Raw genomic sequence first — 110,724 nt, forward strand, 5'->3', positions numbered from 1 at the left:
AGTCCATTGCGATGGTCACCCACGACCCCGTGGCCGCCTCGCACGCCGACCGGGTGATCTTCCTCGGCGACGGCCGCATCGTCGCCGACAAGCCCCGCCAGAGCGCCGAGCAGATCTCGGCCCACATGCTCGCCGCAGAGGTGTCGGCATGACCGCCGTGACGGCGCCGTCCGCGGCATCCTCATCGGCGCGCACACGACCCGGGTCGGGCCCGTCCGCCGCGGCGTCCGGGCGCTGGGCGTGGTTGCGCGAGCGGGGGATGGGCGCCTCAGTGCTCGTCGCGGCGATCTCGGGCGGGTTCGGCGTGCTGCTGGTCGCGGTGACGGGACTGATCGGCGCGTGGCTCATGGCCGATCCCTTCCTCTCGGGCGGTGAGACCGTCGTGATCGTCGTCGCGATCCTCAGCGTGCTGCTGGTCGCCGTCGCGATGTACGTCGCCGCGATCGTGACGGCCAACACCTTCGCCACGATCGTGGCGGGGCGCACCCGCCAGATCGCCTTGATGCGCCTCATCGGCGCGTCGGCGCGATCGCAGCGGTCGCACATCGCGCGGCAGGGCCTCGTCGTCGGCGCGATCGGCGCCGTGATCGGGCTCGTCGGCGGAACCGCGGGCGCTCTGGGCCTCCAGGAGATCGCCGCGCGAGCGTGGGGCCTGAACGTCGACTACAACGTCGTGCAGCCCGTGCTGCTGGCGCCGGCTCTCATCGTGGCGCTGACGACGTGGATCGCCGCGTGGTCGGGGTCGCGTCGCGTGCTCGAGGTCACGCCGCTCGCCGCGCTGGCAGGATCCGCGCCGCGCACGGCCGAGGAGGCTGCCGGGCGCACGCGTCGTCGCGTCACCGCGGTGTCGCTGTTCGGCGTCGGGGCGGTGCTGCTCGCGCTCGGCATCCTCGCCGGCTTCGTCACCCCCCTCGGCGTGGTCGTCGCGTTCTTCGGCGGGCTCGCCTCGTTCACCGGGCTGAGCCTCGGCGCCACGCTCGTCATGCCGCCGCTGCTCCGCCTGACGGGCCGGCTCTTCGGCCGCTCGGCCTCGGCCCGGCTCGCGGCCGAGAACGCGCTGCGCTATCCCGAGCGGTCGAGCCGCATGGCGATCGGCGTCGTCATGGGCGTCACGCTCGTCACGATGTTCGCCGTCGCCAGCGAGTCGGTCAAGGGCGTCATGGCGGCGTCGGGCGGCGGCGAGGTGTCGGGCGACATGGCCCGTCTGCTCGACACGTTCAGCGCGGTCATGATGGCGCTCGTCGGGGTCTCTGCCGTGATCGCGGCCGTCGGCCTCGTCAACCTGCTCACGATCGGCGTCGTGCAGCGCACCCGCGAGCTCGGGTTGCTGCGCGCGCTCGGCCTGACCGGACGTCAGATCCGCTCGATGGTCCTGTTCGAGGCGGCGCACATCACGATCACCTCGGTCGTGTTCGGCCTGCTCCTCGGCATCGCCTACGGCTGGGCGGCCGCGCAGTCACTGCTGGGCTCGGTGCGGGTTCCGCCGCTGTGGCTCGCCCCGACCTTCGTGCTGCCGGGCATCCCGTGGCTCACCGTCGCCGGGGTCGTCGTCGCCACCGCCGTGCTGACGCTCGTCGCCGCCGTCGTCCCGACCCGCCTCGCGACCCGGGTCTCGCCGGTGGAGGCGCTCGCCGAGTGACGCGGCTGCGTCGTCGGCCGGTCCGGCTCGTCCCTCATTCGCGGACGAGCCGGACCTCGCTGATGCTCTCGCCCCAGCTGGTGTCGTCCTTCTCGGCGCCGTCGGGGCGGAACCCGTTCCGGGCGTAGAACGCGCGGGCGCGCGGGTTGTCGGCGAGGACCCACAGCGACGCGGACTCGTCGCCGAGCGCGGCGTCCAGCAGCGCCTGCCCCGCGCCGGTGCCGTGATGGGCGGCGAGCACGTAGATCGCGTACAGCTCGACAGGCGCGACGGGAGGGTCGTCGCGGGACGACCCGCTGACCGCGAAGCCCACGATCGACCCGCCCGTCACCGCGACCCACGTCCGGCCGAGGTCGTGCGTGCGCTCGGTGTGGTTCGGCCTCGCGGCACCCGACGACTCCCGCTCGTCGAGACGCTGCTCGTGCCCGAGCAGCTCGCGCCGCACGCGCGTGAGACGGTCGAGATCGAGCCGGTCGAGGATGCTCTGCGGCATCCGTCCGGTGTAGGCCTCATGCCAGCCGCGGACGTGCACGCGCGCGATCGCCGCGGCGTCTGCGGGCACCGCCCGCCGCACGGCGACCGCGGTCACGACGCGGTCACGATGCGGGCGCGGAATCGTCTTCAGGGTCGTAGGCCCAGGTCGGCGCAACCTGCCGCAGGCGCGTCGACCGCCACTGCCACGTCGCCCAGAGCATCGGCCACAGCGCCGGCGCGGCGAGGCCTCCGATGACCAGGCGCTCGCGCCAGAGCGTGCGGGTGGGGTCGCCGGGTGCGGGCGACACCGCCATCTGGTGGTCCCAGACGTCGAGCACCGAGAGGGGCCCGGTCAGCGGGATGCCGCTGTCGCGCAGGATCCGCACCGTCGACGCGTCCGTCGCGCCGGGCCGCCGCTCTTCGACCGCGCGGTCCGACACATGGATCAGCTGCCGGCCGACCGGCACGCCGAGAGCCGACAGCTGCACCGGTACGTCGGCGCCCGGCTCGAGCGAGGTCGGCATGCCCTCGGCGGCGAGAGGCGCGAGCCCCATGAGCGGTGCGTAGAGCTCCGCGAGTGCGCGGGGGGAGTGCAGGGCACGCCAGGCGGCGTCGGCGTCGCAGTCGAGCACGAGCTTCTGGAGGATGCGCATGAGCCCAGTCTGCCCCGTCGTAGGCTGATCGGATGCCGTCGCCCGCCGCATCCTCGCCGTTCGACCAGTCCCGGTATCAGGTTCGTTTCGACTGGGGGGTCGCCGGCCTTCGCCGGGTGGCGCCCGCCGATGTCGTCGTCGTGGTCGATGTGCTGCGCTTCTCGTCGACCGTCTCCGCCCGGGTGGCCGCGGGGGATACCGTCGCGCTGGATGAGGCCGCGCTTGCGGTCTCGCGCAACGGTGCGGCCATCGCCGGCGCGGCATCCGACTCGGTGGTTCTGCTCGGCTGCCTGCGCAACGCCGACGCCGTGGCCGCCGCCGTGCTCGCGGAGCAGCAGCGGCGCGGAGCCCGTACGAGCATCGCGGTGATCGCGGCCGGTGAGCTCGCCGGCCCGGAGGGCGAGACGGAGCTCCGGTTCGCGGTGGAGGATCTGCTCGGCGCGGGTGCCGTCGTCGACGCGCTCTCGCGGCTCGGGATCGACCACACCTCACCCGAGGCGGCTGCGGCGTGCGAGTCGTTCCGCGGGTTGGGCGGCGCGGTGCGTCACCTGCTGACGGCGAGCGGCTCGGGGCAAGAGCTGCTCGAGCGCGGGCTGCGCGACGACGCGCTCGCCGCCGCGCAGATCGGCGTCGACGAGGTCGCCCCGCTCCTCCGCGGCGGCGTCTTCACCGCCGCCTGACGCCAACTCCTCAGAATCCGCGAGGTTCGAGCCCGCAGCGGCCGGATCCGACGGCTCGGCGGCCGAGATTGAGGAGTTGGTGCAGCGGGTCAGCGCGGGGTCGCGGCGGCGCGACGGTCGGCCGAGGAGATCTCGCGGCGCACCCACCGGAAGAGGAAGCGCTCGTCGTACGACGACGCGCACATCCGGCACGACGCGGCGCGGGTCGGGCGCCGGTGACGGTAGGCCACGTGGCCGGCAGGGCAGTGGCCGACCCAGGGCGCCAGCTCGACGGCCGTCTCGCCGCGATGGGTCGTGCCGCCGACGTACCCGAGCTCGCGGGCCGTGCGCAGCCAGTCGCGACCGTGGCCGGCGGCCGGTCCGGCGATCGCATGGGCGACTTCGTGCAACAGGGTCTGGTGGTTCTCGTCGTCGTCGAACCGCGCCGCGAGGTATCGCGAGACGCTGATGCACCGGCGCGTGTAGTCGCACTGGCCCGCGCGGCGCTTGGCGTTGTCGAACCGGAACGTCCACGAGTCGTCGAGGTGCGCTGAGATCAGCGCCTCGGCCCAGACCCGGACCCGATCGAGATCACTCATACGGTCGACGCTACGCGCGGGGTGAGACAGCGGGACGCAGCGCTCAGCTGGCGACGATCGAACGCGAACGGCGCCGCTCGGCGGCATCGACGGCGAGCAGGGTCGACTCGAGCTGATCCTCGGGAGCGCCGCCCTCCTGGCGGAGGAAGAGCGCACGCTTGAAATCGGTGCGGGCGTCGGAGTACTCCTCGGCGTCGTACGACACCTTGCCGCGGTGCTGGTACGCGAACGCGGCGAGCAGCGGCCAGTTCTGGCCCTCCGCCTCTTCCGCGCACGTCGTCAGCTCCTGGATCGCCGCGGCGAAGGCACCGCGGTTCTGCAGGATCGTCGCGTGCAGCACCCGGGCGCGCAGCAGATCCTTGCGGGTTCCGGCCATGCGGGCCACCCGCACTGCCTGCTCCGCGACGACGAGTGCCTCATCGAGCCGGTCGAGCACCTTCAGCAGCCAGACGCGCTCCAGAAGCGCGGGCAGGCTGCGCTGCTCGCCGATCTCGGCGAGGCGCTCTGCGCACTGATCCGGGTCGACGATCTCCCGCAGCGTGTCCGGGTCGTACCCGAGGATGTAGCCCACCGTCATCCACCTCCGCGATTCGAGAACGGTGGATCCCAGTCTCGTCCAAAGCGGTGCAAGCACCCGCCCGCCGCGCCGGTCAGCGTTCGAACACGGATGCCGACGGCTTCGGCGACGGGGTCGCGTCGGCATCGGTCGCGACCCGCGCCCCGCGGGCGAACTCGTCGATCTCGGCGCCCTGCGCGACCTTGGCCGGGAACGGTCCGGCGGCCATCAGGCGCGGCAGCCACTCCGACGGCAGGGGCGAGGCCGATGCCGCGATCACGATGTTCCCGAATCGCCGTCCCTTCAGCAGCTGCACCTCGGCGAGCAGCAGCACCTCAGGGAGCACCTCGCGGACGGTGGCGACCTGTCGGCGGGCGAACGCGAGGCCGGCGCCGTCGGCGACGTTGACCAGGAGCACGCCTGTCGGGGCGAGCAGCCGCGCGAGCGAGCGGTAGTACTCCACCGTCGTCAGGTGAGCGGGCGTCTGCGCGCCCGCGAACACGTCGGAGACGACGAGGTCGGCGGCGCCGGTGAGGCCCGGGGGGAGCTTCTCGGCGACGGCGCGGGCATCGCCGATGCGTACGCGCACCTGCGCGCCCCGGGGGAGGGGAAGCGCCTCGCGCACGAGGTCGACGAGGGGCTGCTCGAGTTCGATCACCTGCTGACGCGATCCCGGCCGCGTGTGGGCGATGTACCGGGGGAGGGTCAGCGCGCCGGCGCCCAGATGGACGGCGGTGAGCGGCTGTCCCGGCATCCGCAGGCGGTCGATGACGGCCGCCATCCGGGCGATGTACTCGAAGTGCAGGTGCGTCGGATCGTCGAGGTCGACGTGCGACTGGGGGGTCCCGTCGACGTCGAGCTCGAAGCCGGACGTGAATGATGACGTCACGATGCGCGCGATCGTGCCGTCGGACAAGCGTGCCTGCGGACCGGACTCCTCGACGCGCGCTCGTGCCATTCCTCAACGCTATCGGCACGGGTCGGCATGCGCGCGAGCCGGTCTGCGCAGTCGAAACACGATCGAGACATCGATGTAATGACTTCGACCCTCCTGCCCGTATAGGTTCGGACCCAATTACCTCGGAGTGCGCCGCGGTGGGCCCGCTCCGGACCTCAGAAAGGGACACCCCCATGCTCTCCACTCCTCGCAAGCGCGCGCTCGCGGGACTGGCGGCGGTCGCCATCGGCGCCCTCGCCCTCTCGGCGTGCACCAGCCAGCGCGGAGGTGGCGGCGAGACGGATGCCGCGACCGACGTCGACGGCACCTTCGTCTTCGCCGCCTCCGCCGACCCCGCCAGCCTCGACCCGGCGTTCGCGCAGGACGGCGAGACCTTCCGCGTCTCCCGCCAGATCTTCGAAGGCCTCGTCGGCACCGAGCCCGGCACGGCCGACCCCGCGCCGCTGCTGGCCGAGAGCTGGGAGTCGTCCGACGACGGGCTGACGCACACCTTCCAGCTGAAGGAGGGCGTGACCTTCCACGACGGCACGCCCTTCAACGCCGAAGCGGTGTGCGCCAACTTCGACCGCTGGTACAACTGGACGGGCCTGGCGGCGAGCGAGGCGCTCTCGTACTACTACGGCAAGCTCTTCCGCGGCTACGTCGAGACCCCCGACACCGCCGTCTTCGAGTCGTGCAGCGCCGATTCCGACCTCGAGGCCACCATCCAGCTGAAGCAGCCCTTCGCCGGTTTCATCCCGGCGCTGTCGCTGCCCGCCTTCGCCATGCAGAGCCCCACGGCGCTCGAGGAGTACGGCGCCGACGAGATCGGCGGCACCGAAGAGGCCCCCTCGCTCTCGGAGTACGGCGCCGGGCACCCGACGGGCACCGGTCCGTACAAGTTCGACGAGTGGTCGCCGGGCGAGGAGCTCACGCTCTCGGCCTACGACGACTACTGGGGTGAGTCGGGCCAGGTGAACAAGATCATCTTCCGCGTCATCGACGACCCCACCGCCCGCCGCCAGGCCCTCGAGGCCGGATCGATCGACGGCTACGACCTCGTCGGCCCCGCCGACACCGCCGCGCTCGAAGAGGCCGGCTTCACGATGGTCTCGCGCCCGCCGTTCACGATCCTCTACCTCGCCTTCAACCAGGCGCAGCCCGAGCTGCAGGACGTGCGCGTCCGTGAGGCCCTGTCGCACGCGATCGACAAGGAGGCCCTGATCTCGCAGGTGCTCCCCGAGGGCACCGAGGTCGCGACGCAGTTCATGCCCGACACCGTCAACGGCTACAACCCCGACGTCACCACCTACGACTACGACCCCGAGAAGGCCAAGTCGCTCCTCGCCGAGGCCGGCTACACCGAGGCCAACCCGCTGACGCTGACCTTCAACTACCCGGTCAACGTCTCGCGCCCCTACATGCCGGACCCCGAGCAGATCGCGACGGTCATCTCAACGCAGCTGACCGACGTCGGCGTGCAGCTGACGCCGCAGACGGACGCCTGGAGCCCCGACTACCTCGACAAGATCACCGGCACCCCCGACCACGGCATCCACCTGCTGGGCTGGACGGGCGACTACAACGACACCGACAACTTCGTCGGCGTGTTCTTCGGTGCGCCCTCGGCCGAGTGGGGCTTCGACAACCCCGAGCTGTTCGCGGCGCTCAACTCCGCACGCGGCGTGCCGAACCTCGAGGAGCAGACCGCGCTCTACGAGCAGATCAACGAGCAGGTCGCCCAGTTCATCCCGGGCGTCCCGCTGGCCCACCCCGCCCCGACGCTCGCGTTCGACCCGCGCGTCGAGAGCTACCCGGCCAGCCCGGTCAACGACGAGGTGTTCACGGACATCGTCCTGACCGAGTGACGACGACCCGCTGATCCTCGCGGGGCGGGCCACCGCCTCGGGCGCGAGCCCGCCCCGCACTCCTCGACCGAAAGATTCCGCGTTGCTGCGAACCATCGGCCAACGGCTGCTTCTGCTGATCCCCACGCTCCTCGGGCTCAGCATCCTCCTCTTCCTCTGGGTCCGCGCCCTGCCCGGCGGCCCCGCCGTCGCCCTCCTCGGCGAGAAGGCGACCCCCGAGGCGATCGCCCGGATCAACGAGCTGTACGGCTTCAACCGGCCGATCCTCGAGCAGTACGCCACCTATATGGGGCGGCTGCTCACCGGCGACTTCGGGTCGTCGATCGAGACCGGGCGCCCCGTCGTCGAGGAGTTCCTCCGGCGCTTCCCGGCGACCGTCGAGCTCTCGATCGCCGCCCTGATCTTCGCCGTCGGCATCGGCATCCCGCTCGGGTACCTCGCCGCCCGCCACCACGGGAAGGTCAGCGACCACGTCGCCGTCGTGCTGAGCCTCGTCGGCGTCACGATCCCGGTGTTCTTCCTGGCGTTCATCCTCAAGTACGTCTTCGCCGTCCAGCTCGGCTGGCTGCCCTCGGATGGCCGCCAGGACCCGCGCATCGACGCGACCCACTACACGAACTTCTACGTGCTCGACGGTCTGCTCACCGGAGAGTTCGACGCCGCCGGGGATGCCGTCTTGCACCTCATCCTGCCGGCGCTCGCCCTCGGCACGATCCCGCTCGCGATCATCGTGCGCATCACCCGCGCCTCGGTGCTCGAGGTGCAGAACTCCGACTACGTGCGCACCGGCCGGGCCAAGGGCATCGCCCGCCGCACGCTCCGCGGCCGCTTCATCCTGCGCAACGCCATGCTGCCGGTCGCCACGACCGTCGGCCTCCAGGTCGGGCTGCTGCTGGCCGGAGCGATCCTCACCGAGACAGTGTTCGCCTTCCCCGGGATCGGCTCGTTCCTGGCCCGGGCCATCAGCGCCCGCGACTTCCCGGTGCTGCAGGGCTTCATCCTCTTCATCGCCGTCATCTACGCGCTCATCAACCTCATCGTCGATGTCTCGTACAGCCTGATCGATCCGAGAGTGAGGGTCTCATGAGCACCAACGCGCTCCCGCCCGCCCCCGGCGACGGACCCGCCACCGCCGTCGCCGAGCACGAGGTGCTCGAGGCCCGCACCGGCGGCGGGTTCTGGCACGACGTCTTCGCGCGCCTGCGCCGCAACCCGGTGGCCTGGATCGGCGCCGGCATCGTGCTGGTCTTCCTCCTCGTGGCGATCCTCGCACCCTGGCTCGCGCCCTACCCCGAGACGGCCCTCCCCGGCGCGCGCGAGGTCACCCCGACCCACATCCCCGGTCCCGGCGAGATCGCCGGCTTCCCGCTCGGCCTCGACCGCTTCGGCGGCGACGTGCTGTCGAAGCTCATCTGGGGTGCGCGGGCCTCGCTGCTCATCGGCGTCATCTCGACCGCGTTCGGTCTCGCCGGCGGCATGCTCCTGGGCCTGATCGCCGGCATGTTCGGGGGCTGGGTCGACACCGTCGTCATGCGGTTCGTCGACATCCTCCTGTCGGTCCCCAACCTGCTGCTCGCCGTCTCGATCGCGGCGATCCTCGGTCAGTCGCAGCTCGCGATCATGATCGCCATCGGAGCCTCGCAGGTGCCCATCTTCGCGCGTCTCCTGCGGGCGTCGATGCTGCAGCAGCGCAGCGCCGACTACATCCTCTCGGCGCAGACCCTCGGGCTCGGCCGCGGCAAGATCACGATGAGCCATGTGCTGCCCAACAGCCTCGGGCCCGTCATCGTCCAGGGGACGCTCACTCTCGCGACCGCCGTCATCGACGCCGCGGCGCTGTCGTTCCTCGGCCTCGGCGGCGGCGGAGCGGCGACCGCCGAGTGGGGCCGCATGCTGACCTACGCGCAGAACGAGCTCGCGATCGCCCCGTGGCTCGCGTTCCTCCCGGGCCTGTGCATCATGATCACCGCGCTCGGCTTCACGCTGCTCGGCGAATCGCTGCGCGAGGCCATGGACCCGCGCACCCGGGCCCGCTGACCTGGCCCGGGGTCGCGGCTCTGCGATACACCTGCAGGACCGGTGGGGCTGGTGTCGCCTCACCGGTCTTCGCTGGCTGCACCAGCCCCATCGGTCCTACGGCTGTATCGCCGCCGGGCGCGACGGGGAGCCCTCGGGGTGGCAGGAGGCGCCGGGTCAGGAGGCGATGTCGAGCTCGTTGCCCGGGATCGAGGAGAGCAGCCGCCGCGTGTACGGGTCGCGCGGGTTGGTGAAGATCTCCTCGCTCGACGCCGCCTCGACGAGCGCGCCGTCCTTCATGACGCAGACGTAGTCCGAGATCAGGCGCACCACGGCCAGGTCGTGGGAGATGAAGAGGTAGCTCAGTCCGTACTCGCCCTGCAGGTCGCGCAGCAGCGTGAGAATCTGGTCCTGCACGAGCACGTCGAGCGCCGACACCGGCTCGTCGCAGACGATCAGCTCGGGGTTCAGCGCGAGGGCACGCGCGATCGCGACGCGCTGACGCTGGCCGCCCGAGAGCTCGGACGGGTATCGGCGCAGCATCGTCTGCGGCAGGGCGACGTCGTCGAGCAGCTTCCGCACGCGACCGGCGCGGTCCTTCGCGGTGCCGCGCTTGTAGAACTCCAGTGGCTCGGCGATGATCCGCTCGATCGTGAACATCGGGTTCAGCGACGAGTACGGGTCCTGGAAGATGGGCTGCACCCTCTGCCGGAACTCGCGCAGCTGCGCACCCTTCAGCCCGGCGACGTCCTGCCCCTCGAAGCGGATCGTTCCCGACGTCGGCTCGATCACCTTCAGCAGCATCCGGGCCGTCGTCGTCTTGCCCGATCCGGACTCGCCGACGATCGCGACCGTCTCGCCGCGTGGGATGGCGAGGGAGACGTCGCTGACGGCGGCGAAGTCGTCCTTGCGCCCGCGGATCTTGTACAGCTTCGTGAGGTTCTCGATCTCGACGATGTTGTCGCGCCGTGCCGGCTCGGCCGGTGCCTGCGCTGCGGGGGAGACGGATGCCGCGGGGCCGGCGATCGCAGCGGGCGGCGGTGTCGCGCGGTAGGCCTCGGGCCGCAGGCGCACCGCCGCGACCGACGGGGCCGCCTTGACGAGAGCCTGCGTGTAGGGCTGCTGCGGGTCCTCGAGGATCTGGCGGGCCGGACCCTGCTCGACGATCCGGCCGCGGTGCATGACGACGACGCGGGCGGCCCGCTCGGCGGCGAGGCCGAGGTCGTGGGTGATGAGCAGCACCGACGTGCCCAGCTCACCCGTCATCCGGCCGAGCTGATCGAGGATCGTCTTCTGCACCGTCACGTCGAGGGCACTCGTGGGCTCGTCCGCGATGAGCAGCCGCGGGTTGCACGCCAGCCCGATCGCGATGAGCGCGCGCTGCCGCATCCCGCCCGAGAACTCGTGCGGGTACTGCTTCGCGCGCTCGGCGGCATCCGGGAGGCCCGCGGCGGCGAGGGTCTCGACGACCTTGGCGTCGACGTCCTTCGAGGTGGCGAGCCCGTGCGCGAGCAGGGTCTCGGCGACCTGGGTGCCGATCTTCGACACGGGGTTGAGGTTCGACATGGGGTCCTGCGGCACGAGTCCGATCGACCCGCCGCGGATGCGGCGCAGCGTGCTCTCAGGGGCACCGACGAGCTCTTCGCCGTCGAGGCGGATGCTGCCGCGCACGACGCGCCCGTTGCCGGGGAGGAGCCCGATCACCGCCATCGCCGTCGTCGACTTGCCCGAGCCCGATTCGCCGACGATCGCGACCGTCTCGCCCGCTGAGATCTCGAGGTCGACACCTTCGACCGCGTGCACCGGGCCTTCGAGCGTGCGGAAGTCGACGGCCATGTCGCTCACCCGCAGCAGGGGAGTGGAGGAGTCTGCCATTGGCCCATCCTGCCCGCCCGCGGCGCCGAGCGCACCGTGTCGGGCCCACCCGTTACATCGACGTAACGCCGGGCCGTCGTGTCGCGTCGTGTCGCGGACCGGGCGTGCTCGCGCCGTGGACAGGCTGAGCCGCCCCGGGGTGCCGTTCGCGGGGCTGGTGGAGGTGTTCAGCCTGCGACGGCACAGCCGGGTACGGCGGCGCGGGCTAGCGTTGGTCCATGGACCTCAACGCAGACCTGGGCGAGACGGTCGACGGTGTCGCAACGGCGGACGACGCCGCGATGTTCGCCCTCGTGTCGAGCGCGTCGATCGCCTGCGGCGGGCATGCCGGCGACGCGGCGTCGATGCGGACAGCCGTGGCCGGAGCGGCTGCCGCCCGCGTCGCGGTCGGGGCCCACCCCTCCTATCTCGACCGGGCCGGGTTCGGGCGGGTGCGGGTCGCCGTCGAGCCTGACGTGCTGCGGCCGCAGGTCGTCGCGCAACTGCGTGCGCTCGTCGCGGCGGGCGGCGACATCCGTTACGTCAAGCCGCACGGGGCGCTCTATCACGCCGCGACGGAGGATGCCGCGACCGCGCGAGCCGTCGCCGCTGCGGTGGCAGACCTGTCGGCCGAGCTCGGCCGGGCGGTCCCGGTGCTGGGTCTGGGCGGTGCGATCGCGTCGGCGGCGTCGGATGCCGGCCTGCCGTTCCACCGCGAGGCCTTCCTCGACCGCGGCTATCGCGCCGACGGCTCGCTGGTCCCGCGCGGGGCTCCCGGCGCCCTGCTCGACGACCCGGGCCTCGTCGCCGAGCGTGCCCTGCGCCTCGCGTCCGAGGGGGTCGTGGTCGCGGTCTCGGGCGAGACGGTGCACACCGACGCGACATCGCTCTGCGTGCACGGCGATTCCCCCGGTGCCGTCGCGATGGCTCGCGCGGTGCGGTCGGCGCTCGATGCCGCGGGGATCGAGGTGCGCTCGCCGTGGTGACCGTCGGGCCCGCTTCGCCGGCAGGATCGCGCAGACGGGGTCGCCGTGGGCGTGCCGAACCCGGGACGACGGCATGAGGATGCTGCCGATGGGGCCCGACGCGGTGCTCGTCGAGGTCTCGGACCTGGCGGAGGTGATGGCGCTGCACGCGCGGCTGACCGCTGCGCCGCCGGCGGGCGTCATCGACGTCGTGCCCGCGGCGGCGACGGTCCTCGTCCGCGTCGATCCCGTCGCGCTGTCCCTGGCCGCGGCCCGCGCCTGGGTCTCGACCGCTGCATCGTCAGCGGCGCCGCCGGCATCCGCCCCCGCGCCCGTGACGCTGCCGATCCGCTACGACGGCGACGACCTCGACGATCTCGCCGCCGCACTCGGCTTCAGCCCCGAGGCGCTCGCCGCTCGCCACGTCGCCACGGACTGGACGGTCGCCTTCACGGGCTTCGCCCCCGGGTTCGGCTATCTCGTCGGTGCGGGCTGGGATCTCGACATCCCGCGCCGGCCCTCGCCGCGGACGAGGGTGCCGGCGGGGTCGGTCGGTCTGGCCGGAGCCTTCTCGGGCGCGTACCCCCGCGAGACCCCGGGAGGGTGGCAGCTCATCGGCACGACGGACGCGCCGCTGTTCGATCCGGATGCCGCCCAGCCCGCGCTCCTCGTTCCCGGTGGCGCCGTGCGATTCGATCCCGCGCGCGCCCGCGCCGTCGGGTCGGACGCCGCCCTGCCCGGTCGCACCGCGTCGTCGACTGCGGGGGAGCCGGGCGCCCGCTCGGAGCCTGTCACCGCTCCCGGCGGCATCCGCGTCATCTCGCCGGGCCCGCAGGCGACGGTTCAGGATGCCGGCCGCTCGGGTCGTGCCGCCGAGGGCGTCGGCGCGGCGGGCGCGGCCGACCCCGCCGCCTGGGCGCTCGCCAACCGTCTCGTCGGCAATCGTGACGGGGTGGCCGCGATCGAGATCGCCGTCGGCGGTTTCCGGGCCGTGGCGGAACGCGATCTGACGGTGGTCGTGACGGGCGCGTGGGCGCGGGTCGAGATCGACGGCCGGACCGGTGACCCGTACGTCGTGCATGCGTGGCCCGCCGGGGCCGAGCTGCGCCTCGACGGATTCCTCGCTGGCACCCGCGCCTACCTCGCAGTGCGCGGCGGATGGGACATCGCCCCCGTTCTGGGCTCGCGGTCGACCGACACGCTCTCGGGGCTCGGCCCGCCGCCGCTTCGGCCGGGTGACGTCGTCGCCGCCGGACGCGAGACCGCCGGGCCGGTCCCCGCGCTGCCGCTGCATCCGTGGGGTCTGCCGCCGACGGGCACGGATGCCGTTCCCCTCGACATTCCGTTCACGATCGGCCCGCGCGCGGACTGGCTCACCGCTTCGTCCCGCCGCCTGCTCGCCGAGGCGACCTGGGTCGTGTCGGCGGCGGCCGACCGGGTCGGCATCCGCCTGGAAGGGCCACGCCTCGAACGCGCGCGCGGCGAGGAGCTGGCGAGCGAGGGGATGGTGCCGGGGGCGATCCAGGTTCCGCCGGCCGGCCAACCCGTCGTGTTCGGAGTCGACGCGCCCGTGACGGGCGGGTACCCCGTCGTGGGTGTCGTGACATCGGCGGGCCGGAACCGGCTCGCGCAGGCCCGACCCGGCGATCGCGTGCGGTTGCGTCCGACGGTTCGAGGCGCGGATACCGCTCAGCGAGGCTGATTCGTCAAGGGGGAGAACTCCCCGTGTCAAGACCCCGTGCGGATGCGGCGGGTCCCCTAGCGTCGAAGCCATGACTCGCACCAAGACCACCACCTCCGCCGCGCTGCTCGTCTCCGCGGCTCTTCTCCTCGCCGGATGCGGCGGGCAGTCGGGCGACACCGCGGCGTCGGGGGACGCCGGCGCGTCGTCCGCCCCCTCGTCCTCGTCGTCGTCCGCTCCGGCCGCCAGCGCGCCCGATGTCGCGCCCGCGTCGGGCGAGATGATCACCGGAACGGGCTACAGCTTCTCGGTGCCCGAGGGGTGGGCGATCCCCGAGCAGCAGCTCCCCGGCATGGAGCAGGTCGACGTGTTCGTCGCCGATCTCTCCGACCCCTCGGCGACGTTCGCCGACAACGTCAACGTCGTGCTCTCGCCCGCGCCGCAGGCGATCTCCGCCGATGACGTCGAGAAGTACGGCGTCGAGGAGCTCGAGGGGCAGGCGGGCGCGACCGACGTCACCGTCCAGGAGCGCACCTCGATCGCCGGCGGCGAGTCGGCCCACATCTCGGCATCCGTCACGCAGCAGGACGTCACCTACAACGTCGACCAGTTCTACCCGTCGCACGACGACCAGACCTACGTCGTGACCTTCTCGTTCAGCCCCGACGTCTCGGAGGCCGACCGCGCGGCGGTCTACGACGCGGTCCTCGCCTCGTGGGCGTGGGCCTGATCCGCACGTCCGCAACGCGCCGTCCGCTCTCGCAGCGGGCGGCGCGTTCGCGTGTCAAGGGGAGTTCCGGCGCGGCGGATTCGCCTAGCGTGTGATGCATGACGCGCTCCCGGATCGCTCCGATCGCCGCCGCGCTCATCTCGGCGGCGCTGCTGCTCGCGGCGTGCGACGCGCGGCCGGGCGGGACCGACGGGTCCTCCGAGTCACCCGCACCCGGCTCGGCATCGGCGACTCCGACGCCCACCGCGACCTCGCCGAGCGACGCCGCCCCCGGCGAGACCGTGCGCGGGACCGGCTACAGCTTCGCCGTGCCGGCTGGCTGGGCGGTTCCCGCCGAGGACCCGACGGATGGGCAGGTCGACGTCTTCGTCTCGGAGTCCGCCGACGCCGACGGCCGCTACATCAGCGTGGTCGTCTCTCCCGGCGTCATCACGCCGGCCGATGTCGAGGCCGACGGGGCCGCGAGCCTCGAGGCGGTCGGGGCCACCGACGTGTCGCTGGAGGATCGTGTCGACATCGCGGGCAGCGAGTCGGCCCACCTCGTGGCGACGCTCGCGCAGGACGGCGCGGAGACGCTGATCGACCAGTACTACGCGACGCAGGACGAGCAGACCTTCGTCATCACCATCGCGTCTCCGGCCGACACCACCGACGACGATCGACGTCGCCTCGCGGACACGGTGCTCTCGAGCTGGGCCTGGGAGTGACCCACGACCTCGGGTGGCGCGCATTTATACCGCAGCATCCGGGGGTCGTCAAGGATTGCGCTGGACATGGCGCGTCGCGACGCCTATAGTTGGTAGTTGCGCTCCCGTCCCCCTTGCCCTCATATGGTGGTCGGCTTGTGCTCTGCGCGATTCCGCCCCGTCCGACGGCGTGAGACGCGAGAGCTCGGACCGGGAGCACTCCACCTGACGACAAGGAACCGGCCCCACCCGGGCCACGGAGGTAATCCCCTTGGCTGCTGCGAGCAACGCATCCACCACCACCCCCAAGAACGGTCGCGGCGCTTCCCGCCTCTCGTTCGCGAAGATCTCCGACAAGCTGACGGTCCCCGACCTGCTGGCGCTGCAGACGGAGTCTTTCGACTGGCTCGTCGGCAACGACGCCTGGAAGGCCCGCCTCGCCGAGGCGCAGGCCGCCGGCCGCACCGACGTCGCCCTCCAGAGCGGCCTCGAGGAGATCTTCGAGGAGATCTCGCCCATCGAGGACCTCGGCGAGACGATGCAGCTCTCGTTCACCAACCCGTACCTCGAGCCCGAGAAGTACTCCATCGAGGAGTGCAAGGAGCGCGGCAAGACCTACGCGGCCCCGCTCTACGTCGAGGCCGAGTTCATGAACCACCTCACCGGTGAGATCAAGACCCAGACGGTCTTCATGGGCGACTTCCCGCTCCAGACCGGCAAGGGCACCTTCATCATCAACGGCACCGAGCGCGTCGTCGTGTCGCAGCTCGTCCGTTCGCCCGGCGTCTACTTCGACAAGACGCCCGACAAGACCTCCGATAAGGACATCGTCTCGGCGCGCGTCATCCCCTCGCGCGGCGCATGGCTCGAGTTCGAGATCGACAAGCGCGACCAGGTCGGCGTCCGCATCGACCGCAAGCGCAAGCAGTCGGTCACCGTCTTCCTCAAGGCTCTGGGCCTGACGAGCGAAGACATCATGGCCGAGTTCGCCGGATACGACTCGATCGAGGAGACCCTCGCGAAGGACACGATCCTCACCAAGGAGGACGCGCTCCGCGACATCTACCGCAAGCTGCGCCCGGGCGAGCAGGTCGCCGCCGAGGCAGCGCGCGCGCTCCTCGACAACTTCTACTTCAACGCCAAGCGCTACGACCTCGCCAAGGTCGGCCGGTACAAGATCAACCAGAAGCTGGGTCTCGACACCCCGATCGAGGAGTCGGTGCTCACCGTCGCCGACATCGTCGCGACCATCAAGTACCTGGTCCGTCTGCACCGCGGCGACGCCACGTTCGACGGCATCCGCGACGGCAAGCCCGCCGAGATCCGCCTCGACACCGACGACATCGACAACTTCGGCAACCGTCGTATCCGCGCCGTCGGCGAGCTCATCCAGAACCAGGTCCGCACCGGTCTCTCGCGCATGGAGCGCGTCGTCCGCGAGCGCATGACCACGCAGGACATCGAGGCCATCACGCCGCAGACCCTGATCAACGTGCGCCCCGTCGTCGCCGCGATCAAGGAGTTCTTCGGAACCTCGCAGCTGTCGCAGTTCATGGACCAGAACAACCCGCTCGCGGGTCTGACCCACAAGCGCCGCCTGTCGGCGCTGGGCCCCGGTGGTCTGTCGCGTGAGCGCGCCGGCGTCGAGGTCCGCGACGTCCACCCCTCGCACTACGGCCGCATGTGCCCGATCGAGACGCCGGAAGGCCCGAACATCGGTCTGATCGGCTCGCTCGCCTCGTTCGCGCGCATCAACGCGTTCGGCTTCATCGAGACCCCGTACCGTCGTGTCGTCGACGGCAAGGTCACCGACGAGATCGACTACCTCACCGCCAGCGAGGAGAACGACTACGTCGTCGCGCAGGCCGGTGTCGAGCTCAACAAGGACGGCTCGTTCGTGGCCGACCGCGTCCTCGCCCGCCGCGGTAAGGGCGGCGAGGTCGACCTCTTCCCGAACGAGGAGATCGGCTACATGGACGTCTCGCCGCGCCAGATGGTGTCGGTGGCGACCTCGCTCATCCCCTTCCTCGAGCACGACGACGCCAACCGCGCCCTCATGGGTGCGAACATGCAGCGTCAGGCCGTGCCGCTGCTGCGCAGCGACTCGCCGCTGGTCGGAACCGGTATGGAGGGCTACGCCGCGATCGACGCCGGTGACGTCATCACCGCGCAGAAGGCGGGTGTCGTCTCCGAGGTCTCGGCCGACGTCGTCACCGTGCAGCTCGACGAGGGCGGCACGCAGGACTACTTCCTCCGCAAGTTCGACCGCTCGAACCAGGGCACGTCGTACAACCAGCGCGTCGTGGTCTCGGCCGGTGAGCGCGTCGAGGTCGGCGAGGTCATCGCCGACGGCCCCGCGACCGAGAACGGCGAGCTCGCGCTCGGCAAGAACCTCCTCGTCGCGTTCATGACGTGGGAGGGCCACAACTTCGAGGACGCGATCATCCTCAGCCAGGAGCTCGTGAAGAACGACACGCTCTCCTCGATCCACATCGAGGAGTACGAGGTCGACGCCCGCGACACCAAGCTCGGCAAGGAGGAGATCACCCGTGACCTCCCCAACGTCGCGCCCGACCTGCTGAAGGACCTCGACGAGCGCGGCATCATCCGCATCGGCGCCGAGGTGCGTCCCGGCGACATCCTCGTCGGCAAGGTCACGCCCAAGGGTGAGACCGAGCTGTCGGCCGAGGAGCGTCTGCTCCGCGCGATCTTCAACGAGAAGAGCCGCGAGGTCCGCGACACGTCGCTGAAGGTCCCCCACGGTGAGCAGGGCACCATCATCGCCGTCAAGGAGTTCAACGCCGAGGACGGCGACGACGAGCTCGGCTCGGGCGTCAACCGCCGCGTCGTGGTCTACATCGCCCAGAAGCGCAAGATCACCGAGGGCGACAAGCTCGCCGGCCGCCACGGCAACAAGGGTGTCATCGCGAAGATCCTCCCCGTCGAGGACATGCCCTTCCTCGCCGACGGCACGCCGGTCGACGTCGTGCTCAACCCGCTCGGCATCCCGGGTCGAATGAACTTCGGCCAGGTCCTCGAGCTGCACCTCGGCTGGATCGCCGCGCAGGGCTGGAAGGTCGAGGGCAACCCCGAGTGGGCCGAGCGCCTGCCCGAGATCGCCCGTGAGGCCGCTCCCGGCACGAAGGTCGCCACTCCGGTGTTCGACGGCGCGTTCGAGTCCGAGATCGCAGGGCTCCTCGATTCGACGAACCTCACCCGCGACGGTGAGCGTCTCATCGACTCCTCGGGCAAGACGAAGCTGTTCGACGGTCGCTCCGGCGAGCCGTTCCCGGCTCCGATCTCGGTCGGCTACATGTACATCCTGAAGCTCCACCACCTCGTCGACGACAAGATCCACGCGCGTTCGACGGGCCCGTACTCGATGATCACCCAGCAGCCGCTCGGTGGTAAGGCGCAGTTCGGTGGCCAGCGCTTCGGTGAGATGGAGGTGTGGGCCCTCGAGGCCTACGGCGCCGCGTACGCCCTCCAGGAGCTCCTGACGATCAAGTCCGACGACATCGTCGGTCGCGTGAAGGTCTACGAGGCCATCGTCAAGGGCGAGAACATCCAGGAGCCCGGCATCCCCGAGTCGTTCAAGGTGCTCATGAAGGAGATGCAGTCGCTCTGCCTGAACGTCGAGGTCCTCTCGGCCGACGGCACCGAGGTCAACCTCCGCGACACCGATGACGAAGCCTTCCGCGCAGCGGAGGAGCTCGGCATCAACATCTCCAGCCGCTTCGAGTCCTCGTCGATCGACGAGATCTGATCCGGCCAGGCAACGAACAGAATTCCGACACAGGAGAATCAGTGCTCGAGTCACACACCTTCGATCAGCTTCGCATCGGCCTGGCCACTGCTGACGACATCCGTCGTTGGTCCTTCGGCGAGGTCAAGAAGCCCGAAACCATCAACTACCGCACGCTCAAGCCCGAGAAGGACGGCCTCTTCGGCGAGCAGATCTTCGGCCCCTCCCGCGACTGGGAGTGCGCCTGCGGAAAGTACAAGCGCGTCCGCTTCAAGGGCATCGTCTGCGAGCGCTGCGGCGTCGAGGTCACCAAGTCCTCGGTCCGTCGTGAGCGCATGGGCCACATCGAGCTCGCCGCTCCCGTGACCCACATCTGGTACTTCAAGGGCGTGCCCTCGCGCCTCGGGTACCTGCTCGACATGGCGCCGAAGGACCTCGAGAAGGTCATCTACTTCGCCGCGTACATGGTCATCTCGGTCGATGAGGATGCGCGTCACCGCGACCTCCCCACGCACGAGAACAACCTCCGCCTCGAGATCAAGAACCTCGGTGACCGCCGTGACGCCCGCGTGGCGACGCGTCTGGCCAAGCTGGAGGAGGAGCTCGCGACCCTCGAGGCCGACGGCGCCAAGGCCGACCAGAAGAAGAAGGCCAAGGACTCCGCCGAGAAGGACATGGCGACGGTCCGCAAGAACTTCGACGAGCAGATCTCGCGCCTCGAGCGGGTGTGGGAGGAGTTCCGCTCCCTCGAGGTCGGCCAGCTCAAGCAGGAGGACGACGTCTTCCACGAGCTGCAGGACCGCTTCGGCCAGTACTTCGAGGCCTACATGGGCGCCGAGGGCATCCAGCGTCGCCTCGCGGCGTTCGACCTGGCCGCCGAGGCCGACTCGCTGCACCTGCAGATCTCCGAGGGCAAGGGCCAGCGCAAGATCCGTGCGATCAAGCGCCTCAAGGTCGTCAACTCGTTCCTGCAGACCGGCATGTCGCCGGCCTCGATGGTGCTCGACGTCGTCCCGGTGATCCCGCCGGAGCTGCGTCCGATGGTCCAGCTCGACGGTGGCCGCTTCGCGACCTCCGACCTCAACGACCTGTACCGCCGCGTGATCAACCGCAACAACCGTCTGCGTCGTCTGATCGACCTCGGGGCTCCCGAGATCATCGTCAACAACGAGAAGCGGATGCTGCAGGAGGCCGTCGACGCGCTGTTCGACAATGGCCGCCGTGGTCGCCCCGTCACCGGTACCGGCAACCGTGCGCTGAAGTCGCTGTCGGACATGCTCAAGGGCAAGCAGGGACGTTTCCGTCAGAACCTGCTCGGAAAGCGCGTCGACTACTCGGGTCGTTCGGTCATCATCGTCGGACCCCAGCTGAAGCTGCACCAGTGCGGTCTGCCCAAGCAGATGGCCCTCGAGCTCTTCAAGCCGTTCGTCATCAAGCGCCTGATCGACCTCGGTCACTCGCAGAACATCAAGGCGGCCAAGCGTGCCGTCGAGCGCACGCGTCCCGAGGTCTGGGACGTGCTCGAGGAGATCATCCGCGAGCGTCCCGTGCTGCTCAACCGTGCACCCACCCTGCACCGCCTGGGCATCCAGGCCTTCGAGCCCCAGCTCGTCGAGGGCAAGGCGATCCAGCTGCACCCGCTCGTCTGCGCCGCGTTCAACGCGGACTTCGACGGTGACCAGATGGCCGTCCACCTGCCGCTCTCGGTCGAGGCGCAGGCCGAGGCCCGCATCCTGATGCTCGCGTCGAACAACATCCTCAAGCCCTCGGACGGCCGTCCGGTCACCCTGCCCTCGCAGGACATGATCATCGGTCTGCACCACCTGACCACGGTCATCGAGGGTGCCAAGGGCGAGGGCCGCGTGTTCGGCTCGGTCGGCGAGGCGATCCTGGCGAAGGACGAGGGCACCCTCGACCTGCAGGCCAAGGTCCGCATCCGCATCCCGGGTCTCGCGTTCCTCGAGGGCGACGCCCCCGAGGGCTACGAGCGCCACGGTCTGGTCGACGCGTCGCTCGGACAGGCGATCTTCAACGACACCCTGCCCAAGGGCTACCCGTTCGTCCGCGAGCAGGCCGACAAGGGCAAGCTGTCGCAGATCGTCAACAAGCTGGCCGAGGAGTACCCCAAGACCGAGGTCGCGGCATCCCTCGACCGGATCAAGGACGCCGGCTTCCACTGGGCGACCCGCTCGGGCGTCACGGTGGCGCTCAGCGACGTCCTGACGCCGCCGAACAAGGCCGAGATCATCTCGAAGTACGAGAAGCTCGCCTCGAAGGTCCAGGGCCAGTTCGAGAAGGGTCTCGTGACCGACGCCGAGCGTCGTCAGGAGCAGATCAAGATCTGGACCGAGGCGACCGACGAGGTCCAGGCCGCCATGAAGGCGAACTTCCCCGCCGAGAACACCATCAACCGCATGGTCTCGTCGGGCGCCCGTGGTAACTGGCTGCAGATCCGTAACATCGCCGGTATCCGAGGCCTGGTCAACAACACCAAGGGTGAGATCATGCCGCGTCCGATCATCTCCTCGTACCGCGAGGGGCTGTCGGTGGCGGAGTACTTCACCGCGACGCACGGTGCCCGTAAGGGTCTGGCCGACACCGCTCTGCGTACCGCCGACTCGGGTTACCTGACCCGTCGTCTGGTGGACGTCTCGCAGGACGTCATCATCCGCGAGGACGACTGCGGCACGTCGAAGGGCCTCGAGCTCCCGATCGCCGCACCCGGTGCCGACGGCGCCCTCATCAAGGACGCCAACGTCGAGAACTCGGTGTTCGCCCGTACCCTCGCCGCAGACGCCGTCTCGCCCTCGGGCGAGGTGCTGGCCGCAGCCGGTGACGACGTGGGCGACGTGCTGATCAACAAGCTCGTCGAGGGCGGGGTGACCTCCATCAAGGTCCGCTCGGTCCTGACCTGCGACTCGGCCGTGGGTGTCTGCGCGAAGTGCTACGGCCGTTCGCTGGCCACCGGCAAGATCGTCGACATCGGCGAGGCGGTCGGCATCATCGCCGCCCAGTCGATCGGTGAGCCCGGTACCCAGCTGACGATGCGTACCTTCCACACCGGTGGTTCGGCCTCGGCCGACGACATCACGCAGGGTCTGCCCCGCGTGCAGGAGCTCTTCGAAGCACGTACCCCCAAGGGTGCGTCGCCGATCGCGGAGGCCAGCGGCCGCATCACGATCGACGAGACCGAGAAGGCCAAGAAGGTCATCATCACGCCCGACAACGGCGACGAGCCCTTCGTCTACCCGGTGCTGAAGCGTGCGACCCTCCTCGTCGAGGACGGGCAGCACGTCGAGGTCGGCGACCCGCTGCAGGTGGGCACGCTCGACCCGAAGGACATCATGCGCGTGCAGGGTGCCCGCGAGGTGCAGAAGTACCTCGTCGGCGGCGTGCAGGGCGTCTACCGCTCGCAGGGTGTGCCGATCCACGACAAGCACATCGAGGTCATCGTCCGTCAGATGCTGCGGAAGGTCACCGTGGTCGACCACGCCGACACGACGCTGCTCCCGGGTGAGCTGGTGGACTTCAAGAAGTACCAGCAGATCAACCGCGAGGCCGTGGCCGAGGGCAAGCGTCCCGCGTCGGGCCGCCCCGAGCTGATGGGTATCACGAAGGCGTCGCTCGCGACCGAATCGTGGCTGTCGGCCGCGTCGTTCCAGGAGACCACCCGCGTGCTCACGCAGGCGGCCATGGAGGGCAAGAGCGACCCGCTCGTCGGCCTCAAGGAGAACGTCATCATCGGAAAGCTCATCCCCGCCGGAACGGGCCTTGCGAAGTACCGCAATGTGGCCGTCGAGGCGACGGAGGAGGCGAAGAGCGAGCGGTACCCCAACCGCATCTTCGCGTCGGACGGTGCGTACAGCGACGCCGACCTGAGCTACGTCGACTTCGACAGCTTCTCCACCGACGGCGACTTCACCAGCTACAACTGATCGATCGCTGATCTCGCGAAGGGCCCCGGGCATGTCCCGGGGCCCTTCGTCGTGTCGGTGGGCGAGAGCGCTCCCCGCCGGATTAGCGTGGAGACGTGGCACGGATCGGTGGTCGGAATGTCGTCTTCGCGTGGATCGTCGGGGTCCTCTGTGCGGGCGTCATCGGGGTGCTGGCAGTGCTGACCGTGCCGCTCGTGTCGACGGGCATGGGACTGCTCGGCGGCAGCGGAGCGGGCGCCGGCGGTGAGGCCGCTGCGGCGGACGGCCCGCAGGAGTGTCGGGATCTGTACCCCGAGGCGCTCTGGGTGACCCTCCAATACGCCCCCGGCGCGAAGCTCGACCAGTCGCAGGACGCCCCCGTGTCGACCGCCGTGGCCCTCGTCGAGGCGCTCGCGCCCGAGGTGCGCTTCACCTGCAGCTGGACCTCCGACGCGGGGTCGATCTCGACCACGGTCGGAGCGGTGGGGACGGATGCCGGTTCGATCGCGGCATCCGCGCTGCCCGCTCAGGGCTTCACGTGCGACGAGCGCGGCGCGCGCACGCTCTGCTCGCGCACCGCCGGCGACCTCGTCGAGACGATCGAGGCAGGGGGAGGGCGCTGGGTGTCGACGTCGCAGTCGGCGTGGCATCCCGAGCAGTACGCCAGCCGGGTCGGAAACGCGGTCTTCACGTCGGGCGATTGACCTCGTTGCGCGCCCGGTCGCCCCGGGTCGTGCGACCCCTCAGGGAGCGGGTGTGGCCGCCCCCGCCGGCCACACCGAGGTGATGATGCCGGTCGTGTACCCCTCGGGGGCGAGGTGCGAGAACTGGGTGTCGATGAGCACGCCGTCGCGGAAGAAGAGCGTCCGTCCGTCGGTGACGGGGTAGCGCGCGTTCTGCCAGGTCTTCTCGCAGCGCACGCCGCCCGCCGGCTCGTAGCAGGTGAACCCGATCTCGGTGAGCTCGTTGAAGAAGTCGATCACCGGGTTGCGCTCGGCGTAGGCGATCGTGGTCTCGATCTTCGCGGTGTCGGCGGCCGGGTCGGCCCAGACGCAGCGCAGCGACCCGTCCGGAAGCGACCCGCTCTCGCCGAAGGCCGCGTCGTTCAGCGGCACCGACGCGAGCGCGGCGCGTGCGGGGGCGCCCAGGATGCCGGCGCAGTCGCGGGGGAGGACCGTCGTCGAGACGACAGAGCCGGATGCCGTCGGCGGCGGGCCGCCCGCTTCGGCGGAGACCGTCATGGCCGGGGTCGGGCTGGGGGCCTCCGCGGAGGCGCTCGTATCGGGTGCCGGCCCGGCGGCGGTCCCCGGTTCCGGGGCGCATCCCGCGAGCAGTGCGGCCGCGACGAGGAGAGCGGCCGGCGCGAGGCGGCGGAGGGCGCGCGAGGTCATGGCACGACGATACGTCCGCCCGCACGCACGGGTGCGCAGACACGTCGGCACGCCTGCGCGGCACGCCCGCATCGCCGGGATATCCTCGCCTCTGCGGCGGCACCGGCCACCGCGTGAGGAGCACATCGCATGAGCGACCCCAAGTACGGCGAGCCGGTCGAAGAGCCGAAGCCGGTGGACGACGTCGTGGGCAGCGCCCGGGCCGGGCTCGCCGACGCCGAGGCGTCGCGCGATGCGGTCTCGGCCGACGACTGGGATGCCGCCTACGCCGGTTCCGGAACTCTCCCCGAGCGGTCTGCGAGCGCCGACGCCTCGACCGACCGACCCGTCGCCGACGGAGCGACCTCCGACGCGGAAGCCGCTCGGATCGATGCCGCCGCAGCGCGCGACGAGCGCACCGACACCGTCGGCTCGTCGTCGGACGACGCGTGGAACTCGCCGAGCGAGTGGGACACCCCGCGCGACGCCGAGGCGGATGCTGCGGCGACGACTGACCGGGATGCCGCCGCGGGCGGGGCAGCAGGCGCCGCCGCTACGACCGCCGCGGGCGGAGCAGCCGCGAGCGACACCGCCACGCGCGCCTACCGTGCCGACGACACCGACGCCGGCGCCACGCGCAGCGTGAGCGCGAGCGAGCCCGTCGCCGAGACGCCGGCCGCTGCGGCCCCGAGCCCGCAGCCGATCTTCGTCCAGGCCCCCGAGGCGCCGACTCCGCGGGGCAACCGCGGAGCGGCCGGCGCCATCGGCCTCCTGGCGGCCATCGCCTTCGCGCTGATCTACCTCGGCGCGGCCCTGGGTATCGACGCCGTACGCGGCGAGGTGACGACGGCCAACATCGGCGACCAGGCCCTCGCAGCCGCCACCTCGTGGTGGTTCTGGGTTCCCGTCGTGGTGTTCTTCCTCGCCTTCTGGATCCTGGGTGCCTTCATCAACCGCGGCCGCTGGGGCCTGTGGGTCCTCCTCGGACTCCTCGTGGGCCTCGCGTCCTACGCGGGGCACATCGCCGGACAGCTCTTCCAGGCGCCGTTCTGGACGATCGCCCCGAGCCAGGCCCTGACCATCGTCGGCGAGCAGGCGTTCGCGCCGCTCGCGCTCGTCGCTCTGGTCGCGGGTCGCGAGCTGACGATCTGGTTCGGCGCATGGGTCGCCGCCCGCGGACGCCGGGTCACCGAGCTCAACGCCGAGGCGCAGCGGGAGTACGAGCGCACCCTCGAGGCGGGGCCCCAGCTGCACCGCTACTGATGTCCACCCCCTCCGGCGGAATGCGCCCCGGGCTCGCCACCGCGTTCGCGGTCGTGGGCTTCGGGGCGCTCGCCATCTGCGGCCTCGGCATCCTGAGCCTGGTGACCGGCCAGGACGTCGTCGCCGTCCGCGGTCTCGGGCCGATCCCGGGCGCCGTCGGCTTCGGCGCCGCGGTCATCGCGATCGCTGCCACGCTGGCCGCCGTGCTGCGGGGGCCGCGCCCCTCGTACGCGATCTCGGTTCCGGTGGGAATCGTCGCGCTGCTGTCGTACCTCGCCGGCCTGGTCGTGGCCGCGCTGCTCGTCGGGGTCGACGCGGCGCGAGCCCTGGCCGCGGCCGGCGGTTTCGCGGTCTCGTGGTTCGGCGTGCTCCTCGTCGCCGCGGCGGCGATCTCGGGCTGGTCGGCCGTCGCGCTGGTCCGCACGCGCGCGACGCCGCCACGGTGGGCCTGGGAACGCGACGAGGACGAATGACGCGAAATCCCGCGCCGACCGGCTCGGATCGGTCACAATAGGCCCGTGGAGCGGTCGCTCGAGACCCAGGTCAGCCAGGCGGTGGATGCCTGGCTGCGCTGGCTGCCGCGCTGGCAGCCGGCGACGCACCGAGGGCGCGTCGCTCCCTGCCGTCGCTGCATCGGCTCGCCGGTGCTCTCGGCGGTGGGTCTCGGGTCGGACGTCCCGCACGGCGTGCAGCACGGACTCTCCACACGCATGAAGGCGATCGTGGATGCCGCCGTCGCCGAGTACACCTCGCGCAACCTGCCGATGCTGCAGGCCGAGCTCGACCAGCAGGCCGCACGCAACCGCGCGCGTACGTACCGGCCCTCCGAAGGGCTCGAGCCCGAGTTCGACGGTCTGCCGCTGGATCCGGAACCGGTGGCCGGGGCGCCGTTCCTCTTCACCATCTCCGGCCTCGCGCAGGAGTCCGACGACGCCGTGCCCGAACTGCCGCCGCTCAGCAGCGAGGCGAAAGCCGCCCTGCGGCAGGAGGTCGGTCTCGCCGACGACTACGCCAACATGATCGGGCGCGAGGTCTGCGCGGTGCTGCTGCACCACCGGCTGCGCGTGCAGGCCGCCGTCGCGCAGCATGTCGAGCCCCAGATCGAGGCGATGCTCGCCGAGCTCACGCGGTCGCTCGATGCGCCCTTCGAGCCCGGCGCGGAGCGCGGCGGTGAACCGTGACGGCGGTGACGGGGCGTCGCGGGCCCTATCGTGGGATGCGATGACCACCTCCGGCAACGAATCGCTCCTCATCCTGCTCGTCGTCCTCTCGACGGTGCTGGGTGCGGTCCTCTATGTCTGGACGGCGCTAGCGCTGGCCGGGCTCTTCCGCAAGACCGACGAGGAGCCGTGGCAGGGGTGGGTGCCGCTGCTGAACATCGCGGTGGTGCTGCGCATCGGCGGCTTCAGCCCGTGGCTCGTCCTCATCGGCCTCGTCCCGGTGCTCGGGCCGCTCGCCGTGTACGTGCTGCTGGTGATGGCGGCGCACCGCATCGGCCGCGGCTTCGGCGCCGGTCCCGGCATGACGGTGCTCGCCGCACTGCTCTTCGTCGTGTGGGCCAGCATCCTCGGTCTCGGTCCCGCCCGCTGGCGGGGCGAGCAGGCCGCCGAGGTCACGGCGCCGCCGTGGGTCTTCACTCCGCCGCTGTCCGAATCGGATCCGGAGCGCGACGCGCAGTTCCGCCCGGCCCGCTCTCCCGAGCCGGCGGCGCCGCCGACGCTGGCGAGCCCGACCCTGTCGGCACGTCACTTCAGCCCCGAGCCGCACGCCTCCAGCGGTGAGGCCGATGCGGCCGCCGTGCCCGAGCGCGAGGATGCGCCGACCGACCTGCAGCCGTCGCCGTGGGCGCCGCCGTCGCCGTTCGCCCCCGCCGCGTCCACCCCCGACGTTTCCGCGCCGGCACCCGATCGCAGCCGGTCGGCGACCGAGCCCGCCGTCGAGCCGGCCGCACCGGACGTTCACCCGGTCGAGCCGGAACCCGTGGCCGCCGAGCCCGCCGCCGCATCCTCTCCTGAGCAGCAGCCCGACGACGCCCCGGCGCAGCCCGGGGCCCGGCCCGCGTTCTCGGAGCCGGCCCCGAGAGAGGCGCGCGAGCCGATCCTGCGCGAACCCGCCCCGCAGGTCGAGACGCGGCCCGATGAGGATGCCGCCATCCGCGACGCGGACGCCGACGAAGACGGATCCGATGACGCGCGCTGGCCGTCCGAGATCGACGACGTCTCGGCGATCTCGCCGTCGCCGTTCCCGTCGCGGGCGGCATCCGATCGTCCCGGTGTGGTCCCGTCGTTCGCCGACCCCGACTCCGCGTCCGGCTTCGGGGCGGGTCGCCGCACCTGGGATGCCGTCTCGGCGACGCCGATCGCCCGCCGCGCCTTCGCGCGCACGCCCGACGAGTTCCCGGAGCTGTCCGACGAGGTCTCCGCGGTCGCGAGCGCTCCGGCGGCGGGGGCTCCGCGGACGGCCGAAGCGGCGGTCCCCGCCCAGCTGCGCCGCGCCGAGGTCTCCGACGACGGCGACATCGACCACACCGTCGTCGTGGCGCGGCGCCGGGTGTACTGGCAGTTGGTGCTGCCCGACGGGGAGATCGCGCCGCTCACCGGTGACGTCGCGATCGTCGGGCGTCAGCCCGCGCCTGACCCCGCCTACCCGCGTGCCCAGCTCGTGGCCATCGAGGACCGCACGCGCACCGTCTCCAAGACGCACGCCCGTCTCGAACTGCGCTCGGGGCTGTGGCACATCACCGACCTGCACTCGACGAACGGCGTCGTGCTGACGAACTTCCTCGGCACCGAGATCGAGCTCGAGCCCGGGTCGGACGCGCCGGCGGGCGAGCGCTTCCTCCTCGGCGACGCCGAACTGCGCATCGAGCGGCCCGGAGCCTGACGCCGATACCACCGGCTCGCATCGGCGTTTGCCCGCCTCGCCGGAGAGGCGTATCATTGATCGGGTGTGCGCTCGTGCGCGCCCTGCGTCGTGCCTCGGTCCGATGATCAGGTCGAAGCGGAGCACGCGAATCGGGATCGTTCTGCGAACAGGACGCCCCCACGGCATATCCACCCTTCGAAAACGCAGCATTCGTGACGCGCCGGTGGATCTGTGGTGAAACCACGACGCTGTCACCGTGCAGCACTACAAGGAGAGAACGTGCCAACCATTCAGCAGTTGGTTCGCAAGGGTCGCTCGCCGAAGGTCACCAAGACCAAGGCGCCCGCTCTGAAGGCGAACCCCCAGCAGGCGGGTGTCTGCACCCGCGTGTACACGACCACGCCCAAGAAGCCGAACTCGGCCATGCGCAAGGTCGCTCGTGTCAAGCTCCGCAACGGCACCGAGGTCACCGCCTACATCCCTGGCGAGGGCCACAACCTGCAGGAGCACTCGCTCGTGCTCGTCCGCGGCGGTCGTGTGAAGGACCTCCCCGGTGTCCGCTACAAGATCGTCCGCGGTGCGCTCGACACCCAGGCCGTCAAGAACCGTAAGCAGGCTCGCAGCCGCTACGGCGCGAAGAAGGGTTGAGTTAGATGCCTCGTAAGGGACCCGCACCCCGCCGCGTCGTCGTCAACGACCCGGTCTACGGTGCTCCGATCGTCACGCAGCTCGTCAACAAGATCCTCGTCGACGGCAAGAAGTCGATCGCCGAGTCGATCGTCTACACCGCCCTCAAGGGTGTCGAGGCCAAGAACGGCCAGGACGCCGTCGCGACGCTGAAGAAGGCGCTCGACAACGTCCGTCCGACCCTCGAGGTCAAGAGCCGTCGCGTCGGTGGCTCGACCTACCAGGTGCCCGTCGAGGTCAAGCCGCACCGCGCGAACACGCTCGCGCTGCGCTGGCTCGTCTCGTACGCCAAGGGCCGTCGTGAGAAGACGATGACCGAGCGCCTGCAGAACGAGATCCTCGACGCCTCGAACGGCCTCGGTGCCGCGGTCAAGCGCCGCGAAGACACCCACAAGATGGCCGAGTCGAACCGCGCCTTCGCGCACTACCGCTGGTAAACAGCTTCTCGGCGCCGGCCGGGGAAACCTCCCCGGCCGGCGCTCCCGACCAAACGTAAGGAACAGCCCGTGGCACAAGAAGTGCTCACCGACCTCAACAAGGTCCGCAATATCGGCATCATGGCGCACATCGATGCCGGCAAGACGACGACGACCGAGCGCATCCTGTTCTACACGGGCGTCAACCACAAGCTCGGCGAGACGCACGACGGCGCCTCGACCACCGACTGGATGGAGCAGGAGAAGGAGCGCGGCATCACGATCACGTCTGCCGCCGTGACCTGCTTCTGGAACAAGAACCAGATCAACATCATCGACACCCCCGGCCACGTCGACTTCACGGTCGAGGTCGAGCGTTCGCTGCGCGTCCTCGACGGCGCGGTGGCGGTCTTCGACGGCAAGGAGGGCGTCGAGCCCCAGTCCGAGACCGTCTGGCGTCAGGCCGACAAGTACGACGTCCCGCGCATCTGCTTCGTCAACAAGATGGACAAGCTGGGCGCCGACTTCTACTTCACCGTCGACACCATCGTCAGCCGCCTGGGCGCCAAGCCGCTCGTGCTGCAGCTCCCGATCGGCGCCGAGAACGACTTCGTGGGCGTCATCGACCTCGTCGAGATGCGCGCGCTGGTCTGGCCCGGCGACGCCAAGGGTGACGTGACCATGGGCGCGAAGTACGAGATCCAGGAGATCCCGGCCGACCTCGCCGACAAGGCCGCCGAGTACCGTCAGCGCCTCCTCGAGACCGTCGCCGAGTCCGACGACGCGCTGCTCGAGAAGTTCTTCGGTGGCGAGGAGCTCAGCGTCGCCGAGATCAAGGGCGCCATCCGCAAGCTCACCGTCGCCGGCGAGCTGTACCCGGTGCTCTGCGGCTCCGCGTTCAAGAACCGCGGTGTGCAGCCCATGCTCGACGCGGTCGTGGACTTCCTCCCCTCGCCCCTCGACGTGCCCGCCATCGAGGCGCACGACCCGAAGGACGAAGAGAAGATCATCGAGCGTCACCCCGACGCCAACGACCCGTTCGCCGCGCTGGCCTTCAAGGTCGCGGTGCACCCGTTCTTCGGTCGCCTCACCTACGTCCGCGTCTACTCGGGTCACCTCGACTCGGGTGCGCAGGTCATCAACTCGACCAAGGGCAAGAAGGAGCGCATCGGAAAGATCTTCCAGATGCACGCCAACAAGGAGAACCCGGTCGACTCGCTCACCGCGGGTAACATCTACGCCGTCATCGGCCTGAAGGACACCACCACCGGTGACACCCTCGCCGACCCGGCCGAGCCCGTCGTCCTCGAGTCGATGACGTTCCCCGAGCCCGTCATCGAGGTCGCGATCGAGCCGAAGACCAAGGCCGACCAGGAGAAGCTGGGTGTCGCCATCCAGAAGCTCGCCGAAGAGGACCCGACGTTCCGCACCGAGCTCAACCCCGAGACGGGTCAGACCGTCATCAAGGGCATGGGCGAGCTGCACCTCGACATCCTCGTCGACCGCATGAAGCGCGAGTTCCGCGTCGAGGCGAACGTCGGCAAGCCGCAGGTCGCGTACCGCGAGACGATCAAGAAGGCCGTCGAGCGTCACGACTACACCCACAAGAAGCAGACCGGTGGTTCGGGTCAGTTCGCGAAGATCCAGTTCGCGATCGAGCCGCTCGAGGTCACGGCCGACAAGACGTACGAGTTCGAGAACAAGGTCACCGGTGGCCGCATCCCGCGCGAGTACATCGAGCCGACCAACCAGGGCTTCCAGGACGCGATGAACGTCGGCGTGCTCGCCGGCTACCCCATCGTGGGTGTCAAGGCGATCCTCATCGACGGCGCGTCGCACGACGTCGACTCGTCCGAGATGGCGTTCAAGATCGCCGGCTCGATGGGCTTCAAGGAGGCGCTGCGCAAGGCCAACCCGGTCATCCTCGAGCCCCTGATGGCTGTCGAGGTGCGTACGCCCGAGGAGTACATGGGCGACGTCATCGGCGACCTGAACTCGCGTCGTGGCCAGATCCAGTCGATGGAGGACGGCTCGGGCATCAAGATCGTCCGCGCTCTCGTCCCCCTGTCGGAGATGTTCGGCTACATCGGCGACCTGCGCTCGAAGACTTCGGGCCGCGCGGTCTACTCGATGGAGTTCGACAGCTACTCCGAGGTCCCGCGCGCGGTGGCCGACGAGATCGTCCAGAAGAACAAGGGCGAGTAGGCCCTCGGGATGCCGGGGGCCCAGGCTCCCGGCATCCACTCAAACTGAATATCGACCTCTCTACTAGAGTGAAAACATCCCCGTAGAGAACCGGTCGCAATCCAGCGCCCGGAGATCTACAACGACAGTCCTGAGGAGGACCCAGTGGCTAAGGCCAAGTTCGAGCGGACCAAGCCGCACGTCAACATCGGAACCATCGGTCACGTCGACCACGGCAAGACGACGCTCACCGCGGCGATCTCGAAGGTGCTCGCCGACAAGTACCCGTCGGCCACCAACGTGCAGCGTGACTTCGCGTCCATCGACTCGGCGCCCGAAGAGCGTCAGCGTGGTATCACGATCAACATCTCGCACGTCGAGTACGAGACCCCCAAGCGTCACTACGCTCACGTCGACGCCCCGGGTCACGCTGACTACATCAAGAACATGATCACCGGTGCCGCTCAGATGGACGGCGCGATCCTCGTGGTCGCCGCCACCGACGGCCCGATGGCTCAGACCCGCGAGCACGTCCTGCTCGCCAAGCAGGTCGGCGTTCCCTACCTGCTGGTCGCGCTCAACAAGTCGGACATGGTCGACGACGAGGAGATCCTGGAGCTCGTCGAGCTCGAGGTTCGCGAGCTCCTGTCGTCGCAGGACTTCGACGGCGACAACGCTCCTGTCGTCCGCGTCTCGGGCCTGAAGGCTCTCGAGGGCGACGAGAAGTGGGTCAACGCGATCGTCGAGCTCATGGACGCCGTCGACGAGTCGATCCCCGACCCGGTGCGTGACAAGGACAAGCCGTTCCTCATGCCCGTCGAGGACGTCTTCACGATCACCGGTCGTGGAACCGTCGTCACGGGCCGCGCCGAGCGCGGCACCCTCGCCATCAACTCCGAGGTCGAGATCGTCGGCATCCGCCCGACGCAGAAGACCACGGTCACCGGTATCGAGATGTTCCACAAGCAGCTCGACGAGGCCTGGGCCGGCGAGAACTGTGGTCTGCTCCTCCGCGGCACCAAGCGTGACGACGTCGAGCGTGGCCAGGTCGTCGTGAAGCCGGGTTCGGTTACCCCGCACACCAACTTCGAGGGCACTGCCTACATCCTCTCGAAGGAGGAGGGTGGCCGTCACAACCCCTTCTACACGAACTACCGCCCGCAGTTCTACTTCCGCACCACGGACGTCACCGGCGTCATCTCGCTGCCCGAGGGCACCGAGATGGTCATGCCCGGTGACACCACCGACATGTCGGTCGAGCTCATCCAGCCGATCGCCATGGAAGAGGGCCTCGGCTTCGCGATCCGTGAGGGTGGCCGCACCGTCGGCGCCGGCACGGTGACCAAGATCATCAAGTAAGTCTCGCGACTTCCTTCGCGGAACCCCTCGGACCTTCGGGTCCGGGGGGTTTCGTCGTTTCCGCAAGCTGTTGACGTGGTGTGCCGCCACGCGCTCTCATAGCGGGATACCGACCCGACGAAAGGACGATCATGGGCGTCGACGACATCATCAACAAGGGCAAGCAGATGTTCGAACAGAACCGCGACAAGATCGAGGAAGCACTCAAGAGCGAGAAGGCCGAGGAGGTCAGCGACAAGTTCCTCAAGGGTGCGGCGGATGCCGTGAAGAAGGTCGTCCCGGAGCAGCACCATGGCAAGGTCGATGAGGTCCGCGAGAACGTCGACAAGAACATCGGCAACCAGTAGGCCGAGCGCCGAGAACGCACCGCCTCCGCGAGCGCACCGTGAATGGTGCGTGGTCGCGGGGTCGGTGCGTTCTCGCGTTCGGGGCGGTGGTTCCTCCCCAGGACGGGCGGGGGCGGGAGTGCGCACGGGGAGCAGGGGGGGCGCGGATGCGGGGGCGGCGCGGGCGGCATCGTGGGGGAGTGACCGAATACGCTGACCTCATCTTCCGGCGCGATGCGCGCCGTCGCGGCGAGACGTCCACGCTCGAACGGGCCGTCGGTGACGGAGAGCTCGTGCGCGTCCGGCGGGGCGTCTACGTCGCGGCGGCGCGCTGGGCGGCCGCGCGACCGGAGGAGCGGATGCGGCTGCGCGCGCACGCCCTCGCCGCTGTCGCGACCCGCGAGCCGGTCTTCTCGCACACGACGGCGGCCGCGCTGCACGGACTGCCGGTCCACCGAGGCGACGTTTCCCGGGTGCATACGCTCGAGCTCGGTCCGGCGCCCGCGCCGAGTCGCAGCGACGTCGTGCGCCACCGGCACGAGGTCGCGGACGCCGACGTCTCGCGCATCGGTGCGTTGCAGGCGACGAACCTCGCGCGCACGCTGTTCGACGTGCTCTGCGCCGAGAATGCCGAGACCGCGACGGCAGCGATGGACGCGGCGCTGCGAGCGGCGGCGTGGCGCGGCAACGGCGCCTACGACCCCGCCGCCGCCGCAGCGCTCGTCGCCGATGTGACTGCTCGCATCGAGCAGGCGCCCGGTGCCCGCGGCATCCGCAGTGCGCGGTTCGTCGCCTCGATCGCCGACGGGCGGGCACAGCTGCCGGGCGAGAGCATCAGCCGGCTGTGGATGCTGCAGCTGGGCGCTGCGGAACCGGTGCTCCAGCATCCCGTCGCGATCGGCGATGGGCAGTGGGCGTTCCTCGACTTCGCGTGGCCTCGGCTGCGGAGGTTCGGTGAGTTCGACGGCGACGGCAAGTACCTCGACCCGGCGTTGACGGCCGGACGCTCGCCCCGCGACGTGTTGCGCGCCCAGCGCGAGCGCGAGAGCCGCGTCGTCGCGGCGACCGGCTGGACCCCGGTGCGCTGGGGCTGGGAGCGCCTGGCATCCCGCCCGACGTTCGCCGCGTTCCTCCGCGCCCACGGTCTCCTGCGTTGAGCGCGATCCGTCGCTCCGAGGACGCACCGTCGCCGCGAGGGTGCACCATAGAAGGTGCGTGTTCGCGGGGAGGGTGCGTGCTCGGCGGCCCGCCGCCGCGGCGCGGGACGCAGGGCGGATATCGCGACACGCCCGGGTTTGCGACACGCCCGGGCGGCACGTAGACTATTCAGGTTCCACATTCCGACGGGTGCCCAGCATCCCGGATCACTGTCACGACAGTGCATAGGCGGCGCGAAGCGCAGAGTCCTAGGCCGCGGGCAGATGAACATCGAACCCCACACCGACCTGGAGACAGGATGCGCGCGTGCGCGCACGGTGCGGAACCGCAGGGAGACCCGCGGGTTTGACATCAGAACAGTGGTGCAGCATCACCGCCCCGGCGGTGAGAAGTGCCCGGCGCAGACCGCGCCACCGGGCGTCCAATGCGCTCGCGACCAGCGAGACGTAAGACGCGATAAAGAGAGTGAGCAGACAAATGGCGGGACAGAAGATCCGCATTCGCCTGAAGTCGTACGACCACGAGGTCATCGACACCTCGGCACGCAAGATCGTCGACACCGTGACCCGTGCGGGCGCGACTGTCGTCGGACCCGTGCCGCTGCCGACCGAGAAGAACGTCGTGTGCGTCATCCGGTCGCCCCACAAGTACAAGGACAGCCGCGAGCACTTCGAGATGCGCACCCACAAGCGTCTGATCGACATCGTCGACCCGACGCCCAAGGCTGTCGACTCGCTCATGCGACTCGACCTCCCGGCCGACGTCAACATCGAGATCAAGCTCTGAGGTTCGACATGGCTGACATCAACTCCAAGGTTTCCAAGGGCCTCCTCGGCACCAAGCTCGGCATGACCCAGGTCTGGAACGAGCAGGGCAAGCTCGTCCCCGTCACGGTCATCGAGATCGCGCCGAACGTGGTCACCCAGGTCCGTACGCCCGAGAAGGACGGCTACTCGGCCGTCCAGATCGCTGCCGGCCAGATCGACCCCCGCAAGGTCAACAAGCCCCTCACGGCCCACTTCGAGGCCGCCGGCGTGACCCCCCGTCGCCACCTCACCGAGGTGCGCACGGCGGATGCCGCTGACTACTCACTCGGTCAGGAGCTCACCGCCGGTGACACGTTCGAGGCCGGCCAGCTGGTCGACGTCGTCGGCACCAGCAAGGGCAAGGGCACCGCGGGTGTCATGAAGCGCCACAACTTCAAGGGCGTCTCGGCCTCGCACGGTGCGCACCGCAACCACCGCAAGCCCGGTTCCATCGGTGCCTCGTCGACGCCCAGCCGCGTCTTCAAGGGCATGCGCATGGCCGGCCGCATGGGTGGCGAGCGCGTGACCGTCCTCAACCTCACGGTGCACGCCGTCGACGCCGAGAAGGGTCTGCTGCTCGTCAAGGGCGCCGTCCCCGGTGCACGCGGCCGCATCGTCTACGTCCGCAACGCTGTGAAGGGTGCCTGATCATGGCTGACTCGACTCTCGCGCTCGACGTCCGGAGCGCCTCCGGCAAGAAGGCAGGCTCCGTGGAGCTGCCCGCCGCGCTCTTCGACGTCAAGACCAACGTTCCCCTCATCCACCAGGTCGTCGTCGCGCAGCTCGCGGCGGCTCGCCAGGGCACCCACTCGACCAAGCGTCGCGGTGAGGTCTCGGGCGCCGGCCGCAAGCCCTTCAAGCAGAAGGGCACGGGTAACGCCCGTCAGGGCTCGATCCGCGCGCCGCACATGACCGGTGGTGGCATTGTGCACGGCCCCAAGCCGCGCAACTACTCGCAGCGCACCCCCAAGAAGATGGTCGCCGCCGCACTCCTCGGAGCGCTCAGCGACCGTGCTCGCGGCCAGCGTCTGCACATCGTCGACTCGTTCGGTGTCGAGGGCGCGCCCTCGACCAAGGCTGCTGCGGCGGTTCTGACCGGCCTCGGCGCCACGAAGAACGTCCTCGTGGTCATCGAGCGCGGTGACGAGATCACCGTCAAGAGCGTGCGCAACCTCGCGTACGTCCACGTGCTGACGTTCGACCAGCTCAACGCCTACGACGTGCTCGTCTCGGACGACCTCGTCTTCACCAAGGCCGCCTACGACGCGTTCGTCGCGTCCAAGGCTGGCGCCACCGAGGAGGTCTCGGCATGACCGCCGTCAACAAGGACCCGCGCGACATCATCCTGAAGCCGGTCGTCTCCGAGAAGAGCTACGGGCTCATCGACGAGGGCAAGTACACGTTCCTCGTGGACCCCCGTGCGTCGAAGACCGAGATCAAGCTCGCGATCGAGAAGATCTTCGGCGTCAAGGTCGCAGCGGTCAACACGCTCAACCGCGCGGGCAAGTCCCGTCGCACCCGCTTCGGCACCGGCAAGCGCAAGGACACCAAGCGCGCCATCGTCACCCTGAAGTCGGGCACCATCGACATCTTCACGGCAGTCGGCTGACGGTCGGGATAGAGGACAACGAACATGGCTATTCGCAAGTACAAGCCCACGACCCCGGGTCGCCGCGGTTCGTCGGTGGCCGACTTCGCCGAGATCACCCGATCGACGCCCGAGAAGTCGCTCCTCCGCCCGATCGCCAAGACCGGTGGCCGTAACAACCAGGGCCGCATCACGACGCGTCACATCGGTGGTGGCCACAAGCGCCAGTACCGCGTGATCGACTTCCGTCGCAACGACAAGGACGGCGTCAACGCCAAGGTCGCTCACATCGAGTACGACCCCAACCGCACCGCGCGCATCGCGCTGCTGCACTACTTCGACGGCGAGAAGCGCTACATCATCGCCCCGAACAAGCTCCAGCAGGGCGACATCGTCGAGTCGGGTGCCGGCGCCGACATCAAGCCCGGCAACAACCTGCCGCTGCGCAACATCCCGACCGGTACGGTCATCCACGCCATCGAGCTCCGTCCCGGCGGCGGCGCGAAGATGGCTCGCTCGGCCGGCGCCAGCGTGCGTCTGGTCGCGAAGGACGGCCCCTACGCCCAGCTGCGTCTGCCCTCGGGCGAGATCCGCAACGTCGATGCGCGCTGCCGCGCGACCATCGGCGAGGTCGGCAACGCCGAGCAGTCGAACATCAACTGGGGCAAGGCCGGCCGCAAGCGCTGGAAGGGCGTTCGCCCGACGGTTCGTGGTGTCGCCATGAACCCGGTCGACCACCCGCACGGTGGTGGTGAGGGCAAGACGTCCGGTGGACGTCACCCCGTCACTCCCTGGGGTCAGGCTGAGGGTCGCACCCGCCACCCCAACAAGGAGAGCGACAAGTACATCGTCCGCCGTCGCAACGCCGGCAAGAAGCGCAAGTAGGAGTAGAGGAAGATGCCTCGCAGCCTGAAGAAGGGCCCCTTCGTCGACGAGCACCTGCTTCGCAAGGTGGTCGCGCAGAACGAAGCCGGCTCCAAGAACGTCATCAAGACCTGGTCGCGCCGTTCGATGATCATCCCGGCCATGCTCGGCCACACGATCGCCGTGCACGACGGACGCAAGCACATCCCCGTGTTCGTGTCCGAGACCATGGTCGGCCACAAGCTGGGCGAATTCGCGCCCACCCGCACCTTCCGCGGCCACGTGAAGGACGACAAGAAGGGCCGCCGCCGCTGACGCGGGGGCAGTTCCAGAGAGGACAGAGGAGGAGAGACATGGTGGAATCCACCGCGCGCGTGAAGCACATCCGCGTGACCCCTCAGAAGGCTCGTCGTGTCGTCGCGCTCATCAAGGGCAAGCAGGCTCAGGAGGCACTCGCCATCCTGAAGTTCGCCCCGCAGAGCGCCAGCGAGCCGATTTACAAGCTCGTCGCCTCGGCCGTCGCGAACGCTCGCGTCAAGGCCGATAAGGACAACGAGTTCCTGGACGATGCAGACCTGTACGTGAAGAACGCGTACGTCGACGAGGGCACGACGCTCAAGCGTTTCCAGCCCCGCGCCCAGGGTCGCGCCTTCCAGATCAAGAAGCGCACGAGCCACATCACGGTCGTGCTGTCGACGCCGGAGAACGCGGATGCCGCGGCCGCCGGTACGAGCAAGAAGGCGAGCAAGTAATGGGACAGAAAGTCAACCCGTACGGCTTCCGCCTCGGCATCACCACGGACCACGTGTCGCGTTGGTTCTCGGACTCGACCAAGCCGGGCCAGCGTTACGCCGACTACGTCGCCGAGGACATCAAGATCCGTCGTCTGCTGACCACGTCGCTCGACCGCGCCGGCGTCAGCAACATCGAGATCGAGCGCACCCGTGACCGCGTCCGCGTCGACATCCACACCGCCCGCCCGGGCATCGTGATCGGTCGTCGTGGCGCCGAGGCCGAGCGCATCCGCGCCGACCTCGAGAAGCTCACCGGCAAGCAGATCCAGCTCAACATCCTCGAGGTCAAGAACCCCGAGGCCGACGCCCAGCTCGTCGCGCAGGGCATCGCCGAGCAGCTCTCCGCTCGTGTGGCTTTCCGCCGCGCGATGCGCAAGGGTCTGCAGGGCGCTCAGCGCGCCGGTGCCAAGGGCATCCGGATCCAGGTCTCGGGCCGCCTCGGCGGCGCGGAGATGAGCCGCTCGGAGTTCTACCGCGAGGGCCGCGTGCCCCTGCACACGCTCCGCGCGAACATCGACTACGGCTTCTACGAGGCCAAGACCACCTTCGGCCGCATCGGCGTGAAGGTCTGGATCTACAAGGGCGACCTGACGGCCAAGGAGCTCGCTCGCGAGCAGGCCAACGCGCCGAAGACCTCGCGCGGTCGCGACGACCGCGGTGACCGCCGTCGCGGTCCCCGCAACGAGGCCCCCGTGGCAGAAGGAGCGTCGGCCTGATGCTTATCCCCCGCAAGGTCAAGTACCGCAAGCAGCACCACCCCAAGCGCGATGGCCAGGCCACCGGCGGCACGAAGGTCTCCTTCGGCGAGTTCGGTATCCAGGCACTCACGCCCGCTTACGTGACCAACCGTCAGATCGAGTCCGCTCGTATCGCCATGACGCGTCACATCAAGCGTGGCGGCAAGGTGTGGATCAACGTCTACCCCGACCGTCCGCTCACCAAGAAGCCCGCCGAGACCCGCATGGGTTCGGGTAAGGGCTCGCCGGAGTGGTGGGTCGCCAACGTCAAGCCGGGTCGCGTCCTCTTCGAGGTCGCCGGAGTCAACGAGGAGCTCGCTCGCGAGGCCCTGACCCGTGCCATTCACAAGCTGCCGCTGAAGGCACGCATCATCAAGCGCGAGGAGGGCGACGCGTAATGGCTGTCGGCACCAAGACGCTCGCCCCGAGCGAGCTCGACACGTTCGAAGACCAGCGCCTCGTCGAGGAGCTGCGCAAGGCCAAGGAAGAGCTGTTCAACCTGCGCTTTCAGTCGGCCACCGGCCAGCTCGAGAGCCACGGCCGCATCCGTGCGGTCAAGCGCGACATCGCGCGGCTCTACACGGTGATCCGCGAGCGCGAGCTCGGCATTCGTGCCACGCCCGTCGCGGAGGCGCCGAAGGCGAAGAAGACCAAGGCCAAGAAGGCGGATGACGCCACCGAGGCCGCGAAGGAAGAGACCGAGTAATGGCTACCGACAAGAACGCCGCTGAGGCTGTCGCCGAGGGCCACGAGCACGGCGAGCACGACGTCCGCGACCCGCAGGCCCGCGGTTACCGCAAGGCTCGTCGCGGCTACGTCGTGAGCGACAAGATGGACAAGACGATCGTCGTCGAGGTCGAGGACCGCGTGAAGCACCCGCTCTACGGCAAGGTCATCCGCCGCACGTCGAAGGTCAAGGCCCACGACGAGGCCAACACCGCCGGCATCGGCGACCTCGTCCTCATCAACGAGACTCGCCCGCTGAGCGCCACCAAGCGCTGGCGTCTGGTCGAGGTCCTCGAGAAGGCGAAGTGATCTCATGATTCAGACCGAATCCCGCCTCAAGGTCGCCGACAACACCGGCGCCAAGGAGCTGCTCACCATCCGCGTGCTCGGCGGCTCCGCCCGCCGGTACGCCGGACTGGGCGACATCATCGTCGCCACCGTCAAGGACGCGATCCCCGGTGGCAACGTCAAGAAGGGTGATGTCGTCAAGGCCGTCATCGTCCGCACCGTCAAGCAGACGCGCCGTCCCGACGGCTCGTACATCAAGTTCGACGAGAACGCCGCCGTCATCCTGAAGAACGACGGGGAGCCCCGCGGCACCCGCATCTTCGGACCGGTCGGTCGTGAGCTTCGCGACAAGAAGTTCATGAAGATCGTCTCGCTCGCCCCGGAGGTCATCTGATCATGGCGAACATCAAGAAGGGTGACCTGGTTCAGGTCATCACGGGCGCCAAGCCCGAGCGCGGCGGCGACCGTGGCAAGCAGGGCAAGGTCCTCGAGGTCCTCGTCGAGCAGAACCGCGTCATCGTCGAGGGCGTGAACTACGTCACCAAGCACACCCGCGTCGGCCAGACGCAGCGTGGCACCAAGACGGGCGGCATCGAGACCTTCGAGGCCCCCATCCACATCTCGAACGTCCAGGTCGTCGACCCCGAGACGAAGAAGCCGACCCGCGTCGGCCACCGCGTCGAGGAGAAGACGAAGGACGGCGTGAAGCGCACCGTCCGCGTGCGTTACGCGAAGAAGAGCGGCAAGGACCTCTGAATATGAGCAGCACCACTGCCGCGGCGGCTGGCAAGATCCAGCCCCGCCTGAAGCAGAAGTACCAGAGCGAGATCAAGAAGGCTCTGCAGGAAGAGTTCGGCTACGCCAACGTCATGCAGATCCCCGGTCTCGTGAAGGTCGTCGTGAACACCGGTGTCGGCGAGGCAGCTCGCGACAGCAAGGTGATCGACGGCGCCGTGGACGACCTGACGAAGATCACGGGTCAGAAGCCGATCGTCACGAAGGCCCGCAAGTCCATCGCGCAGTTCAAGCTGCGCGAGGGCCAGGCCATCGGCGCGCACGTCACGCTCCGCGGTGACCGTGCGTGGGAGTTCATCGACCGTCTCGTGAACCTCGCGCTGCCCCGCATCCGCGACTTCCGCGGTCTGTCGCCCAAGCAGTTCGACGGTCACGGCAACTACACCTTCGGTCTGCAGGAGCAGGCGGTCTTCCACGAGATCAACCAGGACCGGATCGACCGCGTCCGTGGTTTCGACATCACGATCGTCACCACGGCGAAGTCGGATGACGAGGGACGCTCGCTGCTCCGCCAGCTCGGCTTCCCGTTCAAGTCGGACGACGCCCAGGCGTAATCCGGTACAATCGATCGTTCGGCCTCGGGGCATGCTCCGGGGCCGAACGACTGCACAACTGAATATGGACATTCATCGAAGGTCGCCTGTCGTGTAACGGCAGTCGAAACCTCATGATCGAAGGAACACACCTATGACGATGACAGACCCGGTCGCAGATATGCTGACCCGTCTGCGCAACGCGAACTCGGCGCACCACGACTCCGTGTCGCTGCCGAGCTCGAAGCTCAAGACCAACATCGCCGAGATCCTCAAGCAGGAGGGCTACATCTCCGGCTGGGAGGTCACCGATGCCCGCGTCGGCCAGACCCTCACCATGACGCTGAAGTACGGCCCCAACCGCGAGCGGTCGATCGCCGGCATCAAGCGCGTCTCCAAGCCCGGTCTCCGCGTGTACGCGAAGTCGACCGAGCTGCCCACGGTCCTCGGTGGCCTGGGTGTCGCGATTCTGTCCACCTCCTCTGGCCTCCTCACGGACCGCCAGGCCGACTCGAAGGGCGTCGGCGGGGAAGTCCTCGCCTACGTGTGGTGATCTGATGTCGCGTATTGGACGTCTCCCCATCGACATCCCTGCCGGTGTGACCGTCGAGGTCACCGGACAGGACGTCCTCGTCACGGGCCCCAAGGGCGAGCTGCGACTGACCGTCGCCAAGCCCATCGAGGCCAAGGTCGAGGAGAACCAGGTTCTCGTCACCCGTCCGGATGACGAGCGCGAGTCGCGTGCCCTGCACGGCCTGACCCGCACCCTGATCAACAACAACATCATCGGCGTGACCCAGGGCTACACCAAGGGTCTCGAGGTCGTCGGCACCGGTTACCGCGTCGCTCAGAAGGGCTCGTCCGTCGAGTTCGCTCTCGGCTTCTCGCACCCCGTCACCGTCGAGGCACCCGCCGGCATCACCCTGACCGTCGAGGGCAACAACAAGCTCACGGTCAGCGGCATCGACAAGCAGGCGGTCGGCGAGACCGCGGCCAACATCCGCAAGATCCGCAAGCCCGAGCCCTATAAGGGCAAGGGTGTGCGGTACGCGGGCGAGGTCGTCCGCCGCAAGGCCGGAAAGGCTGGTAAGTAAGCATGGCTGTGAAGAGCAAGTCCGACGCGCGCGCGCGTCGTCACGCCCGCCTTCGCAAGAAGATCGTGGGCACCGAGGCCCGGCCGCGCCTGGTCGTGACCCGCTCGGCCCGCCACGTCTTCGTGCAGCTCGTCGACGACGCCAAGGGTCACACCGTGGCTTCGGCGTCGACCCTCGAGGCCGACCTGCGCACGTTCGACGGTGACAAGACCGCCAAGGCCCGCAAGGTCGGCGAGCTCGTCGCCGAGCGCGCCAAGGCCGCCGGCGTCGAAGACGTCGTGTTCGACCGCGGTGGCAACCGCTACGCGGGCCGTGTCGCAGCGATCGCCGACGGCGCTCGCGAGGGAGGTCTGAACCTGTGAGCGATGCAGTGACCAACAACAACGGAGAGAACCCTGTGACCGAACAGGCTACGACCGAGCAGGCCGCAGGCACCGCTCCCGTCGAGCGCGAGGCCCGCGAGCCCCGCCGCGGCAGCCGCGAGCGCAGCAACAACCGCGACCGCGGTTCGCGCGACGCCGACAAGAGCCAGTTCCTGGAGCGCGTCGTCACCATCAACCGCGTGTCGAAGGTCGTCAAGGGTGGTCGTCGCTTCAGCTTCACCGCTCTCGTCGTCGTCGGCGACGGCAACGGGCTGGTCGGCGTCGGCTACGGCAAGGCGCGTGAGGTCCCCCTCGCCATCTCGAAGGGTGTCGAAGAGGCCAAGCGCAACTTCTTCCGCGTTCCCCGCACCGGCTCGACCATCCCGCACCCCGTGCAGGGTGAGGCAGCCGCCGGCGTGGTGCTCCTGCGCCCCGCCGCCGCCGGTACCGGTGTTATCGCCGGTGGTCCCGTCCGCGCCGTGCTCGAGTGCGCCGGTATCCACGACGTCCTGTCGAAGTCGCTCGGCTCGTCGAACACGATCAACATCGTGCACGCGACCGTCGAGGCACTGAAGCAGCTCGAGGAGCCCCGTGCGGTCGCCGCACGCCGTGGCCTGGACTTCGACCAGGTCGCACCGGCTCGCCTCGTGCGCGCTGAGGCCGAGGCGAACGCCGCACAGAAGGTAGGTGCCTGATGGCCGCTCGACTGAAGGTCACCCAGGTCAAGTCCAAGGTGAGCGAGAAGCAGAACCAGCGCGACACGCTGCGTTCGCTGGGTCTCAAGCGGATCGGCGACTCGGTCGTCCGTCCCGACGACGCGCAGACGCGCGGCTACGTCAAGACCGTCGCGCACCTCGTGAAGGTTGAGGAGATCGACTGATGGCTGAGAAGAAGGACGACAAGAAGGCGAAGGCCGAGACCACGGCCGCTCGTCCCGGTGTGCTGAAGGTCCACCACCTGCGTCCCGTGCCCGGATCCAACACGGCGAAGACCCGTGTCGGCCGCGGTGAGGGCTCGAAGGGTAAGACCGCGGGCCGCGGAACCAAGGGTCAGAAGGCCCGGTACCAGGTCAAGGCGGGCTTCGAGGGTGGCCAGATGCCGCTCCACATGCGCACCCCCAAGCTGCGCGGGTTCAAGAACCCGTTCCGCGTCGAGTACCAGGTCGTGAACCTGGACAAGCTCGCGGAGCTCTACCCGCAGGGCGGTGACGTCACCATCACCGACCTGGTCGCGAAGGGTGCCGTCCGCAAGAACGAGAAGGTCAAGGTGCTCGGCACCGGCGACATCTCGGTGGCGCTGAACGTGTCGGTCGACAAGGTCTCGGGCTCTGCCGAGCAGAAGATCGTCGCGGCCGGCGGGTCCATCAAGTAATTCGCCAGCGAGGGCCGGAGTTCGCTCCGGCCCTCGCTTCGTCGTATCCGAGGCGCGCCTGTGAACGGCCTGGGATACCCTGGTTGACGGTGTCTTCCCGAGACGCCGCCCATCCCTTGGGAGGAATCCACTTGTTCAGCGCCATAGCGCGGGTTTTCCGCACTCCGGATCTCCGGCGGAAGATCGGCTTCACCCTGGCGATCATCGCCATCTACCGCCTGGGCGCGCACGTGCCGACGCCGTTCGTGAACTTCCCGAACGTGCAGAGCTGTCTCGACCAGAGCGGCACCGCGCAGGGCCTGCTCTCGCTCGTGAACCTGTTCTCGGGCGGCGCCCTGCTGCAGCTGTCGATCTTCGCGCTCGGCGTCATGCCGTACATCACCGCGACGATTATCGTGCAGCTGCTGCGCGTGGTCATCCCGCACTTCGAGACCCTCTACAAGGAGGGTCAGTCCGGCCAGGCGAAGCTCACGCAGTACACCCGCTACCTGACCATCGCGCTGGCGCTGCTGCAGTCCACGACGCTCGTCACGGTCGCCCGCTCGGGTCAGCTGATCCCGGTGACCGGTGTTCCCGAGTGCGCTCAGCTCGTGACCTCGGAGGCCTGGTACGCCCAGCTTCTGATGATCATCACGATGACCGCCGGCACCGGCCTGATCATGTGGTTCGCTGAGCTCGTCACCGAGCGCGGCGTCGGCAACGGCATGTCGATCCTCATCTTCACCTCGATCGCCGCCACGTTCCCCGCGGCCCTCTGGTCGATCGCGATCGCCCGCGGCTTCGAGATCTTCCTCCTCGTGCTCGCGGTGGGCATCGCCGTCGTCGCCCTCGTCGTCTTCGTCGAGCAGTCGCAGCGGCGCATCCCGGTCCAGTACGCCAAGCGCATGGTCGGCCGGCGCACGTACGGCGGCACGAACACGTACATTCCCATCAAGGTCAACATGGCGGGTGTCGTCCCGGTCATCTTCGCGTCGTCGCTGCTGTACATCCCCGCGCTGATCGCGCAGTTCAACCAGAACCCGGATGCCGACGGCAACGTGCCCGGCTGGGTGGCCTGGATCCAGCAGTACTTCACGACCGGCGACAGCCCGCTGTACATGGCGGTCTACTTCCTGCTGATCATCGGCTTCACCTACTTCTACGTGGCCATCACGTTCAACCCGGTCGACGTCGCGGACAACATGAAGAAGTACGGCGGGTTCATCCCCGGCATCCGTGCCGGCCGGCCCACCGCGGAGTACCTCGACTACGTCCTCACCCGCATCACCGCTCCCGGCTCGATCTACCTGGGTCTCATCGCCCTGCTTCCGCTGATCGCGCTCGCGACGGTCGGTGCCAACCAGAACTTCCCGTTCGGCGGCGCCTCGATCCTCATCATCGTCGGTGTCGGACTCGAGACGGTGAAGCAGATCGACGCGCAGCTCCAGCAGCGCCACTACGAAGGGCTGCTGCGATGACGGCTGCACGTCTGCTGATCGTCGGGCCCCAGGGCTCGGGCAAGGGCACTCAGGGAGTGCGCATCGCCGAGGCGCTGGGCATCCCCGCCGTCTCGACGGGCGACGTCTTCCGGGCGAACGTCAAGGAGGGCACCGAGCTCGGCCAGCAGGTCAAGGCGATCATCGACGCCGGCGACCTGGTTCCCGACGAGCTGACGAGCGCGATCGTGCGCGACCGGCTGGAGCAGGCCGACGCTGCCGGCGGCTTCCTGCTCGACGGGTACCCGCGCAACCTGGCTCAGGTCCGCGATCTCGACGGTTTCCTCCAGGGTCGCGGCGAAGAGCTGACGGCCGTGATCGAGCTCGTCGTCCCCCGCGAGGAGTCCATCGCGCGACTCTCCAAGCGTGCGGCCGAGCAGGGTCGCGACGACGACAACGAGGAGTCGATCGCCAAGCGCCTCTCGATCTACGAGAACGAGACCGCCCCGATCCTCGACGTCTTCCGCGAGCGCGGGATCGTCGATCAAATCGACGGTGTCGGCTCGCTCGACGAGATCACCGAGCGGATCACCGCGGCTCTGACGGCCCGCGGCATCGCGGCGTGATCGGTCGCCGCTCCATCTACAAGTCGCCTGCCCAGCTGCAGGCGATGGTCGAGCCCGGCCTGATCACGGCCGCGGCCCTGCAGGCGGTGCGCGACCATGTCGCGCCCGGCGTGACGACGCTCGAGCTCGATGCCATCGCCGCGGACGTGATCCGCTCACGCGGCGCCGAGTCGAACTTCCAGCTCGTCCGGGGCTACCGCCACACCGTGTGCGCGTCGGTCAACGAGCAGGTCGTGCACGGCATCCCGAACTCGCGTCCGCTGGAGCCGGGCGACATCCTCTCGATCGACGCCGGCGCGCAGTTCCGCGGCTGGAACGGCGACTCGGCGTTCACGATCGTCATCCCCGATCCCGAGCGACCGGAGCTCGTCGCGTCGCGCGAGCGGCTGTCGCAGGTCACCGAGGAATCGCTGTGGGCCGGCATCGCCGCCATGGCCAACGCCAAGCGCATCGGCGAGATCGGTGACGCGATCCAGACCTCGATCGAGGCGTCCGGCGAGCAGTACGGCATCCTGCGCGACTACGTCGGGCACGGCATCGGCCGCAAGATGCATGAAGCGCCCTCGGTCTTCAACTACCGCGTGGCGGACCTCGGCCCCGAGGTGAAGCCCGGTCTCGTGCTCGCGATCGAGCCGATGGTCGTGGCCGGCTCGGAGGAGACGTTCACCGAGGACGACGACTGGACGGTCTCGACGATCGACGGCTCGGACGGCTCCCATTGGGAACATAGCGTCGCGGTGCATGATGGGGGCATCTGGGTTCTCACGGCGCCCGACGGTGGCGCCGCGGGGCTCGCCCCGTATGGAATCGTGCCGACGGAAATCGGCTGAGGAGAGAAGTGATGGCTACTGCGGCGACGGGCAAGACCAACTGGTTCGCGATCTGGGTGTCGACGGCCGTGGTGGTCGTGGTGGCCCTCATTGTCGCGCTGGTCGTGTGGATGAACAACAGCGCGACCGACCCCGGCACCCCGCCCACCGGCTCGGGCATCGAGCAGGAGACCGGCGCCGTCGTCGTCGGAGACGGCTCGCAGACGCTCGACACGTACGTCGACTTCATGTGCCCGATCTGCGGTCAGTTCGAGACGACCTACGGACCCGAGATCCTCGATCTCGTGAACGACGGAACGATCACCCTCAAGATCCACCCGATCTCGATCCTCGACCGTGCGTCGCAGGGCACCGAGTACTCGACGCGTTCGGCCAATGCGATGTACTGCGTCGCCGAGGCCGACCCCGACGCCGCCGTCCCGTTCATGCAGGCCCTCTTCGAGCAGCAGCCCGCCGAGCAGTCGACGGGTCTCACCGACGAGCAGCTCCTGCAGATCGCATCCGATGCGGGGGTGACGGGCATCGACTCGTGCGTCACCGACCGCACCTACGAGTCCTACGTCGCCGCGAAGACCAAGGAGACGCCGCTCCAGCCCGGATCGGACCGCGTCGGAACGCCGACGATCGCCGTCAACGGCGAGACGATCTCGAACAGCACGATCCCGGCCCGCGGTTCGTTCGCGACGCTCTTCAACTGAGCGGAGCGGGGCGACGCGCCGTGCGAGATACGGCGAGTTGCTGGAGCGTGCGGTAGCGCGTATGCTTGCTCTTTGGTGCGTTGCGCCTCTCTTGGCGTGTCACCGAAAATCCCATCCAACGCAGACCGACCGGCCTGCACAACTGTAAGCGAGCGTATGGCGAAGAAAGACGGTGTCATCGAGATCGAGGGCGTGATCTCCGAGGCTCTGCCCAACGCGATGTTCCGCGTCGAGCTCAGCAACGGGCACAAGGTCCTCGCAACGATCTCGGGCAAGATGCGGCAGAACTACATCCGCATCATCCCCGAAGACCGCGTGGTCGTGGAGCTCAGCCCCTACGACCTGACCCGCGGTCGCATCGTCTACCGCTACCGCTGAGCCCAGCGCACGCCGGTCGAGAAGTAACGCCCCGGAGCCCCTGCTCCGTCGGCGAAGACAGCGAATCAGGAACATCATGAAGGTCAACCCCTCCGTCAAGCCCATCTGCGACCACTGCAAGGTCATCCGTCGCCACGGTCGCGTCATGGTCATCTGCAAGTCGAACCCGCGTCACAAGCAGCGCCAGGGCTGATCGGATGCCGCGTCTACGCGGCACCCGGTACGACGACAACTCAATACACCTCTGGCAGATCAGAACCCGCGCGGCGCAGCCGGCGGGGGACACCTCGGGACGAAGGCCCGAGCACCGATCCTGCTCCACACCTTCGATTACTCCTAGGAGAACCGCATGGCACGTCTTGCCGGCGTTGACATCCCGCGCGACAAGCGCGTGGTGATCGCCCTCACGTACATCTACGGCGTGGGCCGTACCCGCTCGAACGAGATCCTCGCAGCGACGGAGATCGACGAGAACATCCGCGTCAAAGACCTCACCGACGACCAGCTCGTCGCGCTCCGCGACTACATCGAGGGCAACTACAAGGTGGAGGGTGACCTGCGCCGCGAGGTCGCCGCCGACATCCGCCGCAAGGTCGAGATCGGTTCCTACGAGGGTCTGCGCCACCGCCGTGGCCTGCCCGTGCGCGGTCAGCGCACCAAGACCAACGCGCGTACGCGCAAGGGTCCCAAGCGCACCGTCGCCGGCAAGAAGAAGGCGCGCTAAGGCGCGGCCCCCACAGGTTTAGGAGAACACGCACATGGCACAGGCCAAGTCCGCAGCGCGCAAGCCGCGCCGCAAGGAGAAGAAGAACATCGCGCTGGGCCACGCCCACATCAAGTCGACGTTCAACAACACGATCGTCTCGATCACCGACCCGTCGGGCGCCGTCATCAGCTGGGCCTCCTCGGGTGGCGTCGGCTTCAAGGGCTCGCGCAAGTCGACCCCCTACGCCGCCGGCATGGCCGCCGAGTCCGCTGCGCGCCAGGCGCAGGAGCACGGCGTCAAGAAGGTCGACGTCTTCGTCAAGGGCCCCGGTTCGGGCCGCGAGACCGCGATCCGCTCGCTGACGGCCGCCGGCCTCGAGGTGGGGTCCATCCAGGACGTCACGCCGCAGGCCCACAACGGCTGCCGTCCCCCCAAGCGCCGCCGCGTCTGAGCTGACACGGATCCGGATGCCGCATCGCGCGGCATCCGGACTTCCGTCGTTTCCTTGAAAACTCAACACCTCACTGAATTGCACGTGTCATATAGCGGTCACGTGATCGAAAGGAACACATAGTGCTCATCGCACAGCGTCCCACTCTGACCGAGGAGAAGATCGGCGAGTTCCGCAGCCGGTTCGTCGTCGAGCCGCTCGAGCCCGGCTTCGGCTACACCATCGGCAACGCGCTGCGCCGCAGCCTGCTGTCGTCCATCCCGGGTGCCGCAGTCACCAGCATCCGCTTCGACGGTGTGCTGCACGAGTTCAGCACGATTCCGGGCGTGAAGGAGGATGTCACCGAGATCATCCTCAACATCAAGCAGCTGGTCGTCTCGTCCGAGCGCGACGAGCCCATCACGGCGTACCTGCGCAAGACCGGTGCCGGTGAGGTCACGGCCGCCGACATCTCGGCTCCCGCCGGTGTCGAGGTGCACAACCCCGACCTGGTCATCGCGACGCTCAACGACAGCGCGAAGTTCGAGCTCGAGCTCGTCATCGAGCGCGGTCGCGGCTACGTTTCCGCGACCCAGAACCGCAACGAGTACGCCGAGGCCGGTCAGATCCCGATCGACTCGATCTACTCGCCCGTGCTCAAGGTCAGCTACCGCGTCGAGGCCACCCGTGCCGGTGAGCGCACCGACTTCGACAAGCTCGTCCTCGACGTCGAGTCGAAGGCGTCCATCTCGCCGCGCGACGCCGTCGCTTCGGCCGGACGTACGCTCGTCGAGCTGTTCGGTCTCGCCCGCGAGCTGAACGTCGAGGCCGAGGGCATCGAGATCGGCCCCGCGCCGGTCGCCGAGGTTCTCACCAACGAGCTGTCGATGCCGATCGAGGACCTCGACCTGTCGGTCCGCTCGTACAACTGCCTCAAGCGCGAGGGCATCAACACGGTGTCCGAGCTGGTCGCCCTCTCGGAGACCCAGCTCATGAACATCCGCAACTTCGGTCAGAAGTCGGTCGATGAGGTGCGCGACAAGCTCGTCTCGCTCGGCCTGTCGCTGAAGGACTCGGTTCCCGGGTTCGACGGTGCGCACTTCTACGGCGGATACGACGACGAGAACCTCTGAGCCCCCCTTTCTTCCTGGAGTAATCAAAAATGCCTAAGCCCACCAAGGGTCCCCGCCTCGGAGGCGGCCCCGCACACGAGCGCCTGCTTCTCGCGAACCTCGCCGCGGCCCTGTTCACCCACAAGTCGATCACCACGACCGAGACCAAGGCGAAGCGCCTGCGTCCGTACGCCGAGCGTCTGGTGACCTTCGCGAAGCGCGGCGACCTGCACGCCCGCCGTCGCGTCGCGTCGGTCATCGGCGACAAGAGCGTCGTTCACGAGCTCTTCGCCGAGATCGCTCCGCTCGTCGCCGAGCGCGAGGGTGGCTACACGCGCATCACCAAGATCGGCAACCGCAAGGGCGACAACGCTCCCATGGCTGTCATCGAGCTCGTGCTCGAGCCGGTGAACCCGAAGCCGAAGTCGGCCAAGAAGTCGGCTGCTGCCGCTCCGGCCGCCGCCGAGGAGGCTCCGGTCGAGGAGGCTCCCGTCGAGGAGACCACCGAGGCTCCCGCCGACGACGCCGCGGCCGACGCCGGCGCCGAGTCGCCGGAGGAGGGCGCAGCCGCTGAGGCTGCCGCCGAGGACGCCGCTGAGGCTCCCGCCGAGGACGACAAGAAGTAACAGCGCCTCGCGCTGACATCGGGCCCGCACTCTCTTCGGAGGGTGCGGGCCCGATGTGCAAGGGTGGAAGGGTGAGCACGCCGAACGCACCGACCTGCCCCGCCGTCGCGCACTGGCGCACGGCGACCCGCGACGACATCGACGTCATCCACGCCGTGCTGGTGGCCGCCGACCGAGTGGACCACCCGACATGGACGACGCCGCGCGAGGACGTCGCCGAGACGTTCGAGTTGTCTCACGTCGATCATGAACGCGACACGATGATCGCGTTCGACGAGGCCGGCGAGGCGCTCGCGGTCGGTACCGTCACCCTGCATCCCTCGCGCGAGGAGCACCTGCACGTCTACCTCACCGGCGCGGTGCGGCCCGACCGGCGCGGCCGCGGGATCGGCACCGCGCTGTTCGCCTGGCAGCACGAACGCGCGGAGGAGCAGCTGCGCGAGGCGGCGGCAGCGGATGCCGCGGGGGCGAGCCTGCCCGCCGAGATCCAGGTGTACGCGTCGGAGAAGGACACGGCTCTCGAGCGCATCGCCGAATCGCTCGGCTACCGCACCGAGCGCTGGTTCTCGACGATGCACCGCGACCTGTCCGAACCGATCGTCGAGGTGACGACGCCGGACGGCATCGAGCTGGTGCCGTTCTCGTCCGATCGTGCCGAGGACGCGCGGCTGGCGCGCAACGACGCGTTCCGCGACCATTGGGGCAGCCTGCCGAGCCCGCCGGAGCGTTGGCAGCAGTTCATCGGCGGTCCGTTCCTGCGGCCCGATCTGTGCACCCTGGCCCTCGACGGCGGCGAGATCGTCGCGTTCTGCCTGGCTTCCGTGAACGAGGGCGACTTCGCCGTTCTCGGCCCCAACGCGTACATCGACCTCGTCGGCGTGGTCCGGTCGCACCGCAGGCGCGGGCTGGCGCCGGCGGTGATCTCGCGGTCGCTCGCTGCAATGCGGGAAGCGGGCCTCGGCATGGCGGTGCTCGACGTCGACACCGAGAGCCCGACGGGCGCCAACGCGCTCTACGGCGGTCTCGGGTTCACGCCGTACGAGCGCGACCGGGTGCTCGTCCGCCGCTACTGATCCTCGGCGCGGCCGAACAGTTCGAGCAGGGTCGTGCGGGTCTGCTCGGCGGCCCACTGTGCCGCCGCGAGCTGGGTCGCGGCACCGTCGACCGCGCGCTTCACGGTGCGCGCGTAGATGTCGCCGCCGGCTGACTCGGGGTGGATCTGATCGCCGGCGAGCAGATCGCCGTGCCCGGCGATCGCCTGCGACCAGTCGGCGACGGCGACGCGAGGGTGCGACGCCGCGAACGCCGTGAGGTCGCTGTTGACGCCCGGGATCCAGTCCCGCGGTCCGTACGCGTTCACCAGGATGACGTAGCGATCGGGGCCGGCGGCGTCGACGATGCTCTGCAGCGCCTCGGTCGAGACCGGGCCGTTCGTGCCGAGGCCGACCACGACATACTCGCGCAGTTCGCCCGAGGCGGCCAGACCGTCGATGATCCGCGCCCCGGCCCACAGCGATCGCGACACCTCGGCGTCGACCTCGATACCCGGCATCGCCTGGAGGAGCCCGGGGGCGGAGGCGAGCATGACCGAGTCGCCGACGGCACTCACGCGGGTGCCGTCGACCGTCTGCGCCCCCGGCGCGGGGGCCGGTGTCGGCAGCCGGCGCGCCTGCTCCAGGGCATCGCGACCGGCGTCCACCGCGCTCTGGCTCGTGGTGGTGCGCGGCGCCGCCGCCACCGCCGCCGTCGTGCCGCCGAGGGCGAGCGCGGCGACGAGGGCGACCGCCAGCGTTGCGGCGCGCCGCGACGGGCGCGCGCGCAGCCCGTGGCGGGCCAGGGCGAGCGCACCTCGGAATCCGTGGCGGCGGACGGGCTGCTCGAGCCAGCGGTACGACCCGGCCGCCAGCACGACCGAAGCCAGCGCCACGCCCGCGCCCGCCAGGACCGGGACGCCCGTCTCGGGGCCTGCGCCGGTGAGCTGGAACGACAGCAGCACGAGGAGGGGCCAGTGCCACAGGTACACCGCGTACGACCGTTCGCCGAGCCACCGCAGCGGGGCGATGTCGAGCGCGCGACCGAACCACGAGCCCGGCCACGCCGCGATCAGCAGCACGACGGCGGTGAGGAGCGACGCGGCGAGGCTCGAGGCCGGGAACGTGATGGCCTCGCCGCCGCCCACGGCCGCGGCCGCCACGATGCCCGCGGTCGCGAGCGCTCCGACGATCACGCCCCACACGGGTCCGACGCCGGCGACCGACGACCTCCTGACGACGAGGCCGTGGAGGGCGAACGCGACGGCGACGCCGATCAGGAGCCCGAAGGCGTGCGTGTCGGTGCCGAAATAGACGCGAGTGAGGTCGGCGCCCGCGGCGACGCTCGTGAACGCCCACGCGGCCGACAGTGCCGCGAGCCCGAGTGCGGCCGCGGCGCGCGAGCGGCGGCCGGGAAGCAGGAGGAAGAGCGGCAGCAGGAGAGGCCAGAGCAGGTAGAACTGCTCCTCGACCGCGAGCGACCACAGGTTGCGGAAGATCTCGGGGTCGGCCGCGGAGAAGTAGGTGCCGCCGTCGGCCATCGACACCCAGTTGTACGAGAACGTGGCCGCCCCCAGCACCTGGAGGCCCATGTCGACGAGGACGTCGCCGCCGACCAGCCAGGCCAGCGAGGCGCTCACGGTGACGACGGCCGCGAGGGCGGGCAGCAGGCGCCGCGCGCGCCTCGCCCAGAAGCGTCGCAGCCGGATCCGCCCCTCGCGTGCACGTTCGCGCAGGAGGAGCGTCGTGATGAGGAAGCCGGAGATCACGAAGAACACGTCGACGCCGACGTAGCCGCTCCGCAGGAAGGCGTCGGGGAAGAGGTGGTACACGACGACGAGCACCACGGCGACGGCGCGCAGGCCGTCGAGTCCCGCGATGCGGGCGCGCGGAAGAGGCGGAGGAGTCATACGGCTGTGTCCGGGGTCGTCGGGGGGACGGGCGGCGGCAGCCTCCCAGTGTAGAGCGGGTGCCTGGGGGCGATGTGGTAGACCGGAGGAGAGGCGCGGATCCCGCGCGGACCGTGTCGTGAGAACAGGTGGAACATGGGCGCTCCCGAGGTGCTGGTGCTGGGTGAGGCGTTGGTCGACATCGTCGAGACCAACGATGGTGTGACCGAGCACGTCGGCGGCAGCCCGGCGAACGTGGCGGTGGGCGTCGCCCGGCTCGGCGTCCCCGCCCGGTTGGCGACGCGGCTCGGACGCGACGAGCGCGGTGAGCGGGTCGCCCGCCACGTGCGCAAGGCCGGCGCCGTGATCGCCGAGGCGTCGTGGACCGACGCCGCCACCGACACGGCGCACGCCCGCATCCGCCCCGATGGCTCGGCGGAGTACACGTTCGAGGTCGCCGGCGTCGTCGAGCCCGCTCCCCGTGGCGATGCCGCCCTCGTGCACACCGGATCGATCGCGCTGTTCCTCGATCCGGGCGGAGAGACCTGTCTCGCGGCCCTCGAGTCGGCCCGCGGGCACGCCGTCGTCACGGTCGACCCCAATATCCGTCCGGCGCTCGTCGGCTCACACGACAGCGCGCACGCGCGCTTCGCGCGTGCGGCCGCCGCGGCCGACCTCGTGAAGCTCAGCGATGAGGATGCCGCGTGGCTCTGGCCCGGCGCCGACTCGCGGACGGTGCTCGAGACCATCGCCGACCTCGGTGCCTCGGCGGTCGTCATGACGCGCGGGGGAGAGGGAGCGATCGGCCGGGCGCCCGACGGTGCGATCGTCGAGGTCGCCGGGGTCGACGTGACCGTGGCCGACACGATCGGCGCGGGCGACTCGTTCATGGCGAGCCTCATCGTCACCCTCGTCGAAAGCGGCGTGCCGGCCCACGGCCAAGCGCTCGCGCAGGCGATGCGGACCGCTGCGCGCGCCGCGGCGATCACGGTGTCGCGGCCGGGGGCGAACCCGCCCTCGCGCGCAGAGCTGGGAGACTGATCGGGTGCGCCTGAGACTGGACATCGCCTACGACGGATCGGGTTTCTCGGGGTGGGCGCGCCAGCCCGGTCTGCGCACCGTGCAGGGGGCGATCGAGGCCGCCGTCAGCCGGGTCCTCGGCGGCGACGCCCAGCTCGTGGTGGCCGGGCGCACCGATGCCGGTGTCCACGCGTCGGGCCAGGTGGCGCACCTCGACCTGAGCGAGGCGCAGGCCGCGAGACTGCGGCGCGGACGCGACCCCGAACCGGCCGCCCTCGCCGCGCGGTTGAACGGCGTGCTCGGGCGCTACGCAGACGTGCACGTGCGGGCGACGTCGGAAGCACCCGCCGGTTTCGATGCGCGGTTCTCGGCGGTCTGGCGACGGTACGCCTATCGGGTCGCCGACCGGACGACCGGATACGATCCGCTCGAGCGCTTCCGCACGACGTTCGTGCCCGTCGCTCTCGACGAGGCCTCGATGGATGCCGCAGCCCGTAGCCTCACCGGGCTGCACGACTTCGCGTCCTACTGCAAGCCGCGCCCCGAGGCGACGACGATCCGCACGCTGCTCGAGTTCGACTGGCGGCGCGACGAGAGCGGCGTGCTGGTCGCGAACGTCAAGGCCGACGCGTTCTGCCACAGCATGGTCCGCGCGCTCGTCGGAGCGTGCGTCGCGGTCGGCGAGGGGCGGCTGGACATCGAGGATGCGGCGGCGCTGCGCGACGAGCGTCAGCGCACCAGCGCCTTCGCGGTGCTCGCCGCTCGCGGGCTCACCCTCACCGAGGTCGGGTACCCCGCCGACGAGCTCCTCGCGGCGCGGGCGGAGCAGACCCGCGCCCGCCGCGCAACAGACACCTGACCGAAAGGAAGCGGGCGTAGCCTGGCGGCACCATGAAGGTCATCTCGTACAACCTGCGCAAGCACCGCGCCGCATCCGAGCTCTCCGAGCTCGTCGAGCAGCACGGTGCCGACGTCCTGTGCCTGCAGGAGGCCGACACCAGCGGCATCCCGGACCGGATTGGCGGCCTGCGGCTGGCCGATGCCACAGCCCGCAACCGGCTCGGACTCGCCGTCTACTACCGCGAGAACACCTACCGCGCCGTCGAGGTGCGTTCGCTCGCGCTGAAGAAGTCGCTGCACGACCGCGTCTTGAAGCCCGCGGAGGAGCGCATGCTCGGTGTTCGGCTGCGCGATATCGACGACGGCCGCGACCTGATCGTCGCGAGCTTCCACGCGGCGCCGCTGACCGCGCTCAACTCGCTGCGCCGCAACCAGATCCAGGCGGCGCTCGGTGCGCTGTCCGAGCTCGGCGCGGGCCTGCCGATCCTCATGGTCGGCGACTACAACTACCCCGTCTTCAAGGAGAACCTTGGGCAGGTGGTGCGCAAGCAGGGGTACGAGCTGACGCTCAGCGATGCCCGCACGTACACGCGGTACAAGTTCTTCCGCGGGCACTACGACTTCGCGACGAGCGTCGGGTTCGACATCTCACGGGTGCAGACGCTGCCGCAGGGGGCGAGCGACCACCTGCCGATCCTGGTCAGTGCTGAACCGGTCTGAGACGCCTGAACCGGTCTGAGACGCCCGAACCGCTCTGAGAACGACGGATGCCCCGGAGCCGAAGCTCCGGGGCATCCGATCATGCGTTGCGCCTGATCAGGCAGCGGCCTCGCCGTTGCGGTGACGGCGGACCGTGCTGGCCACGGCGATGCTGCCGCCGGCGAGGGCGAGAGCGCCACCGCCGATCCACAGGCCGAGGAGAGCGGCGTTGTCGCCACCGGTGGCGGGCAGCGTGCCCGATCCACCGGTGCCGCCGGCGGCGGCCGGAACGGCGATGGTGACGCTGCTCGCGCCGGAGACGGCGCCGTCGGCGGTGAGCGTGTACTCGCCGCTCGCGTTCGCGGGGAGCGTCACCTGGAAGGCGACCTCACCGGCCGCGTTGGCAGCCTTGGTGGTGCTGGTCGAGGTGACCGCGAACTTGACGAACGCGACGCTGCCCGCAGCAGCGTTCTCGCCCGTCAGGGTGCCGGTGACGGTCTCGTTCGGGTCGAAGTTGTTGAAGGCGATCGTCGCGGTGCCGCCGGCGGTGACGGTGACGGACGAGCCGCCCACGGGTGCCGGGGTGTAAGCGTTGGCGATCGCGGGGGCTGCAAAGACAGCCGCTGCTGCGATGGCCGAGGCCGCCGCCGCCTTGATGAGACGGTTCTTCATGAGTCCTGCTTTCCTTGGGGTCATCCGGAGGCTCACACCCAACGGAGAAGTAATACTAAGGATTACGTCAGGAGTGGTCATAGCAAGTATTCAGGGTCTGGGGCCTCTGATGCAAGCTGGAACATTGCGATCGCGTTAACATTTCGCGATCCGGATGCCCGGCGGCGCGCCGTGCATGCGGAAAGACGCGGATTCGGGGTGCGGACGGCACGTCGGGTGCGATCAGATGCGCGCGTCGCGTGCGCGGCGCACAGCGGAGGCGAGCGCGATCGTCGCGCCCGCGGCCACGAGCGCGCCGCCGCCGACCCACAGTCCGAGCGACGTGCGAGCGTCGCCGCCGGTGGCGGGAAGACCGGCCGCGTCGACGACCGAGGCGCTCGCGGTGCCGCCGGCCGACGATGCCGAGATCGCCTCGATGTTGTAGACGCCGACCGCGTCGGAGGGGAAGGTCAGGGCCACGGGGGCCAGCGCGCCCTCCGCGGACGATTCGCGCACCGTGCTGCCGGTGGAAACGGCGAAGGCGACGCGTGCGAACGTGACGCCGGCGCCGTTCTCGCCGCGGACCGTGATGGTCACGGCCTCTTCCGGACCGAACGTGCCCTCGGCGCAGGCGAACTCGACCGTGCCGCCGGCGACGAACGCGCTCGGCGTGGTCGTGCAGGAGTTCGTCGGCGGGTAGATGGTCGCGCCGGTGGCGGCGGACGCCGCGGCCGGCAGCGCGATGATCGCGGCGGCGAGGGTCGCGACGGCGACGAGGGAGACGGTGCGGCGCATGATCGGTGAGTCTATGCGTCGCCGCAACGAGCGACAACAACGGTAGGCCGGTCCGCGTCGACCGTCGGGGTGACGGCGGCTGTCGCCGTCGTCGGACCGCCCTGCGCGACCACGCTCACGGTGGCCGTGACCGACTCGCCGGGCGCGAGATCGGAGGAGAACACCATCACCTGGCGCCCGGCGTGCGAGCCGCCGCCGAAGCCCGCGCCGTCGGATCGGGCCGCAGACGACAGGGCGTAGCCCTCGGGCAGGTACAGGTAGGCGACGGTGCGGGCGACGCCGGCGGGAACGCCGAAGCTGCCGCCGCCGGTGACGTACGACGGGAGCGAGGTCGCGGCATCCGCCGGGGCGTTGTTCGCGATCGTGACCTCGAGCGTCACGGGCGACGAGGTGCGCCCGTCGCCACCCACCGCGCACGTGTCCCAGGCGAGACGGGTGTCGGCGGTGACGTAGTAGTCCATCTTCGAGCCGGTGCCGTCGTTGAGGAACACTCCGAACCCGGCGGTGTCGGCATCGGTGGTCGGCAGCGGACCCGCCAGCGTCGTGTCGGCCAGGACCGCCTGGTCCTCCGGGATCGCGCTCCACAGCAGCAGCCGTCGCTCGTCGCCGGCACGACCGAGCGCGGCGATCAGCTTGGCCGGGTCGGCGCCGCCGGCCGCGAGCCGCTCGAAGACGGCTGCCGACGCCGAGGCGAAGAACGCGTCCTGCTCGCGCGGGCTCTCGTAGCGCGCGTACACGTCGTTCAGGAGCAGTGAGACGGCGTTGTCGGCGGAGATCACATCGCCCGTCGGAAGCTCGATGGGGCCCGTGGCGTCGAGGATGTACGACAGGGCGACGGGGTCGGTCGCGATCACGCCGTCGACGCTCTGCCCGGTCTGGCGCAGCAGCATCTCTCGCGCGAGCGGCCCGCCGACGGAGAAGTCGGGGATCTGCGTGACGTTCTGGATGTAGCGGCCCGGACGCGTCTCGTAGATGCGCTCGACCTCGGCGTCGAGGGGGAGCACCGGCTCGCCGAAGTTCGAGAAATCCGAGGACGAGGCCTGGCCGGCCAGCTCGATCCGGCCGTCGACGGTGCGGACGATCGCCATCGCGCCGACGATGCCGCCCGTCGAGCGCCACTCGGCGTTGTTCTGGAACGCCAAGAGGTAGTTGCGTTCGCCGGAGGCGCCGAGCATCGCGGGCAGGAGCGTGGCGGCGCGGGCGAGAGCGTCCGTTGCCGTGGCGCCCGTGTCGAGGAGGTCGGTGACGTCGTCGACGGCGGCGCGCACCGGGCCGATGAGGGGGGTGTCGTCGAGAGCCCGCACGGATGCCGCGGCGGCGGCCACGGTGTCGGCGCCGGCGCGGGCGGGCTCGGCGATCTCGCGGAACACGGCGGTGTCGATGCGGCCGTCGACCGGTCGGAAGGAATCGGGCGAGAAGGCCGACGCGACATCGGCGAGCGGGAGGAGGCCATCACGCGCGATGTCATCGGCCGCCGCGGCGATCGTGCCGACGGCGTGGAGCTGAGGCCCGACCCAGGGGGTGCCCTCGACGAGCGACCAGACCGGGTCGGACGTGAGCTCGCGCGCCCGCTCGGCGTGGTCGGCGACGTCGTTGATGTGCGGTGCGGCCGCCGCGGGGTCGGCGATCAGATCCACGGCGGTGCGGGCGGATGCCTCGACCTCGCGGAGCTCGCCGTAGGCGAGGGCGCCGCGCACCCCGACCCACGCGGCGATCGCGACGAGGGCGATCAGGAGCGCCCCGGCGAAGGCTGCCAAGACGAGCTGCGTCCGGCGCAGAGGGCGGGGCTGGTCAGCGGTGCGCACCCGATCACTCTAAGGGGCGGGGGCGTGCGTACACTTTGCGAGAGGAAGCGGAGGACTCGATGAAGCGACGCTGGGGGACGGCCGCCGCGACAGCGGTGATGGCTGTGGCTCTCGTGGGATGCGGGCCCGCGCCGTGGAACCTCCCGTCCGGTGACGGCGGCGACGCGAGCAGTCCCGCGCCCTCTCCGAGCGTCTCGCGCACCGCCGTACCGCCACCGGTGCCGAACGACCTCTCGAGCGGGTCGACCGAGCGCCAGGTGACTGCCGGCGCCGTGACCGGGTCGCTCAACTACTGGTCGGACCTGTCGATGGATCGGTGGTCGGCGACGGCCCTCAAACCGGTCAGCCTGTCGCTCGTGACCACCGTCAGTCCCGACGACGGACAGAAGGTCTACCTGCAGAAGGCGACGATGATCGCCGTCCCCGGCAACGCCCAGGGCGACCTCAGCCCGCTCGCGCCGACGTCGGACCAGTCGGCCACGAACCCGGGCTACCTCGTGCTCTCGCCCTACAGCTACTCGCAGACCTTCTACGTCGGAGAGGTGCCGCCCGAGGCGACGTTCGTGACCATCCGGTTCACCTACGACTTCCTCGTGCAGACGACGCCGACCTCCGACGAGTTCGCGAAGCAGACCGCGACCGACAGCATCACCGTCGCGATCGCGGCGGCATCCGAGGCCGACGGCGGGTGAAACCTCAAGGTCGCCGCAAGGCAACCTGAAGAGATCGGAAAGCGGCCGGGATCGCGTCGGCCGGGGTGCTTGTATGGCGAGGCCCGCGGCATCCGACGCTGGTCCCGCCTTGAGAAACCCGGTCTGCCATGTCTCCGCGCCGCACACCCGCATCCCGCACTCGTGCCCTCCGCACCGCCGTGTCGGCGGGCGCCATCGCTCTCTCGCTCGTCGCCCTGTCGGGCTGCTCGCAGCTGACCGGGATGATCAACTCGGTCCAGGGCGAGCCGGTGTCGGCGGTTCCGGCCCCCGCGCCGTCGCAGTCGCCCGCCATGGCCTTCAACTCGCAGTTCACCTACGACGGTTCGGTCTCGCTCTCCTCCGACGTGGCGCAGGACCTCGAGCTTCGACTCGACGTGTGGGCTCAGGACCCCAAGCGGACGCAGGAGTGGACTCCCGGCGCCGAGAAGACGTTCGGCTTCGCCGTCAACGTCCACGACAACCGCGTCGACGAGAAGTCGGTCCTCTCGCAGAAGCGACGCGTGTTCATCTCGTCGATCTCGATCACCTCGCAGACCGCGCAGACCTCGGGCCAGGTGCAGAGCCCGTTCCAGTTCAGCGCCGACCCGCGCACGCTCGTTCCCAGTGACACGATCCGTTCTGACCGCGGGCTGCTGCTCAACAGCTTCCAGGGCGGGCTCTACGTGCCCGAGACGGTCATCCACGGGCTGCCGGCCGACACCTACGGCATGACGCTCGAGTTCGCGATGACCGTCTGGGTCGAGGGCAACGCCAACGACGACGCCAGCTTCACCCAGCAGACGGTGTACCAGTACCTGCCGGTCGCGATCTCCAGCGAGGAGCAGGCGGCGGATGCCGCTCCCGCGCCGGCTCCCACCGCGACTCCCTGACCGTCAGACGCCCCGAATTCCTTGCGCAGAAATTGCGGTTGACTTCGTCCTCTCTGAACACGGCGCGTTCCAGAATGGATCCCGGCGGGCAACAGCCGCCCATCACCTCGCACAGGATGTGACCGCATGACTCAGACGCCGTACACGCCGTACACGCCCAGCCCGGCGTTCGGCCAGCAGCAGCACCCCGCCCCGCAGGCGCCGGTGCAGCTGGCCGACCACTTCGAGACGGCGTTCCCCGACGACTTCGAGTCGGTCCTCGAGAACACGACGGTCCACCGTTCCACCATCGGCTGCGTCATCCCGGCGTACAACGAGGAGGAGTCGATCGCCGACGTGATCGAGGGCCTGCTCGCCCAGACGCGCGTGCCGGACGTCATCCACGTCATCGCGAACAACACCTCCGACAACACGGTGAAGATCGCGGCCGGGTACGCCGGGCCGCACGAGGTCACGACCGAGCTCGGCACGCAGTTCACCGAGGTCTTCGTCCACGACATCGGCAAGAACCCCGACAAGAAGGTCGGGGCGCTCAACTACGGCTACTCGCTCGTGGAGGGGTACGACTACCTGCTCGGCGTGGACGGCGACACGATCGCCGACCGGCGCGCGGTCGAGTACCTGGAGTCGGAGGCGGTCGGCGATTCGCGCATCGGCGGCATCTCGGCCATCTACTCGATCGACGACAAGCCCATCAAGGGAACGATCGCCAAGTTCCTCATCGCCGGTCAGCGCACGCAGTTCGCGGCCTTCAACATGCAGAACCTGCTGCGCGGACGCAACATGGCCGTCCTCGGCGGGCAGTTCTCGATCTTCTCGACGAACGCGCTGCGCGACGCGATGAAGCAGAACCACCAGTCGACGCCCTGGGTGAAGGACTCCGAGGTCGAGGACTCGCTGCTGTCGCTGCAGATCAAGAGCGCGGGCTACCTGACGAAGATCAGCCCGTATGCCCGCGCCAACGTCGGCGGCATGACGACCCTCAAGGGGTACGACGCGCAGCAGGTGAAGTGGACCTACGGCGCCATCGAGCTGATGTGGCCGGGCCAGCGCGGCGACACGAAGGGACAGCCCTTCCACCCGAACCTGCGACTGCGCTGGTTCGAGAACTTCGGGATGCTGACGAACCTGTTCGTGCGCGTCGCGTTCCTCATCCTGCTCGCCGGCTCGCTGTCGATCAGCGCGTTCGTCTTCTCGCCGCTGTGGCTGATCCCGCCGCTCGTCGCCGTGCTGCTGAACCTCCGCATGGCCCGCAGCATCAAGGACCACAACCAGCGCGACATCCTCTTCGCGATCCTCGTCTTCCCCGCGGAGGCGTTCATGTGGATCAGGCTCGGCCACTTCATGCGCTCGTGGTCGCGGTTCCTGTCGAAGAAGAAGGTCGACAACTGGGCGATGCAGGCCAAGGCCGAGAGCGGTGGCGGCAGCATCGGTCACTGGATGCCGATGGTCATCCTCGCCGCCGTGCTGCTGGCGATGGCCGTGGTCTGGAACCTCATCGGACCCGTCGCGCAGTCGTCGATCCTGTGGATCGGATGGCCGATCGTCGGCGTCGTGACCGTGCTGCAGACGCTGCTGATGTTCTCGAAGCTCGTCCGTCGTCAGAACGGCTACAAGGTCTGAACCGGATGCCGGTCTGAGCGATCAGACCGCTGCGTTCTCCGACGTCATGCGGTACCCGACGCCCCGAACCGTCTCGATGTAGCGCGGGGTCGTCGGGTTGTCGCCGAGCTTCCGGCGCAGGTTCGTCATGTGCGCCTCGATCGCCCGCTTGTCCGCCTCGCCGACGAAGTAGCTCGTGACGTAGGACTCACCGCGCAGGACGAGCGTCAGGTCGGCCTTCGACCGCACGCGGCGCTTCGAGGCCATCAGGGTCGAGAGCAGATCGAACTCGGTGCGCGTGAGGTCCAGCTCGCGTCCGGACACGTAGGCCAGCCGCGTGTCGGTGTCGACCTGCAGGTCGCGGTGCGCGAGCCAGTGCTCTCCCGCGGCCGGCACGAGGTCGCCGGCGGGCTGGTGAACGACGAGGTCGGCGCCGGCCGTCGGGACCGGGGCGGGCATCGGGGCGTCGCTCGGGTGGTGGACGATGACCTGCTGCGGTGGCACCTGCTGGGGCGGCACCTGCTGGGGCGGCGCGGGCTGCTGCGGCATCGGCTGTTGCGGGGCCGCGCCGGGGAAACGGGCGAGGTACTCCTCGTACGACATCGGCGCAGCCTCGGCGGGTGCCGGTGCCGGTGCCGGTGCCGCTGGTGGCGCCGGGGTGAAGGCCGCGGGGCGGGCGCCCGGGAAGGAGGGTCCGACCGAATCCTGCTGCGGAGTCTGCTGGGGCGCGGCGGCGCGCGGGCGTCGCAGCAGCGCGTCCACGCGCGCACGGAACTCGCGCGGGCGGAACGGCTTGACGATGTACTCGTCGGCGCCGGAGCCCAGACCGAGGACGACATCCGCCTCTTCGGACAGGCCGGTGAGCATGATGATGTACGTGTCGCTCTGGGCGCGGATGCGTCGGGCGGCCTCGAAGCCGTCGATGCCGGGCATGTTGACGTCGAGGGTCGTCAGCAGCGGGCGGTACGACAGCACGGCCTGGATGCCGTCGATGCCGTTGCCCACCGAGACGGTGGAGAAGCCGGCCGCCTCGAGCACCTCGACGAGGAGATGGCGGATGTCGGGATCGTCCTCGACGATGACCGCCGTCTTCAGCTGCTCGGACATCATGCTCGACACTCGTCTCCCTCAGGTTCGGGTTATTTTGCCACACGCAAAGGACGAGGTAGTTCCCGGGCGCGGTCGGCGGGTCAGGGCGCGACGCCGCGGGTGAGCTCGACGGCCCCGGCGGGCCACCACACGCCGGCGTCCGGGCCGCCGTTGCACGGCCCGTCGCTCTCTCCCGGCGGCTTGATCCACAGGTTCGTGTCGACGACGTCGTCGCCGTAGGTGCCGCTCGGGTCGCCCACGGCGCGTCCCGGCGGATTGCACCACTCGTCGTCACCGGGAGCGCCTGCGCCGTTGCGCGAGGTGTCGACGAGGGCGTGCATGCCGCCGAGCCGATCGGACAGGGCGTGGGCGTAGGCGAACTCGTCGTACGTGTCGTTGAAGTTCGATACGTTCGTCACGAAGCCGCGGACGCCCGAGACCGCGACCCGCTCGACGAGCTCGGCCATCGCGTCGGCGCCGAGCCAGTTCGAATGCCCGCCGTCGACGTACACCCAGGTGTCCGTGCCCGTGAGGCGGCCGAGGGCGCCGCGCAGCTGGTCGACGCGTTCGTCGACGTTGCCGCACTGGGGCGCGAGCGCGAGGCTGTCGGGCTCGACGATGACGACCTTCTTCACGTCCGGAACCGACCGCAGGGCCGTGCCGATCTGCGTCGTCCACGTCTCGTAGTCCGCCTCGTCGAGGCCGCCCGCGGAGTGATTGCCGCAGTCGCGTCCGGGGAGGCCGTAGACGACGACGGCCATCGCCGTATCCGTCTCGCGGGCCTCCTGTGCGATGTTGAGCACGCGCTCGCCGACCTCGCCGATGGGGTCCTGTTCGGGGGTGAGCCAGTACGCCGTCGGCTGGGCGGCGAGGTACCGGGCGGCGGCGACCTCGTCGGCCGAGCCGCCCTCGGCGACGGCGCGCGCGGCCTTCGACTCCGCGGGCGCGACGAAAGCGGTGCCCACGCCCGGGGGTCTCGCCGTGAGCGCCTGCACCCCGCCCATCACGAGGGAGACCGCCAGGGCGATCCCGGCGACGATGAGGGCGACGGCGGCGACGATGATCGCGATCCATGCCCAGCGAGGCAGCCGACGTCGCCGGCGAGGGGGCCGAGGCGGTGCGGGCCGTTCGGGACGCGGCGGCGCTTCGTAGTGGCCGCTCACGACATAGGGGCCGGCATCGCGACCGGCATCGGGATGCGATGCATCGGAGCCGGGTCGCTGTGCCACGGACTGACTCTAACCGCTGGCGACCGCGAGGCCCATCGTGCCGGTCCGCCGTGGCCGATACCCTGGGGCCATGGGCGACGTGATCCTGGGAGTGACCGACGCGACCGGCGCGGGGGCGCGCGAATGGGCGGTGCGCCGGGCCGAGGCGCTCGGCCTCGCGCTGCGTGAGCTGCTGATCGCCCCGACGCGCGACGATGTCGATCGGGTCGCCGCGGCCACGGCGGATGCCGAGATCCTCGTGCTCCCCGAAGAGCACGGTCATCCGTATCGCACGCTCATCGCGCACGCGCACTGCCCGATCGCGATCGTGCCCGACCACCGCAGCAGCGACGACGGGGCTCCCGCCGTGGCGAGGGAGGGCGTGCTCGTCGGCGTCGACGCGTCGGACGTCTCGGCCCGCGCTCTCGACTTCGCCGCTCGCGAGGCTCAGCGAACGGGGCAGCCGCTCGTGGCGCTCGCGGCATGGGAGCCGGTCTCGGTCGGCACGGAGCCGGGCCTCGACCTCTGGACGGGGCCGATGCCGGTCGACCTGACGGAAGCGACCGCCGGGATGCTCGACCGCATGCTCGAGCCGGTGCGCGCGGAACACCCGCAGCTCGAGGTGCGCACGCGCATCGACGTCGGCGACGCCTCGACGCTCATCGAGGACGCCTCCCGCGGCGCCACGCTGACGGTCGTCGGCTCGCACGGTCGTACCGGGCTGTCACGTCTGCTGCTCGGGTCGGTCAGCGAGCGCGTGGCCTCGCACGTCGGCTCTCCGACCGTCATCGTGCGGTGACGCGCGCCGCGCGAGTCCTGCTCGCCGGCTACGTCGTCGTCCTCGCGCTCATCGCGTTCTGGCCGACGCCCGTCGACCGCGACGCCGGCCCGATCCTCCGGGCGATCACCTCGGCCGTGCCGTGGCTGACCTATGCCCGCATCGAGTTCGCCGCCAACATCGCCCTGTTCGTCCCGTTCGGGTGGTGCGCGGCCCGGGGCTGGCCCCGCTGGCAGGCGTACGTCATTCCCGCCGGGCTCATCATCTCCGCCGTAATCGAGGTGGCGCAGGGCGTTCTGCTCGCACAGCGGACCGCGAGCGTGTGGGATGTCGTGGCCAACACCCTCGGCGCGACCGCCGGCTGGCTGCTCGCCCGCGGGCGGGTCGTCGGGCGGCGTCAGCCGGCCTCGGGCGACTGAGGCCCCTCCGACGACGAGGAGCCGCCGCGCGCACGGCGCCGCCGGACCTCGGCCTCGAGCTCGGCGATCTCGATCTCGCGTTCGAGGTCGGCGAGCTGCTGCGCGGTCGTGCGGTAGTCGCGGGGCTGCGGACGGCTCGCGGGCGCGGGCGGTGCCGGCTCGTCCCGCGACCACCGGCGCGGGTCGCCGAAGCTCATCGACTCCCGCGGGGCCCTGTCCCACTCGCGCCCGAGGGTGAACCAGAGCACGGAGCCCACGAACGGCAAGAAGATGATGAACAGCACCCAGGCGAACTTGGGCAGGTGCTTGACCTGGTCTTCGCGGCGGGTGATCGCGTCGACGAGGGCGGCGACCATCAGGACGAAGACGAGCAGGGGAAGCAGCAGATACACCCCGCCAGGGTGGCGCAGATCCGCGCGGTCGCGCAAGGGAGGGGGGATCAGAACGCGTAGCGGATGCGGCACGACGGCAGCTCGCGCTCGATGAGAGCGCAGAGTGTCGCGACGGCCTCGCCCTTGAGCGGTGAGCGGTACCGGACGTTGATGGCGCCGTTCTGCGAGCGTTTGGTCTCCTGCATCCGCGGGGTCCACAGCAGGTCTTCGCCGCGCGGATGCCACCCGAGGTTGACCTCGTGCAGCCCCTCGTTGTGGGTGAGCATGATGATCTCGCACGCCAGCTGCGCCTTGGCGCGGTCGGAGAGCACGTCGTTCAGCTCGCGCAGCAGCGCGGTCCAGTCGGCCACCCAGGTCGGGGTGAGGATGACGGGCGAGAAGTTCAGGTGCACTTCGTAGCCGGCCTCGACGAAGTCGTTGATCGCGGCGATCCGCTCGGCGACCGGCGACGTCCGGATGTCGGTCACTTTCGCCGTGTCGTGCGGCATGAGCGAGAAGCGGATGCGGGTTCGCCCGAGCGGGTCCCAGTCGAGCAGGTCGCGATTGACGTACTTCGTCGCGAACGAGGCCTTGGCCGTCGGCGACATCCGGAACAGCTCGCACAGATCGCGGACGTTCTCGCTGATCATCGCGTCGACCGAGCAGTCGCTGTTCTCGCCGATGTCGTAGACCCACGCCTCGGGGTCGCACTGGTTCGGCTCGGTCTTGGGGCCCTGCCGGGAGATGTGCCGTGCGAGATGGCGCGAGATCTCGTCGATGTTCGCGAACACGGTCACGGGGTTGCTGTAGCCCTTGCGTCGCGGCACGTAGCAGTAGGAGCAGGCCATGGCGCAGCCGTTCGCCGTCGACGGCGCGATGAAGTCGGCCGAGCGGCCGTTGAGGCGGGTCGCGACCGACTTCTTCACACCGAGCACGAGCGCCTCGGTCTTGATCCGCACCCAGCGGCGCACGTTCGTCTCGTCGCCGTGGATCTCGGGAACGAGCCAGTGCGAGTCGATCGGCACGATCTCGGCATCGGGCCACCGCGCCACGATCTCCTGCCCGCGGGGCAGCGCGAGCGCGGCCTCCTCGGCGTAGATGCGGCTGATCTGCAGCAGCGGGGCCCGATCCCGGGACATCCGGCCGGTCAGCCGGCCTGCTCGAGCTCGATCTCGCCGGCGGCGAGGGCGTCGGCGTACGTGCGGACGTCGGGGCCGGGCTCCCAGTCGATGAACTTGTCCTTCATGTGGCTGACGAGCGCGGCGTAGGCCTTGTCGGCGTCGTTCGCGTCATCGGTCGCGGCGACGGCGGCGACGGCATCCTGCAGGACACGGTCGGCGTCGTCGAGCACCTTCTGGCGGGCTTCGTCGTTCCAGTGGATCTCGCTGATCTTCATAGCGGCACGCTAGCCAGCGGGAACGGATTCGGCGACGGACTTGCGCGAGGCCATCCGACGCCCGATGATCCCGTGTCTCGGGCTGAAGAGGTAGACCGCGGCGAACACGACGCCCTGCACGAGCACGACGAGTCCGCCCGACGAGGCGTCCACCCAGTAGCTCAGGTAGATGCCGACGATCGAGGATGCCGCCGAGAGCACCGGCGCGATGACGAGCATGCGGCCGAAGCGGTCGGTGAGCAGGTGCGCCGTGGCTCCCGGGATGATGAGCATCGCGACGACGAGCACGACGCCCACGACCTGGAGCGCGACGACCGCGGTCAGCGCGAGCACGCCCAGGAGCAGCCCCGAGAGGAGCCGGGGCGAGAGCCCGATCGCGAAGGTGTGGATCGGATCGAAGGCGAACAGCGTGAGGTCGCGGCGCTTGACGAACAGGATTGCGAAGGCCACTGCGGCCAGGACCGCGATCTGCACGAGGTCGCCGGTGGAGACCCCGAGGACGTTGCCGAACAGGATGTGGTTGAGGTCGGTCTGGCTCGGCGTGACCGAGATGAGCACGAGGCCGAGCGCGAACAGCGTCGTGAACACGATGCCGATGGCGGCATCCTCCTTGACGCGGCTCGTGCCCCGGATGATGCCGATGAGGGCGACCGCGAGGAACCCGAACACGAGGGCACCGATCGCGAAGGGGGCGCCGAGGACGTACGCGAGCACGACGCCGGGCAGCACCGCGTGACTCACGGCGTCGCCCATGAGCGACCAGCCGATGAGGACGAGCCAGCACGACAGGACGGCACAGACGATCGCGGCGATCGCCGTGGCCGAAAGGGCGCGCAGCATGAACTCGTACCGGAGAGGTTCGAGCAGGATGTCGATGAGGTTCACGGGCGCTCCTCGATGGTCAGGCCGAAGGCGCGCGCGAGCAGCTCGGGGCGGAGCGCCTCGTCGACGGCTCCCTGGAAGACGACGCGGCGCAGCAGCAGCACGGCTTCGTCGGCGAGCGAGGGGAGGGCGTGCAGGTCATGGGTGGAGACCAGCACGGTGCGGCCGTCGGCCGCGATCTCGCGGAGCAGACGCACGATCGTCGCCTCAGACTTCTTGTCGACTCCTGCGAAGGGCTCGTCGAGGAGCAGGACGCCGGCATCCTGGGCGATGCCGCGTGCGACGAACGCGCGTTTGCGCTGCCCGCCCGACAGCCGGCCGATCTGGCGGTCGGCGAGGTCGCCCAGTTCGACCCGCTCGAGGGCAGCGTCGACGGCGCGATGGTCCTCGGGGCGCGGGCGGCGGGTGAGGCCGAGGCGACCGTACCGGCCCATCATCACGACGTCTCGCACCGAGACCGGGAAGGTCCAGTCGACGTCCTCGCTCTGGGGCACGTAGCCGATGACGCCGCGGCGGCGGGCGACCGCGGGGGTCTGACCGGCGATGCTCACCCGGCCGCTCGCGGGACGGACGAGACCCGTGATCGACTTGAACAGCGTCGACTTGCCCGATCCGTTCATGCCGATAAGCGCGGTCACGCGGCCGGGCGTGACGGTGAGGTCGACGTCGTCGAGCGCCACGATGTCGCGGTAGCGCACCGAGACTCCGGTGACCTCGATTCCCGGGGACGCGCCGGCCACGCCGCTCACGAGGCGCTCCCGGTCAGCGCCGCCGTGATCGTCTCGGCGTCGTGGCGGAGCAGGTCGAGGTAGGTCGGCACGGGGCCGTCCTGCTCGGAGAGCGAGTCGACGTAGAGGGTGCCGCCGAAGACGGCATCCGTCGCCTCGACGACCTGCTGCATCGGGCGGTCCGAGACCGTCGACTCGCAGAACACGGCGGGCACGTCATTGTCGTCGACGAACTCGATCGTCTGCCGGATCTGCTGGGGTGTCGCCTGCTGCTCGGCGTTGACGGGCCAGATGTAGGCCTCGGTGAGCCCGGCATCTCGAGCGAGGTACGAGAAGGCCCCTTCGCACGTCACGAGCGCGCGCTGCTCGACGGGCACCGTCTCGAGGTCGGCGACGAGATCGTCGTGGATGCGCTGCAGCTCGTCGTTGTAGGCGGCACCGTTCGCGGCGTAGGCGTCGGCTCCCGCGGGATCGAGCTCGCTGAACGCCGCGACGATGTTCTCGACGTACAGCTGCACGTTCAGGGGGCTCATCCAGGCGTGGGGGTTGGGCTTGCCGGCGTAGGCGTCTCCGGTGATGTCGATCGTCTCGACGCCCTCGGACACGACGGCGTGCGGTGCGTCGGCGGTCTCGACGAACCGCGCGAACCATGACTCGAGGCCCAGCCCGTTGTCGAGGATCAGGTCGGCGTCGGACGCCGCCGCGATATCGCGCGGGGTGGGCTCGTAGCCGTGGATCTCGGCCCCGGCCTTCGTGATCGATCGCACATCGAGTCGGTCTCCCGCGACGTTGCGGGCGATGTCGGCGAGCACCGTGAACGTCGTCAGCACGACGGGCCGGTCGCCCGACGGTTCGCCGGCGACGTCGGCGTTCGAGCCCGTCGCGCAGCCCGCGAGGAGCGCAGCCGTCGCCCCCAGGGCGACCAGCGCGGAAAGGCGGCGAGGTCGATTTTTCGGCATACCGAAAAATTACCCGCTGGCCTCCCGGGCGTGCAATTCCTCGTCGACGACATCGGCCCAGGGTTGACGCGTCGAACGCACGGTGTTACCGGACTCGGCCGCCTGCTGCATCAGCAGCGCGAGGTAGTGGTCCTGGCTGGCCTCGGCCAGCGAGTAGAACGGCGCGTGCCCGTCCATGGCGCCCGGCATGCCGTCGAGCATCCGCGCGATCGCGATCTCGTCGTCGTTGAGGCGGGCCGGGAGGAAGGGGTTGCGGAAGACCCACTGGTCGCCGAGGAGGATGCCGCGCAGGAACATCCCCTCCAGGTTGCCGCCCTCGCCCGTCATGACCCGTCGCAGCGAGTCGACGACGGGCTCGTCGAACCGGCGGAGGTGGCGCACCTCGCCATTCTCGATCTCGCCGCGCTCGCCGCGGATCAGCAGGCGGTTGCCGCGGATCCACGAGAAGTACTGCTCGCCGGCGAAGTCGTACACGCCCAGGCGGTCGCCGAACGCGAACCGTGCCGTGGTCTGCGTCGCGGTGACGATCCGCTCCTCGGTGGGGTCGCCGTCGCGGCCCGGGCCCGCCACGAGCGGAGACCGGAAGACGGATGCCGTGATCTCGGTCTCGTCGGCCCCGATGCCGAGCGCTCGCCGCATGACGCTGACGCCGTGATAGTCGTGGCACTGCGCGACGAGTGCCTGTGACGGGGTGCCCAGCCGTCCGGAACGGGCCACCGCGAGCTGTGCCGACAGTAGCGGCGACAGGTGGTACTGCTCGGCGACCTGCACCGTCGGCATCCCGGGGCGGGCGAGGTGCTCCCACAGGTCGACGAGGTCGTCGATCCCGGCGGCGGGCGGTGTCTCGGTCAGGACCGGGATGCCGCGGTCGGCGAGGTCGACGATGATCCCGGGCGCCACGTCGCGCGGCACCGAGACGACGACGAAGTCGGGGGTGCCGTCGGCGAGCAGAGCGTCGAGGTCGCTGTAGCCGCGGACACCCCACCGGTTCTCGATCTCGGCCGCGGTCGCCGCGCTGCGGGTGACGAGGCCGGAGATGCGGAACCGCTCGGGAAGGGCGGCGGCGATGCGCAGGAAGAAGTCACTGCGCCAGCCGCTGCCGACGATGGCGAAGGTGAGGGTCATCGGCACAGTCTGCACGGGGCGGCGTGTGAGACGGTAGGGGCATGGTGGAGGGGCGCGCTCGCGGCGGTGAAGATGATATGGAGCCGGCCGACATCGACGTCGAGACGGTCGCGTTCGACGGGGTGCGCACTCGGGTCACGCGGGTGCAGACCGCGTCGTCGGCGGATGCGGGGCGGGCCTTCGTGCTGATCGCGGGCATCGGGGTGGCCGCGACGTACTTCGACCTGCTCGCCCCGACGCTCGCGCAGAACGCGCGGGTCTACGCTCTCGACCTTCCGGGCTTCGCCGGTCAGCGTGCGCCGCGCGACGAGCCGTCGGTGGCGTTCTTCGCCGACCAGGTGGAGGCGGTGCTCGATCGGTTCGAGCTCGATGATCCCGTGCTGCTCGGGCACTCCTTCGGCACGCAGATCGTCACCGAGGTGCTCACGCGGCGCCCCGGCATCCGCCAGGCCGTCCTCATCGGTCCGGTCGTGAACGACCGCGAGCGCTCGGTGGTGCTGCAGGCGATCCGGTTCGGGCAGTCATCGCTGTTCGAGCCGTTCCGCCTCGTGATGCTGGCGGTCAGCGCCTACCTGCTCTGCGGCTTCGCCTACTTCATGCGGGTGCTGCCGCACATGATGCGGTATCCGCTGCGCGAGCGCCTGGCGGACGTCTCTGCGCAGGTGCTGCTGATCCGCGGCGCGCGCGACTTCTCGTCGCCGCGGTACTTCCACTCGGAGCTCCTGGCCGTCGCGCGCGACGCGTGGCGGTGGGAGATCCACGGCGCCGCGCACTCGGTCATCAACGGCAACGCGATCGGCGTGGCCAAGCTCATGGACGCCTTCGTCGCGGGCGACCTGCCGCGCCGCGGTCAGATGTCGCAGGAGGAGGCACGCGTGCCCCGGCCTGCGTACGGCGGGATCGCCCTCATGTGGCGCGCGGCGCGCTACCGCGTGCAGGAGTGGTTCAGCGCGCGGGAGGGCGACGAGGTCGGCGTCGAGCATGCGAAGGAGTCGCACGCCGCCGTCATGTGGCGCGCGTTCACCGGCGGACGCAGCTGAGCCGGCGGGCTCGCGACGTCACTCCCTCGTCGTCACTCCCAAACCGCAGCGTCGGGGTCGATGCCGTGCGCGCGGGCGCTCGCGTCGATGCTGCGGCGCAGCCACGAGGTGAGGCCGGGACGGAGACGGTCGTAGTGCGCGGTGAACGCGGCATCCGCTTCGTACATCCGACCGAGGCAGACCTGCATCGACCGGCTCACCGGGAAGTACTCGCTGATCGCGGCACGATGGCGCTCGACGAGCGCCTCGGCCTCCGGCGCGCCGGGCTCGATGCCCGCGTCGGCGGCCGCGGCGAGGTCGGCCTCGAGCGCGGTCATCGTCGCGGTGATCTCCCGCCACTGGTCGGGGGTACGGGTGGCGGCGCGTTCGGCGTACTGCTGCCACTGCGGGGAGTCGCCGTAGCGGCGCCGGGCGAGGGCGGGCCAGTCGGGGTTCCAGTCGGGGCCGAAGATCGACAGCTGCTCCTCGGCGGTGAGCAGCACGCCGCGCTCGTGCGCCTCGATCATGCGGTCGAGACCGGCGCGGAGGCCCTCGAGCCGGGCGAGCGATCGCGACACCTCGTCGCGTTGCTCCCGGAGAGCCGCGGAGGTGTCGCGACCCGGCTCGTCGAGGATGGTGCGGATCTGGTCGAGCCCCAGCCCGACCTCGCGGTACACGACGATGCGCTGCAGGCGAGCGATGTCGGCGGCGGTGTACAGCCGGTACCCGGCGTCGGTGCGCAGCGACGGCGAGGCGAGGCCGATCTCGTCCCAGTGGTGCAGGGTGCGCACCGTGACCCCGAGATCGGATGCCGCGCGCCCGACCGTCACCCCGTCCGTGCTGATGTCGCTCATGGCTGCTGCTCCTCCTTCGCCGGGTTCTTCGGGGGTGTGATGCCGATGGCGGCGAGGGAGCGTGCTGCGGCGCTGTCGGGCTCGTAGGGCTTCGCCGCCGTGACGACGATACGCGCGTTCTCCGGGGTGAGGATCTCGACCTCGCGACTGTTCCACGGGGTGTCGCGGGGCTCGCCGACCGCCCCCGGGTCCAGCGCGCGGCAGGCCTCGACGATGCCGCCGAGCTCGGCGAGGACGCAGGCGTAGCTGTAGGTCAGTGCGGGCGGTTCGGGCGTCGGCGCCGAGGCCGGGTCGGCGGCGACGAGCAGGACATCCTGGAACGCCCAGCGGCGCAGGTGGATGAGCGTGCCGGGAATCGAGAAGAGCTCGAAGAACCCCAGGCCCGCGGTCCAGAACCGCGACGAGGTCGTCAGATCGCGCGTGGGGATCGTGACGAACGCCGGCATCCCGTAGATGCCGCGATAGGGCTCGGGGGCGACGGCATCCGGTCCGGGCGGGGGAACGGGGCTGATCTCGAAAGCGTCGTAATAGCGGGTCTCGGGGTCGGTCATGCGACCACTCTCGGCCCTCACGTCGCGTGAGAGTCAAGCGGGGGTGCCCCGGTCAGCGGTAGACGCCGCGCGGGAGCAGCATGGCCGCAGCGATGGCGAGCACGACCATCGCGACGCCGCCGACGATGACGCCGAGCATCGGGTTGAGGGTGAGGAGTCCCACCAGGAATCCGAGGGCGATGCCGACAAGAGCGCCGGTGGCGGTGTGGGCGAGTGCTTCGACGTCCATGCTCTCGACGCTACGGATCTCAGCGCCGGGGCGCGTCCCCCATACGGGTGATTTCGACTCGTCCTGCGGGACCATGCTCCCGGCTGTCGCGCAGTACCTGAGCACCGAGCAGACCGGGCAGGCCGCGGCCGCCCTGCGTCGTGAACGTGAGGATCGCGCAGGCCACGAGGAAGACGAAGGCGAGGAAGCCCCAGGGGCCGGGGAGCTGATCCAGCAGCGCGTAGCCGCCGATGCCGCCGAGGAACCGCGTGAGTCGGGTCACCACGGCGGGGGCCGGGCCACCGGCGTAGCGGAGGCGCACGGTCAGGTCGCCGATCGTCCGGCCCGACACCAGGACGCATCCGCCGACGACCGCGAGCGCGGCGATCGAGCCGGCCTGACCCGCGAGGTCGGTCTCGACGGCGACGTCGCGGTTGCCCGTGAAGACGAGGGCCGCCTGGATGCCGACGCTCACGAAGATGCCGACGAGCGAATAGGCGAGCAGGTCGCACACCATCGCGAGGATGCGGCGGCCGCGCGTCACCGGTCGCGGTGCGTCCGGCTCCTCGGAGACCGGGCGGCGCGGCACGAGGAGCGCGAGGATCGAGCCGATGACCGCTCCGACGGTGTTGGTGAGCAGGTCGTCGACGTCGAAGACGCGGTAGGCGCACGGGTAGACGCCCCAGACTCCGGTCAGCTGTGTGAACTCGACGATGAGCGAGATGCCGAGGCCGGCCGCGAACGCGACGAGGATGCCGCGGCGGGCGAGAACCCGTACGAAGAAGCCGAGCGGGAGGAAGAGCAGGACGTTGAGGGCGAGCTGCAGGAAGGCCGAGTCGGAGAGGAAGGCCCGCGGGCTGCCTCCGGCGCGCTGCGCAGCGCCGCGGATGTCGTCGACGAGCTCGAAGAGGTTCAGGTTGGATCCGGCGCACCGCATGCTCGACGGGTCGGGGAGCGGCAGCAGCGTGTAGGTCCAGATCGCGAAGAAGTAGACGAGGGCCGCGCCCGACAGCACGAGCTGGCCCGCGGTGAGATGCCCCGCGCGCCGGTACTGGACCGCGACGAAGGGCACGAACAGCACGAGGCCGACGAGCGCGCCGATGCCGATCGCGACGGCGCCGAGGAAGACGTTGTCACCCATTCCGACAACTTTTCCAGACCAGGCGGGTTCTTCTGGACACTGTGAGTGTTACCGGTAACATGACGACCGCCGGTCCCGAAGGCGGAGCCGGCTGATTCCGAGAGGCGGAGGAGTCCGATGGAACACGAAGCGGTGGCGCGGGTTCGGGCCGAGGTGGCGTCGTTGCACGCGGAGCTGGTGCGTTACGGGCTGGTCGTGTGGACCGGTGGCAACGTGTCGGGGCGGGTTCCGGGGGCTGATCTGTTCGTGATCAAGCCGTCGGGGGTGTCGTATGACGAGTTGGCTCCGGAGAACATGATCGTGTGCGATCTGGACGGCAATGTGGTGCCGGGGACGCCGGGCAGTGACCGGTCGCCGTCCAGTGATACGGCGGCGCATGCGTATGTGTATCGGAACATGCCCGAGGTGGGTGGTGTGGTGCACACGCATTCGACGTATGCGGTGGCGTGGGCGGCGCGGGGTGAGGAGATCCCGTGTGTGATCACGGCGATGGCTGATGAGTTCGGGGGGCCGATCCCGGTGGGTCCGTTCGCGATCATCGGTGATGACTCGATCGGCCGGGGGATCGTGGACACGCTTCGGGGGCATCGTTCCCGGGCGGTGTTGATGCAGAACCATGGGCCGTTCACGATCGGGTCGAGTGCGAAGGATGCGGTCAAGGCTGCGGTGATGGTGGAGGACGTGGCTCGCACGGTCCACATCGCCCGGCAGGCGGGGGAGTTGCTCCCGATTCCGCGGGACGCGATCGATGCGCTGTACGACCGGTATCAGAACGTTTACGGACAGACCACCGACGACCGCCGGTAGCCCCGCACCGGTCAGTCGGACTCGGTCGGCGCCTCGTCGGCGATACCGGCGAGGCGCTCGCGGGTCTCGCGTTCGGCGATGATGCCGATGAAGTCCGTGACGCGGGCGTCGGCGTGGCTCTCAACCGAGGCCGCCGCCTCGCGGTGGATGAGCTCGTCGTCGAGGTCCGGCATCCGCTTCTTGACCCGGTCGGCGACCTCTTCCGTCACCTCGTGGGCGTCGAACTCTTTCGCAGGCTTGTCCATGGCCACATCATCCGACGTCCGTGCTGCCGGCGAAACCCGTCGACGCGACGCCCCGCGCGTGCGATCATGTGCGGGATTAGGCTGGATCAACGTGAGCGATCAGACGAGTTCCGAATGGCCCTGGTCGGAGGGCGGCATCAACTTCCACACCCGCAAGTGGGTGCGGCCGGAAGACCTGAACGCCAACGGCACGCTCTTCGGCGGCAGTCTGCTCCGCTGGATCGACGAGGAAGCCGCGATCTACGCGATCATCCAGCTCGGCAACTACCGCGTGGTGACCAAGCTCATCTCGGAGATCAACTTCGAGTCGTCGGCGCTGCAGGGCGACCTCATCGAGATGGGCCTGACCGCGACGCACTTCGGTCGCACCTCGCTGACGATGCGCGCCGTCGTGCGCAACATGATCACGCGCAAGCGCATCCTCTCGATCGAGCGTCTCGTGTTCGTGAGCGTCGACGAGGACGGGCAGCCGATCCCGCACGGCTACTCCGCCATCACGTACGACCGTGATCGGATGCCGCGCGAGCACCCCAAGACCGACTCGGTGCGCCTGCCCTGATCACCGGGACGCGGCCCTCGCGCGACGTCGCCACACGAGCAGCGCCAGGCCGAGGGCTGCGACGAGAGCCGCCAGTCCGGCGACCCCGCCGATCGTCCCTGCGTCGGCGCCGGTAGCGGCCAGAGCATCGCTCGACCCGGCATCCGGCCCCGACCCGCCGCCGGAACCGGGCATGCCCGGCCCGCTGTCGCCCGGTGCGCCCGGCCCGCTGTCGCCCGGTGCGCCCGACCCGCTGTCGCCCGGTGCGCCCGGCCCGCTGTCGCCCGGTGCGCCCGGCCCGCTGTCACCCGGTGCGCCCGGCCCGCTGTCACCCGGTGTGCCCGGCTCGCCGTCACCCGGCGCCGCGACGACCGTGACCTCCACCGTGTCGGTCACCCCGTTCACGGTCACCGAGATCGAGGCATCGCCGGCCGACACGGCGGTCAGCTCACCGGAGGAGGGGTTCAGGCGCAGCGCGCCCGAGGCGGCTGCTTCGGTCTGCGCGCGCTCGGCGCGCCCCGATCGCGCCTCGGCGTCCGCCCGTGCATCCGACCCGACGACGTCGAGCCCGGCGCCGGCCCAGTCCGCGCTCACCGGCCAGGCGACGGGAACCGTGCGCCCGCCGTCCTGTGTCAGCGTCGCCGACACGGGCACCGTCTCGCCGACCTCGAGCACCGTCGGTGCCGCGAGATCGAGCGATTGCACGCGCGGCTTCGTCTCGGCCTGCATCCATCGGATGCGGTCCTCCACCACGGCGGGCCCCGTGCCCACGACACCGGCGCCGGGGTTCACGCCGAGCATGGTCCAGCCGGTGAAGCCGCCGGCATCCGGGGTTCCCGAGGGCCCCTTGCCCGAGTTGCCGTTCAGCACCCGCGAGACGCCGTCGTAGCTCGTCGCGTCGAAGACGCCGACGTGGCCGTTCACCATGGCGACCGACTTGCCGGTGTCGGCGCGGAAGGCCGCGAGCGTCGACACGAACTGCGCCGCCTCGTAGCGGTCGGAGAGCTGGCTCGCCTTCGACGGCAGCGGGTCGTCGGCCGGGTGGTGCGAGAAGACGAGCACGCCCGTCACCGACGAGTCCTCCGCCGCGGCGGCCAACTCGGAGTCCAGGAACTCCAGCTGCTCCATGCCCGACGCCCGGAACGAGCCGGCCGACGAGTTCAGGGTGATCATGCGCGTCGAGCCGAGGTCGACGGATCGGAACGCCGCGCCGAACGCCGAGGTGAAGTTCGAGATCGCGCCGCCCATGATCTCGTGGTTGCCGGGCACGTAGATGTAGGGCACACGGTCGCCGACCTCCTCCTCGAGGATGCGGGCAGCGAGCTCGAAGTCGGCGACGGATGCCTCGTCGACGAAGTCTCCGTTGATGACGAGGTAGTCGGGCTCGGCCGCGACGATCTCGCGCAGTGTCTCGCGTGCGGCGACGACGACCTCGGAATCGGGGTTGCGGGCGACGAACTGCGCGTCGCTCATGACCGCGATCCGCTGGGAGCGGCCGTCGACGCTGCCGTCGGTGACGATCACCGGGTCGAACACCTTCGGGGCCACCGGCTGGTCGACGTCGGGTGCGACGATCGACTCGAGGCCGGAGATGGCGATGTCGCCGTGGTAGGTGGCCGACGACCGGGTCTCCATAATGCGCACACGCTGGAATGTCAGCGGATACGCCGTGCCCGCCGGCACGGTGAAGCGTGCCTGGCGCCAGCCGGTCCAGTCGATCATGGGGCCGTCGAGGTTGATCGTCGTGTCGGTGCCGGTTCGCATCTGCAGGCGGGGCCAGGCGCCCGAGCCGTCGCCGTCGATCCACAGCGTGATCGCTTGCGGCTGGCCCTCGAGCACGCGGCCCGACGCGGCATCGACCTGCTCCGGAGCGATCGCGTAGTAGCCGCGCGTGCTGGTGGTGGTGGTGAAGTCGTAGGTCATGCGCAGCGCGGCTCGACCGTCGGGGCCGGTGGTCGGGGTGAGCTCACCGGTCGCACGCGCGACTCCGGCGGTCCACGACGCCGCGTCGGTGAAATCGGCCACCGAGATGGTGCGGTAGCCGATGGTCACCGCGACGTCGACGCTGCGTCCACCGGCGGTGAAGGTCACCGTCGCCGAGCCGCTGTCGGTGGTCGGGGTGATGAGGAACGCGTCCAGGCCGTTCCGCTCGACGGTCACGTCGGCCCCGTGCTCGACGCTGACGTCGGCGGTCTCGAGCGGCGCGGTGAAGCCGTCGGCGTCCAGACCCGTGAGGCGGACGGTCGCGGTCTGGCCGGGCTCGGGCAGGGCGACGACCGTCGACGACGGGCGCACCCGCTCGAGGTCGCCGAGCACCCGCACCTCGGTGGTCGCGGTCTTGCCCTCGGCCTCGAACGAGACGGTGGCGGTGCCCGGGGTCACGCCCGCGACGAGCGCCGTCGCGTCACCCGACGCAGACACCGTGACAGCGGCATCCGTCGCGGAGAAATCGCCGATGACGTCGACCCCCGTGAGGTTGGCGTCGAGGCCGGTGCCGGCCAGCGTGCGGTGGAGCCCGGGGAAGACGGCGTCGGAGCCGGCCGCGTCGAGGGCCGGTGCGACCTTCACGTCGTCGACGACGCCGGCCGGGGCCGACGAGAAGAAGGCGAGGCTGTTGGCGACGACGCGCTCGCCCCCGTCGGAGGGGCGGTTGTGGATGGACGCCTCGGCGTCACCGGGTTCGCGCACGGCGAGCATCGTCGAGCCGCCGCCGTCGAGGTTGACGGCGTTGTAGACGTCGAGGTCGAGCATGAGGTCGCCGAGCTCTCGGATGGTCATGCCGCGGCTGTCGCCGGCGCGTCCGTCGATGGTGACGACGGTGACCTCCGTGCCGTCGCGGTTGACGCCGATGGCGGTGCGGGCCGCCTCGACCTGGTCTTCGTCGGTCTGCACGCCGTCGACGATCATGCGCTGCGACCCGCTGACGGCGAGGTCGACGTCGGCGGACGCCTCGACCGTGACCTCGACCGTGTCGCCGACCTCGAAGGCGGCCAGCGTGGTGGCGCCGCCGTCACGGCCGATGAGCACGCCGGAGCCGTCGGCGATGGCCGTCGTGCCCGTGACGGATGCCGCGTCGGTGGTGACCTCGGTCACGACGCCGTCCTGCACCGTGACGCGGGCGATCGAGCCGGCGATCTCGGCGGGTCCGCCGAGCGGGCGGCTCAACGGGTGGGAGCCCCACGCGGGGGTGTACCACCCGATGCCGTCGACGCCGATGTCGGGGCTGTTGACGCCGGCCAGTCGGTGCACGGTGCCGTCGACGGCGACCGTGGCGCCCGAGGTCAGGGCCTGCACGGCGGCGAGTCCGTCGGAGATCGTGAACGCCTGGCGCATGCCGGGGGCCGCGGTACGCAGACCTTCGGTCGGTGACACGTTCGTGCCGACCGGTGCGGTCGAGTAGTTCATGTCGAAGTAGTCGCCGTTGATCGCCGCGACCGCACCGGTGCCGGCGATCTGGTCGCTGAGCATGGCACCACCCGACACCGTGCCGGCGTCGAGCACGTCGAGCGACAGGGTCGGTGTCGTGAGGTCGGCGCGCATCACGTGGCCGGTCACCCAGCCGGCGGGTTGCAGCCGGCGGAAGTCGGTGAGCTCCAGTCCGGGCGCGAGCGTCTGAGCGTCGGCGCTGAGCATCGACGAGTTCCCGCCGCCGAGGTCGAGTCCGCCCGTGTCGGGCGCGGCGACGGCGGATGCCGGGCTCAGGGCGCCGATGCTCGCAGCGGTCGCGGTGACGACGGCGAGCAGTGCGACTGCGCCGCGGCGCGTTCTCGGGGCCGGGCGGGAGAGACGTGAGGTGAGGGCGGGCACGCGGAGCACCCTACGGACGGGGGCGTCCGAGAGGATGATGGTCCGGTGGCGGGGGGATGACCCTCAGGTGAACCGTCGGTGCCGCGCCCGGTGACGATGCGCGCGGCCTGAGGACCTCAGTGCCTCAAGGTGACACCTGACCTGAGATGCGCTGATGCGTGGCGTGGACGAAGGCCGCGTATCCCCCGGGAGTCCGGCCTTCGAACCTGCCCGAGGTCGTGACCTCATTGTCGTCTGTGGCCACGACCCGCGCGCCGGACGCGCGCGCGGCCCGCACGACTTCGACATCCTCATGCTCGTCGAGATCGGGAAATCCGCCCGCGGCGAGGTGCACGGCGGCACTCATCCCCAGATTCGCGCCGTGCACGTTACCGGCGGGCGCTCCGCGAGGGTGCGTCGCGATCCAGTGCGCGGTGTGGGCGGGCGTGAGGTCGGCGAAATCCGGACGCACGGTGCCGAGGACGACATCGGCGCCCGCGGCGCGGAGATCGAGCTGGTGGGTCAGCCACGTGACCGGGACGGTGGAATCGCCGTCGGTCGTCGCGATCCAGGTGTCGTCCGGCGCGGGGCTGCCGAGTTCGGCGAGGGCCGCCTCGACCCCTTTCCGGCGAGCGGTCCCGACGCGGCGTGCGTCGATGCGCCGGATGCTGACGGGCCATGACCTCGCGATGCGTTCGGAGGCGTCGGTGCAAGCGTCGAGGACGACGACGGGTGCGACCCGGATGCCGGGATGGGTTCGACGCGCGTGAGCGACCGCGGCGGTCAGCGCAGCGAGGCAGGCATCGAGCAGCGCCGCTTCGTCGTGCACGGGGACGACGACGGCCACGGCGATCGGGCTCACGGAATGAGGCCCGTCTCGACCGCGACCGATCGTGCATGCGTTCGTCCGAACACCTCGAGGATGAAGTCCTCCTCCTCGTGCCGGGCCAGCCGGGTCAGGGCGTGCTCGGCATCGAGAGCCGCGTGGACCTCATCTCCCGAGAGCGGGTACTCCGCCACGGGGTGACGCCAATGGCAGGCGATGAGGTGGCCGTCGGGCGCGAGAGATGCGGCGATCCGCGTGATCGCCCGGGCCAGGTCAGCGGGGTCCCAGTAGTAGCCCACCTCGGACGCGACGATGAGGTCGAACTCGCCGGCGGGCCACTCGGCGGGCAGCTCGGCGCGAGCGAGATGAACCCCCGCGCGCTCGCCGAGGCGACGTCTGGCGACGGCGAGCGGAGCGTCGGCGATGTCGAGGGCGAGCACGGCCTCGCAGCGGTCGGCGAGGAGCGCGGTGAGCGCACCCGTCGAGCAGCCGAGCTCGAGGGCGGACCGGTAGCGTGCGCGGGGCATGGTCGCCATCGTGATCGCACGCTTGCGCTGCTCGTACCACCGCGAGTCGAACCCCCAGGGGTCGTCACCGTTTCGGCGGTAGAAGGCGTCGAAGAAGTCGCGGGGGAGGCTGCCGGTGCGGCGCGGGGGACGCACGAACACCTCGAACCCGCGCTCGAAGTGCTGCTGCATTCCCCCGTGGAGCATCTCCTCGTCCCCCGCGGCCGCCGAGAGCGGCTCGACCTGTGTGCGGTGGAGGCGCATGGCGGCCCGCTTGCGCTCGAGCGCATCCCCGTCGAGGTCGACGAGGTCGACGTCGTCCCAGGGCGCGTCGTCGGGGGAACCCCAGTGCCAGAGCCAGATCGGGTAGGACCGCCACGGGACGTCGCGCTCGCCGCACACCGCCGCGGCGACCTCGCCGACGACGCGGTGATCGCGATGGCCGTCACCTGTCCATGTCGAGACCACGAGCGTGCGTTCGGGGACCGGTTCGTCGCCGAGCGCGTCTGCGATCGCGCCGGCGATCTCGTCGCGGTGGTCGTCGGTCCGGCCGTCGGGGAGACCGAGGAAACGCCGTCGGATGGCGGGTGAGAGGTGCTCGAGTGCGCGCTCGGCCTCGTCTCGACGGAGCGTGGCCAGCTCGTCGGGCGTGTGCGTCGGGGAATCGGGATGCGACCCTTCGCCGTCGGTCGCGATGATGACCGAGACCGCTCCGCCGCGTCGGGTAGTGCGCGCTATGAGCCCCGCGGCGCCGAGAGTCTCGTCGTCGGGATGGGCGGCGACGACGAGGAGGTGGTCGAAATCCTCGGGCAGCACCGGCAGCGACCGTTCGGCGAAGGCCGCGGCCCACGTCGCTTCAGGGGTGCCGGGATCGCGGTGGCTGAAGCTCACCATTGGCCGCGCCCTTCGCTCACGCTGCCGCCGAGGCGAGCGAGATCGCGTTCGCCGTGGTGCTGACGGATGTAGATCTGCAGATCGGCGACCCGGCGGGCATGGCTCTCGTCGGCCACGAGGGGCAAGGGGCCGAGCGCTCGCGCAGACTCCGTCAGCGCCGTCTCGACGGCATCCGACACGATCGCGCGCACCCGGCCGGCGAGCAGTGCCGGGTCCGGGTCGGCGTCGATCGTCGCCGCTGCGGCCTTCAGCGTCAGCCGCGCGTTCCACAGAGCGGTGTCGACGCGGGCGAGGTGGACTCGTGACAGCTGGTCGGCGCCGGTACGCCGAGCCGCCTCGAGCAGAGCGTCTCGGAGGGGGAGGGCTCCACCCCACCAGCAGGCGGCCACGCCGATCCCGCCGTGCGCGAAGCCGGGACGGCGCAGATACCAGCCCGCCTCTCCGACCGGCACCGCGGTCGCGTCGGTGAACTCGACCGGAGCGCTCATCACCTGAGTGAGCCCACGAGCGTGCCAGGGCCCCGCGTGCGGGTCGACCTGGGGAGTGCGCAGCGCCACGGCGAACAGTCGGCGCTCATCGCCGACCCACGCGGTGACGAGCGCGTGGGTGAGCTCGTGCGCGAGCGAGCACCACGGCTTCGTTCCCGACAGCCGCCACCCGTCGGCGGCGCGGTGGGCATCGAGTCGCATGCCCGGTGCTTCGGCGGCGAACACACCCCAGGTCGAGTTCGCGCTCGCTCCGATGGACTCGAGGGCGACGTCGACGTTCACGTCGAGACGATGCGCCTGGTCGAGGATGTCGAGCGCGTCGAGGTGGGGTTCGAGGATGCGGGCAGCGGCGACATCGAGACTCGCCACCGAGGCCAGCAGCGACCAGTCCTCGACCACCGGGCGCTCGGCGGGCCGTGCGGCGCCGACCGCGACCGCCCAGTCGAGGGTGGCGGCGACATCCGTGCCGAAGCCGTCTATGGTCTCAGCGGCGTCGAGTGCGCGGGTGATGCCGTGGGTCAGAGGCCGCTCCGCCAGGAGGGGACTGGTTCTCGGGTCGCGGTGTGCGGGCATCGCTTCATCATCGCCTGCGGGACGAGCGTGCAGGTTGCAGATGCTCGATCCGGCGCGGTGGTGTATGTCGGCGGTGGGTGGGTCAGGGGCGGCCCATGCCGCGGTAGTCCCAGCCGGCTGCGCGCCAGGCGTCGGCGTCGAGGCAGTTGCGGCCGTCGACGATGAGCCGGCCGGCGGTGAGCGTCGCGGCGTGCGCGGGGTCGAGCTCGCGGCGATACTCGTCCCACTCGGTGACGACGATGACGGCGTCGGCGGCGCGGAGGGCCTCGTCGCGGTCCTCGACGTAGTTCAGCTGAGGGTGGATGCGGCGGGCGTTCTCGATCGCCTCGGGGTCGGTCACGGTGACCCAGGCACCGAGGCCGTGCAGGCGCACGGCGACGTCGAGTGCGGGGGAATCGCGGGTGTCGTCGCTGTGCGGCTTGAACGCGGCGCCGAGCACCGTGATGTTCTTCTTGAACACCGATCCGCCGAAGGCGCTGACGACGAGGTCGACGGCGCGGTCGCGGCGGCGCATGTTGATGGCGTCGACCTCGCGCAGGAACGCGACCGACTCGCCGCGGCCGAGCTCTTCGGCGCGAGCCGAGAACGCGCGGATGTCCTTCGGCAGGCAGCCGCCGCCGAAGCCGATGCCGGCCCCGAGGAAGCGGCGGCCGATGCGGGCGTCGTGGCCGATCGCGTCGGCCAGGGTCGTGACGTCGGCGCCGGTGACCTCGGCGATCTCGGCCATCGCGTTGATGAAGCTGATCTTGGTCGCGAGGAAGGCGTTCGCGGCGACCTTGACGAGCTCGGCTGTGGCGAGGTCGGTGATGATGAACGGCGTGTTCTTGGCGACCGAGGGGTGGTAGACCTCCCGCAGGATGTCGGCGGCGCGCTCGCCTTCCGGCCCGGCGGGGACGCCCGCGACGAGGCGGTCGGGGTCGACGGTGTCTTGCACCGCCCAGCCCTCGCGCAGGAACTCGGGGTTCCAGACGAGCGTGGCGCCGGTGGGGGTCACGCGCTCGGCGAGCGTGGCCGCGGTGCCGACGGGGACCGTCGACTTGCCCGCGACGATGTCGCCCTGGGCCAGGTGCGGGATGAGCGCGTCGACGGCGGCGTTGACGTAGGTGAGGTCGGCGGCGTAGCCGTCCTTCTGCTGCGGGGTGCCGACGCCGATGAAGTGGACGGCGGCGCCCGCGGCATCCGCCATGTCGGTCGAGAAGCGGAGTCGGCCCGACGCGAGGCCGTCGCTCAGGATCTCCTGCAGCCCCGGCTCGAAGAAGGGGGCTTCGCCGTTCGAGAGCGAGGCGATCTTGCGCTCGTCGACGTCGATTCCGACGACCTCGTGCCCGATGGATGCCATGGCGGCCGCGTGGACCGCCCCGAGGTAACCGCAACCGATGACCGACAGACGCATCATGCTCTCTCTCCGCGGCCCCGACGGCACCGACACTCTTTCATACCAACTTCCCGTGACGCGGGTGTAAACGACCCACCCGCGTCACGGGAACGATCAGCCTGCCGGAAGCGGGCCGTACAGCGCCGGCGTCGTCCGTGCGCCGGTCGCCTGCTCGAACGAGAACGCCAGGCCCAGCAGGGTGCCCTCGGCGAAATCGCGTCCCAGGAACTCGAGGTTCACGCCGGCGCCGGGGATCTGCTCGGTCGCGCTCGCCTGGCCCATCGGCACCGTCACGGCCGGAAGGCCCGTGTTCGGGCTCAACCGCATGTTGCTGCCGACCGTGCCGTAGGGGGTGCCGCTGGGATAGATGATGGCGTCGATGCCGTTCGCGTCGAGGAACTCCGTGACGATCTGCTTTCCGCGGGCGAGTTGCAGCGTGTGCGATCCTGCCGGTCCCGCCCAGTCCTCGTACTGCTGCGGGGTGACGGTCGAGCGCGGCCCGTACGTCGATGCGCCGCGGTTCGGCGCGATGTTCGGCGACTGCGCGATGGCCGCGAGGCTCCGGGCGCCGACCGCCGGGTTCAGGTAGTCGTCGATGTAGGCCTGCAGGTCGTACCCGAACTCGACGGCGCTGCCGCTTCCCTCGCTCAGGATGCCGCTGAATCCCTCGGGCGCCGCGAGCTCGACGACCTCCGCGCCCTGCGCTTCGAGCGTCTCACGCGCAGCGCTGAACAGGCGCTGCGTCGTGGCGTTGCTGCCGACCATGTTCTGCGAGGTCGGCAGACCCGTGATCACGGCGATGCGCGCGCCGCGGAGGGCGTCGGCGTCGAGTGAAGCGGTGTAGCTGGCGGGGACGAGCCCCTCCTGGCGAGCTGTCACCGGATCCGCCGAATCGGCGCCCACGACGGCGTCGAGAGCGACCGCCGCGTCGGTGACCGAGCGCGCCATCGGGCCGCCGGTGTCCTGCGAGAGCGCGAGCGGCACGATGCCGTCGCGGCTCGCGAGTCCGACCGTCGGACGCACGCCCACGAGCTGGTTGTAGGTCGACGGGATGCGGATCGAGCCGCCCGTGTCGGTGCCGAAACCGATCGCGGCGAGGTTGCTCGCAATGGCGGCGCCCGTCCCTCCTGACGATCCGCCGGAGCTGCGGTTCGTCGCGTACGGGCTCGAGACGGTGAGGGCGGTGCCGGCCGGCTGGTAGGCCGACCACTGCGACGACAGGTTGATCGCGAACTCGTCCATGCTCGCTTTGGCGAGGATGACCGCGCCGTCGGCGCGCAGGCCCTCGACCATGTGCGCGTCCGTGGCGGTGCGGTTGTCGTTCCAGCAGCCGCAGCCGGCCGTGGTGGGCATGTCGACGGTGTTGTAGTTGTCCTTCACCGCGATCGGCACACCGAGCAGCATGCTCGTCATGCCCTTCTCGGCGCGAACGGCGTCGGCTGATGCTGCGGCGGCGAGGGCAGCGGCGTCGCCGGTCGTGATGATCGAGTTGAGCGGCCGTCCGCCGGGCTCGATCACCGCGCGATCGTAGGCGGCGATGCGGTCGAGATACTGCTGGGTGAGCTCGACCGAGGTGACGACCCCGGCGTTCATCGCCGCCTGCATCGACACGACGTCGGCCTCGACGATCTCGAAGGGACCGTCGTCGTAGATGGCCCGCTCGGAGACGAGGGCGATGTCGGATGCCGTGATCGCGCCGTCCCCGTCGAGGTCGTACGCGCCTGCCTCCGCCCAATCGGCGTCGGTGTCGGTGCTCCCGATGAACGCCGCGACGACGGCGAGGTCATCCGTGGTGACCCTGTCATCGCCGGTGAGGTCGAGCTCGGTGTAGTAGGGCGCGAGGAACGCGGCCCCGACGGTGGGCGCGGCCGCTGCGGCCACGGCGGGCACCGCAGCAGCGGGGGCGGCGACACCGCAGGTCAGCAGCGCGCCGACGGCGGCGGCGGGGACGATCAGCCGGCGGTTCATGCGTTCACCGCCCGACGGCGCAGGACGATCGCGGTGCCCGCGGCGAGGAGGACGGCGCCGAGCGCCGCGCTCAGCACGATCGGCGTCGCGTCGCCGCCGGTGGCCGAGAGCGAACCGCTCGCGGCTTCGCCGCCGGAGGCGGAACCTCCGGGTCCGGCAGCCGGGGTGCCCACGACGGGCGCGCTCGCCGACGGTTCGGGTTCGGGTTCGGGTTCGGGTTCGGGCTCGGCGACGGGAAGGGCGGCGATCGTGATGTCGGTGGTCGCGGCATCCGTCGCCGTCGCCGTCTCGCCGGTGCCGCCGACGAGGCGGACGCTCGGGAGCGTGATCTCGGCCGTCCCGGCGCCCTCGGCGGTGAACGAGAGCGTTGCGAGCGTGAGGGGAGCGCCAGGGTCGGACGCGAGGCCGGGCGAGGTGCCGAGGCGGGAGTGGGTGACGGTGATCGTGCCGCTCGCGGTCTCGCGCGCGGCGGTGAAGCCGCCGTCGGGACCCGTCGCCGAGTCGTCGACGTAGTCGAGCAGAGCGCCCGGCACGGAGACGTCGAGGTCGTAGGCGTAGAGGTCGACGACGTCGGTCGCCGTGAGGACGACGTCGATGCGGTCGCCTTCCGTGGCGGTGGCGGTGGCGGCGACGCCGATCGCGAAGGTCGCGGTGGGTGGTGCGGCCACCGCGGCCGGCGCCGCGGCGAGTGCCGCGGTCAGCGCGACGACGCCGGCGAGGGCGGGCGCGAGGGTGATCGATGGGCGAGCAGGCATGCGGAAGCAGCCCCTTTCCTGGGTCGGGTGCACTCAGGACGACAGGCTCTCGTGGGGCTCCGAGCCCACGGTCCTCGGGGGATGTGCCGAGCTTGGCAGGACAGCGTTTCCTGCCGGTGTCGGTGCGTTACGCGCCGGTTTCGCCAGCCTCGCCGCGGAGGCCGGCCGCGAGCCGGCCGTCGAACTCGCGTCGGCCCGCCTTCGTCAGCGAGGCGGAGGGTGCGGCATCCGCATGCGTGATGCTGACGAGCCCCTCGCGTTCCAGCGCGCTCAGGTGCCCCTGCACGCTCGGCTGCTCGCCGTTCCCGTGCCCGAGGCTCTCTGCCAGGACGTCGACGCGCGCCGACGTGACCGGGCGGAGGGCGGCGCTCAGCCGAAAGCGCTGGGCGTCGGCGAATGGGGCCGCAGAGCGCGGAGTGCGGGCGAACGGGCGGACGACGTCGGCGGCGAAGGTGCGGTCGTAGGCGGCCACACCCAGGAACGAGACGACGAGACCGGCACCGGCCGTCAGCGCGATCCAGCCGCCCTGCCCGATCACCGCGAGGGCCATCGAGGTGACGGCGAGCCCGAGGACGACGACCGCGAGAGCGAAGCCCACGGCCCAGCTGCGCCATCCCGCCGGCAGGTCGATCGCCATGCCGAGGCGGCGGCGGAAGAACATCTCGACACCGACGAGCGCGCCGACGACCACGACGAAGGCGACGATCGTCGGGATGCCGACGCCGAGGGCGGGTACGGCGATGATCAGGGCGAAGCAGACCGATTGCGCGAGCGAGGCGGCCGGCGAAGCTCTGCGGAAACGTTGGGCCAGGCGGCGGCGGTCTTCGGCCACCGTGCGGAACAGGTCGTGGATCGGGGCGGAGTGGTCGGTCGTTTCGATCGCCATCACTCCACTCTGTCAAACCTGCGGCCCCGGTGCGGCGCACCGCGCGTAGCCTCGATTCATGACTCCCGTCACGCTCTCGCTGTCGCACGACTTCGCTGACGCGCTGCCCGCGCTCGCGCGGCCGTGGTCGGCGGATCCGGCGCCCGCGCCGCGGCTGCTCGTGCTCAACGAGGCGCTCGCCGACGAGCTGGGGCTGGATGCCGGGTTCCTGCGCAGCCCCGCGGGGGTCGACCTTCTCGTGGGTGCCGCGCTGCCGGAGGGCGCGCAGCCGGTCGCCCAGGGTTACGCCGGTCACCAGTTCGGCGGTTTCTCGCCGCGGCTCGGCGATGGGCGGGCGCTGCTGCTGGGCGAGCTGACCGCGCCCGACGGATCGCTGCGCGACATCCATCTGAAGGGCTCGGGGCCGACGCCGTTCGCGCGCGCGGGTGACGGGCTCGCGGCCGTCGGGCCGATGCTGCGCGAGTACGTGATGAGCGAGGCGATGCATGCGCTCGGCATCCCGACGACCCGGTCGCTCGCCGTCGTCGCGACGGGGCGCGAGGTGCTGCGTGAGGCGGCGCTGCCGGGAGCGCTGCTCGTGCGGACGGCGTCGAGCCATCTGCGGGTGGGCAGCGTCGAGTTCGCTCGAGGGACGGGCGACATCGCCGTGCTGCGCGCGGTCGTCGACTACGCCATCGCGCGGCACCACCCCGAGGCGGCGGACGAGGACGTGCCCGCGCTCGGACTGTTCCGCGCGGTCGTGGCGGCGCAGGCCGACCTCGTCGCCCGCTGGATGTTGGTCGGCTTCATCCACGGCGTGATGAACACCGACAACATGACGCTGTCGGGCGAGACGATCGACTACGGCCCGTGTGCCTTCCTGGATGCGTACGACCCGGCGACCGTGTACAGCTCGATCGACACCGGCGGGCGTTACGCCTACGGCAATCAGCCGTACATCGCCGAGTGGAACCTCGCGCGGCTCGCCGAGGCGATGCTGCCGCTGTTCGACGACGACCTCGAACGCGCGGTCGAGCTGGCGCAGGGCGTCCTGGCGGAGTTCCGTCCCCGGTTCGCCGAGGCCCGGGCGGCGGGCATGCGGCGCAAGCTCGGGCTCGCCGATGCGCGAGTCTCCGATAAGCAGGTCGAAGCGCTCGCCGGTGACTTCCACGAGATGCTCGAGCGCAAGCGCGCGGACTACACCTCGACGTTCCGGTCGCTGTCTGCTGCCGCGCGGGGCGATGCGGCCGGTCTCGAGGCGGCGCTCGGCGGGGATCCGGCGCTGACCGGCTGGCTGGATCGGTGGCGTGCGCACGCGCCCGACGCCGAGGTGATGGATGCCGCGAACCCGATCTACGTGCCGCGCAACCACCTCGTCGAGGAAGCGCTCGCCGCGGCGACCGCCAGCAACCTCGAGCCGCTCGGGTGGCTGACGACCGTCCTGTCGACCCCCTTCACCGAACGTGCGGGCGCGGAGCGGTACGCCCAGCCGGCGGGTCCGGACTTCGCGGCCGGCTACCAGACGTTCTGCGGCACCTGACCGGATCGGAACGCGCGCGGGCGGTCCGTATTGCGACGCTCGTACCGCGCGTGCGTGGCGCGGCGATGCGCGTCCCGCGATGATGACGGTGGGGCCGCGCGGGGGCGCGGCGATGGGGGAGAAGAGAACATGGCCGGATCGAGCCTGCGCGCCGATGGCAAGCCGTCGTTCCTGGCGCGTCCGATGTCGCGCAAGGCGGCGCTGATCACGTCCGGGTCGGCGCTCGTGGCCGGGTTGCTGCTCGGCGGTGGCGCCGGAGGCGCGGGTGCGCAGTCCGAGGTGACGTCGCTGAAGGACCAGGTGGCCTCGCTCGAGACGGATGTCGCCGACGCCGAGACGGTGGCTGTCGAGAATGACACGGCGCTGACCGACGCCCGAGCGGATCTGGACGAGGCGCTCGATGACCTCGCAACGGCGACTGCGGCGCTCGAGACCGCCACCGCTCAGGTGACCGAGATGCAGACCGCGGCGACGGCGTCGCAGACCGAGCTCGATGCTCGCGCGGCCCGGATCTCGGACCTCGAGGGCCAGCTGTCCGCCCGGACGGTGCAAGCCCCCGCTGCTCAGGCACCGGCTGCGCAGGCACCCGCGGCACCGGCATCCACGTACTACGACAACTGTACGGCGGCCCGGAACGCCGGCGCCGCCCCCGTCCGGACGGGGGATCCCGGTTACGGGCGTCACCTCGACCGGGACGGCGACGGCATCGGCTGCGAGTAGGTCTCCCGGGCTCAGGGCACCTTGTGCCCGGCGGCCTGGATCAGCCCGTACCACTCGCCTCGCGTCAGGGGGATGTCGCTGCCTTCGGCTGCATCCGCGACGCGCTGGGGGTTCGTGGTGCCGAGCACGACCTGCATCGCGGCGGGGTGGCGGGTGATCCACGCCGTCGCGATGGCGGTGGGGGTGACGCCGTACTTCGCGGCCAGCTCATCGAGCTTGGCGTTGAGCTCGGGGTACTCCTCGGCACCGAAGATGACGCCGTCGAAGAAGCCCTTCTGGAACGGCGACCAGGCCTGGAGCGTGATGCCGTTGATGCGCGAGTAGTCGACGAGTCCGCCGCCGTCACGGGTGATCGAGTCGTCTTCGCCGGCCATGTTCGACGCGAGCCCCTGGGCGATGATCGTCGAGTGCGTGATCGACAGCTGCACCTGGTTGGCCACGAGCGGCTGGGTCACCGCCGTCTTCAGCAGGTCGATCTGGCGGGGCGTGTGGTTCGAGACGCCGAAGGCGCGGACCTTGCCCGAGGATTCGAGGTGGTCGAACGCGCGGGCGACCTCGTCGGGCTCGACGAGAGCATCGGGACGGTGGAGCAGCAGCACGTCGATGCGGTCGGTGCCGAGCGCTTCGAGCGACTCCTCGGCGGAGGCCACGATGTGCTCGTACGAGTGGTCGAAGTGCCAGTCGTCGGCGACGATGCCGGTCTTGGTCTGCAGCGTGATCTCGTCGCGCTCGGATGCCGTGAGCTTGAGCGCTTCGGTGAAGCGTCGCTCGCACGCGTGGCGCGACGAGCCATAGAGGTCGGCGTGGTCGAAGAAGTCGACGCCGACCTCGCGGCAGCGGTCGTAGAGGGCGCGGATGTCGCCGTCGGAGAGCTCCTCGATCCGCATCATGCCCGCGACGACGTTGGGGACCTGGATGTTGCTCTGACCGAGGGGGACGCTGCGCATGATTCTTAGTATGCGCCGCGGGAGCAGGACGCGCGGCGGGGGCATGCCACGATGGGCGGATGCCGGTCGTCGAGTCGCGTTGCGTCGTTCCCGTGCCCGTCGAGGTCGCGTTCGCGGTGTCGCAGACGCAGGGCGAGGTGCGGAAGCGGTGGGATCCCTTCATCCGGCGACAGCACCTGATCAGCGCGGATCGGCCCGCGAAGGGCGTCCGCACGTACACGGTGCAGCGATTCGGGCTGGCGATGGAGAGCGAGTACGTCTCGTACAACCCGCCGTCGAACGTCGGGATGAAGATGACGAAAGGCTCGTGGTTCTTCGCTCGGATGGGCGGCGGATGGCGGTTCAGTCCGGTCGAGGGTGACCCCTCGCGCTCGCTCGCGGTGTGGCGCTACAACTTCGCCTGCCGTCCGGCGTGGCTCGCGCCGCTGGCGGAGCGCATCGGCGCGATCATCCTGCAGCGCGACATCGACCGGCGGATCGCGGGGTTCGCACGTGGATGCGAGGATCCGGTCGTGCTCGCCGAAGCGGAGCGCATCCGGGGCGTGTGACTGCGCCGGACGGCGCCGGGCGGCGCCGGCCAGCGCCGGCCAGCTCAGAAGGGCGGTGGCTCGTCCCTGCCCGCCCCGGGTGGTGGCGCCCCGCCGGTGTCGGGAACGAAACACACTGACGGTATCGGTGCGTCTTCGCGGTACACCCGACCCAGGGGTGAGGTCCATTCCAGGGCTCCGCCGCCAATCTGCCTGACCTCCCATTTCGTGAATTGCTTCATCGAATGGTGTCGTTGGCACAGGTGGGCGAGGTTGAAGATGTGGGTGTGCCCGCCGAGGGCGTAATCGATGGTGTGGTCGAGTTCGCATCGGATCGCGGCTCTGCGGCATCCGGGGAATCGGCAGTGCTGATCGCGCGCTTTGAGTAGGCGGCTCATCGCCGAGGTGGGCCGGTAGGTGTCGACTTCGACCGGGGTGCGGGTGACCGGGTCGATGAAGAGTCGGTTCCAGATTTTGGCGCGGCCGGCGAGCTTGCGGGCGGTGTCGGCGTCGATGAGCGCGGCGCCCACGAGCTCGGCGGGGGCGTCGTCGACGCCGGTCACCGTCTCGGATGTCAGCGTCACCTGGACCTGCGCCCGGATCGCACCCAGCGGCCCGGCGGCGTCGCTGCCGTTCGTCGGGTCGACGACCGGGGCGCCCCCGAGCAGCAGGTCGCCGAGGATGTCGGCGCGCAGCTGATCCATCGTGCGGACATCGGGCGCGCCACCATCGGCCGGCGCCGCAGCATCCGCCGCCGCAGAACCCTCACCCGCCGCGGAGCCCTCACCCGCGGCAGCATCCCCAGCCGGACCATCCGCAGGCGCCTCCCCGGCGGCGGCACGAGCGTCTTTGACGGACTGCGCCATGACGGTGAGGCGGTCGTGGATGCCCGCGGCGATGACCGTCGGCAGGGTGGCGCCGAGCTCGGACATGCCGTCGGTGCCGTGGGTGACCCAAACTCCTCGCTTTGCCGCGGCGGTGCGGTGTCGCTCGGCGAAGGACTCCGACCCCATCCGGGCGGCGAGGTTGCGGAGCGGCTCTCGCACGCGCGAGGCGATGTCGCGCTCGCAGATCAGGATCGCCTGCCGCGCGTAGTCGTCGCGGATGTCGTCGGCGAGGCCGCATCCCATGCGGACGACGACGTCGACGTGGTCGCGCGTGATGCGCTGCTGCTCCCATGCCTCGAACACAGCGGGGTAGTCGTCGACGATGGTCAGCGCGTGGTCGATCTCGCTCTGAGCGCGGCGGTCGTGCGACCGTCGCACCCCGGCGATCTCGGCGGCGATCGAGCGCATCTCCATGTCTGATCCCATGCCGCGCGGCCGCTCGCCGGAGCGCGCCGCGACGCTCAGAGCGCTGCGCCCCGCCTCAGCGAGCGCACGGGTCATGGCGATGTTCGCCGCGTGGAGCAGATCGTCTGCGTGAGAGACCCGGTCGACGATGCCCGCGTACGGCGAGCTCGACGAGCCGGAATCCGGTTCGTGCGCGCTTTCGCCGTTCGTTGTCATGTTCCCATTATTGCCAGGGGGTCGGACATTCGTCTCGAATATCCGTACATCTGTGGAGAACAATTTTGCGGCTCGGTTGGGGAGGAATGGGCGGCCCCGGCGGAGCCCGTTTCTCTACAGCGAGCTCCTGGATTTGTCGTTTCTCCATGACGAATCGAGGGATAAACCGGCAGACGGGCCGGTTGGCAGTGCCGACTCACGTGGTAGTTGCGGTGGAAATCGCGAGTGCCACGGCGGGGACGATCAGCACGAGGCTTGCAACGGTCCACGAGATCACCTCCGCGGCTCGCGCCCACCCTTCGCCGCGCTCTTCCGGCGGTGAGACCGTGGCGATCTGTTCGCGCGCTGCGGCGGCGAGTATCAGCCCGAGGGGGAACACGACGCTGACGAACGGACTGATGACAGCGAGCCGGTTCAACGGCAGCGTCGCAGGGCGCCTGCTCTCGTCCCGCAGGACACCGTCGTGGAGCCTGTTCGCCTTGCTTTCTGCGAGCTTGATTGCAATCGCTCGGAGAAGCCGGCTCTCGGCGGGACCATCGTCGGAGCGCGGCCGCCGTCGCCGGCCGGTGAGATAGAACGCCATGCCGGCGTTGCTGCAGGTGACGACGGCGAATCGAAGAAGAGCGTCGGCCGCAGCGCGGACCGGGTTCGTCCCGTCGGCCGATTCGATACTCGCGATGACGATCGTCCCCGAGACGCCGACCACGGCGAGGATGAACGGCAAGAACGCGGGTGTGAGCGGTGACCACCGGCGGCGAGCGGCCGCCACGAATGTGTCGTACACGGCAGCCGTGACGAAGACGGCGAAAGCCGCCAACGCGGCGGCGCGCGCCACGACCACGTCAATGTCGGCAGGTGTGACCGCGTTGAGCACGAGGAGCTGAGCAATCACAAGACCGACGATGCGCGCAATGTCGCCGATCACCCCACGCACGGATGACGGCCCCGCGCGGAGCTTGAGCGCGGAAAGGGCTGCGCGCTGTTCTTCCGCGGCAATCTTCCGGCGCGTGCGACGCACAGCTGGGTCGGTCGGTGGGAGGGGGACTGCCGCAGCGGCGTCTGCCGCGAATAGCGCTAGGAGGATTCCAATAGCTATCGGGCCGAAGCCGCGCACCAGGTCGATGCCGGTCGGCGCGGATTCGATCATGTAGGGGATGGCGATGTAGATGCCCAAGCCGAGCGAGGTGGGCACGAGCAGCGCGGCGATCAGTGTGAGTAGTTGCTGCCGTCCTGCCGATGCTGTGGGCTGTTGAAGCGCCCCGGGGTCTCGTACGGCGAGTTGCAGAGTGGTGACGAACAGGCCGACGACACCGAACGCGGCGAGTGCGTCGCCGCCGTCGAACCGTGGCAGGACGAGCCGCGGCGCGTCTGGGTTGAGCTGGGTGAGGGCGAAGAGTGAGACGAGCGCGAGGACGGCGACTCCGCGACCCAGCGTTGCGCCCAGAGTCCGTGCGTACTGCGAGAAGTCCTCGTCATGGGCTCGCAGCAAGTCGGCGAGATCGTCCGCGACCGATTCCTCTTCGGCAACCGGATCGGTGTCGGCGGGTGCGCTCAGCGAGGCATCCCGACGCGGCCGTCGGCTACGCAAGAGCATTGTCGCGAGGACTCTCATAAGGCGATTCTGCCGGTGGGCGCCTCGCCGCCGTGACGGCGCCGGGCATGTGACTTTGCCCGTCAGGTTGCGCCGATGTCACTCGCGTGGACGCGCGAAAGGCACGCAGGTGACCGTGATCGCTAGAGTGGCGCCGCGGAGACATGCGGTCGCTTCGGCAGACGCGGCAGCGGCCGCTCGAGCCGGGCGGTGACCGATTGGACGTGATGCGACGGAGTGCGGCGCGAAGGCCGCGCCGCCTGTTCGTCGCGACCGTCGGGTGCGTCGCCCTCGTGCTCGCGGTGAGTGCATGTTCGCAGGGACGCGTCGACCCGCAGGAGTACGACCCGTACACGGTGGCGCAGCGTGCGGATGCCGCGGCGGCGGCCGAAGCAGCGCTTTCGCGCGCGGCGGGCGGGGTCGTGCTGACCACGGAGACCACGGATGTCTGCTCGCCGGGGCAGAGGAACTGGTGGGTCCAGGATCTCAGCGCGTGGACCTGCTCGCGTTCCTCTCGATGGCTCGTTGCGGCTGCGAGCGGCGACCCGGGGGAGGTGATCGCCGGATACCGGGCTCATCTGACCGACGCCGGATGCACGGTCGACGAATCGTCATACGGGATGGTGGAACGCTACTGGGCTGACTGGGGAGTCGCGGGGATGGATGAGAACGGTGACCCCTACACCGTCGACGACCTTCCCTCGGCGTCTGCGATGTGCGACAACCAGTCGGTGGGCATCGCTTTTCGGACGCCCGCTGCGGTGCGGGCCCCTGCCCCCGCGCTGTCATCCTCACTCGTGGTCGAATACGACGCGTTCGAGCTCGACGCGGTGACCGGCGCCGGAATACCTTTCGTGGTCGTGCTCCGCACAAGCCGGGGCTACCACTCCGTCGACTGGACGGGCGAGATCAGCGGGAAGGAAGGGGATGACGCGGAGTCGGACTTCCCGCCCGGCTGGTGCGCCTGTTACAGCGGAAGCGACTGCGACTGCCCAGGCGGATAGGGGCGTCACGGGTGACGGCCAAGCGCGGTCGGTCAGCGCTTACGGCGGCTGCGTTTGCGGCCGTACGCGGCCGCCGTCGCGATCGCGGCGACGGCGAGCAACGCGGTGATGAAGAAGACGGTGGTGTCGACGGTGGCTCCCCACGGTCGTCGGGTCCGTGCCACGCTACGCGGACGACGGATGCCGCGGCCGGCCCGGTGGCGTCGAAGCTCAGTGCGAGCGCAACGAGGCCGGTAGTGGATACGGGTGGTGCCCCTGGGTTTGCTCAGGATCACTGCGCACACGGCTCGAGAGGCGTATCGTCGCGTCTCGTCGGGAGGTGGGTGCCGACGCGCGTTGATCAGGGGTGGTCAACGGACGGGGAGAAGATGCGCAAATACCGGGTGACTCACATCTACGACGCAGCCGACGGCTGGCGCCAGGTGCGGCCCTTCGTGCTGACCGCAGAGATCCGCGACGAGCTCGTGCGAGGTGGATGCAGCATGGTGCGAGTCCGGTCAGGGCTCGCGCATCGCAAGCTCTCACTGATCCGCGTGCGCGACCTGCGGTGAGGTGGGCGCGCCGAGATCGGTGCAGGCTAGGGTCTGGTCCCGTGAGCGAGACCGGGGAGACGGGGCGTGAGAGCGCAGAGCGACGCCTTGCCGTCATCTACGGCGAGCTGAGCACACTCGCGTAACCCGGCCTGAGCGTGGAGCGATGCGCCCCTCGCCCGCCGCGAGGAGCTGGAGCGTGAGGCTGCGGACCTTCGCCGGTGATGGGGTCTGGGCGATCGCCGAGGTGTCGGCGGCGATGCGCCGGGTCCGGTTGTGAAGCTGCTGCGACGCCGGGGGCGTTTTCGGCCGGACCGTGGTTCGCCGTGGCTTTGATACTCGCCGCGCTTTGGCTAGCGCTCGTGCTCAGGTGGCTGTTGAGCGCGATCCGCGATCCGGGCGTCACGACTGTGCCGATCGCGGCGAAGGCCTACCGCTCGCTGCCGTGTGGGGTGCCATCGTGGTGAGCGCGATAGTGCACCGGCGCAATCGCAGGCGTAGGTCGGACGAGACGGCGTCGTCTGGTCAGACGCTCGGCTCGTGAGCGCGGCGGCTTGACTATCGCGATCTTTAGGCAATGAAAGCGCAACGGCACCCGAGCAATGAGCATGAGCATTGCATTTCCGCTCGTCCTCGATATGGCGAAGAGTCTGGCCGGTTGGATGCAGGGCTGATCATGCAGCGACTCCGGGTGAGGGTGGGCAACCCGGACCTCCCTGGCGTAATGGCTAAGTTCCGTCAGCGGACCGGGTCGGGGGTGCTCTTCCGAGCGGTAATGCGCGTTTCGAGCCTCCGGCGCAGCTTCGCGAGGGGGCGCTCGACGCCGAGATACATGAGCTGGGCGATACCGATCGTGATGATGAGGGATGTGAGGTCGACAGCCGGCGCAACCGGGACGAACAGGGCGACTAGCGCAATCACAACACGGTGAAGCAGATAGATCGAGAACGACAATAGGCCTAGGTGGGTGACCCACCGATTGTTGAGGATCCGACCGAACACGCCTTCGGGGTGAATGACGACGAACCAGAAGATCGGCACTAGGCACAGGTAGATGACGGAATCGGAAATGGTGAGGCCGAATGTACGCGGCGCGAGTGCGGCCGCACAACCGATCATCGTCGCAAGCGGGGCGGCGACGTACCGAATGGAACGGTCGCTGGCGCCGAAGGGAATGCCATCGCCGAGGGCGGGGTTCGCGAGAAGGGCCATTGCTGCCCCCGCCAGGATTCCGTCGAACCGGGTGTCGGTCGATGTATAGAGGCGATAGAAGCCCGCCCCGTTCAAGGCGAGGTAGATCCGCCACATCGGTGCAAGGACGCAGGCGGCCACGAGGATCCATCCAATCTGCCGGTAGCTGAGTTTTCGCCACAGAAGGATGATCATCAGCGCTGGGAACAGAAGGTAGAAGTGCTCCTCGACGGCAAGCGACCACAGCATGCTCGACTCGGGCGGCAGCCCGGTGTGGGCGGACCCGGTCGTTGCGTACGACCACACCATGAAGTAGTTGGTGTAGTTGAAGACCTCGGCCGTGATACCCCACCCGTTCATCGTGGACGGGAGGATGCCCAGCGCCCCGACGGTGACGGTGATCGCGATCGCAATGAGTGCTGGCGGCTGGATGCGCAGCAGGCGGCGAACATAGAACTTCCCGAGCGCGAGCCGTCCGTTCTTGTCGTACTCACGTCGAAGCAACGTGGTGATGAGGTAACCGCTGAGGAAGAAGAAGATCGTCACGCCGACATCGCCGGGCCAGGCGCTCGGTGCGGTCAGCCCGTGGCTGACGAACACGATCAGCACTGCCACTGCACGGATGCCATCGAGCGATGGGATCGAGAATGTGCCGTGCACGCTCTTCACGGGGCCAGCCGGCATCTTGTCTCCCTACGTTCGGCCATCACAGCATAGGGATCGGGTGTTGCCGCCGGGTAACGTCGTGCCGTGTCGGCAGGACGAGAGGCCGCTGCTCTCCTCGATTTCTGCCAACAGGTCGTTGAGCAAGCCAGGATCGCGATGTTGCCACGCGGGTCAGTCGGCTACGTTCGCACTGGAGCGCCCTTTGAGTTCTCGGGTGAGGGTGCGCGTGGTGGACCCCGAACGCGCCCCACTTGATGATGAAGTCCAGCAGTAGGGTCGGGATAGGGCCGTCGGGGTAGCACAGGCATGGAAAAGCCCGCTCGCTGCCGATCCATACGGAGTTGGGCTGCGACTCGTCGATGTACAGCCGCAGCCTCGCACGTTGGATGATGTTCGCCCTATCGACCTCAAACACGTTGGCCGCGGCGTCAGCCTCCACACACGGTGGCCCGTCGAAGTGACATCCCTAGGCTGACTGAGCTACGTTCCTCATGGACCGGTTGTGGACGCGCTTGGTCGTGTCGTCCGGCTAGGAGAGCGAGTGAGTGCTACCAGAACTGCGACAAGACGCGCGGGAGCGGTCCGTGACTTCGTAGAAGCTCGGGATGATGTTCCGTTCATCGCGTTGTCGGTCTTCATGTCGATGAACCCAGCGCTCGTCCCGCAGCTCGCGCTCAACGCCGCTGTGGGACTGTGGCTCGTCGTGCGTATGGTGCGCGCGGGCACCGCACGTCGCTACGACTTCCACGTGTTCTTCCCCTGGCTTGTGGTTCTCCTCATTCTTGCGTCGACCCTCTGGGCGTCGAACTTTGCCGAGTCGGCCCAGGGTGCGTTGTCCTTCTTGATCTACACCGTCTTGGCCGTGCACATCGTCAGTTCGATGTCCGTCGAGCGAGCGATTCGCGGACTGTCTGCGGGGTTCAAGGTGATCCTGGCCGCGAGCATCGCCACGATCGCTGTCTCGCCATCGACAGCGTTCGTCACCGCGATCTACCAGTCGGGGTCATTTCAGGGCCTCGCAAGCCACCGCAACTACATGGGATACCTAGCCACCCTCGCCTCGCTGTTCTTTATCTACGAGTGGCTGAGCCGGACGAGGAAGCGTCTGCTCGATGTCTTGTGGATCGTGGTCGCGATTGGGGTTGTTGTGATGACTCGCTCGGTGACCTCACTCGCTCTGACCGTCCTCGCATGCGTGACGCTGCTCTGCGCTCTCGCCCTACTGCGGAGCACTTCGCGACTGCGCGGCTTCACCGCGTTCTCGCTGATCACGACCGCCGGCGCAGCAGCAGTCATTGCTTTTGTGAACTTCGGGGACGTTGCCGACGGACTCGGTCGTGATGCTACCCTCACCGGCCGAACTGGGATTTGGGAAGCGGTACTTGCCTACGTCGCGCGCGAACCGTTCTTCGGGTACGGCTGGGACTCCGTGTGGGCTGTCGGGGATGCCGTCGGCGATGGTGTGCGTGGTCGCATCGGCTTTTCTATCTCCCACGCGCATAGCGGGTTCCTCAATGATGCATTACAGATTGGCTGGATCGGTGCCGGCCTGGTGCTCCTCAGCGTCGTCGTGGGGGTGACGACGCTGAGCCGCGAGTCCTTGCGAACGCGGTCCCAAACCTTACTGCTTGGTCTTGTCATAGTCATGACGATCGTCTCGTTCAACATGGTCGAGACCCGTCTGACACTGAACACCGGATGGATGCTGTTTGTGCTGTTCTACGCCTACGCCAGTCGGTCGCTGCGCGCCGCGATTGCAACGCGCAGAGGTGGTCGTTTTGCGGACGTACCGCTGAACACATGATTTTGACCCACGCCCGTGCGAGCGCATATGGCAAGGTGACCAATGCGCGAGAGCGTAGCGCGCCGGCGGTCAGGGATGATCGGGCTCAACGTCCGCCAGGTGCAGCGGATAGCCCGCGATGGCGCCCCACCGCGTACGCCGTTACCACATCCGGGGTCATCGCAACGCGTTCGACCCGGATGCGGCGACAGCGCAGGGGCGCTCTTCGTCGTCGTTTCGGCGCCAGAGTGGAGGAGTCGGACCGTCTGAAGTCATCGCTCAGGCGAAACTCTCCAAGTTGCCCGTCGCCGTAGGGGTCCCCCGATTTCGACCAGCTCGATCACTCGGTCACGCGTCCCCTTGGTGCCACATCTTCCATTCTCTCCGCTCCCGAATGAAATCACCCACGCTGTAGTTCGCGAGCGCACCGAGGAGGTGTCGGATCCGGGCACTGAAAGTGGTTGCGGAAGCTCGTCGTATCCGATGAATGGTGAGCCGCAGTTTCCGTAGGTCATGTCGGGAAAGATGCTTGCGGTGTTTGGCGATGTAGAGCTCAGTCCCGCGCGCTCGGCGCTCGTTCTTTGTCGTCAATTGACCTAGGCCGTGCTTGCGCTGACGCACGAGAAGCTCGGGAACAACCGCGTAAGTGTAACCTGCAAGCAGAAACCGAAAGAAGAAGTCGGTGTCGTTCTTCACTGGCAGGTTCGAGTCGAATCCCCCAATGGACTCGAACGCTCTTTTGCTGACGAGCATGTTGCTACCGGTCGTCCCTAGGCTCGCGGCCGCTACGTCTGCGGCCCTCAGCCCCGGCCTGATTTTCGGGCCAATATGGGATTCATTCGCCGAGAAGATCTCCCTGTTGACGACCACCATATCCGCGGGCTGCTTGACCAACGCAGCCAGGGCCGCGCGTATGAGGTCCGGCTGCCAGAGGTCGTCGTCGTCCAGAAAACCGATGAGATCGCAAGTAACAGCTGTGGCACCCCGGTTTCGCGAGGCCGATGCGCCCGAGCCGGCGCTCGGGTCGTGGATGAACTGCACGTTCTGATGATGCGCAGAGGACGCCATCGCTCTGGTGATCTCCGCTGCCTTGGCGTCATCGATGTCCGACACGACGATTACCTGGTCCGGCGGCGTCGTCTGGCGGAGGACGGAGGCGAGGGACTCTCGCAGGAAATCGTGCCTATTGTGCGTGGGGATTACGCAGGCGAATGTCGGGTTGTGCATCAGGCTCCGCTCGTGGTTCGACGGTATTCGACGACGTCGAATCTGACTACGTTGCCCACCATACCGATGCCGTGCGCCAGCATGTTCCAACTGCGCGCCATCGGCTGGCGGTGGAGTATGAAGTCCAGGGCAACGTATGGTGCGCCGATGCCGATCCGTGCAACGCCTCCGAGGAGGGCCGCGACCCGGCCCCGATATCGCGCATTGATGTTGCCGATACGGATGGCCCTCCGGAACAGCCACCTTGCGTTGGCGCGCTGGGGGAGCACGTGTTCCTCAACGACCGCCTCGGCGCACCAGAGCACCGTGAGAGCGGCGCGCGCTCGGATCGCTCGAAAGAACTCCGTGTCGCTACCTCCCTTCATCGAGAGCGCTTCGCTGAACCTGATACCCGACTGTCGCCAGGCCGCGAGCCGAAGGAGAGTGTTGTTCGTGGCGACGGAGTCTGGAACCGCTCCAGTCTCGCGGTTGTGTCGACGCCAAAAGCCTCCGCGAACGATCCACGTCGGTACGCGATCATCGATCAACGGTTCGACAGGGCCGGTCACCACGTCCGCGTTCGTCTCCTCCGCGTAGGCGACCAAAGCGCTGAACCAGCCGGAGGCGGGGATCTCGTCATCATCAATGAAGACAATGGCTTGATCTTCGGCTTCGAGAGCGTCGAGGCCACGATTGCGCGCCGCCGCGATTCCCGGCTTCGGCTCAGGCAGGTACTCGACACTGGAAAACTCCGAGACTACGTCCTTCGCAGACTGTCCCGGGTCGTTATCCACCACCACAATTCGCACCCGACGACCCGAATCGCCGATCTGCTCGACACATCGGGCCAGCAGCGACCGCAGAAGATCAGGCCGACGGAACGTCGCGATCGAGATGACCGTGCTTTCGATGGCGCCCCCGGCGGGGGGGTATACCCGACGACCGGTCACGAGGCTCGACCGCCCGATATGACCGTATTCATTGACCGTGACAGTTCTTCAAGCTTGGCTCGGGCAGCGTCCACGCGAGCCAAGACCTCTTGCTGCGTAGAGGCGAGGCGGGTGATCCTGCGGATTTCCTCGTCGCCGCCGCCCGCTGAGGCCTGATAGTGGCCCAGTCCGACGGTGGCCATGGTGCGCGGAATTTTGGTCGAGTGCGTGGCCGGAAGGTATATGGGCACGGCGCCCTCGGTCGCGGCGAAGATTAGGACGTGTAGCCGATCACTGATGACGAGCCGGGCTCTGCGATACACGCTACGCAGATCCTCCTCGGCCGCGAGGTGATCTCCACCCATCCAAGGGTGAAGAGCCGCGCCAAACTCCACGGCCAGTTGCTCGCCGCGCGCGACGTCGCGCTCCACTTGAGAGATGACGACTATTCGAAGCCCCATGGCATCCCGGATGGCGCCGATGGCACTCATCCACTCGGCGGAAGGTGCTTCGCTGTCTCCCCTCATCGAGATCACCACAAGCGGGCGCGCATCAGAAGAGAGGTCGGTGGTCGCGGAGCCCAGGGCAAATGCCCAGTCCGGCCGTACGACGCCGGCTCGTGCGAAGTCGCGACTGTCCTGGTCTCGCCATGTTGCGATCTGACATGCGCGTGCTAATGACGTCAGCACGGGTGAATGGGAGCCGGAAGGAGTCCGCACACCGAGACCGGTTGAGATCGCGGCTCCACCTCGAGCGCGGATGAGAGCGATCAGGGCCCTGTCAAATCGATTAATGCGCAATCGCCGTCGATTCAGCTGAATCTCCCCCGCGTTCGAGACAAACGCCGCCTTCCCCTGTAGCGCGAGCCGGAATGCCATCAGCTGCCACTGGCGCCGACTCTTGTAAGTCACGTCGTCGCCTCGCAAGCCCAACGCGCTGACGTATGCGTGCGACGCCGCGCCGACGAGCACATGACGGCGTGACGACGGGGCGAGCCCTTCCAGCATCGCTCGCCGGAGAGCTGGATCTCCTACGTTGTCGTCCTGGCCGTGGGCCGCGACGAAGACTTCAGGTGTTCTCGGCATAGGTTCCATCTCTTTCAGGATCGGGCAAGTCCGCCCGATCAGCCGCTCCGCCGACCGCCCACGGCGCGTCTAGCGAAGTCGACGAGTTGCGCGATGTCGTCGCGCACGCGGCGGAACAGAGCGAAGGCAACACCGACCCAGATCAGCGCGGCTGCGCCGCCACACAGCACTGTGACGATCACGCCGCCCCCGAGGCTCTCCACCAACGTTCGAATACCGAAGGCCGCGGCACCCATCGGGATCGCCACGAACACGAGAGCGCGTAGTGCGTCGAGATAGAGCACGCCGAGATCAAGTTTCGTAACTCGTCGAACCCAAGCCAACGATGCAAGCCAGAACAAGGCGTACCCGATCGACACCGCGATCGCGACGCCCATCGGCCCGAAGGGCACACCGCATGCGATGATCCCGACGAGCAAAGGCTGCGCGACGAGGTAGAAGCGAAGCTGAGCCCCGGCGAGGCCCTGCGACATATAGACCCAGTAGACGACCTGCACCAGTGAACGAAAAATACCGCTCAGGGCGAGGACACTCAGCAGCGGGCCCGCAGACTCCCATCTCGGTCCGAGGACGGCAACCACCAACGGGGTACCGAGAGCGAATAGGACGGCGAAAATAGAAGACGTCACGTAGAGAGCGACCAGTTGGGCGCGCCGCAAATATGCGATGAAGCGCGGGCCCTCGTCCGCGATGCGCGAGAGGACGGGCACCGCGACGCGCGACATCGGGGTGTTTATCTGTGTGAGCGGCAGGACGACGAGGTTGTAGGCGCGGTCGTAGTATCCGAGCGCCGTTGATCCCCACACTCTGCCGATCAGCAGGCTGTCGACGTTGCGGGTGAGGTACGAGATGATTTGTGTCCCAGCAAAGCTGGCGCCGAAAGAGATCAGGCCGTCCATCGACACTCGACGCGGCAACCCGGGACGCCATCGCGTGAGTGCGACCGCGAGGATCAGGGTCACGACCGCAACAATGAGCTGCTGGGCCACGAGGGCCCAGAAGTTGTTGAAGACGGCGGCGATCGCTATCGCGCCACCAATCCCGAACGCATAGGGCAGAAGGTCCGAGACAGCGAGCGCGACGAATCGCAGATCTCGGTTGATTCGCACCTTGAACTGAGTCGAGAGGCCGCCGAGAAGGAAGGTGAACGAGAGCGCTTGGGTGATGACGACGACCTCATCCTGCCCGTAGAACGCCGCCAACGGGAACGATGCAGCGAAGAAGACGGCTCCCAGTGCGAGGCCGACCGACGCATTGATCCAGAAAAGATTAGATTGCTGCGCCTGACTCAGCGACTTGGCTTGGAGCGCGGCCATCGAGAGGCCGAAGTCTCGGAAGATCTCGCCGACCCCGACGACTGCTACAACCATTGCGACGAGGCCATAGTCGGTCGGGGCGATGAGTCTCGCGAGGATCACGGTCGAGCCCAGCATGAGGACGACCTTGACCGACTGGGAGACGATCGTGATCCCGCCGCCGCGCGCGGCCGCGGACGCCAAGGAACTCAACCGCCGGCCCCGCTCCGGAAGGAGACCCGGCGGCTCACGATCCTCGGAAGAAGCACACTATGCATCAGTAGCGCGTTTCCAATCCGCGGGCGCCGGCGCCCCGCTGCCTGGAGGTCGATGCTGCATAAGCCTTCTCACCAGCAGCACCGGCTCCAGCAGGTACCGGCCCGCAAGACGGCGTGGCGAATGCGCGAGGCGGAAAAGCCACTCCAGGCCAAGATGACCCATCCAGCGTGGCGCCAGCTTCTGCGTTCCCGCGAAGTAGTCGAAGCAGCCGCCGACGTTTGCAACAACGGTGCGGTCGTTCATCCGGTCGAGGTGGTCGAGTATCCAGGCCTCTTGCCTTGGCATGCCGAGACCCACCAAGATGAGGTCCGCAGCGCCGAGCGCGGCTATGAGATCCTGCTCATCGCCTCGTTCGGCGCCTCTCTCCAGGAACTCGTAGCCGTCGAACGCACGCCACCGGAGCGATGACGAACGACCCGTGACGTAGCTCTTCATCTTCTCAGCCGTTTCCGGGGTGCCGCCGACGGCGACGACACGTATCGCGGGATCGCGAGCGATCAGCTCGATCAGCCAGTCGCTGCTTCCGATACGCTCGCGCGTGGTCGGCCGTGCGTCGGAGGTCGTCGACATCCGCGCCAATTGCAGGATCGGCCAGCCATCGATCAAAACGACATCGCTCGATCTCGTCAGGGTCCTGACCGGCCCGTCCTCAAGCGTGAGGTACAGCGCGTGGAGGTTGAGGTTCCCGAGCATGTGCGGTGACCCTGTGGTGGGCTTCGCGTCGAGGACCCAATCGCAGGTCTCCGCGACATTCAGCGGATTGACCCGCCCGAGCCCGGCGGGTAGATCAATGGCCCTCATCGTTCCTGCCTCCGGCGCGTGACCTCGACGAGAAGCGGGCGCACCCGTGCCAGCCAGCTATGTTCCGCCCGTACACGGGTCTGATCGTTGACGGCTGTCGACAACAGCAAGGGGAGGCGGTCCGCGGCGGCCGCGAGCGCCACATCGAGGGCGTCCTCCGTGCTGTCGAAGACCTCGACGGCATAGCCGTCGGCGCGCAGGCGCTCCGTTGCGTCGTGGCTTGAGGCGATCACCGGGCGCCCCGCGGCGAGGTACTCCCAGAGTTTCAGGGGGGAGAAATAGACGCCTGCGGAGCTGCCGTGCCCGGCGTAACAGATGTCGACAGTCTGCAGAAACTCCGGCACGTCGTCGGGGTGCACGCGGCCGAGAAAGGCGACTCTCTCGTTGAGCTTCAGGGCGTCCGAGAGGCGTCGGAGTGAGGCGTATTCTGGTCCCTCGCCAGCGACGCGCAGCCGCCAGGGGATATCACTTCGGTGGATCGCGTGAAGAAGCTCGTCGACCCGTTGCCACGAGTACAGCGTCCCGAGAAATCCGATCGTGGGAACAGGCTGAGGCTCGCTCGTGGAGTCATAGTGCTTTGACGTGTCGACGCCGTTCTCGACGACGATCATGCGGTCCAGAGGAATGCCGTGCTCCCGGTTGATGGCGACCTTCAGCTGCTCGGTGACGGCAACGATTAGATCCGCCCGGCGCAAGGTACGCCGCTCGAATATCGTCGCCAACCGTCGACTCGATGTAGCGCGTCGCTCGGAAGTCGACTCGATCGCGAGGAGGGCGTTCACCTCGAGCACCCACGTGGCGCCTTTGAGCTGCGCCGTTCGGCCGAGCTCCTGCATTAGTGCGTAGCGTTCGTATGCCAGTGCGGGGGCCTCTCCGCGCTGGCGCAATTCGGCGCGGAGCTTTGCGCGCGACCGCACTCGATACAGCACACGCCCTATGTCGGCAGCGATCCGCCGTGGGAGAGAGGCTGACATGCGGGCCTCGCTGCCCGCCGCGTGGAACGATTGGGGGACGTGATCGCCGACGATGAACTCGGCCACGCTCGCACCCGACTCGCGGAAAGCGCCGATGACCCCAATGATGTGAGACCGCGGGCCGAGGCTCTCTGTTGTCGGCTTAGTCGAGAGTCGAGGTGCGCCGGACAAGTAGAGAATTGGGGAGACCGAGGATTCAGTGGCGGCCATGACTTCCGTCAAGATGTCCCTTTCCGGTGAATATGCGTCGAGCGGTAAGGCAAACGGAACCGGACCCGTGCGGCGCAGCCGCAGGCGCAGGGCCACGCGGATCGAGTACGAGCGGCGCCCCGCCAGCTGCCAACAGCAGAGCGGAAGTTGTTTGAGGCGGTCTTAGGATCATCGTTTTTTCAAGTCGATCAATGAGCGGTCTCACCGGGCGATAGCGCGGCGCGGGCGGTGCGGGCGACGATGACGAGGTCGCTCACGAGCGACCAGTTCTCAACGTACGACAGGTCAAGACGAACCGACTCCTCCCACGACAGGCTGGAACGCCCGCTGACCTGCCAGAGGCCCGTGATGCCGGGCTTGACGAGGAAGCGCCGGTGCACGTGGTCGGCGTATTTGGCGACCTCGGAGGGCAGCGGCGGGCGGGGGCCGACGAGCGACATCGATCCGCCGATGACGTTGAAGAGCTGGGGCAGCTCGTCGAGGCTGAACTTGCGCATCACACGGCCGACGGGTGTCACGCGCGGGTCGTTCTTCATCTTGAAGAGAACCTCATTGCCCGAGTCGCGTTGCTGTTTGGCAAGCGCCTCGAGCATGTCTTCCGCGTTGACGATCATCGTGCGGAACTTCAGCATCGTGAATTCACGCCCACGCAGGCCCACACGCGTCTGGCGGAAGAAGACCGGCCCCTGGCTCGACAGGCGAACACTGAGCGCGAGGAACAGCAGGACGGGGCTGAGCAGCACGACGCCGATCACGCTGGCGATGATGTCGACGGTGCGCTTGAGGAAGAGCTGACCGCGGCTGAACTTCGGCGTCTCGACGTGCATGAGAGGCACGCCGGCAACGGGGCGCGTCTGCACGCGCGGGCCGGCGATGTCGACGATGCTCGGCGCCAGCACGAGGTGCTGGCGGCCGGCCTCGAGTCCCCACGAGATCTGCTTCACCTTGTCGGGTGGCAGCTCGTCGGTGCTGGTGACGGCGACGGTGTCGGCGCCCGTTGCTGCCATGGCCTGGGCGACCGCATCCACGCTCCCCATGATCGGGATCTTGGTTCCCTTGACGGTGCCGGCGACGCGACCCGACGGAACGCACGCTCCGACGACGCGGTAACCCGAGCCCGGCATCCGCTTCAGCTCGCGCGCGAGATGGGTGACGGATGCCTCGGACCCCACCAACAGCACGCGTGCCGAGTACTCGCCGACGGAGCGCTTCGCGACGAGCCACTGTCGCCAGAGCCAGCGCGAGAACAGCAGCATCCCGACGCCGACGGGCAGGCTGATGAGCAGGAAACCTCGGGCGAGATCGACCCGCGCAAGGAAGGCGAGGATCGCGATGACGCCGAACAGTGACAGGCTCGATCGTGCGATGCGCGCGTACTCCTCGGCCCCGGCGCCGATGATGCGGTGGTCGCGGGTGTCGGCGAGGCTGAGCGTCCACATCCAGACGGCGACGAGGCCCCCGGAGAAGAGCCAGTAAGAGATGTCGGTGATGCGCGAGTCTTCGCGGATCGCGACCTGCGCGTTGCCGAAGCCGAACCAGGCGATCTGCGTGCCGTAGACGACCCAGATCAGCACCAGCAGATCGGTCAGGCGCAGCAGCGAGGCATAGCGGCGGCGCCAGTCGCGAGGGCCGCGGTATGCCGTTGCGGATGATGGCGTGGAAGAGGCCGTGGCCGCGGCGGACGAAAGCGCGGAAGCGTCACGCGTTCCCGTAGCCTCAGGAGCCGTGGCAGAGGAGAAGTCATATGGCATGACATCCTCCTCGCGCTGTGTGATGTGGTGCTGAGGGGGAGATCGTACGCCTGCGATGTGTCGGGCGTGTGAACCGGGATCGCCAAAAACAGCGGCCTTCCCCCGTGCCGATGGTACCGGTGCCACGCCTCGGAGCGATGTCGGCCATCCGGTGGACAAGCCCCGAAAATACCCGGTCAGGACCGACGTTCCTCGCGGGCCGCGACGAGGCCGACTCGTAATTCGTACTAGTGGTCACGCATGGGGGACATTCCCTTGACACTGGGTGCCCCGGCGTGCGTCCGGCTCGTGCGGCGCAGGGACCGCACGAGCCGAACGAATCTCACTCGACGGGCAGCCAGACCCGCATCGTCGACGGGCCGCGGTTGGCCCAGTCGTGATAGGCCACGAGGGGGACCAGCTCGGCCTCTTCGGCGGCTGCGGTGGCGCTCGCCGACGGATTGCCATATGGCCATCCGTCGCTTTCGTCGGGTCGGAGGCCGACCTGCAGCCACACGCGACCGTCGCGCTCGACCGGTTCGGCGTCGCGCGCGATA

117 protein-coding genes (2 of these 117 cut by a window edge) are annotated in these 110,724 nt (G+C 69.4%); 71 read left to right on the forward strand and 46 right to left on the reverse strand.

Translation table 11 applies throughout. From position 1 onward, the window contains the following. Both ABIC53_RS14340 and ABIC53_RS14345 read left to right on the forward strand, forming a co-directional pair. On the forward strand, window positions 1–152 hold the final stretch of the coding sequence (locus ABIC53_RS14340; protein WP_114588824.1) for an ABC transporter ATP-binding protein. It extends 610 nt beyond the left edge of the window; only the last 152 of its 762 coding nucleotides appear in the window; its start codon lies off the left edge, out of view; its stop codon occupies window positions 150–152. Then, complete coding sequence (locus ABIC53_RS14345; protein ID WP_112617767.1) at window positions 149–1,639, forward strand: ABC transporter permease; 1,491 nt, start codon at window positions 149–151, stop codon at window positions 1,637–1,639. The genes ABIC53_RS14340 and ABIC53_RS14345 overlap by 4 nt, the downstream gene beginning before the upstream one ends. Window positions 1,640–1,673: 34 nt before the next feature. On the opposite strand, the gene ABIC53_RS14350 is transcribed toward ABIC53_RS14345, so the two are convergent. Both ABIC53_RS14350 and ABIC53_RS14355 read right to left on the reverse strand, forming a co-directional pair. Then, window positions 1,674–2,228 carry a GNAT family N-acetyltransferase gene (locus tag ABIC53_RS14350; protein ID WP_282501567.1) on the reverse strand — a complete coding sequence of 185 codons (555 nt, stop codon included), beginning with the start codon at window positions 2,226–2,228 and terminating at the stop codon, window positions 1,674–1,676. Window positions 2,229–2,235: 7 nt separating this feature from the next. After that, window positions 2,236–2,766, reverse strand: a complete 531-nt coding sequence (locus ABIC53_RS14355; RefSeq protein WP_112617768.1) for a hypothetical protein — start codon at window positions 2,764–2,766, stop codon at window positions 2,236–2,238. Between the two features lie 32 nt (window positions 2,767–2,798). Between ABIC53_RS14355 and ABIC53_RS14360 the strand changes: the two genes are divergently transcribed. Next, window positions 2,799–3,446 (forward strand): 2-phosphosulfolactate phosphatase, encoded by a 648-nt coding sequence (locus ABIC53_RS14360; RefSeq protein WP_282501566.1) that lies wholly within the window; start codon window positions 2,799–2,801, stop codon window positions 3,444–3,446. 89 nt (window positions 3,447–3,535) lie between these two features. Here the strand turns inward: ABIC53_RS14360 and ABIC53_RS14365 are convergent, their stop codons facing one another. The 3 genes from ABIC53_RS14365 to ABIC53_RS14375 all read right to left on the reverse strand — a co-directional run bounded on the left by ABIC53_RS14365 (window position 3,536) and on the right by ABIC53_RS14375 (window position 5,538). Continuing rightward, a complete protein-coding gene (locus ABIC53_RS14365) occupies window positions 3,536–4,024 on the reverse strand; it encodes a SprT-like domain-containing protein (protein ID WP_112617770.1) in 489 nt (162 codons plus the stop codon). Window positions 4,025–4,067: 43 nt separating this feature from the next. Then, window positions 4,068–4,595: a hypothetical protein gene (locus ABIC53_RS14370; RefSeq protein ID WP_112617925.1), complete on the reverse strand. Its 528-nt coding sequence runs from the start codon at window positions 4,593–4,595 to the stop codon at window positions 4,068–4,070. A gap of 79 nt (window positions 4,596–4,674) precedes the next feature. Beyond that, window positions 4,675–5,538, reverse strand: coding sequence for a spermidine synthase (locus ABIC53_RS14375; RefSeq protein ID WP_114588825.1), 864 nt, complete (start codon window positions 5,536–5,538; stop codon window positions 4,675–4,677). A gap of 173 nt (window positions 5,539–5,711) precedes the next feature. Between ABIC53_RS14375 and ABIC53_RS14380 the strand changes: the two genes are divergently transcribed. The 3 genes from ABIC53_RS14380 (at window position 5,712) to ABIC53_RS14390 (ending at window position 9,422) form a co-directional block, all read left to right on the forward strand. Continuing rightward, window positions 5,712–7,385, forward strand: coding sequence for an ABC transporter substrate-binding protein (locus ABIC53_RS14380; RefSeq protein ID WP_112617772.1), 1,674 nt, complete (start codon window positions 5,712–5,714; stop codon window positions 7,383–7,385). Between the two features lie 82 nt (window positions 7,386–7,467). Further along, window positions 7,468–8,472: an ABC transporter permease gene (locus tag ABIC53_RS14385; protein ID WP_354451985.1), complete on the forward strand. Its 1,005-nt coding sequence runs from the start codon at window positions 7,468–7,470 to the stop codon at window positions 8,470–8,472. Then, the gene (locus tag ABIC53_RS14390; protein WP_112617774.1) at window positions 8,469–9,422 is read left to right on the forward strand and encodes an ABC transporter permease; all 954 of its coding nucleotides are present in this window, start codon (window positions 8,469–8,471) and stop codon (window positions 9,420–9,422) included. The genes ABIC53_RS14385 and ABIC53_RS14390 overlap by 4 nt, the downstream gene beginning before the upstream one ends. Window positions 9,423–9,578: 156 nt before the next feature. On the opposite strand, the gene ABIC53_RS14395 is transcribed toward ABIC53_RS14390, so the two are convergent. Then, a complete protein-coding gene (locus ABIC53_RS14395) occupies window positions 9,579–11,276 on the reverse strand; it encodes an ABC transporter ATP-binding protein (RefSeq protein WP_354451987.1) in 1,698 nt (565 codons plus the stop codon). 218 nt (window positions 11,277–11,494) lie between these two features. Here ABIC53_RS14395 and pxpA point away from each other — a divergent pair, with 218 nt between their 5' ends. The 7 genes from pxpA to ABIC53_RS14430 all read left to right on the forward strand — a co-directional run bounded on the left by pxpA (window position 11,495) and on the right by ABIC53_RS14430 (window position 23,680). Continuing rightward, on the forward strand, window positions 11,495–12,241 hold the full coding sequence (gene pxpA / locus ABIC53_RS14400; RefSeq protein ID WP_354451989.1) for a 5-oxoprolinase subunit PxpA: 747 nt from the start codon (window positions 11,495–11,497) through the stop codon (window positions 12,239–12,241). A gap of 73 nt (window positions 12,242–12,314) precedes the next feature. Next, window positions 12,315–13,922: a 5-oxoprolinase subunit B/C family protein gene (locus ABIC53_RS14405; RefSeq protein WP_354451991.1), complete on the forward strand. Its 1,608-nt coding sequence runs from the start codon at window positions 12,315–12,317 to the stop codon at window positions 13,920–13,922. Between the two features lie 70 nt (window positions 13,923–13,992). Beyond that, complete coding sequence (locus tag ABIC53_RS14410; protein WP_354451993.1) at window positions 13,993–14,631, forward strand: hypothetical protein; 639 nt, start codon at window positions 13,993–13,995, stop codon at window positions 14,629–14,631. A 98-nt stretch (window positions 14,632–14,729) separates the two neighbouring features. Next, window positions 14,730–15,338, forward strand: coding sequence for a hypothetical protein (locus ABIC53_RS14415; RefSeq protein ID WP_354451995.1), 609 nt, complete (start codon window positions 14,730–14,732; stop codon window positions 15,336–15,338). Window positions 15,339–15,588: 250 nt separating this feature from the next. After that, the gene (rpoB, locus tag ABIC53_RS14420; protein WP_112617780.1) at window positions 15,589–19,083 is read left to right on the forward strand and encodes a DNA-directed RNA polymerase subunit beta; all 3,495 of its coding nucleotides are present in this window, start codon (window positions 15,589–15,591) and stop codon (window positions 19,081–19,083) included. Window positions 19,084–19,124: 41 nt separating this feature from the next. Next, window positions 19,125–22,997, forward strand: a complete 3,873-nt coding sequence (locus ABIC53_RS14425; protein ID WP_112617781.1) for a DNA-directed RNA polymerase subunit beta' — start codon at window positions 19,125–19,127, stop codon at window positions 22,995–22,997. A 95-nt stretch (window positions 22,998–23,092) separates the two neighbouring features. Beyond that, window positions 23,093–23,680 carry a hypothetical protein gene (locus tag ABIC53_RS14430; protein ID WP_354451998.1) on the forward strand — a complete coding sequence of 196 codons (588 nt, stop codon included), beginning with the start codon at window positions 23,093–23,095 and terminating at the stop codon, window positions 23,678–23,680. 39 nt (window positions 23,681–23,719) lie between these two features. Here the strand turns inward: ABIC53_RS14430 and ABIC53_RS14435 are convergent, their stop codons facing one another. Continuing rightward, window positions 23,720–24,367, reverse strand: a complete 648-nt coding sequence (locus tag ABIC53_RS14435) for a hypothetical protein (protein ID WP_354452000.1) — start codon at window positions 24,365–24,367, stop codon at window positions 23,720–23,722. Between the two features lie 129 nt (window positions 24,368–24,496). Here ABIC53_RS14435 and ABIC53_RS14440 point away from each other — a divergent pair, with 129 nt between their 5' ends. The 41 genes from ABIC53_RS14440 to ABIC53_RS14640 all read left to right on the forward strand — a co-directional run bounded on the left by ABIC53_RS14440 (window position 24,497) and on the right by ABIC53_RS14640 (window position 52,456). Next, the gene (locus tag ABIC53_RS14440; RefSeq protein ID WP_354452002.1) at window positions 24,497–25,609 is read left to right on the forward strand and encodes an ABC transporter; all 1,113 of its coding nucleotides are present in this window, start codon (window positions 24,497–24,499) and stop codon (window positions 25,607–25,609) included. Beyond that, window positions 25,609–26,082 (forward strand): DUF6121 family protein, encoded by a 474-nt coding sequence (locus ABIC53_RS14445; protein WP_354452004.1) that lies wholly within the window; start codon window positions 25,609–25,611, stop codon window positions 26,080–26,082. Before ABIC53_RS14440 ends, ABIC53_RS14445 begins: the two co-directional genes overlap by 1 nt. Before the next feature lie 45 nt (window positions 26,083–26,127). Next, window positions 26,128–26,790, forward strand: a complete 663-nt coding sequence (locus tag ABIC53_RS14450) for a spermidine/putrescine ABC transporter substrate-binding protein (RefSeq protein WP_354452006.1) — start codon at window positions 26,128–26,130, stop codon at window positions 26,788–26,790. Between the two features lie 40 nt (window positions 26,791–26,830). Further along, on the forward strand, window positions 26,831–28,492 hold the full coding sequence (locus tag ABIC53_RS14455) for a DUF5684 domain-containing protein (protein WP_354452008.1): 1,662 nt from the start codon (window positions 26,831–26,833) through the stop codon (window positions 28,490–28,492). A gap of 261 nt (window positions 28,493–28,753) precedes the next feature. After that, window positions 28,754–29,122, forward strand: coding sequence for a 30S ribosomal protein S12 (gene rpsL, locus ABIC53_RS14460; protein WP_018187369.1), 369 nt, complete (start codon window positions 28,754–28,756; stop codon window positions 29,120–29,122). A gap of 5 nt (window positions 29,123–29,127) precedes the next feature. Next, complete coding sequence (rpsG, locus tag ABIC53_RS14465; protein ID WP_023954027.1) at window positions 29,128–29,598, forward strand: 30S ribosomal protein S7; 471 nt, start codon at window positions 29,128–29,130, stop codon at window positions 29,596–29,598. Window positions 29,599–29,667: 69 nt separating this feature from the next. Continuing rightward, window positions 29,668–31,782 (forward strand): elongation factor G, encoded by a 2,115-nt coding sequence (fusA, locus tag ABIC53_RS14470; RefSeq protein ID WP_112617787.1) that lies wholly within the window; start codon window positions 29,668–29,670, stop codon window positions 31,780–31,782. A 144-nt stretch (window positions 31,783–31,926) separates the two neighbouring features. Continuing rightward, window positions 31,927–33,120, forward strand: a complete 1,194-nt coding sequence (tuf, locus tag ABIC53_RS14475; RefSeq protein ID WP_023954029.1) for an elongation factor Tu — start codon at window positions 31,927–31,929, stop codon at window positions 33,118–33,120. Between the two features lie 131 nt (window positions 33,121–33,251). Continuing rightward, the gene (locus ABIC53_RS14480) at window positions 33,252–33,467 is read left to right on the forward strand and encodes an Rv0909 family putative TA system antitoxin (protein WP_282501556.1); all 216 of its coding nucleotides are present in this window, start codon (window positions 33,252–33,254) and stop codon (window positions 33,465–33,467) included. 179 nt (window positions 33,468–33,646) lie between these two features. Beyond that, a complete protein-coding gene (locus tag ABIC53_RS14485; protein ID WP_354452011.1) occupies window positions 33,647–34,603 on the forward strand; it encodes a hypothetical protein in 957 nt (318 codons plus the stop codon). A gap of 478 nt (window positions 34,604–35,081) precedes the next feature. Next, entirely contained in the window at window positions 35,082–35,390 is a 309-nt protein-coding gene (gene rpsJ, locus ABIC53_RS14490; protein WP_017201594.1) for a 30S ribosomal protein S10, read from the forward strand. 8 nt (window positions 35,391–35,398) lie between these two features. Beyond that, window positions 35,399–36,058 carry a 50S ribosomal protein L3 gene (gene rplC / locus ABIC53_RS14495; protein WP_023954036.1) on the forward strand — a complete coding sequence of 220 codons (660 nt, stop codon included), beginning with the start codon at window positions 35,399–35,401 and terminating at the stop codon, window positions 36,056–36,058. 2 nt (window positions 36,059–36,060) lie between these two features. Continuing rightward, entirely contained in the window at window positions 36,061–36,723 is a 663-nt protein-coding gene (rplD, locus tag ABIC53_RS14500) for a 50S ribosomal protein L4 (RefSeq protein ID WP_274179223.1), read from the forward strand. After that, on the forward strand, window positions 36,720–37,019 hold the full coding sequence (gene rplW, locus ABIC53_RS14505; protein ID WP_023954040.1) for a 50S ribosomal protein L23: 300 nt from the start codon (window positions 36,720–36,722) through the stop codon (window positions 37,017–37,019). Before rplD ends, rplW begins: the two co-directional genes overlap by 4 nt. Before the next feature lie 24 nt (window positions 37,020–37,043). Next, window positions 37,044–37,883 (forward strand): 50S ribosomal protein L2, encoded by an 840-nt coding sequence (gene rplB, locus ABIC53_RS14510; protein WP_023954042.1) that lies wholly within the window; start codon window positions 37,044–37,046, stop codon window positions 37,881–37,883. A gap of 12 nt (window positions 37,884–37,895) precedes the next feature. Next, window positions 37,896–38,177 carry a 30S ribosomal protein S19 gene (gene rpsS, locus ABIC53_RS14515; RefSeq protein ID WP_023954043.1) on the forward strand — a complete coding sequence of 94 codons (282 nt, stop codon included), beginning with the start codon at window positions 37,896–37,898 and terminating at the stop codon, window positions 38,175–38,177. Between the two features lie 38 nt (window positions 38,178–38,215). Continuing rightward, window positions 38,216–38,614 (forward strand): 50S ribosomal protein L22, encoded by a 399-nt coding sequence (gene rplV / locus ABIC53_RS14520; RefSeq protein ID WP_036304774.1) that lies wholly within the window; start codon window positions 38,216–38,218, stop codon window positions 38,612–38,614. Further along, window positions 38,614–39,372, forward strand: coding sequence for a 30S ribosomal protein S3 (gene rpsC / locus ABIC53_RS14525; RefSeq protein WP_023954045.1), 759 nt, complete (start codon window positions 38,614–38,616; stop codon window positions 39,370–39,372). Before rplV ends, rpsC begins: the two co-directional genes overlap by 1 nt. Further along, the gene (rplP, locus tag ABIC53_RS14530) at window positions 39,372–39,791 is read left to right on the forward strand and encodes a 50S ribosomal protein L16 (RefSeq protein ID WP_023954047.1); all 420 of its coding nucleotides are present in this window, start codon (window positions 39,372–39,374) and stop codon (window positions 39,789–39,791) included. The genes rpsC and rplP overlap by 1 nt, the downstream gene beginning before the upstream one ends. Continuing rightward, on the forward strand, window positions 39,791–40,099 hold the full coding sequence (rpmC, locus tag ABIC53_RS14535; protein ID WP_023954048.1) for a 50S ribosomal protein L29: 309 nt from the start codon (window positions 39,791–39,793) through the stop codon (window positions 40,097–40,099). The genes rplP and rpmC overlap by 1 nt, the downstream gene beginning before the upstream one ends. Next, window positions 40,099–40,428: a 30S ribosomal protein S17 gene (gene rpsQ, locus ABIC53_RS14540; RefSeq protein WP_023954049.1), complete on the forward strand. Its 330-nt coding sequence runs from the start codon at window positions 40,099–40,101 to the stop codon at window positions 40,426–40,428. Before rpmC ends, rpsQ begins: the two co-directional genes overlap by 1 nt. A gap of 4 nt (window positions 40,429–40,432) precedes the next feature. Then, the gene (gene rplN / locus ABIC53_RS14545) at window positions 40,433–40,801 is read left to right on the forward strand and encodes a 50S ribosomal protein L14 (RefSeq protein WP_023954050.1); all 369 of its coding nucleotides are present in this window, start codon (window positions 40,433–40,435) and stop codon (window positions 40,799–40,801) included. 2 nt (window positions 40,802–40,803) lie between these two features. Next, window positions 40,804–41,163, forward strand: coding sequence for a 50S ribosomal protein L24 (gene rplX / locus ABIC53_RS14550; protein WP_112617789.1), 360 nt, complete (start codon window positions 40,804–40,806; stop codon window positions 41,161–41,163). A 2-nt stretch (window positions 41,164–41,165) separates the two neighbouring features. Next, window positions 41,166–41,756, forward strand: coding sequence for a 50S ribosomal protein L5 (gene rplE / locus ABIC53_RS14555; protein WP_112617790.1), 591 nt, complete (start codon window positions 41,166–41,168; stop codon window positions 41,754–41,756). Window positions 41,757–41,889: 133 nt separating this feature from the next. Then, window positions 41,890–42,288, forward strand: coding sequence for a 30S ribosomal protein S8 (gene rpsH / locus ABIC53_RS14560; RefSeq protein ID WP_112617791.1), 399 nt, complete (start codon window positions 41,890–41,892; stop codon window positions 42,286–42,288). A gap of 4 nt (window positions 42,289–42,292) precedes the next feature. Then, a complete protein-coding gene (gene rplF, locus ABIC53_RS14565; protein WP_112617792.1) occupies window positions 42,293–42,829 on the forward strand; it encodes a 50S ribosomal protein L6 in 537 nt (178 codons plus the stop codon). Window positions 42,830–42,831: 2 nt separating this feature from the next. Continuing rightward, a complete protein-coding gene (gene rplR, locus ABIC53_RS14570; protein WP_112617793.1) occupies window positions 42,832–43,191 on the forward strand; it encodes a 50S ribosomal protein L18 in 360 nt (119 codons plus the stop codon). Then, window positions 43,188–43,886, forward strand: a complete 699-nt coding sequence (gene rpsE, locus ABIC53_RS14575) for a 30S ribosomal protein S5 (RefSeq protein WP_023954060.1) — start codon at window positions 43,188–43,190, stop codon at window positions 43,884–43,886. The genes rplR and rpsE overlap by 4 nt, the downstream gene beginning before the upstream one ends. Next, a complete protein-coding gene (rpmD, locus tag ABIC53_RS14580) occupies window positions 43,886–44,071 on the forward strand; it encodes a 50S ribosomal protein L30 (RefSeq protein WP_023954062.1) in 186 nt (61 codons plus the stop codon). The genes rpsE and rpmD overlap by 1 nt, the downstream gene beginning before the upstream one ends. Then, window positions 44,071–44,562 carry a 50S ribosomal protein L15 gene (gene rplO / locus ABIC53_RS14585; RefSeq protein WP_181574259.1) on the forward strand — a complete coding sequence of 164 codons (492 nt, stop codon included), beginning with the start codon at window positions 44,071–44,073 and terminating at the stop codon, window positions 44,560–44,562. Before rpmD ends, rplO begins: the two co-directional genes overlap by 1 nt. Window positions 44,563–44,693: 131 nt before the next feature. Further along, entirely contained in the window at window positions 44,694–46,019 is a 1,326-nt protein-coding gene (gene secY / locus ABIC53_RS14590) for a preprotein translocase subunit SecY (protein ID WP_112617794.1), read from the forward strand. Next, complete coding sequence (locus tag ABIC53_RS14595) at window positions 46,016–46,603, forward strand: adenylate kinase (protein WP_274179221.1); 588 nt, start codon at window positions 46,016–46,018, stop codon at window positions 46,601–46,603. The genes secY and ABIC53_RS14595 overlap by 4 nt, the downstream gene beginning before the upstream one ends. Then, window positions 46,600–47,433, forward strand: coding sequence for a type I methionyl aminopeptidase (gene map, locus ABIC53_RS14600; protein ID WP_274179220.1), 834 nt, complete (start codon window positions 46,600–46,602; stop codon window positions 47,431–47,433). The genes ABIC53_RS14595 and map overlap by 4 nt, the downstream gene beginning before the upstream one ends. An 11-nt stretch (window positions 47,434–47,444) precedes the next feature. Next, window positions 47,445–48,131, forward strand: a complete 687-nt coding sequence (locus tag ABIC53_RS14605) for a DsbA family protein (RefSeq protein WP_112617796.1) — start codon at window positions 47,445–47,447, stop codon at window positions 48,129–48,131. 156 nt (window positions 48,132–48,287) lie between these two features. Next, the gene (infA, locus tag ABIC53_RS14610) at window positions 48,288–48,509 is read left to right on the forward strand and encodes a translation initiation factor IF-1 (RefSeq protein ID WP_017201569.1); all 222 of its coding nucleotides are present in this window, start codon (window positions 48,288–48,290) and stop codon (window positions 48,507–48,509) included. A 76-nt stretch (window positions 48,510–48,585) separates the two neighbouring features. Then, entirely contained in the window at window positions 48,586–48,702 is a 117-nt protein-coding gene (rpmJ, locus tag ABIC53_RS14615) for a 50S ribosomal protein L36 (RefSeq protein ID WP_005050492.1), read from the forward strand. 156 nt (window positions 48,703–48,858) lie between these two features. Beyond that, window positions 48,859–49,233 (forward strand): 30S ribosomal protein S13, encoded by a 375-nt coding sequence (gene rpsM, locus ABIC53_RS14620; RefSeq protein WP_023954076.1) that lies wholly within the window; start codon window positions 48,859–48,861, stop codon window positions 49,231–49,233. Window positions 49,234–49,267: 34 nt separating this feature from the next. Further along, window positions 49,268–49,666: a 30S ribosomal protein S11 gene (gene rpsK / locus ABIC53_RS14625; RefSeq protein ID WP_023954078.1), complete on the forward strand. Its 399-nt coding sequence runs from the start codon at window positions 49,268–49,270 to the stop codon at window positions 49,664–49,666. A 122-nt stretch (window positions 49,667–49,788) separates the two neighbouring features. Beyond that, a complete protein-coding gene (locus ABIC53_RS14630; protein WP_023954080.1) occupies window positions 49,789–50,778 on the forward strand; it encodes a DNA-directed RNA polymerase subunit alpha in 990 nt (329 codons plus the stop codon). A 29-nt stretch (window positions 50,779–50,807) separates the two neighbouring features. Beyond that, window positions 50,808–51,383 (forward strand): 50S ribosomal protein L17, encoded by a 576-nt coding sequence (gene rplQ / locus ABIC53_RS14635; protein ID WP_114588838.1) that lies wholly within the window; start codon window positions 50,808–50,810, stop codon window positions 51,381–51,383. A 71-nt stretch (window positions 51,384–51,454) separates the two neighbouring features. After that, window positions 51,455–52,456, forward strand: coding sequence for a GNAT family N-acetyltransferase (locus ABIC53_RS14640; RefSeq protein WP_274179219.1), 1,002 nt, complete (start codon window positions 51,455–51,457; stop codon window positions 52,454–52,456). Here the strand turns inward: ABIC53_RS14640 and ABIC53_RS14645 are convergent. Beyond that, window positions 52,450–54,324, reverse strand: a complete 1,875-nt coding sequence (locus ABIC53_RS14645) for an acyltransferase family protein (protein ID WP_274179218.1) — start codon at window positions 54,322–54,324, stop codon at window positions 52,450–52,452. The genes ABIC53_RS14640 and ABIC53_RS14645 overlap by 7 nt on opposite strands. 135 nt (window positions 54,325–54,459) lie before the next feature. Here ABIC53_RS14645 and ABIC53_RS14650 point away from each other — a divergent pair, with 135 nt between their 5' ends. Genes ABIC53_RS14650 through ABIC53_RS14660 form a run of 3 tightly spaced genes read left to right on the forward strand, consistent with a single transcriptional unit; the run spans window position 54,460 to window position 56,883 of the window. After that, window positions 54,460–55,344 carry a PfkB family carbohydrate kinase gene (locus ABIC53_RS14650; RefSeq protein ID WP_274179217.1) on the forward strand — a complete coding sequence of 295 codons (885 nt, stop codon included), beginning with the start codon at window positions 54,460–54,462 and terminating at the stop codon, window positions 55,342–55,344. A gap of 4 nt (window positions 55,345–55,348) precedes the next feature. After that, window positions 55,349–56,182 (forward strand): tRNA pseudouridine(38-40) synthase TruA, encoded by an 834-nt coding sequence (gene truA / locus ABIC53_RS14655; RefSeq protein ID WP_274179216.1) that lies wholly within the window; start codon window positions 55,349–55,351, stop codon window positions 56,180–56,182. Between the two features lie 32 nt (window positions 56,183–56,214). Continuing rightward, entirely contained in the window at window positions 56,215–56,883 is a 669-nt protein-coding gene (locus tag ABIC53_RS14660) for an endonuclease/exonuclease/phosphatase family protein (protein WP_112617802.1), read from the forward strand. Between the two features lie 96 nt (window positions 56,884–56,979). Here ABIC53_RS14660 and ABIC53_RS14665 read toward each other — a convergent pair whose 3' ends face one another. From ABIC53_RS14665 to ABIC53_RS14675, 3 genes are all read right to left on the reverse strand, one after another. Further along, window positions 56,980–57,534, reverse strand: a complete 555-nt coding sequence (locus ABIC53_RS14665; RefSeq protein WP_354452026.1) for an LPXTG cell wall anchor domain-containing protein — start codon at window positions 57,532–57,534, stop codon at window positions 56,980–56,982. A gap of 222 nt (window positions 57,535–57,756) precedes the next feature. After that, window positions 57,757–58,308 carry a cell wall protein gene (locus ABIC53_RS14670; protein ID WP_282501547.1) on the reverse strand — a complete coding sequence of 184 codons (552 nt, stop codon included), beginning with the start codon at window positions 58,306–58,308 and terminating at the stop codon, window positions 57,757–57,759. Between the two features lie 11 nt (window positions 58,309–58,319). Then, complete coding sequence (locus ABIC53_RS14675; protein WP_274179214.1) at window positions 58,320–60,113, reverse strand: DUF4012 domain-containing protein; 1,794 nt, start codon at window positions 60,111–60,113, stop codon at window positions 58,320–58,322. Window positions 60,114–60,172: 59 nt separating this feature from the next. On the opposite strand from ABIC53_RS14675, the gene ABIC53_RS14680 reads away from it, so the two are divergent. From ABIC53_RS14680 to ABIC53_RS14690, 3 genes are all read left to right on the forward strand, one after another. After that, a complete protein-coding gene (locus tag ABIC53_RS14680) occupies window positions 60,173–60,805 on the forward strand; it encodes a hypothetical protein (protein ID WP_274179213.1) in 633 nt (210 codons plus the stop codon). 128 nt (window positions 60,806–60,933) lie between these two features. After that, complete coding sequence (locus ABIC53_RS14685) at window positions 60,934–61,695, forward strand: fructose 1,6-bisphosphatase (RefSeq protein ID WP_282501545.1); 762 nt, start codon at window positions 60,934–60,936, stop codon at window positions 61,693–61,695. 126 nt (window positions 61,696–61,821) lie between these two features. Further along, window positions 61,822–63,318 carry a glycosyltransferase family 2 protein gene (locus tag ABIC53_RS14690; protein ID WP_282501544.1) on the forward strand — a complete coding sequence of 499 codons (1,497 nt, stop codon included), beginning with the start codon at window positions 61,822–61,824 and terminating at the stop codon, window positions 63,316–63,318. Window positions 63,319–63,339: 21 nt separating this feature from the next. On the opposite strand, the gene ABIC53_RS14695 is transcribed toward ABIC53_RS14690, so the two are convergent. Both ABIC53_RS14695 and ABIC53_RS14700 read right to left on the reverse strand, forming a co-directional pair. After that, entirely contained in the window at window positions 63,340–64,407 is a 1,068-nt protein-coding gene (locus ABIC53_RS14695) for a response regulator transcription factor (RefSeq protein ID WP_354452029.1), read from the reverse strand. A gap of 80 nt (window positions 64,408–64,487) precedes the next feature. Next, the gene (locus tag ABIC53_RS14700) at window positions 64,488–65,615 is read right to left on the reverse strand and encodes a glycoside hydrolase family 6 protein (RefSeq protein ID WP_282501542.1); all 1,128 of its coding nucleotides are present in this window, start codon (window positions 65,613–65,615) and stop codon (window positions 64,488–64,490) included. Between the two features lie 70 nt (window positions 65,616–65,685). Between ABIC53_RS14700 and ABIC53_RS14705 the strand changes: the two genes are divergently transcribed. Beyond that, window positions 65,686–66,393: a universal stress protein gene (locus ABIC53_RS14705; protein WP_282501541.1), complete on the forward strand. Its 708-nt coding sequence runs from the start codon at window positions 65,686–65,688 to the stop codon at window positions 66,391–66,393. Beyond that, complete coding sequence (locus tag ABIC53_RS14710) at window positions 66,390–66,791, forward strand: VanZ family protein (protein WP_282501540.1); 402 nt, start codon at window positions 66,390–66,392, stop codon at window positions 66,789–66,791. Before ABIC53_RS14705 ends, ABIC53_RS14710 begins: the two co-directional genes overlap by 4 nt. Here ABIC53_RS14710 and ABIC53_RS14715 read toward each other — a convergent pair. Genes ABIC53_RS14715 through ABIC53_RS14745 form a run of 7 tightly spaced genes read right to left on the reverse strand, consistent with a single transcriptional unit; the run spans window position 66,770 to window position 72,252 of the window. Beyond that, the gene (locus ABIC53_RS14715; RefSeq protein WP_348997228.1) at window positions 66,770–67,183 is read right to left on the reverse strand and encodes a PLD nuclease N-terminal domain-containing protein; all 414 of its coding nucleotides are present in this window, start codon (window positions 67,181–67,183) and stop codon (window positions 66,770–66,772) included. The two genes, ABIC53_RS14710 and ABIC53_RS14715, sit on opposite strands and share 22 nt — an antisense overlap. A 47-nt stretch (window positions 67,184–67,230) precedes the next feature. Beyond that, complete coding sequence (locus ABIC53_RS14720; protein ID WP_282501539.1) at window positions 67,231–68,301, reverse strand: spore photoproduct lyase family protein; 1,071 nt, start codon at window positions 68,299–68,301, stop codon at window positions 67,231–67,233. Window positions 68,302–68,309: 8 nt separating this feature from the next. After that, window positions 68,310–68,558: a hypothetical protein gene (locus ABIC53_RS14725; protein WP_023954097.1), complete on the reverse strand. Its 249-nt coding sequence runs from the start codon at window positions 68,556–68,558 to the stop codon at window positions 68,310–68,312. 9 nt (window positions 68,559–68,567) lie between these two features. Then, window positions 68,568–69,398 (reverse strand): metal ABC transporter permease, encoded by an 831-nt coding sequence (locus ABIC53_RS14730; protein ID WP_378718915.1) that lies wholly within the window; start codon window positions 69,396–69,398, stop codon window positions 68,568–68,570. A 41-nt stretch (window positions 69,399–69,439) separates the two neighbouring features. Continuing rightward, a complete protein-coding gene (locus ABIC53_RS14735; RefSeq protein WP_240309772.1) occupies window positions 69,440–70,189 on the reverse strand; it encodes a metal ABC transporter ATP-binding protein in 750 nt (249 codons plus the stop codon). Next, a complete protein-coding gene (locus ABIC53_RS14740; protein WP_274179206.1) occupies window positions 70,186–71,127 on the reverse strand; it encodes a metal ABC transporter substrate-binding protein in 942 nt (313 codons plus the stop codon). The genes ABIC53_RS14735 and ABIC53_RS14740 overlap by 4 nt, the downstream gene beginning before the upstream one ends. A gap of 9 nt (window positions 71,128–71,136) precedes the next feature. Beyond that, on the reverse strand, window positions 71,137–72,252 hold the full coding sequence (locus tag ABIC53_RS14745) for a Gfo/Idh/MocA family protein (RefSeq protein WP_274179205.1): 1,116 nt from the start codon (window positions 72,250–72,252) through the stop codon (window positions 71,137–71,139). Window positions 72,253–72,329: 77 nt separating this feature from the next. Between ABIC53_RS14745 and ABIC53_RS14750 the strand changes: the two genes are divergently transcribed. Beyond that, window positions 72,330–73,292: an alpha/beta fold hydrolase gene (locus tag ABIC53_RS14750; protein WP_274179204.1), complete on the forward strand. Its 963-nt coding sequence runs from the start codon at window positions 72,330–72,332 to the stop codon at window positions 73,290–73,292. 32 nt (window positions 73,293–73,324) lie between these two features. Here ABIC53_RS14750 and ABIC53_RS14755 read toward each other — a convergent pair whose 3' ends face one another. From ABIC53_RS14755 to ABIC53_RS14770, 4 genes are read right to left on the reverse strand one after another with little or no spacing between them, the layout of a single operon-like run. Next, the gene (locus ABIC53_RS14755; RefSeq protein WP_354452035.1) at window positions 73,325–74,125 is read right to left on the reverse strand and encodes a MerR family transcriptional regulator; all 801 of its coding nucleotides are present in this window, start codon (window positions 74,123–74,125) and stop codon (window positions 73,325–73,327) included. Next, window positions 74,122–74,676, reverse strand: coding sequence for a VOC family protein (locus ABIC53_RS14760; RefSeq protein WP_354452037.1), 555 nt, complete (start codon window positions 74,674–74,676; stop codon window positions 74,122–74,124). Before ABIC53_RS14760 ends, ABIC53_RS14755 begins: the two co-directional genes overlap by 4 nt. 52 nt (window positions 74,677–74,728) lie before the next feature. Continuing rightward, entirely contained in the window at window positions 74,729–74,905 is a 177-nt protein-coding gene (locus ABIC53_RS14765; protein ID WP_162815494.1) for a hypothetical protein, read from the reverse strand. Between the two features lie 19 nt (window positions 74,906–74,924). After that, a complete protein-coding gene (locus ABIC53_RS14770; RefSeq protein ID WP_323986628.1) occupies window positions 74,925–76,025 on the reverse strand; it encodes a VanZ family protein in 1,101 nt (366 codons plus the stop codon). A gap of 117 nt (window positions 76,026–76,142) precedes the next feature. Here ABIC53_RS14770 and ABIC53_RS14775 point away from each other — a divergent pair, with 117 nt between their 5' ends. Continuing rightward, entirely contained in the window at window positions 76,143–76,832 is a 690-nt protein-coding gene (locus ABIC53_RS14775; protein ID WP_323986626.1) for an L-ribulose-5-phosphate 4-epimerase, read from the forward strand. A gap of 11 nt (window positions 76,833–76,843) precedes the next feature. Here the strand turns inward: ABIC53_RS14775 and ABIC53_RS14780 are convergent, their stop codons facing one another. Beyond that, complete coding sequence (locus ABIC53_RS14780) at window positions 76,844–77,077, reverse strand: three-helix bundle dimerization domain-containing protein (RefSeq protein ID WP_112617818.1); 234 nt, start codon at window positions 77,075–77,077, stop codon at window positions 76,844–76,846. Window positions 77,078–77,168: 91 nt separating this feature from the next. Here ABIC53_RS14780 and ABIC53_RS14785 point away from each other — a divergent pair, with 91 nt between their 5' ends. Further along, a complete protein-coding gene (locus ABIC53_RS14785; protein ID WP_240309703.1) occupies window positions 77,169–77,636 on the forward strand; it encodes an acyl-CoA thioesterase in 468 nt (155 codons plus the stop codon). On the opposite strand, the gene ABIC53_RS14790 is transcribed toward ABIC53_RS14785, so the two are convergent. From ABIC53_RS14790 to ABIC53_RS14825, 8 genes are all read right to left on the reverse strand, one after another. Further along, window positions 77,637–81,422 (reverse strand): phosphodiester glycosidase family protein, encoded by a 3,786-nt coding sequence (locus ABIC53_RS14790; RefSeq protein ID WP_354452041.1) that lies wholly within the window; start codon window positions 81,420–81,422, stop codon window positions 77,637–77,639. A 124-nt stretch (window positions 81,423–81,546) separates the two neighbouring features. Further along, window positions 81,547–82,263, reverse strand: coding sequence for a glycosyltransferase (locus ABIC53_RS14795; protein ID WP_354452043.1), 717 nt, complete (start codon window positions 82,261–82,263; stop codon window positions 81,547–81,549). Beyond that, window positions 82,260–83,627 (reverse strand): PIG-L family deacetylase, encoded by a 1,368-nt coding sequence (locus ABIC53_RS14800; protein ID WP_354452045.1) that lies wholly within the window; start codon window positions 83,625–83,627, stop codon window positions 82,260–82,262. Before ABIC53_RS14800 ends, ABIC53_RS14795 begins: the two co-directional genes overlap by 4 nt. Beyond that, the gene (locus tag ABIC53_RS14805) at window positions 83,621–84,688 is read right to left on the reverse strand and encodes an acyl-CoA dehydrogenase family protein (protein WP_354452047.1); all 1,068 of its coding nucleotides are present in this window, start codon (window positions 84,686–84,688) and stop codon (window positions 83,621–83,623) included. The genes ABIC53_RS14800 and ABIC53_RS14805 overlap by 7 nt, the downstream gene beginning before the upstream one ends. An 82-nt stretch (window positions 84,689–84,770) precedes the next feature. After that, window positions 84,771–86,081, reverse strand: coding sequence for a UDP-glucose dehydrogenase family protein (locus ABIC53_RS14810; protein WP_354452225.1), 1,311 nt, complete (start codon window positions 86,079–86,081; stop codon window positions 84,771–84,773). Between the two features lie 96 nt (window positions 86,082–86,177). After that, the gene (locus tag ABIC53_RS14815) at window positions 86,178–88,031 is read right to left on the reverse strand and encodes an amidase family protein (RefSeq protein WP_354452049.1); all 1,854 of its coding nucleotides are present in this window, start codon (window positions 88,029–88,031) and stop codon (window positions 86,178–86,180) included. Beyond that, window positions 88,028–88,786, reverse strand: a complete 759-nt coding sequence (locus ABIC53_RS14820; RefSeq protein ID WP_354452051.1) for a cohesin domain-containing protein — start codon at window positions 88,784–88,786, stop codon at window positions 88,028–88,030. The genes ABIC53_RS14815 and ABIC53_RS14820 overlap by 4 nt, the downstream gene beginning before the upstream one ends. Before the next feature lie 127 nt (window positions 88,787–88,913). Then, window positions 88,914–89,672, reverse strand: coding sequence for a hypothetical protein (locus ABIC53_RS14825; protein WP_354452053.1), 759 nt, complete (start codon window positions 89,670–89,672; stop codon window positions 88,914–88,916). A 58-nt stretch (window positions 89,673–89,730) separates the two neighbouring features. On the opposite strand from ABIC53_RS14825, the gene ABIC53_RS14830 reads away from it, so the two are divergent. Together ABIC53_RS14830 and ABIC53_RS14835 are read left to right on the forward strand one after the other, a co-directional pair. After that, window positions 89,731–91,191, forward strand: coding sequence for a protein adenylyltransferase SelO (locus ABIC53_RS14830; RefSeq protein ID WP_354452055.1), 1,461 nt, complete (start codon window positions 89,731–89,733; stop codon window positions 91,189–91,191). 129 nt (window positions 91,192–91,320) lie between these two features. Beyond that, complete coding sequence (locus tag ABIC53_RS14835) at window positions 91,321–91,911, forward strand: excalibur calcium-binding domain-containing protein (protein ID WP_205289239.1); 591 nt, start codon at window positions 91,321–91,323, stop codon at window positions 91,909–91,911. A gap of 11 nt (window positions 91,912–91,922) precedes the next feature. Here the strand turns inward: ABIC53_RS14835 and ABIC53_RS14840 are convergent, their stop codons facing one another. Further along, a complete protein-coding gene (locus tag ABIC53_RS14840) occupies window positions 91,923–92,858 on the reverse strand; it encodes an aldo/keto reductase (RefSeq protein ID WP_354452057.1) in 936 nt (311 codons plus the stop codon). 59 nt (window positions 92,859–92,917) lie between these two features. Between ABIC53_RS14840 and ABIC53_RS14845 the strand changes: the two genes are divergently transcribed. Beyond that, window positions 92,918–93,406, forward strand: a complete 489-nt coding sequence (locus tag ABIC53_RS14845; RefSeq protein WP_354452059.1) for an SRPBCC family protein — start codon at window positions 92,918–92,920, stop codon at window positions 93,404–93,406. A gap of 44 nt (window positions 93,407–93,450) precedes the next feature. Here the strand turns inward: ABIC53_RS14845 and ABIC53_RS14850 are convergent, their stop codons facing one another. Then, entirely contained in the window at window positions 93,451–94,893 is a 1,443-nt protein-coding gene (locus tag ABIC53_RS14850; protein WP_354452061.1) for an HNH endonuclease signature motif containing protein, read from the reverse strand. Window positions 94,894–95,089: 196 nt separating this feature from the next. Beyond that, window positions 95,090–96,487: a hypothetical protein gene (locus tag ABIC53_RS14855; RefSeq protein WP_354452063.1), complete on the reverse strand. Its 1,398-nt coding sequence runs from the start codon at window positions 96,485–96,487 to the stop codon at window positions 95,090–95,092. 161 nt (window positions 96,488–96,648) lie between these two features. Between ABIC53_RS14855 and ABIC53_RS14860 the strand changes: the two genes are divergently transcribed. Next, entirely contained in the window at window positions 96,649–97,488 is an 840-nt protein-coding gene (locus ABIC53_RS14860) for a hypothetical protein (protein ID WP_354452065.1), read from the forward strand. Window positions 97,489–97,520: 32 nt separating this feature from the next. Here the strand turns inward: ABIC53_RS14860 and ABIC53_RS14865 are convergent, their stop codons facing one another. Then, on the reverse strand, window positions 97,521–97,652 hold the full coding sequence (locus ABIC53_RS14865; protein WP_354452067.1) for a hypothetical protein: 132 nt from the start codon (window positions 97,650–97,652) through the stop codon (window positions 97,521–97,523). 204 nt (window positions 97,653–97,856) lie between these two features. On the opposite strand from ABIC53_RS14865, the gene ABIC53_RS14870 reads away from it, so the two are divergent. Beyond that, window positions 97,857–98,039, forward strand: a complete 183-nt coding sequence (locus ABIC53_RS14870; protein ID WP_354452069.1) for a hypothetical protein — start codon at window positions 97,857–97,859, stop codon at window positions 98,037–98,039. 717 nt (window positions 98,040–98,756) lie between these two features. Here ABIC53_RS14870 and ABIC53_RS14875 read toward each other — a convergent pair. Continuing rightward, window positions 98,757–99,878, reverse strand: a complete 1,122-nt coding sequence (locus ABIC53_RS14875; RefSeq protein ID WP_354452071.1) for an acyltransferase family protein — start codon at window positions 99,876–99,878, stop codon at window positions 98,757–98,759. A 538-nt stretch (window positions 99,879–100,416) separates the two neighbouring features. Between ABIC53_RS14875 and ABIC53_RS14880 the strand changes: the two genes are divergently transcribed. Then, the gene (locus ABIC53_RS14880) at window positions 100,417–101,679 is read left to right on the forward strand and encodes an O-antigen ligase family protein (protein ID WP_354452073.1); all 1,263 of its coding nucleotides are present in this window, start codon (window positions 100,417–100,419) and stop codon (window positions 101,677–101,679) included. A gap of 327 nt (window positions 101,680–102,006) precedes the next feature. Here the strand turns inward: ABIC53_RS14880 and ABIC53_RS14885 are convergent, their stop codons facing one another. From ABIC53_RS14885 to ABIC53_RS14920, 8 genes are all read right to left on the reverse strand, one after another. Continuing rightward, window positions 102,007–102,885: a glycosyltransferase family 2 protein gene (locus tag ABIC53_RS14885; protein WP_354452075.1), complete on the reverse strand. Its 879-nt coding sequence runs from the start codon at window positions 102,883–102,885 to the stop codon at window positions 102,007–102,009. Beyond that, window positions 102,885–103,814, reverse strand: a complete 930-nt coding sequence (locus tag ABIC53_RS14890; protein ID WP_354452077.1) for a glycosyltransferase family 2 protein — start codon at window positions 103,812–103,814, stop codon at window positions 102,885–102,887. Before ABIC53_RS14890 ends, ABIC53_RS14885 begins: the two co-directional genes overlap by 1 nt. Next, window positions 103,811–104,878: a polysaccharide pyruvyl transferase family protein gene (locus tag ABIC53_RS14895; protein WP_354452079.1), complete on the reverse strand. Its 1,068-nt coding sequence runs from the start codon at window positions 104,876–104,878 to the stop codon at window positions 103,811–103,813. Before ABIC53_RS14895 ends, ABIC53_RS14890 begins: the two co-directional genes overlap by 4 nt. A gap of 38 nt (window positions 104,879–104,916) precedes the next feature. Next, window positions 104,917–106,386: a lipopolysaccharide biosynthesis protein gene (locus ABIC53_RS14900; protein WP_354452081.1), complete on the reverse strand. Its 1,470-nt coding sequence runs from the start codon at window positions 106,384–106,386 to the stop codon at window positions 104,917–104,919. A 57-nt stretch (window positions 106,387–106,443) separates the two neighbouring features. Further along, window positions 106,444–107,253: a WecB/TagA/CpsF family glycosyltransferase gene (locus tag ABIC53_RS14905; protein ID WP_354452083.1), complete on the reverse strand. Its 810-nt coding sequence runs from the start codon at window positions 107,251–107,253 to the stop codon at window positions 106,444–106,446. Beyond that, window positions 107,250–108,533 (reverse strand): glycosyltransferase, encoded by a 1,284-nt coding sequence (locus tag ABIC53_RS14910; protein WP_354452085.1) that lies wholly within the window; start codon window positions 108,531–108,533, stop codon window positions 107,250–107,252. Before ABIC53_RS14910 ends, ABIC53_RS14905 begins: the two co-directional genes overlap by 4 nt. Window positions 108,534–108,625: 92 nt before the next feature. Next, window positions 108,626–110,188: a sugar transferase gene (locus ABIC53_RS14915; protein ID WP_354452087.1), complete on the reverse strand. Its 1,563-nt coding sequence runs from the start codon at window positions 110,186–110,188 to the stop codon at window positions 108,626–108,628. A gap of 322 nt (window positions 110,189–110,510) precedes the next feature. Beyond that, window positions 110,511–110,724, reverse strand: partial view of a glycoside hydrolase family 127 protein gene (locus tag ABIC53_RS14920; RefSeq protein ID WP_354452227.1) — the end only. 1,751 nt of this gene lie beyond the right edge of the window; the window shows 214 of its 1,965 coding nt (coding positions 1,752–1,965); its start codon lies off the right edge, out of view; it ends in the stop codon at window positions 110,511–110,513.

It is taken from the genome of Microbacterium sp. 1262 (assembly GCF_040544895.1).
In the GTDB taxonomy this organism is placed as follows: domain Bacteria; phylum Actinomycetota; class Actinomycetes; order Actinomycetales; family Microbacteriaceae; genus Microbacterium; species Microbacterium plantarum.

What these genes read in the sequence shown, in the direction of transcription:
- ABIC53_RS14915 (WP_354452087.1), bottom strand. Translation starts at nt 110,188, where the DNA reads ATGCCATATGACTTCTCCTCTGCCACGGCTCCTGAGGCTACGGGAACG.
- ABIC53_RS14760 (WP_354452037.1), bottom strand. Translation starts at nt 74,676, where the DNA reads ATGACCGACCCCGAGACCCGCTATTACGACGCTTTCGAGATCAGCCCC.
- ABIC53_RS14755 (WP_354452035.1), bottom strand. Translation starts at nt 74,125, where the DNA reads ATGAGCGACATCAGCACGGACGGGGTGACGGTCGGGCGCGCGGCATCC.
- ABIC53_RS14810 (WP_354452225.1), bottom strand. Translation starts at nt 86,081, where the DNA reads ATGCGTCTGTCGGTCATCGGTTGCGGTTACCTCGGGGCGGTCCACGCG.
- ABIC53_RS14605 (WP_112617796.1), top strand. Translation starts at nt 47,445, where the DNA reads ATGGCTACTGCGGCGACGGGCAAGACCAACTGGTTCGCGATCTGGGTG.
- ABIC53_RS14595 (WP_274179221.1), top strand. Translation starts at nt 46,016, where the DNA reads ATGACGGCTGCACGTCTGCTGATCGTCGGGCCCCAGGGCTCGGGCAAG.
- ABIC53_RS14850 (WP_354452061.1), bottom strand. Translation starts at nt 94,893, where the DNA reads ATGACAACGAACGGCGAAAGCGCGCACGAACCGGATTCCGGCTCGTCG.
- rpmC (WP_023954048.1), top strand. Translation starts at nt 39,791, where the DNA reads ATGGCTGTCGGCACCAAGACGCTCGCCCCGAGCGAGCTCGACACGTTC.
- ABIC53_RS14800 (WP_354452045.1), bottom strand. Translation starts at nt 83,627, where the DNA reads ATGGTGAGCTTCAGCCACCGCGATCCCGGCACCCCTGAAGCGACGTGG.
- ABIC53_RS14380 (WP_112617772.1), top strand. Translation starts at nt 5,712, where the DNA reads ATGCTCTCCACTCCTCGCAAGCGCGCGCTCGCGGGACTGGCGGCGGTC.
- rpsS (WP_023954043.1), top strand. Translation starts at nt 37,896, where the DNA reads ATGCCTCGCAGCCTGAAGAAGGGCCCCTTCGTCGACGAGCACCTGCTT.
- ABIC53_RS14405 (WP_354451991.1), top strand. Translation starts at nt 12,315, where the DNA reads ATGAGGATGCTGCCGATGGGGCCCGACGCGGTGCTCGTCGAGGTCTCG.
- ABIC53_RS14445 (WP_354452004.1), top strand. Translation starts at nt 25,609, where the DNA reads ATGTCCACCCCCTCCGGCGGAATGCGCCCCGGGCTCGCCACCGCGTTC.
- pxpA (WP_354451989.1), top strand. Translation starts at nt 11,495, where the DNA reads ATGGACCTCAACGCAGACCTGGGCGAGACGGTCGACGGTGTCGCAACG.
- ABIC53_RS14360 (WP_282501566.1), top strand. Translation starts at nt 2,799, where the DNA reads ATGCCGTCGCCCGCCGCATCCTCGCCGTTCGACCAGTCCCGGTATCAG.
- ABIC53_RS14375 (WP_114588825.1), bottom strand. Translation starts at nt 5,538, where the DNA reads ATGGCACGAGCGCGCGTCGAGGAGTCCGGTCCGCAGGCACGCTTGTCC.
- ABIC53_RS14725 (WP_023954097.1), bottom strand. Translation starts at nt 68,558, where the DNA reads ATGAAGATCAGCGAGATCCACTGGAACGACGAAGCCCGCCAGAAGGTG.
- ABIC53_RS14415 (WP_354451995.1), top strand. Translation starts at nt 14,730, where the DNA reads ATGACGCGCTCCCGGATCGCTCCGATCGCCGCCGCGCTCATCTCGGCG.
- ABIC53_RS14775 (WP_323986626.1), top strand. Translation starts at nt 76,143, where the DNA reads ATGGAACACGAAGCGGTGGCGCGGGTTCGGGCCGAGGTGGCGTCGTTG.
- rpsK (WP_023954078.1), top strand. Translation starts at nt 49,268, where the DNA reads ATGGCACAGGCCAAGTCCGCAGCGCGCAAGCCGCGCCGCAAGGAGAAG.
- rplO (WP_181574259.1), top strand. Translation starts at nt 44,071, where the DNA reads ATGGCTGAGAAGAAGGACGACAAGAAGGCGAAGGCCGAGACCACGGCC.
- ABIC53_RS14680 (WP_274179213.1), top strand. Translation starts at nt 60,173, where the DNA reads ATGAAGCGACGCTGGGGGACGGCCGCCGCGACAGCGGTGATGGCTGTG.
- ABIC53_RS14770 (WP_323986628.1), bottom strand. Translation starts at nt 76,025, where the DNA reads ATGGGTGACAACGTCTTCCTCGGCGCCGTCGCGATCGGCATCGGCGCG.
- rplB (WP_023954042.1), top strand. Translation starts at nt 37,044, where the DNA reads ATGGCTATTCGCAAGTACAAGCCCACGACCCCGGGTCGCCGCGGTTCG.
- ABIC53_RS14645 (WP_274179218.1), bottom strand. Translation starts at nt 54,324, where the DNA reads ATGACTCCTCCGCCTCTTCCGCGCGCCCGCATCGCGGGACTCGACGGC.
- ABIC53_RS14805 (WP_354452047.1), bottom strand. Translation starts at nt 84,688, where the DNA reads ATGCCCGCACACCGCGACCCGAGAACCAGTCCCCTCCTGGCGGAGCGG.
- ABIC53_RS14395 (WP_354451987.1), bottom strand. Translation starts at nt 11,276, where the DNA reads ATGGCAGACTCCTCCACTCCCCTGCTGCGGGTGAGCGACATGGCCGTC.
- ABIC53_RS14355 (WP_112617768.1), bottom strand. Translation starts at nt 2,766, where the DNA reads ATGCGCATCCTCCAGAAGCTCGTGCTCGACTGCGACGCCGACGCCGCC.
- ABIC53_RS14365 (WP_112617770.1), bottom strand. Translation starts at nt 4,024, where the DNA reads ATGAGTGATCTCGATCGGGTCCGGGTCTGGGCCGAGGCGCTGATCTCA.
- rplP (WP_023954047.1), top strand. Translation starts at nt 39,372, where the DNA reads ATGCTTATCCCCCGCAAGGTCAAGTACCGCAAGCAGCACCACCCCAAG.
- ABIC53_RS14455 (WP_354452008.1), top strand. Translation starts at nt 26,831, where the DNA reads ATGACCACCTCCGGCAACGAATCGCTCCTCATCCTGCTCGTCGTCCTC.
- rpsQ (WP_023954049.1), top strand. Translation starts at nt 40,099, where the DNA reads ATGGCTACCGACAAGAACGCCGCTGAGGCTGTCGCCGAGGGCCACGAG.
- rplC (WP_023954036.1), top strand. Translation starts at nt 35,399, where the DNA reads ATGGCTGACATCAACTCCAAGGTTTCCAAGGGCCTCCTCGGCACCAAG.
- ABIC53_RS14650 (WP_274179217.1), top strand. Translation starts at nt 54,460, where the DNA reads ATGGGCGCTCCCGAGGTGCTGGTGCTGGGTGAGGCGTTGGTCGACATC.
- ABIC53_RS14705 (WP_282501541.1), top strand. Translation starts at nt 65,686, where the DNA reads ATGGGCGACGTGATCCTGGGAGTGACCGACGCGACCGGCGCGGGGGCG.
- rplF (WP_112617792.1), top strand. Translation starts at nt 42,293, where the DNA reads ATGTCGCGTATTGGACGTCTCCCCATCGACATCCCTGCCGGTGTGACC.
- rpsJ (WP_017201594.1), top strand. Translation starts at nt 35,082, where the DNA reads ATGGCGGGACAGAAGATCCGCATTCGCCTGAAGTCGTACGACCACGAG.
- rpmD (WP_023954062.1), top strand. Translation starts at nt 43,886, where the DNA reads ATGGCCGCTCGACTGAAGGTCACCCAGGTCAAGTCCAAGGTGAGCGAG.
- rplQ (WP_114588838.1), top strand. Translation starts at nt 50,808, where the DNA reads ATGCCTAAGCCCACCAAGGGTCCCCGCCTCGGAGGCGGCCCCGCACAC.
- ABIC53_RS14750 (WP_274179204.1), top strand. Translation starts at nt 72,330, where the DNA reads ATGGAGCCGGCCGACATCGACGTCGAGACGGTCGCGTTCGACGGGGTG.
- ABIC53_RS14435 (WP_354452000.1), bottom strand. Translation starts at nt 24,367, where the DNA reads ATGACCTCGCGCGCCCTCCGCCGCCTCGCGCCGGCCGCTCTCCTCGTC.
- rplW (WP_023954040.1), top strand. Translation starts at nt 36,720, where the DNA reads ATGACCGCCGTCAACAAGGACCCGCGCGACATCATCCTGAAGCCGGTC.
- ABIC53_RS14440 (WP_354452002.1), top strand. Translation starts at nt 24,497, where the DNA reads ATGAGCGACCCCAAGTACGGCGAGCCGGTCGAAGAGCCGAAGCCGGTG.
- ABIC53_RS14665 (WP_354452026.1), bottom strand. Translation starts at nt 57,534, where the DNA reads ATGAAGAACCGTCTCATCAAGGCGGCGGCGGCCTCGGCCATCGCAGCA.
- ABIC53_RS14905 (WP_354452083.1), bottom strand. Translation starts at nt 107,253, where the DNA reads ATGAGGGCCATTGATCTACCCGCCGGGCTCGGGCGGGTCAATCCGCTG.
- rplD (WP_274179223.1), top strand. Translation starts at nt 36,061, where the DNA reads ATGGCTGACTCGACTCTCGCGCTCGACGTCCGGAGCGCCTCCGGCAAG.
- ABIC53_RS14835 (WP_205289239.1), top strand. Translation starts at nt 91,321, where the DNA reads ATGGCCGGATCGAGCCTGCGCGCCGATGGCAAGCCGTCGTTCCTGGCG.
- ABIC53_RS14720 (WP_282501539.1), bottom strand. Translation starts at nt 68,301, where the DNA reads ATGTCCCGGGATCGGGCCCCGCTGCTGCAGATCAGCCGCATCTACGCC.
- ABIC53_RS14740 (WP_274179206.1), bottom strand. Translation starts at nt 71,127, where the DNA reads ATGCCGAAAAATCGACCTCGCCGCCTTTCCGCGCTGGTCGCCCTGGGG.
- ABIC53_RS14745 (WP_274179205.1), bottom strand. Translation starts at nt 72,252, where the DNA reads ATGACCCTCACCTTCGCCATCGTCGGCAGCGGCTGGCGCAGTGACTTC.
- rpmJ (WP_005050492.1), top strand. Translation starts at nt 48,586, where the DNA reads ATGAAGGTCAACCCCTCCGTCAAGCCCATCTGCGACCACTGCAAGGTC.
- rplE (WP_112617790.1), top strand. Translation starts at nt 41,166, where the DNA reads ATGAGCAGCACCACTGCCGCGGCGGCTGGCAAGATCCAGCCCCGCCTG.
- rpsC (WP_023954045.1), top strand. Translation starts at nt 38,614, where the DNA reads ATGGGACAGAAAGTCAACCCGTACGGCTTCCGCCTCGGCATCACCACG.
- ABIC53_RS14410 (WP_354451993.1), top strand. Translation starts at nt 13,993, where the DNA reads ATGACTCGCACCAAGACCACCACCTCCGCCGCGCTGCTCGTCTCCGCG.
- ABIC53_RS14845 (WP_354452059.1), top strand. Translation starts at nt 92,918, where the DNA reads ATGCCGGTCGTCGAGTCGCGTTGCGTCGTTCCCGTGCCCGTCGAGGTC.
- ABIC53_RS14685 (WP_282501545.1), top strand. Translation starts at nt 60,934, where the DNA reads ATGTCTCCGCGCCGCACACCCGCATCCCGCACTCGTGCCCTCCGCACC.
- ABIC53_RS14670 (WP_282501547.1), bottom strand. Translation starts at nt 58,308, where the DNA reads ATGCGCCGCACCGTCTCCCTCGTCGCCGTCGCGACCCTCGCCGCCGCG.
- ABIC53_RS14895 (WP_354452079.1), bottom strand. Translation starts at nt 104,878, where the DNA reads ATGCCGAGAACACCTGAAGTCTTCGTCGCGGCCCACGGCCAGGACGAC.
- ABIC53_RS14780 (WP_112617818.1), bottom strand. Translation starts at nt 77,077, where the DNA reads ATGGACAAGCCTGCGAAAGAGTTCGACGCCCACGAGGTGACGGAAGAG.
- ABIC53_RS14660 (WP_112617802.1), top strand. Translation starts at nt 56,215, where the DNA reads ATGAAGGTCATCTCGTACAACCTGCGCAAGCACCGCGCCGCATCCGAG.
- rplN (WP_023954050.1), top strand. Translation starts at nt 40,433, where the DNA reads ATGATTCAGACCGAATCCCGCCTCAAGGTCGCCGACAACACCGGCGCC.
- rplR (WP_112617793.1), top strand. Translation starts at nt 42,832, where the DNA reads ATGGCTGTGAAGAGCAAGTCCGACGCGCGCGCGCGTCGTCACGCCCGC.
- ABIC53_RS14830 (WP_354452055.1), top strand. Translation starts at nt 89,731, where the DNA reads ATGACTCCCGTCACGCTCTCGCTGTCGCACGACTTCGCTGACGCGCTG.
- ABIC53_RS14345 (WP_112617767.1), top strand. Translation starts at nt 149, where the DNA reads ATGACCGCCGTGACGGCGCCGTCCGCGGCATCCTCATCGGCGCGCACA.
- ABIC53_RS14765 (WP_162815494.1), bottom strand. Translation starts at nt 74,905, where the DNA reads ATGGACGTCGAAGCACTCGCCCACACCGCCACCGGCGCTCTTGTCGGC.
- rpsH (WP_112617791.1), top strand. Translation starts at nt 41,890, where the DNA reads ATGACGATGACAGACCCGGTCGCAGATATGCTGACCCGTCTGCGCAAC.
- infA (WP_017201569.1), top strand. Translation starts at nt 48,288, where the DNA reads ATGGCGAAGAAAGACGGTGTCATCGAGATCGAGGGCGTGATCTCCGAG.
- ABIC53_RS14690 (WP_282501544.1), top strand. Translation starts at nt 61,822, where the DNA reads ATGACTCAGACGCCGTACACGCCGTACACGCCCAGCCCGGCGTTCGGC.
- ABIC53_RS14885 (WP_354452075.1), bottom strand. Translation starts at nt 102,885, where the DNA reads ATGCACAACCCGACATTCGCCTGCGTAATCCCCACGCACAATAGGCAC.
- ABIC53_RS14825 (WP_354452053.1), bottom strand. Translation starts at nt 89,672, where the DNA reads ATGGCGATCGAAACGACCGACCACTCCGCCCCGATCCACGACCTGTTC.
- rplX (WP_112617789.1), top strand. Translation starts at nt 40,804, where the DNA reads ATGGCGAACATCAAGAAGGGTGACCTGGTTCAGGTCATCACGGGCGCC.
- ABIC53_RS14870 (WP_354452069.1), top strand. Translation starts at nt 97,857, where the DNA reads ATGCGCAAATACCGGGTGACTCACATCTACGACGCAGCCGACGGCTGG.
- ABIC53_RS14480 (WP_282501556.1), top strand. Translation starts at nt 33,252, where the DNA reads ATGGGCGTCGACGACATCATCAACAAGGGCAAGCAGATGTTCGAACAG.
- ABIC53_RS14820 (WP_354452051.1), bottom strand. Translation starts at nt 88,786, where the DNA reads ATGCCTGCTCGCCCATCGATCACCCTCGCGCCCGCCCTCGCCGGCGTC.
- ABIC53_RS14860 (WP_354452065.1), top strand. Translation starts at nt 96,649, where the DNA reads ATGCGGTCGCTTCGGCAGACGCGGCAGCGGCCGCTCGAGCCGGGCGGT.
- ABIC53_RS14695 (WP_354452029.1), bottom strand. Translation starts at nt 64,407, where the DNA reads ATGATGTCCGAGCAGCTGAAGACGGCGGTCATCGTCGAGGACGATCCC.
- rplV (WP_036304774.1), top strand. Translation starts at nt 38,216, where the DNA reads ATGGTGGAATCCACCGCGCGCGTGAAGCACATCCGCGTGACCCCTCAG.
- ABIC53_RS14730 (WP_378718915.1), bottom strand. Translation starts at nt 69,398, where the DNA reads ATGCTGCGCGCCCTTTCGGCCACGGCGATCGCCGCGATCGTCTGTGCC.
- rpsG (WP_023954027.1), top strand. Translation starts at nt 29,128, where the DNA reads ATGCCTCGTAAGGGACCCGCACCCCGCCGCGTCGTCGTCAACGACCCG.
- rpsM (WP_023954076.1), top strand. Translation starts at nt 48,859, where the DNA reads ATGGCACGTCTTGCCGGCGTTGACATCCCGCGCGACAAGCGCGTGGTG.
- ABIC53_RS14815 (WP_354452049.1), bottom strand. Translation starts at nt 88,031, where the DNA reads ATGAACCGCCGGCTGATCGTCCCCGCCGCCGCCGTCGGCGCGCTGCTG.
- ABIC53_RS14840 (WP_354452057.1), bottom strand. Translation starts at nt 92,858, where the DNA reads ATGCGCAGCGTCCCCCTCGGTCAGAGCAACATCCAGGTCCCCAACGTC.
- ABIC53_RS14390 (WP_112617774.1), top strand. Translation starts at nt 8,469, where the DNA reads ATGAGCACCAACGCGCTCCCGCCCGCCCCCGGCGACGGACCCGCCACC.
- ABIC53_RS14855 (WP_354452063.1), bottom strand. Translation starts at nt 96,487, where the DNA reads ATGCTCTTGCGTAGCCGACGGCCGCGTCGGGATGCCTCGCTGAGCGCA.